Source organism: Gemmiger formicilis (genome assembly GCF_024462815.1).
Taxonomy (GTDB): Bacteria; Bacillota; Clostridia; order Oscillospirales; family Ruminococcaceae; genus Gemmiger.
In genome coordinates, this window is record NZ_JANGCG010000002.1 from 114909 (window position 1) to 226984 (window position 112076).

At 60.8% G+C, this 112076-nt stretch carries 118 protein-coding genes, 2 tRNA genes, 1 other RNA gene, 1 riboswitch and 1 other annotated feature (1 of these 123 only partly in view); of the genes, 51 read left to right on the plus strand and 70 right to left on the minus strand.

Features of this window, described 5'->3' with window-relative positions; all coding sequences use genetic code 11:
• From NE623_RS03005 to NE623_RS03110, 22 genes are all read right to left on the minus strand, one after another.
• On the minus strand, positions 1-504 hold the 5' portion of the coding sequence (locus NE623_RS03005; RefSeq protein ID WP_256271738.1) for an electron transport complex protein RnfA. It extends 138 nt beyond the left edge of the window; 504 of the gene's 642 nt are visible here — the first part of the coding sequence; its start codon is at positions 502-504; its stop codon lies beyond the left edge, outside the window.
• Positions 501-1193, minus strand: a complete 693-nt coding sequence (gene rsxE / locus NE623_RS03010; RefSeq protein WP_256271737.1) for an electron transport complex subunit RsxE — start codon at positions 1191-1193, stop codon at positions 501-503. Before rsxE ends, NE623_RS03005 begins: the two co-directional genes overlap by 4 nt.
• Positions 1194-1196: 3 nt before the next feature.
• Positions 1197-1772 carry an FMN-binding protein gene (locus NE623_RS03015; RefSeq protein WP_256271736.1) on the minus strand — a complete coding sequence of 192 codons (576 nt, stop codon included), beginning with the start codon at positions 1770-1772 and terminating at the stop codon, positions 1197-1199.
• The gene (locus tag NE623_RS03020; RefSeq protein WP_256271735.1) at positions 1772-2728 is read right to left on the minus strand and encodes an RnfABCDGE type electron transport complex subunit D; all 957 of its coding nucleotides are present in this window, start codon (positions 2726-2728) and stop codon (positions 1772-1774) included. The genes NE623_RS03015 and NE623_RS03020 overlap by 1 nt, the downstream gene beginning before the upstream one ends.
• 3 nt (positions 2729-2731) lie before the next feature.
• A complete protein-coding gene (locus NE623_RS03025; RefSeq protein ID WP_256271734.1) occupies positions 2732-4069 on the minus strand; it encodes an RnfABCDGE type electron transport complex subunit C in 1338 nt (445 codons plus the stop codon).
• Between the two features lie 326 nt (positions 4070-4395).
• Positions 4396-5799: a Sapep family Mn(2+)-dependent dipeptidase gene (locus NE623_RS03030; protein WP_256271733.1), complete on the minus strand. Its 1404-nt coding sequence runs from the start codon at positions 5797-5799 to the stop codon at positions 4396-4398.
• Positions 5800-5973: 174 nt separating this feature from the next.
• Positions 5974-6399 (minus strand): RNHCP domain-containing protein, encoded by a 426-nt coding sequence (locus tag NE623_RS03035; protein WP_256271732.1) that lies wholly within the window; start codon positions 6397-6399, stop codon positions 5974-5976.
• A 216-nt stretch (positions 6400-6615) separates the two neighbouring features.
• Positions 6616-7506 (minus strand): L-serine ammonia-lyase, iron-sulfur-dependent, subunit alpha, encoded by an 891-nt coding sequence (gene sdaAA, locus NE623_RS03040; protein ID WP_256271731.1) that lies wholly within the window; start codon positions 7504-7506, stop codon positions 6616-6618.
• Positions 7507-7520: 14 nt separating this feature from the next.
• On the minus strand, positions 7521-8177 hold the full coding sequence (sdaAB, locus tag NE623_RS03045) for an L-serine ammonia-lyase, iron-sulfur-dependent subunit beta (protein WP_256271730.1): 657 nt from the start codon (positions 8175-8177) through the stop codon (positions 7521-7523).
• Positions 8178-8368: 191 nt separating this feature from the next.
• Positions 8369-8459 (minus strand) — tRNA-Ser (locus NE623_RS03050).
• Between the two features lie 41 nt (positions 8460-8500).
• Positions 8501-8591 (minus strand) — tRNA-Ser (locus NE623_RS03055).
• Between the two features lie 123 nt (positions 8592-8714).
• A complete protein-coding gene (locus NE623_RS03060) occupies positions 8715-9542 on the minus strand; it encodes a histidinol-phosphatase HisJ family protein (RefSeq protein ID WP_256271729.1) in 828 nt (275 codons plus the stop codon).
• Positions 9543-9544: 2 nt separating this feature from the next.
• Positions 9545-10201, minus strand: coding sequence for a bifunctional phosphoribosyl-AMP cyclohydrolase/phosphoribosyl-ATP diphosphatase HisIE (gene hisIE, locus NE623_RS03065; protein ID WP_256271728.1), 657 nt, complete (start codon positions 10199-10201; stop codon positions 9545-9547).
• A 97-nt stretch (positions 10202-10298) separates the two neighbouring features.
• Positions 10299-11057 carry an imidazole glycerol phosphate synthase subunit HisF gene (gene hisF, locus NE623_RS03070; RefSeq protein WP_256271727.1) on the minus strand — a complete coding sequence of 253 codons (759 nt, stop codon included), beginning with the start codon at positions 11055-11057 and terminating at the stop codon, positions 10299-10301.
• Positions 11058-11072: 15 nt separating this feature from the next.
• A complete protein-coding gene (hisA, locus tag NE623_RS03075) occupies positions 11073-11789 on the minus strand; it encodes a 1-(5-phosphoribosyl)-5-[(5-phosphoribosylamino)methylideneamino]imidazole-4-carboxamide isomerase (protein WP_256271726.1) in 717 nt (238 codons plus the stop codon).
• Positions 11790-11804: 15 nt separating this feature from the next.
• Positions 11805-12422, minus strand: a complete 618-nt coding sequence (gene hisH, locus NE623_RS03080; RefSeq protein WP_256271725.1) for an imidazole glycerol phosphate synthase subunit HisH — start codon at positions 12420-12422, stop codon at positions 11805-11807.
• Complete coding sequence (locus tag NE623_RS03085) at positions 12419-12928, minus strand: transposase (RefSeq protein ID WP_256271724.1); 510 nt, start codon at positions 12926-12928, stop codon at positions 12419-12421. The genes hisH and NE623_RS03085 overlap by 4 nt, the downstream gene beginning before the upstream one ends.
• Positions 12925-13989, minus strand: coding sequence for a histidinol-phosphate transaminase (gene hisC, locus NE623_RS03090; protein WP_256271723.1), 1065 nt, complete (start codon positions 13987-13989; stop codon positions 12925-12927). Before hisC ends, NE623_RS03085 begins: the two co-directional genes overlap by 4 nt.
• Positions 13986-14312: a transposase gene (locus NE623_RS03095; protein ID WP_256271722.1), complete on the minus strand. Its 327-nt coding sequence runs from the start codon at positions 14310-14312 to the stop codon at positions 13986-13988. The genes hisC and NE623_RS03095 overlap by 4 nt, the downstream gene beginning before the upstream one ends.
• Before the next feature lie 179 nt (positions 14313-14491).
• A complete protein-coding gene (gene hisD, locus NE623_RS03100) occupies positions 14492-15775 on the minus strand; it encodes a histidinol dehydrogenase (protein ID WP_256271721.1) in 1284 nt (427 codons plus the stop codon).
• Positions 15772-17355: an ATP phosphoribosyltransferase gene (gene hisG, locus NE623_RS03105; RefSeq protein ID WP_256271720.1), complete on the minus strand. Its 1584-nt coding sequence runs from the start codon at positions 17353-17355 to the stop codon at positions 15772-15774. The genes hisD and hisG overlap by 4 nt, the downstream gene beginning before the upstream one ends.
• Before the next feature lie 170 nt (positions 17356-17525).
• Positions 17526-17951, minus strand: coding sequence for a hypothetical protein (locus NE623_RS03110; protein WP_256271719.1), 426 nt, complete (start codon positions 17949-17951; stop codon positions 17526-17528).
• Positions 17952-18156: 205 nt separating this feature from the next.
• Between NE623_RS03110 and NE623_RS03115 the strand changes: the two genes are divergently transcribed.
• The gene (locus NE623_RS03115; protein ID WP_256271718.1) at positions 18157-18516 is read left to right on the plus strand and encodes a CidA/LrgA family protein; all 360 of its coding nucleotides are present in this window, start codon (positions 18157-18159) and stop codon (positions 18514-18516) included.
• The gene (locus tag NE623_RS03120; RefSeq protein ID WP_256271717.1) at positions 18509-19204 is read left to right on the plus strand and encodes an LrgB family protein; all 696 of its coding nucleotides are present in this window, start codon (positions 18509-18511) and stop codon (positions 19202-19204) included. The genes NE623_RS03115 and NE623_RS03120 overlap by 8 nt, the downstream gene beginning before the upstream one ends.
• Before the next feature lie 27 nt (positions 19205-19231).
• Here the strand turns inward: NE623_RS03120 and NE623_RS03125 are convergent, their stop codons facing one another.
• From NE623_RS03125 to NE623_RS03145, 5 genes are all read right to left on the minus strand, one after another.
• Positions 19232-19609, minus strand: a complete 378-nt coding sequence (locus tag NE623_RS03125; protein WP_256271716.1) for a type II toxin-antitoxin system PemK/MazF family toxin — start codon at positions 19607-19609, stop codon at positions 19232-19234.
• Positions 19610-19697: 88 nt separating this feature from the next.
• A complete protein-coding gene (acpS, locus tag NE623_RS03130) occupies positions 19698-20090 on the minus strand; it encodes a holo-ACP synthase (RefSeq protein ID WP_256271715.1) in 393 nt (130 codons plus the stop codon).
• Positions 20087-20620, minus strand: coding sequence for a nitroreductase family protein (locus NE623_RS03135; RefSeq protein ID WP_256271714.1), 534 nt, complete (start codon positions 20618-20620; stop codon positions 20087-20089). The genes acpS and NE623_RS03135 overlap by 4 nt, the downstream gene beginning before the upstream one ends.
• A gap of 31 nt (positions 20621-20651) precedes the next feature.
• Positions 20652-22007: a CCA tRNA nucleotidyltransferase gene (locus NE623_RS03140; protein ID WP_256271713.1), complete on the minus strand. Its 1356-nt coding sequence runs from the start codon at positions 22005-22007 to the stop codon at positions 20652-20654.
• A 34-nt stretch (positions 22008-22041) separates the two neighbouring features.
• Entirely contained in the window at positions 22042-22434 is a 393-nt protein-coding gene (locus NE623_RS03145; RefSeq protein ID WP_256271712.1) for a hypothetical protein, read from the minus strand.
• 138 nt (positions 22435-22572) lie between these two features.
• Here NE623_RS03145 and NE623_RS03150 point away from each other — a divergent pair, with 138 nt between their 5' ends.
• Positions 22573-23457 carry a MerR family transcriptional regulator gene (locus NE623_RS03150; protein ID WP_256271711.1) on the plus strand — a complete coding sequence of 295 codons (885 nt, stop codon included), beginning with the start codon at positions 22573-22575 and terminating at the stop codon, positions 23455-23457.
• Positions 23458-23493: 36 nt separating this feature from the next.
• On the opposite strand, the gene NE623_RS03155 is transcribed toward NE623_RS03150, so the two are convergent.
• The 9 genes from NE623_RS03155 to NE623_RS03195 form a co-directional block, all read right to left on the minus strand.
• Entirely contained in the window at positions 23494-24147 is a 654-nt protein-coding gene (locus NE623_RS03155) for an HAD family hydrolase (RefSeq protein WP_256271710.1), read from the minus strand.
• A 9-nt stretch (positions 24148-24156) separates the two neighbouring features.
• On the minus strand, positions 24157-25176 hold the full coding sequence (locus tag NE623_RS03160) for a glycosyltransferase family 2 protein (RefSeq protein ID WP_256271709.1): 1020 nt from the start codon (positions 25174-25176) through the stop codon (positions 24157-24159).
• 274 nt (positions 25177-25450) lie between these two features.
• Positions 25451-25588, minus strand: coding sequence for a hypothetical protein (locus NE623_RS03165; RefSeq protein WP_256271708.1), 138 nt, complete (start codon positions 25586-25588; stop codon positions 25451-25453).
• A gap of 373 nt (positions 25589-25961) precedes the next feature.
• Complete coding sequence (locus NE623_RS03170) at positions 25962-26357, minus strand: putative ABC transporter permease (RefSeq protein WP_256271707.1); 396 nt, start codon at positions 26355-26357, stop codon at positions 25962-25964.
• 86 nt (positions 26358-26443) lie between these two features.
• Entirely contained in the window at positions 26444-27889 is a 1446-nt protein-coding gene (locus NE623_RS03175; protein WP_256271706.1) for a nicotinate phosphoribosyltransferase, read from the minus strand.
• Between the two features lie 80 nt (positions 27890-27969).
• Positions 27970-29292 carry a D-alanyl-D-alanine carboxypeptidase family protein gene (locus NE623_RS03180; RefSeq protein ID WP_256271705.1) on the minus strand — a complete coding sequence of 441 codons (1323 nt, stop codon included), beginning with the start codon at positions 29290-29292 and terminating at the stop codon, positions 27970-27972.
• A gap of 144 nt (positions 29293-29436) precedes the next feature.
• The gene (recG, locus tag NE623_RS03185; protein ID WP_256271704.1) at positions 29437-31479 is read right to left on the minus strand and encodes an ATP-dependent DNA helicase RecG; all 2043 of its coding nucleotides are present in this window, start codon (positions 31477-31479) and stop codon (positions 29437-29439) included.
• 90 nt (positions 31480-31569) lie between these two features.
• The gene (locus tag NE623_RS03190; protein WP_256271703.1) at positions 31570-33255 is read right to left on the minus strand and encodes a DAK2 domain-containing protein; all 1686 of its coding nucleotides are present in this window, start codon (positions 33253-33255) and stop codon (positions 31570-31572) included.
• A 32-nt stretch (positions 33256-33287) separates the two neighbouring features.
• A complete protein-coding gene (locus NE623_RS03195) occupies positions 33288-33641 on the minus strand; it encodes an Asp23/Gls24 family envelope stress response protein (RefSeq protein WP_256271702.1) in 354 nt (117 codons plus the stop codon).
• Between the two features lie 185 nt (positions 33642-33826).
• On the opposite strand from NE623_RS03195, the gene NE623_RS03200 reads away from it, so the two are divergent.
• Positions 33827-34306: a CBS domain-containing protein gene (locus NE623_RS03200; RefSeq protein ID WP_370866676.1), complete on the plus strand. Its 480-nt coding sequence runs from the start codon at positions 33827-33829 to the stop codon at positions 34304-34306.
• Positions 34307-34412: 106 nt separating this feature from the next.
• Complete coding sequence (locus tag NE623_RS03205) at positions 34413-35114, plus strand: gamma-glutamyl-gamma-aminobutyrate hydrolase family protein (protein ID WP_256271701.1); 702 nt, start codon at positions 34413-34415, stop codon at positions 35112-35114.
• Between the two features lie 50 nt (positions 35115-35164).
• Here the strand turns inward: NE623_RS03205 and NE623_RS03210 are convergent, their stop codons facing one another.
• The 10 genes from NE623_RS03210 to NE623_RS03255 all read right to left on the minus strand — a co-directional run bounded on the left by NE623_RS03210 (position 35165) and on the right by NE623_RS03255 (position 45717).
• A complete protein-coding gene (locus tag NE623_RS03210) occupies positions 35165-38338 on the minus strand; it encodes a hypothetical protein (protein WP_256271700.1) in 3174 nt (1057 codons plus the stop codon).
• Positions 38335-40860 carry an efflux RND transporter permease subunit gene (locus tag NE623_RS03215; RefSeq protein ID WP_256271699.1) on the minus strand — a complete coding sequence of 842 codons (2526 nt, stop codon included), beginning with the start codon at positions 40858-40860 and terminating at the stop codon, positions 38335-38337. The genes NE623_RS03210 and NE623_RS03215 overlap by 4 nt, the downstream gene beginning before the upstream one ends.
• 198 nt (positions 40861-41058) lie before the next feature.
• Entirely contained in the window at positions 41059-41433 is a 375-nt protein-coding gene (gene rplL / locus NE623_RS03220; protein ID WP_078783069.1) for a 50S ribosomal protein L7/L12, read from the minus strand.
• Between the two features lie 87 nt (positions 41434-41520).
• Positions 41521-42033, minus strand: coding sequence for a 50S ribosomal protein L10 (rplJ, locus tag NE623_RS03225; RefSeq protein WP_256271698.1), 513 nt, complete (start codon positions 42031-42033; stop codon positions 41521-41523).
• A gap of 55 nt (positions 42034-42088) precedes the next feature.
• Positions 42089-42226: a sequence feature (ribosomal protein L10 leader region), on the minus strand.
• A 134-nt stretch (positions 42227-42360) separates the two neighbouring features.
• Positions 42361-43053, minus strand: coding sequence for a 50S ribosomal protein L1 (gene rplA, locus NE623_RS03230; protein WP_078783071.1), 693 nt, complete (start codon positions 43051-43053; stop codon positions 42361-42363).
• Between the two features lie 18 nt (positions 43054-43071).
• A complete protein-coding gene (gene rplK / locus NE623_RS03235) occupies positions 43072-43497 on the minus strand; it encodes a 50S ribosomal protein L11 (protein ID WP_007046678.1) in 426 nt (141 codons plus the stop codon).
• A 149-nt stretch (positions 43498-43646) separates the two neighbouring features.
• Positions 43647-44186, minus strand: coding sequence for a transcription termination/antitermination protein NusG (gene nusG / locus NE623_RS03240; protein ID WP_256271697.1), 540 nt, complete (start codon positions 44184-44186; stop codon positions 43647-43649).
• Positions 44187-44209: 23 nt separating this feature from the next.
• Positions 44210-44503 (minus strand): preprotein translocase subunit SecE, encoded by a 294-nt coding sequence (secE, locus tag NE623_RS03245; protein WP_256271696.1) that lies wholly within the window; start codon positions 44501-44503, stop codon positions 44210-44212.
• Between the two features lie 16 nt (positions 44504-44519).
• The gene (rpmG, locus tag NE623_RS03250) at positions 44520-44669 is read right to left on the minus strand and encodes a 50S ribosomal protein L33 (protein ID WP_007046681.1); all 150 of its coding nucleotides are present in this window, start codon (positions 44667-44669) and stop codon (positions 44520-44522) included.
• Between the two features lie 172 nt (positions 44670-44841).
• The gene (locus tag NE623_RS03255) at positions 44842-45717 is read right to left on the minus strand and encodes a hypothetical protein (RefSeq protein ID WP_256271695.1); all 876 of its coding nucleotides are present in this window, start codon (positions 45715-45717) and stop codon (positions 44842-44844) included.
• An 86-nt stretch (positions 45718-45803) separates the two neighbouring features.
• On the opposite strand from NE623_RS03255, the gene NE623_RS03260 reads away from it, so the two are divergent.
• Positions 45804-45977 carry a hypothetical protein gene (locus NE623_RS03260; RefSeq protein ID WP_256271694.1) on the plus strand — a complete coding sequence of 58 codons (174 nt, stop codon included), beginning with the start codon at positions 45804-45806 and terminating at the stop codon, positions 45975-45977.
• A gap of 65 nt (positions 45978-46042) precedes the next feature.
• Here the strand turns inward: NE623_RS03260 and NE623_RS03265 are convergent, their stop codons facing one another.
• From NE623_RS03265 to NE623_RS03315, 11 genes are all read right to left on the minus strand, one after another.
• Entirely contained in the window at positions 46043-46858 is an 816-nt protein-coding gene (locus tag NE623_RS03265) for a putative RNA methyltransferase (protein WP_256271693.1), read from the minus strand.
• Positions 46855-47391 carry a hypothetical protein gene (locus NE623_RS03270; protein WP_256271692.1) on the minus strand — a complete coding sequence of 179 codons (537 nt, stop codon included), beginning with the start codon at positions 47389-47391 and terminating at the stop codon, positions 46855-46857. The genes NE623_RS03265 and NE623_RS03270 overlap by 4 nt, the downstream gene beginning before the upstream one ends.
• Positions 47392-47421: 30 nt before the next feature.
• On the minus strand, positions 47422-48711 hold the full coding sequence (locus NE623_RS03275) for a DUF1015 domain-containing protein (RefSeq protein WP_256271691.1): 1290 nt from the start codon (positions 48709-48711) through the stop codon (positions 47422-47424).
• A 27-nt stretch (positions 48712-48738) separates the two neighbouring features.
• On the minus strand, positions 48739-49392 hold the full coding sequence (locus tag NE623_RS03280) for an Rnf-Nqr domain containing protein (RefSeq protein WP_256271690.1): 654 nt from the start codon (positions 49390-49392) through the stop codon (positions 48739-48741).
• On the minus strand, positions 49373-50710 hold the full coding sequence (locus NE623_RS03285) for an Rnf-Nqr domain containing protein (RefSeq protein ID WP_256271836.1): 1338 nt from the start codon (positions 50708-50710) through the stop codon (positions 49373-49375). The genes NE623_RS03280 and NE623_RS03285 overlap by 20 nt, the downstream gene beginning before the upstream one ends.
• Positions 50691-51710, minus strand: coding sequence for an RnfABCDGE type electron transport complex subunit D (locus tag NE623_RS03290; RefSeq protein WP_256271689.1), 1020 nt, complete (start codon positions 51708-51710; stop codon positions 50691-50693). Before NE623_RS03290 ends, NE623_RS03285 begins: the two co-directional genes overlap by 20 nt.
• Positions 51711-51725: 15 nt before the next feature.
• The gene (rpe, locus tag NE623_RS03295) at positions 51726-52379 is read right to left on the minus strand and encodes a ribulose-phosphate 3-epimerase (RefSeq protein WP_256271688.1); all 654 of its coding nucleotides are present in this window, start codon (positions 52377-52379) and stop codon (positions 51726-51728) included.
• Between the two features lie 177 nt (positions 52380-52556).
• On the minus strand, positions 52557-53711 hold the full coding sequence (locus NE623_RS03300; protein ID WP_256271687.1) for a glycosyltransferase: 1155 nt from the start codon (positions 53709-53711) through the stop codon (positions 52557-52559).
• Between the two features lie 32 nt (positions 53712-53743).
• Positions 53744-55156 carry an undecaprenyl-phosphate glucose phosphotransferase gene (locus tag NE623_RS03305; RefSeq protein WP_256271686.1) on the minus strand — a complete coding sequence of 471 codons (1413 nt, stop codon included), beginning with the start codon at positions 55154-55156 and terminating at the stop codon, positions 53744-53746.
• 102 nt (positions 55157-55258) lie between these two features.
• Positions 55259-56254 carry a helix-turn-helix transcriptional regulator gene (locus NE623_RS03310; RefSeq protein WP_256271685.1) on the minus strand — a complete coding sequence of 332 codons (996 nt, stop codon included), beginning with the start codon at positions 56252-56254 and terminating at the stop codon, positions 55259-55261.
• Positions 56255-56620: 366 nt separating this feature from the next.
• Positions 56621-57517 (minus strand): NAD(P)H-hydrate dehydratase, encoded by an 897-nt coding sequence (locus tag NE623_RS03315; RefSeq protein WP_256271684.1) that lies wholly within the window; start codon positions 57515-57517, stop codon positions 56621-56623.
• 77 nt (positions 57518-57594) lie between these two features.
• Here NE623_RS03315 and NE623_RS03320 point away from each other — a divergent pair, with 77 nt between their 5' ends.
• From NE623_RS03320 to NE623_RS03360, 9 genes are all read left to right on the plus strand, one after another.
• A complete protein-coding gene (locus NE623_RS03320; RefSeq protein ID WP_256271683.1) occupies positions 57595-58332 on the plus strand; it encodes an NAD-dependent protein deacylase in 738 nt (245 codons plus the stop codon).
• Between the two features lie 117 nt (positions 58333-58449).
• Positions 58450-59292: an HAD hydrolase-like protein gene (locus tag NE623_RS03325; protein WP_256271682.1), complete on the plus strand. Its 843-nt coding sequence runs from the start codon at positions 58450-58452 to the stop codon at positions 59290-59292.
• A 102-nt stretch (positions 59293-59394) separates the two neighbouring features.
• Positions 59395-60501: a bifunctional chorismate mutase/prephenate dehydratase gene (locus NE623_RS03330; protein ID WP_256271681.1), complete on the plus strand. Its 1107-nt coding sequence runs from the start codon at positions 59395-59397 to the stop codon at positions 60499-60501.
• Positions 60502-60529: 28 nt separating this feature from the next.
• Positions 60530-61555, plus strand: a complete 1026-nt coding sequence (gene aroB / locus NE623_RS03335) for a 3-dehydroquinate synthase (protein ID WP_256271680.1) — start codon at positions 60530-60532, stop codon at positions 61553-61555.
• A 40-nt stretch (positions 61556-61595) separates the two neighbouring features.
• Complete coding sequence (aroC, locus tag NE623_RS03340; RefSeq protein WP_256271679.1) at positions 61596-62708, plus strand: chorismate synthase; 1113 nt, start codon at positions 61596-61598, stop codon at positions 62706-62708.
• 16 nt (positions 62709-62724) lie between these two features.
• A complete protein-coding gene (locus tag NE623_RS03345) occupies positions 62725-63984 on the plus strand; it encodes a shikimate kinase (protein WP_256271678.1) in 1260 nt (419 codons plus the stop codon).
• A gap of 66 nt (positions 63985-64050) precedes the next feature.
• The gene (gene aroF / locus NE623_RS03350) at positions 64051-65067 is read left to right on the plus strand and encodes a 3-deoxy-7-phosphoheptulonate synthase (protein WP_256271677.1); all 1017 of its coding nucleotides are present in this window, start codon (positions 64051-64053) and stop codon (positions 65065-65067) included.
• 1 nt (position 65068) lies between these two features.
• Positions 65069-66385, plus strand: coding sequence for a 3-phosphoshikimate 1-carboxyvinyltransferase (gene aroA, locus NE623_RS03355; protein WP_256271676.1), 1317 nt, complete (start codon positions 65069-65071; stop codon positions 66383-66385).
• Positions 66386-66391: 6 nt separating this feature from the next.
• Positions 66392-67246 (plus strand): prephenate dehydrogenase, encoded by an 855-nt coding sequence (locus NE623_RS03360; protein ID WP_256271675.1) that lies wholly within the window; start codon positions 66392-66394, stop codon positions 67244-67246.
• A 78-nt stretch (positions 67247-67324) separates the two neighbouring features.
• Here NE623_RS03360 and NE623_RS03365 read toward each other — a convergent pair whose 3' ends face one another.
• The 3 genes from NE623_RS03365 to NE623_RS03375 are packed head-to-tail and all read right to left on the minus strand — an operon-like array spanning position 67325 to position 70250.
• Positions 67325-68008 (minus strand): DUF6320 domain-containing protein, encoded by a 684-nt coding sequence (locus NE623_RS03365; protein ID WP_256271674.1) that lies wholly within the window; start codon positions 68006-68008, stop codon positions 67325-67327.
• Complete coding sequence (locus tag NE623_RS03370) at positions 68005-69255, minus strand: hypothetical protein (RefSeq protein WP_256271673.1); 1251 nt, start codon at positions 69253-69255, stop codon at positions 68005-68007. The genes NE623_RS03365 and NE623_RS03370 overlap by 4 nt, the downstream gene beginning before the upstream one ends.
• 17 nt (positions 69256-69272) lie before the next feature.
• On the minus strand, positions 69273-70250 hold the full coding sequence (locus tag NE623_RS03375; RefSeq protein ID WP_256271672.1) for an alpha/beta hydrolase: 978 nt from the start codon (positions 70248-70250) through the stop codon (positions 69273-69275).
• A 301-nt stretch (positions 70251-70551) separates the two neighbouring features.
• Here NE623_RS03375 and NE623_RS03380 point away from each other — a divergent pair, with 301 nt between their 5' ends.
• The 3 genes from NE623_RS03380 (at position 70552) to NE623_RS03390 (ending at position 73566) form a co-directional block, all read left to right on the plus strand.
• On the plus strand, positions 70552-71961 hold the full coding sequence (locus tag NE623_RS03380) for an MBOAT family O-acyltransferase (protein WP_256271671.1): 1410 nt from the start codon (positions 70552-70554) through the stop codon (positions 71959-71961).
• 15 nt (positions 71962-71976) lie between these two features.
• Entirely contained in the window at positions 71977-73038 is a 1062-nt protein-coding gene (locus tag NE623_RS03385) for an alginate O-acetyltransferase AlgX-related protein (RefSeq protein WP_256271670.1), read from the plus strand.
• 138 nt (positions 73039-73176) lie between these two features.
• Positions 73177-73566 (plus strand): helix-turn-helix transcriptional regulator, encoded by a 390-nt coding sequence (locus NE623_RS03390; protein ID WP_256271669.1) that lies wholly within the window; start codon positions 73177-73179, stop codon positions 73564-73566.
• A gap of 95 nt (positions 73567-73661) precedes the next feature.
• Here NE623_RS03390 and NE623_RS03395 read toward each other — a convergent pair whose 3' ends face one another.
• Positions 73662-74423 (minus strand): IclR family transcriptional regulator, encoded by a 762-nt coding sequence (locus tag NE623_RS03395; RefSeq protein WP_256271668.1) that lies wholly within the window; start codon positions 74421-74423, stop codon positions 73662-73664.
• A gap of 295 nt (positions 74424-74718) precedes the next feature.
• Between NE623_RS03395 and eda the strand changes: the two genes are divergently transcribed.
• The 6 genes from eda (at position 74719) to uppS (ending at position 79994) form a co-directional block, all read left to right on the plus strand.
• Positions 74719-75681, plus strand: coding sequence for a bifunctional 4-hydroxy-2-oxoglutarate aldolase/2-dehydro-3-deoxy-phosphogluconate aldolase (gene eda / locus NE623_RS03400; RefSeq protein ID WP_256271667.1), 963 nt, complete (start codon positions 74719-74721; stop codon positions 75679-75681).
• A gap of 94 nt (positions 75682-75775) precedes the next feature.
• A complete protein-coding gene (locus NE623_RS03405) occupies positions 75776-76801 on the plus strand; it encodes a sugar kinase (RefSeq protein ID WP_256271666.1) in 1026 nt (341 codons plus the stop codon).
• A gap of 338 nt (positions 76802-77139) precedes the next feature.
• Positions 77140-78120 (plus strand): biotin--[acetyl-CoA-carboxylase] ligase, encoded by a 981-nt coding sequence (locus tag NE623_RS03410; protein ID WP_256271665.1) that lies wholly within the window; start codon positions 77140-77142, stop codon positions 78118-78120.
• Positions 78121-78137: 17 nt separating this feature from the next.
• Complete coding sequence (locus NE623_RS03415) at positions 78138-78683, plus strand: biotin transporter BioY (RefSeq protein WP_256271664.1); 546 nt, start codon at positions 78138-78140, stop codon at positions 78681-78683.
• A gap of 114 nt (positions 78684-78797) precedes the next feature.
• On the plus strand, positions 78798-79256 hold the full coding sequence (ruvX, locus tag NE623_RS03420) for a Holliday junction resolvase RuvX (RefSeq protein ID WP_256271663.1): 459 nt from the start codon (positions 78798-78800) through the stop codon (positions 79254-79256).
• Between the two features lie 15 nt (positions 79257-79271).
• Entirely contained in the window at positions 79272-79994 is a 723-nt protein-coding gene (gene uppS, locus NE623_RS03425) for a polyprenyl diphosphate synthase (protein WP_256271662.1), read from the plus strand.
• Between the two features lie 126 nt (positions 79995-80120).
• Here the strand turns inward: uppS and NE623_RS03430 are convergent, their stop codons facing one another.
• Positions 80121-80900, minus strand: a complete 780-nt coding sequence (locus tag NE623_RS03430; RefSeq protein WP_256271661.1) for a peptidylprolyl isomerase — start codon at positions 80898-80900, stop codon at positions 80121-80123.
• A gap of 133 nt (positions 80901-81033) precedes the next feature.
• Here NE623_RS03430 and NE623_RS03435 point away from each other — a divergent pair, with 133 nt between their 5' ends.
• The 3 genes from NE623_RS03435 to NE623_RS03445 all read left to right on the plus strand — a co-directional run bounded on the left by NE623_RS03435 (position 81034) and on the right by NE623_RS03445 (position 82410).
• On the plus strand, positions 81034-81360 hold the full coding sequence (locus NE623_RS03435; RefSeq protein ID WP_078783112.1) for a DUF1292 domain-containing protein: 327 nt from the start codon (positions 81034-81036) through the stop codon (positions 81358-81360).
• A gap of 16 nt (positions 81361-81376) precedes the next feature.
• Positions 81377-81569: non-coding RNA, 6S RNA (gene ssrS / locus NE623_RS03440), on the plus strand.
• A gap of 73 nt (positions 81570-81642) precedes the next feature.
• Positions 81643-82410: a hypothetical protein gene (locus tag NE623_RS03445; protein WP_256271660.1), complete on the plus strand. Its 768-nt coding sequence runs from the start codon at positions 81643-81645 to the stop codon at positions 82408-82410.
• A gap of 110 nt (positions 82411-82520) precedes the next feature.
• Here NE623_RS03445 and NE623_RS03450 read toward each other — a convergent pair whose 3' ends face one another.
• Both NE623_RS03450 and NE623_RS03455 read right to left on the minus strand, forming a co-directional pair.
• Positions 82521-83267: a copper homeostasis protein CutC gene (locus NE623_RS03450; RefSeq protein ID WP_256271659.1), complete on the minus strand. Its 747-nt coding sequence runs from the start codon at positions 83265-83267 to the stop codon at positions 82521-82523.
• Between the two features lie 129 nt (positions 83268-83396).
• Positions 83397-83654, minus strand: a complete 258-nt coding sequence (locus tag NE623_RS03455) for a hypothetical protein (RefSeq protein WP_256271658.1) — start codon at positions 83652-83654, stop codon at positions 83397-83399.
• Between the two features lie 252 nt (positions 83655-83906).
• Between NE623_RS03455 and NE623_RS03460 the strand changes: the two genes are divergently transcribed.
• The 3 genes from NE623_RS03460 (at position 83907) to NE623_RS03470 (ending at position 86813) form a co-directional block, all read left to right on the plus strand.
• Positions 83907-84536, plus strand: coding sequence for a LexA family protein (locus NE623_RS03460; protein WP_256271657.1), 630 nt, complete (start codon positions 83907-83909; stop codon positions 84534-84536).
• A gap of 163 nt (positions 84537-84699) precedes the next feature.
• Positions 84700-86064: a putative DNA modification/repair radical SAM protein gene (locus NE623_RS03465; RefSeq protein WP_256271656.1), complete on the plus strand. Its 1365-nt coding sequence runs from the start codon at positions 84700-84702 to the stop codon at positions 86062-86064.
• On the plus strand, positions 86043-86813 hold the full coding sequence (locus NE623_RS03470) for a TIGR03915 family putative DNA repair protein (RefSeq protein ID WP_256271655.1): 771 nt from the start codon (positions 86043-86045) through the stop codon (positions 86811-86813). Before NE623_RS03465 ends, NE623_RS03470 begins: the two co-directional genes overlap by 22 nt.
• Here NE623_RS03470 and NE623_RS03475 read toward each other — a convergent pair.
• Positions 86804-87196, minus strand: a complete 393-nt coding sequence (locus tag NE623_RS03475; protein WP_256271654.1) for a BlaI/MecI/CopY family transcriptional regulator — start codon at positions 87194-87196, stop codon at positions 86804-86806. The genes NE623_RS03470 and NE623_RS03475 overlap by 10 nt on opposite strands.
• Before the next feature lie 416 nt (positions 87197-87612).
• Here NE623_RS03475 and serC point away from each other — a divergent pair, with 416 nt between their 5' ends.
• From serC to NE623_RS03535, 12 genes are all read left to right on the plus strand, one after another.
• Positions 87613-88710 (plus strand): 3-phosphoserine/phosphohydroxythreonine transaminase, encoded by a 1098-nt coding sequence (serC, locus tag NE623_RS03480; protein ID WP_256271653.1) that lies wholly within the window; start codon positions 87613-87615, stop codon positions 88708-88710.
• Between the two features lie 15 nt (positions 88711-88725).
• Positions 88726-89886: a phosphoglycerate dehydrogenase gene (locus tag NE623_RS03485; protein ID WP_256271652.1), complete on the plus strand. Its 1161-nt coding sequence runs from the start codon at positions 88726-88728 to the stop codon at positions 89884-89886.
• Between the two features lie 153 nt (positions 89887-90039).
• A complete protein-coding gene (locus tag NE623_RS03490; protein WP_256271651.1) occupies positions 90040-90333 on the plus strand; it encodes a hypothetical protein in 294 nt (97 codons plus the stop codon).
• Positions 90296-91126 carry a PfkB family carbohydrate kinase gene (locus tag NE623_RS03495; protein ID WP_256271650.1) on the plus strand — a complete coding sequence of 277 codons (831 nt, stop codon included), beginning with the start codon at positions 90296-90298 and terminating at the stop codon, positions 91124-91126. Before NE623_RS03490 ends, NE623_RS03495 begins: the two co-directional genes overlap by 38 nt.
• A 34-nt stretch (positions 91127-91160) precedes the next feature.
• Positions 91161-91670, plus strand: a complete 510-nt coding sequence (locus NE623_RS03500) for a tRNA (cytidine(34)-2'-O)-methyltransferase (protein WP_256271649.1) — start codon at positions 91161-91163, stop codon at positions 91668-91670.
• A complete protein-coding gene (locus NE623_RS03505) occupies positions 91667-92569 on the plus strand; it encodes a DegV family protein (protein ID WP_256271648.1) in 903 nt (300 codons plus the stop codon). The genes NE623_RS03500 and NE623_RS03505 overlap by 4 nt, the downstream gene beginning before the upstream one ends.
• Before the next feature lie 71 nt (positions 92570-92640).
• Positions 92641-92736, plus strand: a riboswitch (PreQ1-III riboswitch).
• Between the two features lie 6 nt (positions 92737-92742).
• On the plus strand, positions 92743-93267 hold the full coding sequence (locus NE623_RS03510; RefSeq protein WP_256271647.1) for a QueT transporter family protein: 525 nt from the start codon (positions 92743-92745) through the stop codon (positions 93265-93267).
• Between the two features lie 13 nt (positions 93268-93280).
• Positions 93281-93943 (plus strand): HAD family hydrolase, encoded by a 663-nt coding sequence (locus NE623_RS03515; RefSeq protein WP_256271646.1) that lies wholly within the window; start codon positions 93281-93283, stop codon positions 93941-93943.
• On the plus strand, positions 93936-94853 hold the full coding sequence (locus NE623_RS03520; protein WP_256271645.1) for a DMT family transporter: 918 nt from the start codon (positions 93936-93938) through the stop codon (positions 94851-94853). The genes NE623_RS03515 and NE623_RS03520 overlap by 8 nt, the downstream gene beginning before the upstream one ends.
• A 114-nt stretch (positions 94854-94967) precedes the next feature.
• Entirely contained in the window at positions 94968-97838 is a 2871-nt protein-coding gene (gene secA / locus NE623_RS03525; protein WP_256271644.1) for a preprotein translocase subunit SecA, read from the plus strand.
• 122 nt (positions 97839-97960) lie between these two features.
• Positions 97961-98365, plus strand: a complete 405-nt coding sequence (locus NE623_RS03530; RefSeq protein WP_256271643.1) for a DUF3783 domain-containing protein — start codon at positions 97961-97963, stop codon at positions 98363-98365.
• Positions 98362-99381: an FAD:protein FMN transferase gene (locus tag NE623_RS03535; protein ID WP_256271642.1), complete on the plus strand. Its 1020-nt coding sequence runs from the start codon at positions 98362-98364 to the stop codon at positions 99379-99381. Before NE623_RS03530 ends, NE623_RS03535 begins: the two co-directional genes overlap by 4 nt.
• 370 nt (positions 99382-99751) lie before the next feature.
• Here NE623_RS03535 and NE623_RS03540 read toward each other — a convergent pair whose 3' ends face one another.
• The 4 genes from NE623_RS03540 to NE623_RS03555 all read right to left on the minus strand — a co-directional run bounded on the left by NE623_RS03540 (position 99752) and on the right by NE623_RS03555 (position 103653).
• On the minus strand, positions 99752-100156 hold the full coding sequence (locus NE623_RS03540) for a methylglyoxal synthase (protein ID WP_078783131.1): 405 nt from the start codon (positions 100154-100156) through the stop codon (positions 99752-99754).
• A 36-nt stretch (positions 100157-100192) separates the two neighbouring features.
• Positions 100193-100933 carry an AAA family ATPase gene (locus NE623_RS03545; RefSeq protein WP_256271641.1) on the minus strand — a complete coding sequence of 247 codons (741 nt, stop codon included), beginning with the start codon at positions 100931-100933 and terminating at the stop codon, positions 100193-100195.
• 204 nt (positions 100934-101137) lie between these two features.
• Entirely contained in the window at positions 101138-102922 is a 1785-nt protein-coding gene (locus NE623_RS03550) for a peptidoglycan D,D-transpeptidase FtsI family protein (RefSeq protein ID WP_256271640.1), read from the minus strand.
• A gap of 62 nt (positions 102923-102984) precedes the next feature.
• Positions 102985-103653 (minus strand): hypothetical protein, encoded by a 669-nt coding sequence (locus NE623_RS03555; RefSeq protein ID WP_256271639.1) that lies wholly within the window; start codon positions 103651-103653, stop codon positions 102985-102987.
• A 93-nt stretch (positions 103654-103746) separates the two neighbouring features.
• On the opposite strand from NE623_RS03555, the gene NE623_RS03560 reads away from it, so the two are divergent.
• The 7 genes from NE623_RS03560 (at position 103747) to NE623_RS03590 (ending at position 109486) form a co-directional block, all read left to right on the plus strand.
• Positions 103747-104553: an HAD-IIB family hydrolase gene (locus NE623_RS03560; RefSeq protein ID WP_256271638.1), complete on the plus strand. Its 807-nt coding sequence runs from the start codon at positions 103747-103749 to the stop codon at positions 104551-104553.
• A complete protein-coding gene (locus NE623_RS03565) occupies positions 104554-105090 on the plus strand; it encodes a DNA-deoxyinosine glycosylase (protein ID WP_256271637.1) in 537 nt (178 codons plus the stop codon). It abuts the gene before it with no gap.
• 51 nt (positions 105091-105141) lie between these two features.
• Entirely contained in the window at positions 105142-105771 is a 630-nt protein-coding gene (locus NE623_RS03570) for a 5-bromo-4-chloroindolyl phosphate hydrolysis family protein (protein ID WP_256271636.1), read from the plus strand.
• 15 nt (positions 105772-105786) lie between these two features.
• Positions 105787-106971 carry a toxic anion resistance protein gene (locus NE623_RS03575; RefSeq protein ID WP_256271635.1) on the plus strand — a complete coding sequence of 395 codons (1185 nt, stop codon included), beginning with the start codon at positions 105787-105789 and terminating at the stop codon, positions 106969-106971.
• Between the two features lie 6 nt (positions 106972-106977).
• On the plus strand, positions 106978-107613 hold the full coding sequence (locus tag NE623_RS03580; protein WP_256271634.1) for a LemA family protein: 636 nt from the start codon (positions 106978-106980) through the stop codon (positions 107611-107613).
• Between the two features lie 22 nt (positions 107614-107635).
• Positions 107636-108646, plus strand: a complete 1011-nt coding sequence (locus tag NE623_RS03585) for a TPM domain-containing protein (RefSeq protein WP_256271633.1) — start codon at positions 107636-107638, stop codon at positions 108644-108646.
• 72 nt (positions 108647-108718) lie between these two features.
• Positions 108719-109486 carry an SDR family NAD(P)-dependent oxidoreductase gene (locus NE623_RS03590; protein WP_256271632.1) on the plus strand — a complete coding sequence of 256 codons (768 nt, stop codon included), beginning with the start codon at positions 108719-108721 and terminating at the stop codon, positions 109484-109486.
• Positions 109487-109595: 109 nt separating this feature from the next.
• Here NE623_RS03590 and aroF (NE623_RS03595) read toward each other — a convergent pair whose 3' ends face one another.
• Positions 109596-110615, minus strand: a complete 1020-nt coding sequence (gene aroF, locus NE623_RS03595; RefSeq protein WP_256271631.1) for a 3-deoxy-7-phosphoheptulonate synthase — start codon at positions 110613-110615, stop codon at positions 109596-109598.
• A 199-nt stretch (positions 110616-110814) separates the two neighbouring features.
• On the opposite strand from aroF (NE623_RS03595), the gene ybaK reads away from it, so the two are divergent.
• Both ybaK and NE623_RS03605 read left to right on the plus strand, forming a co-directional pair.
• Complete coding sequence (gene ybaK / locus NE623_RS03600) at positions 110815-111309, plus strand: Cys-tRNA(Pro) deacylase (protein ID WP_256271630.1); 495 nt, start codon at positions 110815-110817, stop codon at positions 111307-111309.
• A complete protein-coding gene (locus NE623_RS03605; RefSeq protein WP_256271835.1) occupies positions 111309-112025 on the plus strand; it encodes a pseudouridine synthase in 717 nt (238 codons plus the stop codon). The genes ybaK and NE623_RS03605 overlap by 1 nt, the downstream gene beginning before the upstream one ends.
• Positions 112026-112076 lie beyond the last annotated feature (51 nt).

The window sequence follows — 112076 nt, forward strand, 5'->3', positions numbered from 1 at the left end:
CACGCCGCAGAACAGCAGCATGGCAACCAGGAAGCCGACGCCTGCACCGGCAGAGCAGATCAGCGCCTCGGCGTAGGCCAGACCAAAGCCGTACTCAGCCACAACGGCGGAGTAGTCCTGCACGGCCAGAATGGTGACACCCAGCACGCAGCAGTTGGTGGTAATCAGCGGCAGGTAAACGCCCAGACTCTGGTACAGGGCGGGCACGTACTTCTTCAGCGTAATCTCAATCAGCTGCACAAGAACGGCAATGACAAGGATGAAGATGATGGTCTGCAGATAGCCCAGATTGTAGGCATCCAGCAGGAAAATCTGCAGCGGGAAGGTCACGGCCGTGGCAATGACCATAACCACGATGACAGCTGCGCCCATGCCTGCGGAGGAATCCAGCTTTTTGGAAACGCCGAGGAAGGGGCAGATGCCCAGGAACTGCACCAGCACGTAGTTGTTGACCAGAATCATGCTGAAGAAGATGGTGGCAAACGTTGCGATATGAGAGGTCATTGTTCAGCACCCTCCTTCTGTTCTGCCTTGGCGGCGTCAATCTTGTCCAGCATCACGTCGCCGCAGCTCTTGCGCTCAATGGGCTTGTTCAGCTTGCGCTCCAGCCAGACACAGCCGGCCATCAGGCAGCCAAAGACGAAGAAGCCGCCCGGCGCGGAGTTCATGACGGTCATACGGTCAACGCTCTCCGGGATGATGGTAATGCCCATCCAGGTGCCGCTGCCGATAATCTCACGGATGGAGGACATAAGCAGCATGGTCAGGATGTAGCCGATGCCCATGCCCAGACCGTCCAGCGCGGAGTCTACGATGGTGTTCTTGCAGGCGAACATCTCGGCACGGCCCAGAATGATGCAGTTGACGACAATCAGTGCCAGATAGACGCCCAGCGCCTTGTACAAATCGGGCACGAAGGCCTGCAGCACCATCTGCACAACGGTGACGAAGGTAGCGATGATAACGATGTAGCACGGAAGATGCACCTTGGCCGGAATGACCTTGCGCAGAGCCGAGATAACGATGTTGGAGCAGACCAGAACGAAGGTCATGGCCAGACCCATGCCCACAGCACCGGAAACGGTGGTGGTGACAGCCAGTGCGGAGCAGCAGCCCAGCACCAGACGCAGAACGGGGTTCTCACGGATGATACCGGCCGTAAAAACCTTCCACTTGCTCGGTTTCTCGTTCATAGCTTACTGCACCCCCTTGATCTCGTTGTTGAAGCAGTCAATGGCTGCGTTGATGGCGTTGAACGCGCCGTTGCTGGAGTAGGTGGCACCGGCAATGCCGTCCACGGGGCTGCCGGAAGCAACCTCTCCCCCATTCCAGCCGATGAAGCCGGAGGCAAAGGATTCATCCGAAACCTTGGAGCCGATGCCGGTGGTCTGTGTGGAGCCGTCGATGGAGATGCCGGAGATGGCACCCTCGGCGTCAAAGGCGACGTAGACGGTGACATCCTTGCCGGAGTAGCCGGAAGCGGCGGCCTTGACGGCCACGCTGCCGTCCGCGGTCCGGACAGCGCCCTGCACATTGGCGGTGGTCAGGCCGTCGATGGCGGTCATGCTGTCGGTGGTCGTGCCCTCGGGCAGGACAGATACATAAGCGGCCAGCGTCTCGGCCTGCGTGTTTTCTGCAATGATGGGTGCGGTGATATCATTCAGCACAGCCAGCAGGGCGCTGCAGACAAGGCAGATGACAACCAGCACAATAACCGGTAGCACAAGCTCTTTGAAAGCGCTCTGCTTCTCCGTGTTCTGCTTTTCAGCCATTATTCAGCACCGCCTTTCTTGGCTTTCTTGGGCTTTTTGTAGCCCAGCGGCGTCTGGTGGCCCCATGCGTTGAACCACGGGGTCATCAGGTTGCCCAGCAGGATGGCATAGCTCATGCCCTCGTTCATCGAGCCGAAATGGCGGATGAGGAAGGTGATGAGACCGATGAACACGCCGTAGAACAGCTTGCCCTTGGTGGTAAAAGGGCTGGTGACGTAGTCGGTTGCCATAAAGACAGAGCCGAACAGCAGGCCGCCGGACATACACTCGACAAGGGCGGTGTAGGGGCTGCCGGTGTTCAGAGCGGTCAGCACAAAGACGGTGGCCACGATGGTGACCGGGATGGTGGCCTGAATGGTGCGGGTGGCAACCAGATAGGCAAAGCCCAGCAGGACAGCCAGCACGCAGACCTCACCCATCATACCGCCGTGGAAGCCGAGGAACAAATCCAGCAGGCTCAGGCTGGTCTTGTCGGCCACAGCCAGCGGCGTGGCGGAGGCCAGCGCGTCCACCGCCATATCGGGGTAGACATAGGCGGTCATACGGGAGGTGAAGCCGAGGAACAGCACGATACGGCCCACCAGTGCGGGGTTGGCGAAGTTGTAGCCCAGACCGCCAAACAGCTGCTTGGTGATGACAATGGCCACAAAGGCACCCACAACGGCAATCCAAAGCGGCATACCCACCGGCATATTCAGTGCCAGAATGATGCCGGTGACAACGGCAGACAAATCCCCAACGGTGTTGGGCTTTTTCAGCAGCACCTCATACAGGTACTCAAACGCCACGCAGGCCAGCGTGGTCACGGCGACCAGCACCAGCGCCTGCACGCCGAAAATCAGACCCGCGGCAATCACGGCGGGCAGCAGCGCAATGACAACATTGCCCATCAGCCCGCGGGTGGTGGATGCTTCACGGATATGCGGCGAGGCGGTTACGATCAGACGATCTTCCATGAATTATTTGCCTCCTTTCCGCAGCTCGGCCATGTACCAGCCCTTGGCAAGGCCCATCGTCTGGCTGACGGGGCGCTTGGCGGGGCAGGCGTAGGTGCAGCTGCCGCAGGCCACGCACAAATCAACGCAGCGTGCCTTCAGTGCAGTAAAGTCCTTGCTTGCAAAATCCTGCGCGATGACCACGGGCTCCAGACCCATCGGGCAGGCCTCGATGCAGCGGCCGCAGCGGATGCAGGCAGAGGGCTCCGGCAGCGTGGCAGCCTGCTTGCTGAACAGCAGCAGACCGTTGTTCTGCTTCAGCACCGGGAAGTCTGCGCTGGGGGCGGCTGCGCCCATCATCGGGCCGCCGAAGATAATCTTGCCCAGCTCGACACCTTCCTTGATGCCGCCGCACGCCTCGATGACGTCGCGGTAGAGCGTGCCGATGGGAACCTCGATGTTCTGGGGCTTGACGATGGCGTCGCCCTCGACCGTGACGCGCTTGGAAACCAGCGGAATACCGGTCTTGAGGAACTTGCCCAGCGTGGAGACGGAGGTGACGTTCATAATGACGCAGCCGGCGTCGGCGGGCAGGCCCGGCTTGCCGGAGGGGCCAATCTGTGGTACTTCGCGGCCGGTGCAGGTCTCAACCAGCGTCTTTTCAGCGCCCTGCGGGTAACGCATGGGCAGACCCTTGACCTCGACACCCTTCATCTCGCGGGTGAGGGAGGCCAGCAGGTCGATGCACTCCGGCTTGTTGCGCTCAATGCCGATGATGCAGTGCGGAATCTCGCAGTACTTCATGACAGCGGCAATGCCGGAAATGATGGCGTCGCTGCACTCGAGCATCTCGCGGCAGTCGGTGGTCAGGTAGGGCTCACACTCGGCCGCGTTGATGAGCAGCGTGTCGATGGTGTTGGCAGCCAGCTTGACGTGCGTCGGGAAGCCTGCGCCGCCCACGCCCACCAGACCGCAGGCCTGCACGGCGGCCAGCAGGCTGGCCTTGTCGGTCACAACCGGCGGCACACAGGCAGGGTCAACGGTTTGTGCGCCATCGGTCTTGATGGCAACGGCGGTTGCCATAGAACCGTTGGCCATGCGCAGCGGGGCGACATCCTGCACGGTGCCGGACACGCTGGAATAGATGTTGGCGGACACAAAACCGCCGGCCTTGCCAATTATGGTGCCGACCATGACGGTGTCGCCTTTTTTGACGACCGGCTCTGCAGGCGCACCGATGTGCATCGACATAGGAATGACAACGTGCTCAGGCACCGGCATCTTGACGGTCGGCTGCCCGGCGGTTGCCTTCGTGTGCGGCACAGCGGCACCCTTGGCAGAGCGCTTTAGGGACTTGAACAATCTGATTTCCCCCGTTTCTCTGAATTTCTCACCGGGGCAGGCGTTTCTGCTCCCCTGCCGGGGTGGATAACAATACAAGTTTATTGTACCATTTTTCAAAGTCAAGTCAAGCAAGCAAATGGGACAAACAGGCGTTTTTGCACCGAACGCGCAAGATTTGCAACAATTTTCGCAATCGGTGCAGAATACAATAGCTGTATAAAAAATAACAATCCTGCAACAAAAAACGGACAGCCACCCGGGCTGTCCGTTTGAAATTTTACCTTGGCTATACCATTGGCGTCCTGTGCGGGGGTGGGCCTTGCCCGTCCGCCGTACCCGGCGCTTTACAGCTCAATCTCCTGCAGGCGCAGCAGGGCCAGAATATAAATCTTCAGTGCCTCAATCAGCTTTTCAAAGGGTGTGCCCTCGTTGGCGCCGTGCATCGGGCCTGCGAAGGACGGAATCTCGATGTCGGTGTGCTCGGGGCCGAAGCTGACGGCATACGGGAAGTGGCGGGCGTAGGTGCCGCCGCCCATCGTGAAGGGCTTCTTGCCCTCGCCGGTCACATCGTTGTAGGTGTTGATCAGCGTCTGGATGGCCGGGCTGTCGGCGTCAATATAGAACGGCACGCGGCTGGTCACGTTCTCAATCGTGGCCGCCGTGCCGCAGACCTTCTGCAGGGCGGCAGTCATCTTTTCGGGGTCGGTGTTGGTCGGATAGCGGCAGTCGAAGCTCTGGCGGATAACGCCGTCCTTCATCTCAATCGTACCGCCGATGATGGTCAGCGGGTCAAACAGGCCATCGTCTGCGGCAATGCCCAGCGCACTGCCGTCCGTGGTGGCGTGCAAGGTGTGCAGCACCTGCAGATAGGCCTCCTCCTGCGGGGTGCAGACGCCGCTCTTGAGCAGGCAGTCCACAATCAGGCCGATGGCATTGACAGTGCCCTCCGGCATGGCGGCGTGGCCGCTCTTGCCCCAGCCGCGGATGACGGTGGCACCGCCCTCCCCTGCTTCAAAGGTCACGCCTTCGCAGGGAACCAGTGCGCCCGCGGCAACCTGTACGGTGCAGGAGGCGCGGTCCGGCACGGCATTGTGGGCCACGCCGCCCTCAAAGGCGGTGATGATGCCGTTTTCAAATTTGGGGCTGACGAGCTCGCCGTTGAAGCCGCCCTTCTCGCCGTTGCAGACCGGGAACTCGGCATCGGGGGTGAAGCAGAAGGCGGGCATCGGGTAGTGCTCGGCGTAGTAGTCCACGTCGTGCATATTGGTCTCCTCGTTGGCGCCCAGCAGAGCGCGGACGGGGTACTTCAGTGCAGCGCCGCTATCCTTGAGGTATTTCAGCGCGTACAGGCAGAGGATGCTGGGGCCTTTGTCATCGGCCACGCCGCGGCCCAGCAGCCAGCCGTCCCGCACGCGGACGGTGTAGGGGTCGGCGTCCCAGCCGTTGCCCTCGGGCACAACGTCGGTGTGGGTGATGGTGGCCAAAAACTTCTGCCCATCGGCGATTTTGCCGGTCTCGGCCCAGCCGATGTAGCTGTCGGCGTTGAAGGTGTCAAGGCCCAGCTCGGCGGCAATTTCCAGTGCCTTGTCCAGCGCGGCCTTGGGGCCGGGGCCGAACGGTGCGCCGGGCTCGGGCGTACCCTCCACACTGGGCACAGCCACCAGGCGGGTGATGTCCCGCAGGATATTGTCACGGTTCTCCTCCACAAAGGCGTCAATGGACGCCCAGCGCGGATCGTTCACGTTCATAAAGGGTTCCTCCTGATTTTTTTTATTTTAATTTCAGTATATCATATTGGAGAAATTTGTAAATGGGAAGTTGCGTAGAAAGCATGGCAGAGGGGTGGGGTCCTCAACGCCCCGGCGGCATGGGGGCATGCCGCCCTACGGTTTGTGATGCCGTTTGGCGCACCCCGCAAACATTCACCGCATCCTTCCCTCCCCGCCCATCAGGGCGGTCATTTCCTCAATGCGCTCCAGCGGGAACGGCGGTGCGCAGAGCGGACGCATGGCGATGCTCATCAACAGCATGGGATTGTCATCCGCAGCAATGCGGTTTGAGGTCAGCCTGCCGCATAAACGGCAGCGGTGGATGAGCGCCCACTCGCCGCTTTTGCGTACCCAGACGGCGATGGGCTCCATCTGTCCGCCGCAGTCGGCAGCGCGGTCGCCGGGTTCATTGTCCAGATGCAGGCTGACAAGGCAGTTGGGGCAATGGTTGCGGTGCTGTGTGCCCGCCCCGATGGGCACCACGACCCGCCCGCAGTGCTTGCAGGTAAAGGTGTCGTCACAGCGGTGGTTTTTATAGTATCCGTTTTGGAATTGTTTGCGTTTGTTTTCACGGTTCATGGATGTGTCCTCCCGAATTTTTACAGTAAGCGGTAAAAAATCCGTGTGGGAGGAACGCGTAGCATTTGGCAATGGCGCGACCTCCCGGTCAGCGCACAAGCTCCAAAGCACCTGATTTCAAAAAGCAGTTCTCCTTATTATTATAATAGAAATGATTGTAGGGGCGGCCGCAGGGATGCATGCCGTATGCGCCCGTCCGTTTGCTGCGGAGGAAATTTACGCCTCCTCTTCCTCATTGTTCATCGTGACGATCTCGCAGATGGCACGGCCGGTGGGGGTGCCCGCCAGACCGCCGATGCCGGTCTCCCGCAGGTCCTTGCTCATGGCGCTGCCGACCTCGGCCATTGCGTCAATGACCTCGTCCGCGGGGATGTGCCCCACCACGCCGGCCAGCGCCATATCGGCGGCGGAGACAGCGTTCATCGCGCCGATGACATTGCGCTTGACGCAGGGAATCTCCACGAGACCGGCCACAGGGTCACAGACCAGACCCTCCAGATTGGTCAGGGCCATGGCAAACGCCTCGGCGCACTGCTCGGCGGTGCCGCCCTTGAGGTCAACCAGCGCCGCCGCAGCCATTGCGCTGGCAGCGCCAACCTCGGCCTGGCAGCCGCCCTCGGCCCCGGCCAGGGTGGCGCGTGCCGCCACAACCTGCCCGAACCCGGCGGCTACATACAAGGCGCGGTGAATTGCGGCTTCATCGGCCAGCCCGCGCCGCCACAGCGGCAGCAGCACAGCGGGCAGAACGCCGCAGCTGCCCGCCGTGGGCGCAGCGACAATGCGTTTCATGCAGGCGTTGCACTCAGCGGTTTTCAGTGCCTCGGCCATAACCTCGGCAAAAAAGCCGTCGGCGTACAAAAGGCCCTGCGCCGCTGCTGCGCTGACCTTGGCGGCGTCACCGCCCGCAAAGCCGCTCATCGAACGGTCAGCACCGCAGTAGCCGTCACTGGTGGCCTGCATGACCGACCACAGGCGGTGCATCTCGGCCTCGCTCTCGGCGCGGGTCAGGCCGCTTTCGGCCAGATCGCTCTCCAGAATGAGCTCAAACAACGGTTTGCCGGTGCTTTTGCAGAGCTCGACCATCTCATGCACAGAGGAAAATGCCATTGTCGCGGCCTCCTTTACAGATTCAGTATCGTGACCTTGACGATGCCGGGCTTGCTGCGCAGCTCGCCCGCAATCTCGTCGGGAATGGCTTCATCACATTCCAGAACCATGACGGCATAGCCGCCCGCCGCCGAGCGATAGAGCTGCATGGTGGCGATGTTGACGCCGTGCTCGCTCAGGCAGGTGGTCACCGCCGCCACATGGCCGGGGGTGTCCTGATTGTGGACGATGAGTGTGTTGTGGTCACCGCCGAAGTTGGTTGTGATGCCGTCTATCTGGCAGATGTTGATGCGCCCGCCGCCGATGGAGGCACCCACAACCTCCAGCTTGCGGCCCGATACGCCGGTCAGGCGCAGCACCGCTGTGTTGGGGTGTGCGCCGCGCAGATTGGTGGTGCCGATTTTAAAGTGCAGACCGGCCTCCTTGGCCAGTGCAAAGCTGTGCGGGATGCGGTCATCATCGGGCTGCATACCCAGCAGCCCGGCTACCAGCGCCCGATCCGTGCCGTGACCGCGCCCCGTGGCGGCAAAGCTGCCGTAGAGCAGGATTTCGGCCTCGGCGGGCACCTCGCCCAGCAGACGGCGCGCCGTGCTGCCGATGCGCACTGCCCCCGCCGTATGGCTGCTGGACGGCCCGGTCATAACCGGCCCCAGCACATCAAATAACCGCATCGCGGACACCTCGCTTTTGTGATAGTTATAAAAAGAGTATACCGAATTATCGCCGAGATTGCAAGCTGCTATGGTTTTGTACGACACTTTTACGATATTCTTGCAGGAATACGGGCTATTTATCGTACAATTTTTGCGCTGCTATATAAACCAAAAACCCGCATATCTTACGCAGATACGCGGGTTTTTGTTGGCGGAGTAAGAGAGATTTGAACTCTCGCGGCGGTTTCCCACCCTACGCCCTTAGCAGGGGCGCCTCTTCGACCTCTTGAGTATTACTCCACAAGTCAAAGTGATGGATATATTCACTTATTATCACAAAATGGCGGAGAGGATGGGATTCGAACCCATGGTCCGCTTTCGCGAATCGCTGGTTTTCAAGACCAGTTCCATAAACCACTCGGACACCTCTCCACAGTGGCTGCCGCCAGAATGCGTATATTATTATACAAAAACGCAGAGGAGTTGTCAACCCCTCTGCGTGATTTTTTTGAAATTATTTTCGGGCCTTGCTTTCCTGCGCGGCAGTGTAAAATATTACAGCTCGCAGGGGGTAAAGCCGTTCTTGCCCAGCACCTGAACCTTGGTGTAGCCCAGCTCTTTCAGCTTGGCAGCGGCCTCCTCAAAGCCAAAGGTCAGCGCCTTGGCATCGTGGGCGTCAGCGGTCAGCACCACATTGCCGGACAGCACCAGCCAGTCCTTCAGAATGGCATCGGACGGGAAGTAATCTTTGCGGAAGCCGCGGTAGACGGCAGAGGTGTTGACCTCCAGCACGCAACGGTTGCGGGCGGCGGCCATCAGGGCAGAATTGGCAGCGGCTGCGTAGCGCGGGGCGGTCTCGTCAAAGAACTTGCCGTCCCCGTTAATCTTCTTGATGAGGTCAAAATGGCCCAGAATGGTCGGCTTCTTCTCGGCAACCTTGGCCACGTTGGCAAAGTAAGCCTCCACCACGGCCAGCGCATCACCGTCAAAATCATCGTCAATGCAGGCGCGCAGGTCCTCCTCGCGCCAGTCAATCTCGTAGTATTTGCCGGTCTTGGGGCCGTGGACATAGTGCGCACTGCCAATCCAGTAGTCATACTGGGTCGGGTCATCGTCACTGTACAGGTCCCATTCAAGACCGCACAGAATGTCCAGCTTACCGGCGTAGCGCTCCTTCAGCTTGGCGACCTGCGCCTTGTACAGGGCGGTGCGGCTCTGGGTCATGCAATACTCAAGGTCATGGGGGGTGTGGCTGTGGCCGCTGAAGCCCAGTGTCTGCAGCCCGGTCCGCCACGCGGTGACTGCAATGTCATCCAGCGTATTTTTGCCGTCGCACAATTTAGAATGAACGTGTACAGAGCTTTTCAGGTATTCGCCTGCCATAGTTACTGCATCCTTTCCTGCTTGACCTTATGGTCGATAACGTGTCGTTTTTCGAGTTCTTTGGTGATGTCCTCCACGGAAATGCCCAGCTCAATCATCAGCACCATAACATGGTAGGCCAGGTCGCTGATTTCGTAGATGGTCTCCTCTTTGTCGCGCTTGGAGCCCGCAATGATGACCTCGGTGGATTCCTCGCCGACTTTTTTGAGAATCTTTTCCAGACCCTTGTCGAACAGATAGGTGGTGTAGCTGCCCTCCTTGGGGTTGGTCTTGCGGCCCTCAATGAGCTCATACAGGCCCTGCCAGGTGAACTGCTTCAGCTCGTCCGAGACATAGACAGGGTTGAAGAAGCAGCTCTCCGCGCCGGTGTGGCAGGCGGGGCCGGACTTGACAACGTCAATGACAAGGGCATCCTTGTCGCAGTCGGCCGTGATGGAGACAACCCGCTGTACATTGCCGGAAGTCTCGCCCTTGCGCCAGATTTCCTGACGGCTGCGCGACCAGAACACGGTGCGGCCCTCGGCAATCGTGAGGGCCAGCGTCTCGGCGTTCATATAGGCAAGGGTCAGCACCTCTTTGGTGTAGTGGTCCTGCACGATGGCGGGAATCAGACCGTTGGCATCAAATTTGAGAGTCTTGGAATTTTCAGTGATTTCCATGTCGGACACTCCTAAAGTAATATAGTTTAGTGTACCTCTTTTTGTGCGTTTTGGCAAGAGGTTTTTGGTTGACGGTTTACAAAACGGCGGGCAAAAATCACACCCGCATCTCCACGCCGTTGGCGCGCAGATACTGCTTCAGGGCGTTTATCTCTACCTGTTTTGTGTGGAAGATGGACGCGGCCAGACCGGCATCCACGGCAGGGTGGTTGCGGAACAGCTCGAGAAAATCCTCCTGCCTGCCCGCGCCGCCGGAGGCAATGATGGGTACGGCGCAGCGCGCCGCCACGGCGTCCAGCAGCTCCAAATCAAAGCCGTTCCTGACGCCGTCTGTGTCGATGGAGTTGACAACCAGCTCCCCTGCCCCGCTCCTGACGCCCTGTTCCAGCCAGTCCAGCGCGTCAATGCCGGTGTTCTCGCGCCCGCCCTTGGAGAACAGCATAAATTTGCCGTCCACACGCTTGATGTCGGCGGAGAGCACTACGCACTGGTTGCCGTATTTCTGCGCGGCGGCCGGGATAAGCCCGGGGTTGCGGATAGCGCCCGAGTTGACGCTGACCTTGTCTGCGCCGCATTTGAGCACGCGGTCGAAGTCCTCCAGCGTGTTGATGCCGCCGCCGACCGTCAGCGGAATGAAAATTTGGCTGGCCACCTGCCGCAGGATGTCGGTGAAGAGTCCGCGCCCCTCAACGCTGGCGGTAATATCGTAAAAGACCAGCTCGTCCGCGCCGGAGGCGTTGTAGTACCGCGCCATCTCGACCGGGTCTGCCATATCCTGCAGCCCTGTGAAGTTGACGCCCTTGACAACTCGCCCATTTTTGACGTCCAGACAAGGAATAATGCGCTTGGTAATCAATGCGGTTCCCTCCCCTTATGTTTCGTACAGCCGCACAGCCTCTGCCAGATCAATGGCGTCGGTGTAGATGGATTTGCCCAGAATGGCGGCGTGGCAGTGCATGGCCTGCAGCTCGACCAGCTCCTGCATGGTGGCAATGCCGCCGCTGGCAGTGATTTCCAGACCGGGAATCGTCAAAAGCTCACGATAGAGCGAAAGATTGGTGCCCTGCATCGTGCCGTCCCGGGAAATATCGGTGGCAATGACCGCCTTGACGCCGGCCTCGGCACAGCGGCGGCAGAACGCAACACCCGGCTCGGGGGTGATTTCCTTCCAGCCGTTGACAGCCACAAGGCCGTCGCGCATATCAACGCCAACCGCGATGTGCGCACCGTATTTCTGTGCCATTTCCGCCGTGAAGTCGAAGTTTTTTACAGCAATCGTGCCCAGAATACAGCGGTCCACACCCAAATCCAGATAGCGGCGGATGCGCTCCTCGTCCCGGATGCCGCCGCCGACCTCAATTTTCAGGCCGCCCAGCTTGGCAATGGCGGCAATCGTTTCCATATTGGCGGTGGTGTCATCCTTGGCACCGTCCAGATCCACCACGTGCAGATATTTCGCACCGGCGTCAATAAATTGCTGCGCCTGCGCCACAGGGTCGGCGTTGTAGACGGTCATCTGGTCATAATCGCCCTGATACAGCCGCACGGCCTGACCGCCGCGCAGGTCAATGGCAGGATATAATTTCATGATTTTCCCTCCGTTTTACAGCTCGGCAAAGGCCTTCAGCAGCCGCAGGCCGGTGTCGCCGGATTTCTCCGGGTGGAACTGGGTGCCGTACACCAGCCCCTGCCGCACCGCGCCGGTGACAGGGATGCTGTACTCGCTCGTTGCAAGGGTCGAAGCAGCGCAGTTTTTGGCGTAGTAGCTGTGCACATAGTAGACGTACTCGCCGTTTTTGACGTACTTGAACAGCGGGTCAGTCTCGCGCCCAGGCACAATCTCCATTGCGTTCCAACCGATGTGCGGCACCTTCAGCGCCGGGTCAGCCAGATCGTCCGCCAGCGGGCAGACCTCGCCGGGAATCAGGCCAAGGCCGCGGTGCTCGCCGTATTCGTAGCTTTTTTCAAACAGCAGCTGCATCCCGAGACAGATGCCCAGCAGCGGCTTTTTCTGCGTTTCTTCGCGCAGAACCGGCACAAGGCCGGTGGCCTCCAGCTTGGCCATTGCGTCCGCAAACGCCCCGACGCCCGGCAGCAGAATGTGGTCTGCCGCCCGCAAATCCGCGGCATCGCGGGTTACCCGCACCTCAGCCCCCAGACTTTTCACGCTGGACGACAGGCTGAACAGGTTGCCGACGCCGTAGTCAACGATTGCGATCATAATACTTCCCCCTCTGTATAGAATGTATCCATGGCCCAGCGGGCCGGATTGGTGAGAATGTACTCGTGAATTTCCCGATATTCTGCTTCGCTGCGAACAATGTGATCATAGAAGGAGCGCTGAAAAACACAGCAGCCCGTCTCGTGCGCTACGCGCCCCTTGAAGGTGCGGACTCTCTGGGAAATTGTAGGGGCCGATGCTGGCATCGGCCCGCCGTTGCCGCTGCCGGGAATGACGATCAGGCAGTGCAGGTGGTTGGGCATGACAACATAAGCTGTCACACCCGGGATCATCTGCAGGTACTTCTGTACGGTCCTTCCGAGCGGTGAAAGCACTACGGGAACGCCTGCACGCGGGTCGATGCGAGCATCGACCCCTACAGACGATGGCGGAATACTGCCAAACAGACACCGCCTGCCCTTGGCACAAATTGTTACGAAATAAGCTCCCGGCTGACAGTAATCGTAGCCTTTCAGACGCGCCGCCTTGCGCTTTGGAAGCATCATTCTGCCAAAATCTCATCCAGTGCGGCAAAGAAGCGCTGCATCTGCTCCGGCGTGCCGATGGTAATGCGCAGATAATCGGAAATGCGCGGCGCGTTGAAATGGCGGATGAGGATGCCGCGGGCCCGCAGCTGCTCAAAAATCTCCACGCAGGGCATACGGTCAGTGGTGGCAAACAGGAAATTGGTGGAGGAGTCAAACACCGTGAAGCCGCGGCGGCGCAGCTCGGCGGTGGTGTGGGTGCGCTCGGCAATGACCTTTGCCGTCACATCGGCAAAATAGGCCTCATCCGAGATGGCGGCCACGCCCGCCGCCTGCGTCATGGAATTGACGTTGTAAGGGCTGTAGCTGAATTTGACGCGGTTCATATCGGCAATCAGCTCCGGCCGCGCAATGCAGAAGCCCAGCCGTGCCCCGGCCAGATTGTGGGTCTTGGAGAAGGTGTGGGTGATGACCAGATTGTCATATTTTTCCAGCAGCGGCAGGCAGGAGGAGCCCGCGGGGGCAAACTCCACATAGGTTTCGTCCACAATGACGATGTTGTCGGGGTTGGTTTTCAGCACTTCCTCAATCGCCGCCACCGGGGCCAGCAGGCTGGTGGGCGCGTTGGGGTTGGCAATGACAATGGTCTCGTGCAGGCCGCAGTATTTTTTGAGGTCGATGGTCAAATCATCCTCCAGCGGGATAACGTGCTGCGGGATGTGCAGCAAATCACACAGCACCGTATAAAAGCTGTAGGTGACATCGGCAAAGGCCAGCGGCGTGGCTTCATCACAGAAGGCGCGCAGGGCCAGCAGCAGGTTTTCGTCACTGCCGTTGCCGCAGAGGATGTTTTCCGGCTGGACGCCCCAGTGCCTGGCAATGGCGGCGTTGAGGCTGCCGTTTGTCAGATCCGAGTACAGCCGCAGCCCCGGTACCGCCGCCGCCACCGCCGCCGCCACGCCGGGCGCGGGCGGATAGGGGTTTTCGTTGGCGTTGAGCTTGACGAGGTCGGCAATTTTCAGTTGCTCGCCGGGGGTATAGGGCTCCAGCGAGGCGAGTGTTTTGGTAAAATAACGGCTCATGGGTGTTCCTCCCCATCCGATAAGTAAAAGGTGTCGGTGTGCCATTTGGCGGGATTGTTCCGGATGTATTGCAGGATTTCCTCATAATCCCGCGGCCCGCGAATGACATGGTCATAATAGGATGTCTGCCAGATGGAATGGCCAAGCTGCCTGGTAATCAATGCCTTCCAGCCCTTTACGATTCCGGGGATTGTAGGGCGGGGTGACCCCACCCCGCCGTTTGACAGCTCACGGATAGTCAGCAGCAGATGGATGTGATTGGGCATAATTACATAGGCATCCAGCGCTACATGGGGATATGCGGTGGGAATCGTTAAGGTCACGGTATCTACAATCCTTCCAATGGGTGTCAACGCGATGTCCGGCGGGGTGAGGTCACCCCGCCCTACGATTTTCGATAAAAGGTGCTTTTTGCCCAATGTGCATACGGTTATAAAGTAAGAACCCGGGCAGCCGTAATTATGCTTTTTCAGGCGCGGATGTTTCCGCTTCGCCAGCTCCATCACTCAAATCGGATCGTCACACTCTTGGCGTGGGCGTGCAGGCCTTCGTGCTCGGCAAAGTTGGCGATGCGGCCCTGAACCTCGCCCAGAGCCTCGCGGGTGTAGTAGATAAAGCTGGACTTCTTGACGAAATCGTCCACGCCCAGAGGGCTCGAGAACCGCGCAGTGCCGCTGGTGGGCAAGGTGTGGTTCGGCCCGGCAAAGTAATCGCCCAGCGCCTCGGGCACATTCTTGCCGAGGAAGATGCTGCCCGCGTTCTGCACCGAGTTGAGAACCGCAAACGGGTCATCCACGCAGATTTCCAGATGCTCCGGCGCGATGATGTTGACGGCCTCAATCGCCTTGTTCATATCATCGGTCACGATGATTTTGCCGTTGGTGTCCACGCTGGCGCGGGCAATGGCGGCGCGGGGCAGCTGCGGAATCTGCACCTCCAGCTCGGCCTGCACGGCCTTGGCCAGCTCCCAGCTGTCGGTGACCAGCACCGGGCTGGCCAGCTTGTCATGCTCGGCCTGGCTCAACAGGTCGGCGGCTACCCATGCGGGGTTGCAGCTGCCGTCTGCCAGCACCAGAATCTCGGACGGGCCGGCAATCATATCAATGCCAACCTTGCCGAAAACCTTGCGCTTTGCCGTTGCAACGTAGATATTTCCGGGGCCGACAATCTTGTCCACGGCGGGCACGCTCTCGGTGCCGTAGGCAAGGGCGGCCACGGCCTGTGCGCCGCCGGTTTTGAAAATCAGGTCAATGCCCGCAATGACAGCCGCGGCCAGAATGGCGGGGTTCACCTTGCCATCGCGGCCCGCGGGGGTGGTCATAACAATCTGCTTGACGCCCGCGACCTTGGCGGGAATCACGTCCATCAGCACGGTGGAGGGGTAGGCCGCCGTGCCGCCGGGCACATAAACGCCCGCCCGCTGGATGGGGGTGTACTTCTGCCCCAGCACAATGCCGGGCTTGTCATTGACAACAAAATTCTTATGGAGCTGCTGCTCATGGAAGTGGCGGATGTTCTCGGCGGCCATCTTCAGCGTGGTGATGAACTCCGGGTCGGTCTTGTCCAGCTCGGCAAAGGCTTCATCAATCTCCGCCTGGCTGACGCGGACATCGGTCAGATCGGCATGGTCAAACTTGGCCGCGTAGTCAATCAGTGCGGCGTCGCCGCGGGCGCGGACGTCCGCAATGATGGCGTCGACGGTGGCCTCCACATCGGCCTCGGCGCGGATGTCGCGGTTCAGGATTTCCTCGGGGCGTACCTCATCAAAGTCATACAGACGAATCATTTTGCAAGAGCCTCCTTCATTTTGTTGAGCAGTTCGGTCAGCTGGGCGTATTTGAATTTGTAGCTTGCCTTGTTGGCAATAAACCGCGCCGAGATGGGCATAAACTCCTCCAGCACGGTCAGGTTGTTCTCCCGCAGGGTTGTGCCGGTCTCCACAATGTCCACAATCACGTCAGACAGGCCCAGAATCGGGGCCAGCTCAATCGAGCCGTTCAGCTTGATGATATCAATGTCGCGGCCGCGGCGCTCGTAGTGGTCGCGGGCAATGTTGACAAACTTGGTGGCAACGCGCAGGGCGCGGCTCTCATCATCGGCAAAATTGGCGGGCCCGGCCACGCACATACGGCATTTGCCCATGCCGGTGTCCAGCAGCTCATACACATCCGCGCCGGACTCGGTCAGGATGTCCTTGCCCACAATGCCGATGTCCGCCGCGCCGTGCTCGACGTAGATGGCCACATCACTGGGCTTGACAAGGAAGTACCGTACGCAGGCATCGGGGTTCTCTACCACCAGCTTGCGGGTGTCATTGTAATCCTCGGAGGCGCTGTAGCCCGCCCCGGCCAGCAGCTTGTAGGCCTTGTCACCCAGCCGGCCCTTGGGCAGGGCGATGTTCAGCCAGGTCTTTTCCCTTCCCTGCTGCTGCACAGGGGGCAGCGGCGCAGCCAGACGCTCGAGCTCATCCAGATAGATAGCAAAGCCGATGGCGTTGGCCCCCGGTGTGAATCGCTGCATCAGGTAGTCATAGCGGCCGCCCTTGAGCACGGCGCGGGGAATGCCCGCCACATAGCCGGTGAACACAAGGCCGTTGTAATACTCCATCTCGTCCGCCATACTCAAATCCAGCTGCGTGCCGCGGCCATCCTCGCCAAGGGCGTTCTGCAGGGCCTGCAGCTCGTCAAGGGCGGCGCGCTGGGCATCACAGCGGCAGGCGGCGCGGGCGGCGGTCAGCGTTGCGCCAAGCGGGCCGTGCAGCTCCAGCAGGCTGGTCAGCGCGGCGGCTGCGGCTTCGTCCAGCCCTGCCGCAAGGGCGGCGGTGCGCAGCTCGTGGGCGTTTTTGGCCCGCAGAAAATCCAGAATCCTGCCGCGGGCCTCGGCCGGGACCTGCAGTGCGTCCAGCATGCCGGTCAGATAGCCCATGTGGCTGACCTCCAGCACGGTGGGCACATTCAGCGCGGCCAGACTTTGCAGCGCCAACCGTACCACGGCGGCCTGCTCATCCGCGTCCACCGCGCCCATGCTCTCCAGACCCATTTGGTGGATGGTCTGGAAGGTGTGGCTTTCGCGGCTGGGGCGGCAGACCTCTTCATTATAATAAAAGCGCTTGCACTCCCCCGCTGCGGGCTGAGCCGTCTTGGCGATGGACAGGGTCACATCGGGCTTGATGGCGCGCAGCTTGCCGTCCAGGTCGGTAAAGGTGATGACCTGACTGTCCGGCAGGAAGCGCTGGTACTCCTGATACAGGGCGTATTCCTCAAAGCGGGAGGCCCGGTATTTGCGGTAACCGGCCTGCTCATACAGGGCACGCAGGCGGAAGGTCGCCTGCTCGGCGGGGGTAAAGCGATTCAGTTCGATTTCCATAACATTCCTACCTCTTTATCCGATATAAATTCTATTATACTTTACCGCGCTAAAGTTGTAAAGCAGTTTTGTAGTAAAATTGCGGACATTTGTACGCGGCTTACAGGGCGGCATAACAAAAAGGCGCACCTTTGCCATGCAACAAAGATGCGCCTTGCGCGTTTGGTTTATCAGCCCTTGCAGCCCTGCTCCTCCCAGTCGCCGGCCACAGCAGGGTCAACAATCTGGGTGGGGTCAATCTTGCCGTCCGGCGTGCGGGGGGCCTCCACGTGGCCCAGCTCCACAGGGTTCACGTTGGGGGCATCGGGGTCAACGGCCTTCGGGGCGGGCGTCTCAGCGACGTCGGCGGGTTCCTCGGGCTGCGGCTCCTCCGCGGGGGCGGCAGGCTCTTCCGGTGCAGCGGCAGGGGCGGTTTCAGCCTCGGCAGACGCATCTACGGCGGGCTCGGCGGAATCGGTCTCAGGCTCGACCTCGTCCTCCGGGCCCACAATATGCTCGTACTCCTCGCCGTGCTCACGGTTCAGCAGAACATACGCGGCAGCGCCCATAACAGCGGCGCCCACAGCCAGACCGGCCAGTTTTTTCAGTAAAGACATAGGTCAAAACCTCTTTTCGGGTGTAAAATCTGTTTGTTTTGGGTTAGTATACCACACAGGACAGTAAAATACAAGTGTTGTTTCCCACAACAGCGCCCCAAAAAATTGGACGGATTTCATACAATGTACTGCTTGCCGAATTTTGGCCGGCGTGGTATGATGGTACACGAATTTTCGGAAAATTTGAAAAAAGAGGGATTCTAAGGTGAAGTATATCTTCCAATTTGCCCGCATTACGGCGTTCTGCCTGGCGGGCGAGATGCTTGCCGTGGTGCTGCCGCTGCCGATTCCGGCCAGCGTCTACGGCCTGCTGCTGATGGCGGCGGCGCTCAAATTCGGGGTGCTGAAGCTCGACCAGGTGCGGGAGACCGGGCTCTTTCTGACCGGCATCTTCCCGCTGCTGTTCGTCCCGGCGGCGGCCGGTGTCATGGAGCTGGGCAGCCAGCTTTTGAATTTGCTGCTGCCCGCCGTGCTGGCCATTGTGCCCATTACGGTGCTGGTTATGGCGGTCACAGGTATGGTGGCGCAGAAATGCGCAGGCGGAAAGGAGCACAAAAATGGCTGAGTTTTTGCAGCAATGCGGCAGCTGGGGCGTGCTGGCCACGCTGGCGGCCTACGCCGCGGGCGTCTGGGTCAACCGCAAGACCGGCAAGGCGCTGTTCAACCCGCTGCTGATGGGCAGTATTTTTATCATTGTATTTTTAAGCTGCTTCGGCGTGCCCTACGCCGATTACAAGGCCAGCGCTCAGCCGGTAAGCTGGCTGCTGATGCCCGCCACGGTCAGTCTGGCCATTCCCCTGTATGAAAAGTGGGAGCTGCTGGAAAAGAACCTTGCCGCCATTTTTGCGTCCATTGCGGCGGGCGTCCTGACAAGCCTTGGCAGTGTACTGGCCATGGCATGGGTGCTGAAGCTGGAGCGCACCCACGCGGTGAGCTTCCTGCCCAAGTCGGTTACAACGGCCATCGGTATGGACGTGGCCGAGACGCTGGGCGGCACGGCGGCGCTGGCGGGCGCGGTTATTATCCTGACCGGCATTGTCGGCAGCCTGATGGGCGAGACGGTCTGCAAGGTCTGCCGCATTACCGACCCGCTGGCCAGGGGGCTGGCGCTGGGCACATCCGCCCATGCCATCGGCACCAGCAAGGCGCTGCAGATGGGCGAGGTTGAGGGTGCCATGAGCGGCCTTGCGATTGCTGTGGCCGGTATCCTGACAGCCCTTCTGGCCCCGGTGGTAGCAAACTTTTTGCCGTAAAGGCTTCCCATGCGGGGGAAGGCTCAATCAAAAATACCCCCCGCCATTGTGCACATCCTGACTTTCCAGACCCATCGACACGCCGAGGGCCTCGTCCACACGGCGCATATCGTCGGGCGGAATGCACCCGGCGCGCTCCCGCAGGCGGCGCTTATCCAGCGTGCGAATCTGCTCGGCCAGGATGATGCTGTCCTTCGCAAGCCCGCAGCGGTCGGCCCGCACGCTGATGTGGGTGGGCAGCCGGTTTTTGTCCTGGCGGCTGGTGATGGCGGCTGCAATCACGGTGGGGCTGTGCCGGTTGCCTATCTCATTCTGGATGATAAGTACCGGCCGTATGCCCCCCTGCTCTGACCCCACAACGGGGCTTAAATCTGCGTAGAAAACCTCTCCGCGGTGCACTTCCATAGAAAAGACCTCCCTTTGCTTGTTACTGAAAGTATAAGCAGAGGGAGGTCTTTTTAATCATCACAGGCAATTTTTACGGTGGGCCAAGTTATCGGTTTTGGTCCATCTCCTGCTGTTCCAGAATCACTACCGCGCTGGCCAGCCCGGCTTCATGGCTCAGGCTGACATGGACGGTCAGGCCGTTGGCGGCGGCCCACGCGGAGGCTGTGCCGGTCAGGGCAAAAAACGGTGCTCCGCTTTCGCGGCGCAGCACGGCCAGTTCCGGCAGGGCAAAGCCGCCCAGCCCGGTACCCGCGGCCTTCAGGAAGGCTTCTTTGGCCGCAAAATTGGCGGCGGCGCTCTCGGCGCGGTGCTTGCCGTGCAGGGTGTTCAGCTGGTCCTGCTCCTGCGGGGAAAACACGTGGTTCACAAAGCTCTGCCGGGTCAGGCTTTTTTCCATGCGGCCTGCGTCACACAGGTCGGTGCCGATGCCGAATATCATACGTGCAGCACGTAGTCGGCCTTGCGCGGCGCGGGGGCGTGGGTGCCGCCCGCCGCGGGATAGCCGAGAATACAATAGCCGACACCGGCGTACTTTTTGGCGTCAAGGCCCCATTTGGTCAGCAGGGCCTTGCCCTCCGGCATTTCAAAGGTCTCCTTGGCGCGGTTGATCCAGCAGGAGCCAAGGCCGATGGCGGAGGCAGCCAGCAACAGGTTGCCCAGCACAAGGCTGGCATCCTGCACGCCGTTGGGGTTGGTCTTATCGCAGAGAACCAGCACCGCTGTGGGCGCGCCGTAGAAGGGGTCGTTCTGTGTGCCCATAACGGCGGCGTTCAGGCGGGACAGCTCGGTCAGCGTTTCCTTATCCTGCACGGCCACCATGACAGGGCTCTGCCTGCCCATTGCGGTGGGGGCCCATGTGCCTGCCGCGGTCACGGCGTTCAGCTCCTCGGCGGTAATCTGCTCCGGCTTATAGGCGCGGCAGCTGCGGCGGGAAGCAATCGCGGTAAGAACTTCATTCTGAATAGACATCGGCAATACACTCCTTTGCAAGAAATCGGTGTTATTCTATGGCCGCCTTTAGCAGGGCTTCGCGCTCGTTGGGCAGGCGGCCTTCCATCACGGCGGTCAGCAGGGCCTGCAGCGTGGCACCCACGCCCGGCCCGGCGGGAATCCCAGCCTCCATCAGGTCGGCACCGTTCACAGCCAGCTGGCGCATGGTGTAGCAGCCGGTCTTGGCCAGCTCGTTCATGCGGCGCTCAAAGGCGGCCACATCGGCACGGCGGGCGGCAACCTCCGGCGTGTGGGCGTGGGCGTCCAGATCGGCATATTTCAGCGCGCAGAGCCGCCGCAGGAAAATCGCCCCGCTGCGGTTCAACAGCTTTAAAATGCCCACATCGTCGGTGGGCAGCGGTGCATCGTGCACGGCAATCAGCCCCACAGCGCCGTCAATCAGGTAGGAGGGCGCCCTCAGGCGGCGCAGAATGACCCGCGCCAGCTGTGCGCCCCGCTGGTTGTGCCCCTTGAAGTGGGCGGCGCCGTCCGGCCCGACACTGCGGCAAAGCGGCTTGGCAATGTCATGCAGGAAGGTGGCCCAGCAGAGCACCCGCACGCCGCGGGTGTCCTGCCCGCGCAGGTCCAGCGCCTGCACGGCGGCGGCAGAATGCTGCCATACATCGTAGCAATGCCACTTTCCGGGCTGCGTGCAGCCGATGCAGGGCAGCACCTCGGGCACAACACCGCCCAGAATTTCGCCGTACTGCGCCAGTGTCGGCCCGGCACCGGGGGCCAACAGCAGGCCGTCCAACTCGGTGTAAAGGCGCTCGGCGCTGACGGTGTGCAGCGTGTCCCGCGCTGCCAGTGCGGCTTCGGCGGTGGCGGAATCCAACGTAAAGCCGAGCTTGGCCGAAAACCGCAGCGCGCGCAGGATGCGCAGGGCGTCCTCGGCAAAGCGGTCGGCGGGGGTGCCGACACACCGCACGATACCGGCGGCTAAATCCTGCCGCCCGCCGTACAGGTCAATGACCCCCTCGCCGGGGGCGTAGGCCATCGCGTTGATGGTAAAATCCCGCCGCGCCAAATCGGCGGCAAGGTCATCCACAAACCGGACGCTGTCGGGGTGGCGGTGGTCGCGGTAGCTGCCGTCCAGCCGGTAGGTCGTCATCTCATAGGGCTTGCCATGCAGGATAACCGCCACAGTGCCGTGCTTTTCACCGGTCAGAATCAGCCGCTGGCCATGGAACAGCTCCCGCATTTCGGCGGGCCGGGCGGAGGTGCAGATATCCCAGTCGCCGGGCATACGGCCCAGCAGACTGTCCCGCACGCAGCCGCCCACCACATAGGCACTGTGCCCGGCGGCGCGCAGCGTCTGCAGCAGCCAGTAGGCATCACGCGGCAGACGGATCGTTTCACGGCTCATGCGGTTCTCCCTCCCTTCTCGGCGTCTGTACGGTTTATGCCTCGGTGTGCGTCCACTCCTGCGTCAGGTCCACGATGCAGGCCAGGCTGTCCTCCTCATCCTTGAGAGAGTCAACCTTGGCGGCGGCCTTTTCGGCATCCTCCATCCAGGTCAGGATAAAATAGTTTTCCGCAGGCACGGCGTAGTAGACCCATGCGCCGTCGGCGCGCAGCATATCGGGCAGATGGTCGAGCTCATCGTCCAGCAGGCCCTGGCCCTCCTCGCCGTAGATCATCTCAGGGCCGACCTGCAGCGAGTCAATGACATTGATGCTGGAATTGATGTAGGTGTCGCGGTCAACGGCCTTGTCGCCGGCCGCCCACGCGCTGGCAAAGGCCTTGACCAGCAGTTCACGGACCTCAAGCTTATCGTCACCGGGTTTGTACATGATAAATTCCCTCTTTTGTATTGATATATGAAAACAGTATAGCACAATTTTACGAAATATGATATGGTTATTTTACGAAAAGTATTGACCTTCCAGTGGGTGCAGGGTGTAAGGTGAAGGTGAAAGGAGCGTGATGGTATGAACATCAAGCAGGCAGCGGAGCAATCGGGCGTGTCCGCCCGCAATATCCGCTATTATGAGCAGGCCGGGCTGCTGACCCCCGCCCGCAACCCCGAGAATGAGTACCGCGTCTATTCGCAGGAGGATGTGCGCGCGCTGAAGCTGATTCGGATGCTGCGCACGCTGGATATGCCGGTGGAGGAAATCGGCACCGTGCTGAACGGCACCCTGCCGCTGACCGAGGCTGCTGAACGCCAGCGCCAACGGCTGGAGGCAGAGCAGCAAAAGCTGGCGGCAGCCGCCGCCTTCTGCACGGAGCTGGCCGCCAGCGACCGAACGGCGGCAGAGCTGGATGTGGACAGCTGTCTGGAACGAATGGCCTCCCCCGCCCCGGCGGGCGGCTGGTTTACCGGCTGGGTGCAGGACTACCGGAAAATGGCGGCTGCCGAGCATAAGCGGCAGTTTACCTTTACGCCGGACACTGCCATTGCAACCCCGCAGGAGTTTACCGCCGAGCTGTTGGCCTGGGCGGCGGGCTGCGGCGAGGAGATCGTCATCACCCACGAGGGCATGACGCCGCGGTTTATGCTGGACGGCATCGAGTACAGGGCCGTGCGGTATGCAAGTCATGTGCGCAATATCCCAATTCTGCGGGTGCGGTGCGAGGTGTGCGATCCATCGGCGCTGGCGGCGGAGGGCGACCCGAAGCGGCTGCGGGTGCAGAGATTCCTGCACTACGGCCTGCCGGTGCTTGTATGCCTTGCATTGGCGGTGGTCTGGGTCTGCACCCGGAATATGCCGCTTTGGCCCGACAAGGCGGCTATGCTGCTGGCGCTGGGCGCTCTCGGCATCGGGTACGGCTTCCGCGGGTGGTATCTCTATTACAACGACCGGGACCAATAAAAAACGGGAGGCAGCGCAGGCTGTCTCCCATTTGATTTATCCCAGCAGCAGCTTGTGCAGCTCGTCCACCGTATCGGCCAGGGCGGCCGCACCGGCGGCGGTCAGCTCCTTGGCAGAGCCGTAGCCGTAGACGGCCCCCACACAGGGCAGGCCGTTTTTCTTGGCACCCAGCACATCGTGTTCACGGTCGCCTACCATAACCACACAGCTCTTGTCGGTAATGCCCGCCGTTTCCAGCGCGTAGGCAATGACCTCGGCCTTGTCGGTGCGGGTCTCATCGAGCGTGGCACCGCAGATAAAATCACAGTACTGCGCCAGATTAAAGTGCTCCATAATCCGCTTGGCAAACTCCTCCGGCTTGCTGGTGGCGATGAGCACGGTCTTTCCGGCGGCCTTCAAATCGGCCAGCAGGGCCGGAATCCCCGGGTAAACCTCGTTCTCAAACAGGCCCTTGGTGGGGAAATATTCCCGGAAGGCGCTGACGGCGCGGTCAGCCTCGGCATCGCTCAGCCCCACAAGCTGCCGGAAGGAATCAATCAGCGGCGGGCCCAGAAATTTGCGCAGCGTTGTCTCGCTGGGCATTTCCAGCCCCAGCTTGCGGCAGGCGTAGCGCACAGAATTGAGGATGCCCGGCGCAGAGTCGGTAAGCGTGCCATCCAAATCGAACAAAATAATATCGTAGTTACGCATAAATATTCCTTAGTTGAACTTGAACAGCTTCTGGGCAATGCGGTAGCCGCCAATGCTGATTTTGCTGCCCAGCCAGCCGGGCAGATTGCAGCCCTCGGCCACAGAGAAGCGGCAACGGCGGTACAGGTGGCCATCGTGGGCCTTCAGATCCTCCCACAGCTGTTTGCGCTTGGCCAGCGCCTCCTTGCTGCCGTCCAGCGTCAGGAAAATGCTGGAAATCGCCATCATCATCGAGAAATAGTTCAGCATGTAGGCGCGCAGCTTGGCCTGCTCCGGCGGCAGGGCATAGACATCGACTGCGTTCATCATAATGCGGGTGACGCGCAGCTGCTGGTCAACGCGCTTGATCATGTTGGCCTCGTTGACGCTCTGGTCCTCGCGGCCGATGAAGTAGCGGTAGAGGTCAAGATTCATATAGTAGATGGTCTTGACCTGCGGCAGCGGCTGATAGACGAAGATGTTATCCACATAGAAGGTGTGCTTGGGCAGCTCCATGCCGCTCTTGCGCAGAACCTCGGTGCGGTAGATGACCGAGTGCATCAGGATGTTCTTGCTCGGCGGAAACTTGCCGATTTCCTGCCAGGTAAAGACGCGGCCCTCGGGCAGGATGCCCTTGTAGTCCACGATGTTGCGGGTGTTGTCGGCCACGTGCTCATAGACGTAGTTGGCCATCATCAGGTCCAGCGGCTCGGCATCGTTCAGATGGGCGCGCAGCTCGGCCAGAACCTTCTGCAGGGCATCGGTGTCCAGCCAGTCATCGGAGTCCACTACTTTGAAGTACACGCCGGTGGCGTTGCGGATGCCCTGATTGACACCCTCACCGTGGCCGCCGTTCTCCTGATGGATTACGCGGACGATGGTGGGGTACTTCTCAGCGTAGGAATCGGCGATTTTGCCGGTGTCATCCTTGGAGCCGTCATCTACCAGGATGATTTCGGCGTCCTCGCCCGCGGTGAGCAGAGTCTCGATACAATGGTCCATATAGGCGGCCGAGTTGTAGCACGGCACAGTAAAGGTAATCAGTTTCATAATAAGCTCCTTTTTTGGAAGGCGTAATATTCTTAGTATAGAATACCGCGGTTTTACGAAAAAGACAAGGAAAAGTTTTGTGAAAGCGGCTTTGGTATATATATATACTACGATTCAGCCGCCTGATTTTTGGCAATACCGCATAATTCTAAGTGCCGATGCGGCGAGCGGTGCTTAAGCCGTCGGGCGCGAATTGTGCGGTGTTGCCTTGGCATAAAAAGTGCCCCGGCGCGGAGCTTGCGGGCCGCGCCGGGGCTTGGAGTTTTACCGATTTTTACAGAAAATCGTTGCGGTTGAAATTATGAACGCCTGAGGGAATCACATCATTGTAGACATCCTCCGGCAGGCCGTAGGGACGTTCCGGATCCAGAAAACCATGCATCCATTCCGCTAAAGTGTGCAGCTTCAACATTGCAACCCCATCTCCTTTCCTCAGTGTAGGGCAGATGCTTCGGGGAGGCTTTCGCTTCCCTCTTTCTGTCCTTATTATATGCGATAAGACAGACTTTTGCAAGCTGCAATTTGTACAAACTTACAAAAGTTATTTGTATATTTTCCACTATTTCGGCATAGTGTACATAAACGCATAGCAAGTGTACGCACTATGCGGACAGCTCCTCCCATGCCTCCTGCATGGTATCAGCCGAGAAAAGAAACTCGCCATTCTCAGAAAAAACCTCAATGTGGCCGCCGACATATCTGAACTGCTGGGTCATGGTGTGTACCGCCTTTCCGTATCTGGTATGCTTTTATTATACCATAGGGAAAGTACGATAATTTGGACTTTAACCGTCCGACAGCGATTTTTGAGGGTGATAAACAGTACTTTCAACGCACCGCAGCACGAAAATCACCCATCCGCAGAGCAAAAACCAGTACAGCGTGTACTTGGGGCAGACCAGACCGGCCAAATTCCCCCACTCCCCGGTGTAGTCCCACACGGCGGTGTGCAGCATTACGCGGCAGACGGCCCCCACCGCCAGCTCCAGCCCGCTGACGCACGCCGCCCCGGTACACGCGGCGGCGGCCAGCGGCAGGGGCCGCGCCGCCAGCCATTGCAGCAGGCACAGGCACGCCCCGCCCGCCAGAAACATCGTCCAGTGGGTGGTGCCGCGCCACGCCAGCTCCAGCGCGGCATACGCCCCGCCGCCCAGAAAAAACAGTGAAGTCCATTCCAACATACAAAAGCCCCCCGCACAAAGCTGTGTAGTCACAGTATGTGCAGGGGGCGCGGGTTGTAACCGTTTTGTAAAGGTACTGGAAAAATTTACTTGGACAGCTTCTTCAGCAGGGCGCTGCGGGTATCCCACAGCTTCTGGCTGAGGTCAACGTAGTAGCGGTGGGGGTTCTCAAAGCGCTTGACCTCGTCCCACAGGGTGTTCACCTGCGCCTTGCAGAACTTCTTGATGTCGTTCAGGCTCGGTGAGGTATAGACGCGCTTGCCGTTCTCATAGATGGGGGTGGACAGGCAGCGAGCCGTGCAGTTGACGTAGGTGCATTCTTTCCACGTCTCGATGGGGTCAAACAGCGTGATGCCGTGCTGGGTCTCGATGGTTTCATCGGCCATCGTGATGAGGTCGGCCATGGCCTTGCCGTCCTGGTCATAGATACGCCAGACCTTTTTCAGGCAGGGAATCGTCATCTTCTCGGCAGATTCCGACAGCTTCATCTTCGGGGTGTAGCTGCCGTCGTCCTCTTTCACGGCGGCCAGCTTGTACACGCCGCCAAAGACGGGGTCGCTCTTGGCGGTAATCATATTCTCGCCAATGCCAAAGCTGTCCACGCGGGCGCCCTGCAGAATCAGGTCGCGGACGATGTACTCATCCAGAGAGTTGGAGGCGCAGATGGTGCAGTCGGGGTAACCGGCCTCGTCCAGCATCTTGCGGGCCTTCTTGGACAGGTAGGCAATATCGCCGGAGTCGATGCGGATGCCCTTGGGGCGCTTGCCCATCGGCTTCAGAACCTCGTCAAACACCTTGATGGCATCGGGCACACCGTGGCGCAGGACGTTGTAGGTATCCACCAGCAGCACGCAGGCATCGGGGTACATCTCGGCATATTTCTTGAAGGCGTCATACTCGGTCGGGAACATCTGCACCCAGCTGTGGGCCATTGTGCCGGAGGCCGGGATGCCGAAGTCGCGGGCGGCCATCACGCAGGAGGTGGAGCCGCAGCCGCCGATGTAGGAGGCACGTGCGCCGAAGTAGGCGGCGTCATAGCCCTGTGCGCGGCGGGCGCCGAACTCCATAACCGGGCGGCCTGCGGCAGAGCGCACAATGCGGTTGGCCTTGGTGGCAATCAGGCACTGGTGGTTGAAGGTGACCAGCAGCAGCGTTTCCAGCAGCTGGCACTCAATGGCCGGACCCTCCACCGTGACGATGGGTTCCTGCGGGAAGATGGGCATACCTTCTTCAATGGCCCAGATGTTGCAGTGCAGCTTGAAATTCTTGAGGTAGTCGAGGAATTTCTCGTCAAAGGCCTTGGTGGAGCGCAGATAGTCGATATCCTCGGCGGTAAATTCCAGATGGTCCACGGCGTCAATGAACTGCTGCAGGCCGGCCATAATGGCGTAGCCGCCGCCGTCCGGCACACGGCGGAAGAACATATCAAAGACGGCGATTTTGTCAACGTATCCCTCGTCCAGATAGCCCGCCGACATGGTCAGCTCATAGAAATCGGTCATGGTGGTCAAATTGCGTTTTACATCCAACATGGTAGAATCCTCCTGTGGAATTATATAACACACCGGCTGGTGTGCCGTCCGGGCGGCGGGTGACCCCGCAGCGGGGGTGATTATGCTTCCCTGCCCCAGATGCGCAGGATGCGGCCGACGGCGAAGATGAGATATGCGCCGACAGCGAGCATGGTCAGCATAACGACAACCTTGAAATACGTGCTGGAAAAGAATGTGCCTATGCGGGAAATGGTATACAGAAGCTGGTTGCGGGAGATATCGCTGCCCGCAATCAGGTCGGCTGTGCCGATGGTCTCGCCCTGAATGGTCAGCGTGACGGTGCCCACAATATCGCCCTGCTTGATGGGCGCGCCCAGCTCATCGGGTACGTTGAAAATCTGCTCTGTCAGCGCGGAGCCGCCCTCCCGCGGCAGCAGGGTCATCATATTGTCCGCGGGGTATAGCATTACCGTGTCAGCCTGCGTGGAGTAGGCCACGCGGACCTCAGTGATGGGCTGGGTGGTGTCCAGCGCGGGAGCGATGGTGTAGGTGTTGAACACCCAGTCCATAATCGTGCCGGTTTCCAGCAGGGCCGGGCGGCCGCCCTCGGGGTCGGACTCCATCGGTACATTCAGCAGCACGCTGATGTAGCTCTCGCCGTCCTGGCTGTGCCAGCCCGCAAAGTTCTGCCACTCGCCCAGGCTGCCGGTCTTGCCGCCCTTGGTGTAATCCCGGTGGTAGCTGCTGTTGGTGACGAGTTTGTCGGTGTTCTGCAGGATATAGGTCCCCGGTGTCACATAGCGGTCGTTGGTGCCCATATCATAGGTGGGCGTGCCCGCAACGGTGGCAAAGATGTCATAGGCCGTCAGGGCGCGCAGAATCAGGTAGGCGTCCCGGGCGGTGGTGATGTTGTTGGGGTTCAGGCCGCAGGGGTCCACAAAGGTCGTGCCAGTGCAGCCTATGGCGGCGGCCTCATCGTTCATCATGGCAACAAAGCTGTCAATGCTGCCGCCGCCCATATAGTCAGCCACGATGTAGGCGGCCTCGTTGCCGCTGGGCAGCAGCATGGCATAGAGCAGATTGCGCAGGCTGTGCGTCTCGCCCCGGCGGATATCGGCGGTGGAGGCGTTTGTGCTCTGCTCCCAGATTAAATCGTAGATGTAGCTGGGGGCCGTCAGGCTGATAGTGTCCAGCTGGTCCTGATAATTTTCCAGCAGCAGCAGGGTGGTCATCATCTTGGTCAGGCTGGCGGCGGAAAGCGGTGTCTCGCTGTTTTTTTCATACACCACAATGTTGGTGTCAAGGTTGACAACGTAGGCGGCGGGGGCGGTCAGCGCCGGGGCGGTATCCGCCAGCGTGCCACTCTCCCCTTCCGCCGCGACCGGCAGTGCCAGCACCACAATCAGCACGAAGGAAAACAAAATCGCGCAGAATTTTTTCATAGGCAAGGGATTCCTTTATTAAGGGCAATACCGCATAATTCTAAGTGCCGATGCGGCGGGAACTGTGCGGTGTTGCCTAAATATACAGTTGTCTATTAGTATACCAAACTTTACAGGAAAATAAAAGATAATTTTAGAGGTTGTTCAGTTCATCGCCCCGGCGGTGGCAAACAGGCGCTCGACCTCATCGGACAGCGCCCGGTGCGCCGGGTCTATCAGGTTCGGGTCCCTGGCAAGCAGGGCCTTGGCCTCGTCCTGTGCCACGCGCAGGGTTCTGGTGTCCTGCACAAGGTCGGCCACCCGCAGGGTGGGCAGGCCGTGCTGGGCCGAGCCGAAGAAATCACCCGGGCCGCGGGTCTCCAAATCGTACTTGGCCACGGCAAAGCCGTCCGAGGTGCGGCAGAGGAACTGCAGGCGCTCGCGCACAGCGTCATTGCCGTTGTCCGAAATCAGGATGCAGCAGGAATCCGCCGCGCCGCGGCCCACACGGCCACGCAGCTGGTGCAGGGCCGACAGGCCGAACCGTTCCGCATTCTCAATGACCATAACCGTGGCATTGGGCACATCGACGCCGACCTCAATGACGGTGGTGGAAACCAAAACGTCCAGCTCACCGGCCTTGAACTTCTGCATCACATCGTCCTTTTCCTTGGGCTTGAGCTTGCCGTGCAAAAGGCCGATGCGGCGGTTGGGCAGCAGTGCGCAGGCGGTCTCGGTGTAATAGCTGGTCACAGCCTGCAAATCGGCGGCAGCCTCGTTCTCCTCAATCGCCGGGCAGACAATGTAGACCTGATGCCCCGCCTCAATCTGTTTGTCCAGAAAGCCGTACATATCCTGCCGCTTTTTGCCGGTGATATACCACGTCTTGATAGGCTTGCGGCCCGGCGGCAGCTCGTCCAGTACCGAAATGTCCAGATCACCGTACATCAGCAGCCCCAGCGTGCGCGGGATGGGGGTGGCGCTCATAACCAGCAGATGCGGACTCTGGGCCTTGCCCGCCAGCAGGCCGCGCTGGCGCACGCCGAAGCGGTGCTGCTCGTCCACAATGGCAAGGCCCAGATTTTTGAACTCCACCGTGTCGGTCAGGACGGCGTGGGTGCCCACCACCAGATTGGCCCGCCCGTCGGCGATGGCCTCCAGTGCGATGCGCTTCTCCTTGGCCTTCATACCGCCGACCAGCAGCGTGACGTTGACGCCGAACGGCTCCAGCCGGTCGGCCAGCGTGGCGGCGTGCTGCCGGGCCAGAATTTCCGTGGGGGCCAGCATGGCGCTCTGCCAGCCGTTCTGCGCGGCGAACCAGATGGCTGCGGCGGCCACCAGCGTCTTGCCGCTGCCCACATCGCCCTGCAGCAGGCGGTTCATCGGGACCTTGCCGCACAAATCGGCGGTGATTTCCTCGGTCGAGCGCTTCTGCGCCCCGGTGGGCGGGTACGGCAGGCTGCGCCAGAAGGGCCCCAAATCCAGCGGGTGCATGGGGGCGCTGGTCTTGCAGCGGCCGTGGCTGCGCAGCAGAAAAATGCCAATCTGCAGCAGATACAGCTCCTCAAAAATCAGGCGGCGGCGGGCAGCGGCCAGCTTCTCATTGCTGCTGGGCGCGTGGATGCCGCGCACGGCGTCCGCCTTGGCGGGCATACGGTAGCGGGTCAGCAGCTCCGGCGGCAGCGGGTCGGTCAACTGGTCGGCAAAGGCCAGCGCTGCATGGGCACACGCCGCATGGCGGCTGGCGGGCAGGCCCTCGGTGCCGGGGTAGACCGCCACAAATGGGCAGGCGGCCACCTGGGCCTCGGTGCGCACCAGCGGATGCAGCAGCTCGCGCCGGGTCAGCGCCCCGCCGATGCGGCCCTCAAAATAGTAGCTCTCCCCTATCTGCAGCTTATCCGCCGCGTAAGGGGCGTTGAACCAGCTCAGCGCCAGAATCCCCGAATCATCGGCGGCGAGGACCCGGTTCATAACCCGCCCGCCCTTGATGCGCCGGGGCGGCTCCTTCTGCAGCACGGTGGCGCGGACGCAGCAGTCAGTGTCATAGGGGGCTGAAACAACGGTGTAGGGCTGGGTATAGTCAATGTATTTGCGCGGGTAGCACAAAAGTAGGTCCCGGATGGTAAAGATGCCGAGCTTTTCAAACTTTTTGGCAAACGCAGGGCCGACACCCTTGAGGTATTGCACAGAGTCATTGATGGTTGGCAATGGCGGGAACCTCCCTTCGTGTGTGCTGTGTACCAAAAAAGGCGAACTCGGACCTTCCCCAAATTCGCCTTTTGTTTGTTGTAACGCGGTTTACTCCACAGAAATCATATAGTAGTAAACGGGCTGGCCGCCGCTGATGTGGCTGACCTCGACACTGCTGCCGCACTTGGTGCGCACCAGCTCGGTGGTCTTTTCGGCGTCCTCGTCGCTGACGTCGCAGCCGGAAATGACCGTAATGAACTGGGTGTCCTTCTTCTTCATGGAACGGGCCAGACGGTAGGTCATCTTGACCAGATCGGTGCCGGTGGCCACAATTTTGCCGTTCTCCAGCGCCATGATCTCGCCCTTCCGGATGGGCTTGCCGTCAAACTCGCTGTCGCGGGCGGCATAGGTAATCAGGCCGGTGCTGACGCGGTCTGCAGCCTGCATCATGGCAACGGCGTTCTCCTCCGGCTTGAGGTCGGGGTCGAAATTCAGCATAGCGGTCATGCCCTGCGGCACGGTGCGGGTGGGCAGCACGATGACCTTGCGGTCGGCTAGCTTCTGCGCCTGCTCGGACGCCATAATGATGTTTTTGTTGTTGGGCAGCACCAGCACGGTCTTGGCGGGCACGCTCTGCACAGCCGCCAGAATATCCTCGGTGGAGGGGTTCATCGTCTGGCCGCCGCTGACAACCGCGTCCACGCCCAAATCGCCGAACACAGCCTTCAGGCCCTCACCGGCGGCCACGGCCACAAAGCCGTACTCGCGCTCGGGGTCGACGGCGGCGTAGGTGAACTCGCTGGTCTTGTTCTCCTCGGCCTCGGCCTGTTTTTCCAGACCCTTGGCCTGCTTCTGGCGGGCCAGGAACTGCTCATGCATATTCTCAATCTTGAAGTTGGTCAGGTAGCCGTACTTGATGGCCTCGCTCAGCATCATGCCGGGGTCGGAGGTGTGCACGTGGCAGTTGGCCACATCGTCATCCTCAATGACCACAACGGAATCGCCGTTGGACTCCAGGAAGGCGCGCAGGCGGGTCACGCTGGCACCCTCGTCCTTATGCAGCAGGAACTGGGTGCAGTAGCCGTTCTTGATATCCTCCACCTTCATCAGGTCATCGGTAAAGACGCCCTTGCCGGCGGCCTCGCTGGATACCTTGGGCTTGGCGGCAACCTCGGCACCGGCGATAATCTCGCCGCCGTCAAAGACCTGCTTCATGCCCTCAAAAATCAGCATAATGCCCTGACCGCCCGCGTCCACAACGCCGGCCTTCTTCAGCACAGGCAGCAGATTCGGGGTATCGTCCAGCGCGGCCTGACCGGCCTGCAGGGTGGCGTCCCACATGGCGGGAACGTCCATCTCGGTGCACTCGGCGGCCTTCTCGGCGGCAAGGCGGGAGACGGTCAGGATGGTGCCCTCGGTGGGCTTCATGACGGCCTTGTAGGCGGCCTCCACACCCTGCTGCAGTGCAGCGGCCAAATCGGCGGAGGAAGCCTCGGTCTTGTCCTTCAGCGCCTTGGAGAAGCCGCGGAACAGCAGGCTGGTGATAACGCCGGAGTTGCCGCGGGCACCGCGCAGCATGGCGGAGGCAGCGGTCTTGCTGGCCTCGGCCACGGTGCAGGTGTCGGGCATAGCCTCCAGCTCAGCGCGGGCCGCGCCGATGGTCATGCTCATGTTCGTGCCGGTATCGCCGTCCGGAACAGGGAAAACGTTCAGCTCATCCACGCGGGTGCGCTGGTTGGCAATGTTGTTGGCGCCGGAAAGAATGGCGTCGCGCAGGGTCTGGCCAGTAATCATGGTTTTGTTACACCTCATATTTTCTGGGTCGTTCAGTCGGCAATGACATCGTCCACATATACATCAATGCGGGCGACCTTCAGGCCGGTGGCAAGTTCAACTTCGTCTTTGACGCGGTGGGTAATGCTTTGGGTAATGGTAGAAATGTTCAGACCAAAGCCCACCTTGATGTGCAGGGCGATGACCAGCTTGCCACCCTCCTGGGTGACGGTGACGCCCTTCGGCGGCAGGCTGCCGGTGCGCAGTGCGCTGCGCACAACGCTTTCGGCCGGGGCCTGCCCCATAGCGGCAATGCCATAACACTGCTTGGCGGCCTGCTCCACCAGACCGGAGAAGTAGTCGTTTGTCAGGGAAATATGTCCATAGGGATTGACCTTGGTGATCATCTGCAATCCTCCTTTTCGGGGTTAGCTGCGGCTAAACACACAGCTGTACAATATGAATCATACCCTATTATACACCAATTTTTCCCGCTTGAACAGGCCATTTGAGAGAAATTTATTTTGGCGTGCGGATTTAACATTCCATTCACAAAGTTTACATCACAAGCGTATATACTGGATAAAGAAGTATGACAACACTACCAAAGGAGTGCAGTGGAAGCATGAACCTTTTGTTCTTTTTGACACCGAAGCAGGATGTCCTGTACATCTATGAGGACTTTACCCTGCGCCAGACCCTGGAAAAATGGTCGAACCAGCGCTACGCCACGATTCCGGTGCTCAAGCGCAATGGGGAGTATGTCGGCAGCATCACCGAGGGCGACATTCTATGGGGTATGAAAAATCTGCATGGTCTTGACCTTGAAGCCAGCGAGGAAGTGCCCATCTCCAGCTTCCCCCGCCGCAGGGATTACAAGGCCGTGACCGTCACCACCGATATGCCCACGCTGCTCAAGGCGGCGGTGGACCAGAACTTTGTGCCGGTGGTGGATGACCGCAATGTGTTTATCGGTATGGTGCGCCGTACCGTCCTGCTGCGGGAGCTGTACGATAAATACACAACCCTGCCCGCAGACAAGCGCTACCGGGCCAATAACGCGCCGATGTGAGCCCTTGCAATTTTCCGCGGGACGCGGTATAATCACGGTAACAGACAGAGAAGTCGCACAGGGCTTCTCTGTTTTTGCTTTTATTTGTAAAAGGAGTGCAGGAGCCATGAAGCAACCATTGATTGGAATTGTGCCGCTGGTGGACGCGGCAAGGGAAAGCTATTGGATGCTGCCCGGCTATATGCGGGGCGTGGAGCAGGCGGGCGGCGTGCCGGTGATGCTGCCGCTGACGGACGATGCCGCCGTGCTGCAGAAGCTGGCGGACAGTTGCGACGGCCTGCTTCTGACAGGCGGGCAGGACGTCTCCCCTGCCCTATACGGTGCAGAACCAACACCGCAGTGCGGCAAGACCTGCCCGGAGCGCGACCGGATGGAGGCACCGCTACTGGACAGGATGCTGGCGCAGGATAAGCCGGTACTGGGCATCTGCCGCGGCATCCAGTTCCTGAACGTGCATCTGGGCGGTACGCTCTATCAGGACCTGCCCACAGAGCATCCGTCCGGGGTGAACCACCACCAGCAGCACCCCTACGATGCGCCGGTGCACGCCGTGACGCTGACGCCGGGCAGCCCGCTGCAGCAGCTGCTGGGGCAGCAGACGCTGGCGGTCAACAGCCTGCACCATCAGGCCATCCGGGCGCTTGCGCCGGGTCTGGCGGCAATGGCCGTGTCGGAGGATGGACTGGTGGAGGCTGTCTGCCTGCCCGGAAAGAAATTTGTCTGGGCCGTGCAGTGGCACCCGGAGTTCTCGTTTGCCGTAAACGAGAACAGCCGAAAGATATTCCGGCAGTTTGTGGCAAGCTGCTGAAAAAAGCCCCCTGCGATGCAACGTGAACCGCATCGCAGGGGGCTTGCTATTTATTCTGCCTTCTCAGCAGTCTTTTTTGTCTTTTTCTTTTTGCGCTTTTTCCGCAGTACAAGCAGCAGCACCAGCAGCACGGCTGCACCGCCGCAGGCGGCGGCAGTCAGCGGGGTTGTGTTGGCGGGAAGCTGCACGGCGGCAAAGGCCGTTGTGCCTGCGGGGGCGGTGCAGGTCAGATAGCTGCCGTCAACGCTCGTCTCGGCCTGCTGCCAGCCGGCATCGGTTTTGATCCACAGCACGGTGTTGTCCGTCGTTTCCGGCGGCATATAGCGCAGCGTGTGGCCTGTGTCGGCGGGCAGTTCAAGGCCCCACGCCTCCACCAGCGTACCGGCGGCTGCGGGCGCATCGTCAATTTCGTGCAGCATCAGCTCATCGGTGGTGTCAAAGCTGCCCTCCACCAGCACAATGGGGCGGTCATCGCGCTTTTCCTGGCTCTGGCGCACAGTGTTCATATCCTTGTACTCGGCATGGATGGTGGTGTCAAAGGTCAGGTTGGTCAAATCCACGTCCTCCCACTGGCCGTACTGGCCGGCATGGTACGGAACCGGCGGCAGCTGGTCAGCCGGGAAATCACTGCCGTAGGGGATGTAATACAGCTGAATCAGCGATTCCTCTTCGGTCACAAAGCGGACGCAGAGGTTTGAGAAGTCACTGGGCAGATTCTCCTGCGCGATGAAATCCTCAAAGCTCAGCGGCTCGGCAATGCCCTTGTAGCTGACATTGTCCACACCGGCCACGCCCTCGTCCACGAAGGTGTTGCCGGTCACGCTGCCGTCCAGCGGGTCATCCACCGTACCGGCAATCGCGCCCAGCTGTTCGCTGCCGGTGTCGATGATGACCATGGCGCGGCAGTTTTCAATCGTTGTGCCGCTGCCGGCAATGCCGCCTACCTGCTTGGCACCGGACAGGCGGCACTTGGCGTAGCTTTCGCGGATGGTGGACTTGCTGACACCGGCCACACCGCCCACGGCGGTGGCGTCCTCGGCGTCCAGCGTGCCAAAGCCGCGGCAGTCAATGACAGAGCCCATCTCGGCATCGCCGACAATACCGCCTGCGTTCTGCTTCTTGGCGGTGACGGTGCCGTAGTTTGTGCAGTCGCGGGCTACAACGCGGGTCTTGAAGGTGAAATTCAGCGACTCGCTGCCCACTGATGTGTAATCATCCTCGGGGTCAAGGTCATTTTCGCGGGCCATGGCACCGGCAATGCCGCCTGCGTTGATGTCGGCGTTGACAACACCGCTGTTGATGCAGTTGGTGACCTTGGCCTCCACGTCCTCGTCCGTGTCCTCGTCCGAGATATCGTTCACAACATCGTCGGGGTTGGTCACGTTGTCACCGGCACCGGAAAGCGTATCGCCAATCTTGCGAATCTGGTTGGAGATGGCCTTTATATCGTTGACCAGCGCCTGCGTGTTGTTGCTGGCGTTGTTGTTCAGGGTGGTGACAATATCGCCCATATGGGTCAGGTTGCTGCTCAGGTCATTGCGGCTGGCTGTGATGGCGTCCCGGTTGGACAGCTCCACGGACGGAATCTTCACGTCCACGCTGTCGGGCATGGCGTTCACAACATTATCCACAATTTCCTGGCCGTAATCGCGGTTATCCGGCTCGTGCACAATGTAGCCGCCATCGTTCTGATTGGGGTCGATGGTGATGCCGTCCGGGTCGGGCTGGCCGTGCGCGGTGCGCTCGGCGTCCTCCTCAGACTGGGCGGAGGGGGTGTCTGCGGTGCTCTCTGCGGCGGGCTCGGCATTCTCCGCAGCAGGCTCGGCAGCAGGCTCGGTCTGTACCGGCTCCTGTGCGGGGGCCTCGGCGGCCGCGCTGCCGGTGTCAATGTTCCCGCTATCTACGGTGTAGGTATCATCATCACTGTTGTCATCTCGGCTGGAAATGCCGCCGGTCGAGAAGATGGGGTCAACAATCGCGCCATCGGGATATTCCGTGGCGTTCGGGTCCTCCGAATCGCCGGTGGAATCCTTGAGGTTCTGCTTGAACTGCGTCAAATCCGTTTTGACGGTCTGGGTGCCCATGGTAAGGCCGTCCTCGGTCTGGTTCAGCAGGTTTTCAATCGCGTTGCGGGAGCTGGTCACGCTGTCCTTCAGCGCGTTCAGCTGGTTGGTAAGATCATCGCTGGCGGCGCTGGCATCGTCGCAGGCGCGGTTGACCAGCGTCTGCAGGGTGCTCATCTCGTCACCCAGCTTCTGCAGGGTGTCCTGCGTGAATTCCAGCGTGCTGCTGGGCTCCATCTGGCCGACAATGCCGCCGGCCTCCTTGCGGGCATAGATGGTACCGTAGTTGACGCAGCCCTCAACGTAGCCGGTCTGGCTGCCCGCAATGCCGCCTACGTTGTAGCCCATGTGCTGGTAGCCCACGGTGCCGCGGTTCATGCAGGCGCGGATAACGCCGCCGGACTGGCCCGCAATGCCGCCGATGTCGGTAATATCGGCCGCGTTCTCGGTGCCGATGAGGTCATTCAGCGTCAGCGCCGACAGGTCAATGTCATTCTGCTCCACCGTTGTGTTGACGTTGGCGGAGTTGGTGCAGTTGGCAATAATGCCGTGGTTTTCACCGGCAATGCCGCCGATGAAGTGCGCGCCGTAGACGCTGCCGGTGGTGGCGCAGTTGTCAATCACGCCGGAGGCAAGGTTTGTACCGGCAATGCCGCCCACCACGGACGCGCCGGAGGAAACGCCCTCAAACCGGCAGTTGTGCAGGGTGCCTGCGTTGCTGCCCGCAACGCCGCCCACGGTAGAACGGCTGCCGGTGGGCATGGCGCGACCGCGGATGACCAGATCCCGGACGTTGGCATCCTTCTGCACATAGCGGAAGAAGCCGACAACCGAGCCGTCCCCCACAAGACTCAGGCCGGAAACCGTGTGGCCTTGCCCCTCAAACACGCCGCTGAAGGACGGTATGCCGGTAAAGCCGCTGCCGGTCAGCTCCAGGTCGGTGTCCAGCACAACGGTGCGGTTCGCGCTCCAGCTGTCAAGGCGGCAGTAGTCCGCCAGCTGCAGCAGCTCCTCCACCGTGCCGATGTGGTAAGTCTCCTTCTCCTCGGCGGTGTCGGTGCCCTCCCCTTCCGCAAAGACCGGCAGGGTCAGCGCAAGGACAAGGCAGAGCGCCAGCAGCGCGGCCCAGAGGCGGCGCATCATGTCAGAAATACGGTTCATTCTGCGTCGCCTCCCTTCGCGCCGCTGTCAGGTGTTTCGCCGGAGGTTTCCTCCGACTCGTGGATGTTTCCCTCGGCAAGATACATATCGGGCTTGTCGACCTCAAATTCTGTGCCGGTGGCAATGTTGGCGCTGAACTGGCCGTGCAGCACACCCTTGATGTCCGCATCCACAACACCGTTGATGTAACCGCGGACGCGGCCGTTGACGTGCATTGTGCCGCTGGCCGTGCGGGTCATACCGGAAACGCCCTTCATCTCAAAGCTGGTGCGCTCGATGATGGTATCGCCCAGAATCAGAATCTGCGGCAGGACGAACAGAACCAGAATGATGGAAACGATGGTGCCGCGGCCCAGGCAGGTACCGATGGCGGCGATAACCGGGTTGGTGGTCAGCACGCTGATCAGGATACCGGCAGAAGCCAGAATCGAGCCGGAGGTGAAGATGGTCGGGAAAGACTCATTCAGCGCGGCAACAATGGCCTCTTTCGGGCGCATGACCTTCTTCAGGTCGGTGTAGTGGCTCGAGATAACGATGGCGTAGTCGATGTTGGCGCCCATCTGAATCGAGTTGACAATCAGGTAGCCCAGGAAGTACAGCGGCTCACCCTGCAAATACGGCACCGAGAAGTTAATCCAGATACTGCCCTGAATGACGATGATAAGCAGCACCGGCAGACCGGCCGACTTGAAGGTGAACAGCAGAACCAGAATGACGAACAGCGCGGAAAGTACACTGATCAGCAGGTTGTCCTCGCCGAAGGAGCTGGACAAATCCATAGCGCTGGTGGTGTTGCCGACCACGTAGAAGGAATCCGAATCATAGTATTTGCCGATGATATCGTGCATTTTGTCCACGAAGGCAAAGGTCTCGTCCGTCTCCTCGGGCAGATTCAGATAGACGACCAGACGGCTGTACTGGTCATTCTGCAGCTGCTTGGCGGCCTCGTCCAGCTGGTCAAACAAATCGTCCAGCGTGTCCTGTACATCGCCCGAAAGGGTGATGTTGCCATCGTGCATTTCCTGCTCCAAAAAGCGGAACATATCGTACAGCGGTACTTTATAATCGTCCAGACCGTTGATAATCTCGCCGTATTCATCGTGGTCCACGGCGTAGGCACCGTACAGCGCCTTCGAGACCTCGTAGTCCAGCCCGGCCAGCTCTGCCAGCTGGCGCGGGGTCAGGGCGTCGGTCAGCACATAGCCGTCCATCGCCTCAATGTTGGCCAGACCCATCGTGGACTTGACCTCGGCGCAGCTGTCCAGCTCGTCAAGGATTTTTCCCTCGGCCTCATAATCGCCGGAGGGCACAATGACGGCCACCATATTGCTGGAGCCGAAGGTGTTCTTGATTTTCTGGTAGGCAATCTGGCGCTCGCTCTGCTTGGCGGTGACCAGATCGGTGTAGGTGTAGCAGTAGGGGCACAGGTTGGCAAAGACGGCCGCCGCCACGATGACTACACCGAAAATCGGCGGGATGATAAAGCGGGTCTTGATGTCGAACTTGCCGACGGCGGTAATCTTGGGAATCAGGTTCTTGTGGCGGGTCTTGTCGATCAGCTTGCTGAACAGCACCAGCAGGCCGGGCATCAGCGTAAAGACGCAGAGCATACTGAACAGGATAGCCTTAATCAGAACGGTGGCCAGATCGCGGCCGATGCCGAAGTGCATAAAGGCCAGCGCGGCCAGACCGCTGATGGTGGTCAAAGACGAGGAGGAAATCTCCGGGATGGCCTTGGAAAGCGCGGCAATGCAGGCCTCGCGGGTGGGCAGCGTCTCGTGCTCATCGCTGAAGCGGTGGCACAGAATGATGGCGTAGTCAATGGCCAGCGCCAGCTGCAAGATGACCGTGACCGAGTTGGAAATGAAGCTGATGGTGCCGCACAGGAAGTTGGTGCCCATATTCAGCAGCGCGGCGGCACCGAAGGTCATAATCAGAACCGGAACCTCCGCGTAGGAGCGCGAGGTCAGCGTCAGCACCACCACGATGATGACCGCCGCAATGATGACGATGACCAGCATCTCGCTCTGCAAATCGGCAGAGGAATCATAGCCGACCTCGGAATAAATCGAAGTATCGTACTTGCCCTCCAGATCGTCGCGTATCTCCTGCAGGGCGTTCTCGGCGCGCTCGTCCCCTACCTCGGCGTCAAAGCTGACCGCAAACAGGGCCGAGGCATTGGTGTAGTGCTCGGCGGTATCGTCAAACTCCACGCCGGAGACACCCTCAATGTCCTCCATCTGCTTCTGGATTTCAAGGGCGGTGTCATAGGTGATGTTGGAAACCATAACGTTGGCCGTGCCGTAGGTGACAAAGTTGTCATTCATCACGGTCAGGCCCTGCCGGGTTTCCGTTGTGTCGGGCAGGTAGGTTGTAATATCGTTCTCAACCTTGACCCAGTCGGTGGCAATGGCGCTGAAAATCAGCGCAAATATGTATAAAAGGAAAAACAGATTGCGCTTATCTACGATAAACGCCGCCAGCTTTTCCATACCGTTGCCTTTTGGCTTTTCGTTTTCCAAGGGTAGGAGCCTCACTTTCCCAATATAGTTCATTACAGAAAGGATACATCATTATTATACGAAATACAAGCCCCGCACAACACGGTCAAACTTGGCGGAATGTACAAAGAATATGTGAAGCTTTTGTTAAGATAAACAAATAAAAAAACACCGTGCGGTGTAAAAACCACACGGTGTTGAAAGCTATGGAAAGCTAAATTACTTCAGCTCAACCTTAGCGCCGACCTCAGCCAGCTTCTTCTGGATGTCCTCAGCGTCAGCCTTGGAAGCCTGCTCCTTCAGCTTGGCGTTCGGGGTCTCAACCAGCTTCTTAGCCTCCATCAGGGAAGCGCCGGTCAGCTCCTTAACGGTCTTGATGACCTGCATCTTGTTAGCGCCAACGTCAGCCAGGATGACGTCAAACTCGGTCTTCTCCTCCTCAGCGGGAGCAGCAGCGCCGGCGGCAGCGGGAGCGGCAGCAGCAACAGCAGAAACGCCGAACTCCTCGCAGATGGTGTCAACGAGCTCTTTCAGCTCAAGAACAGTCATAGTCTTGACAGACTCGACAATGGCAGTGATCTTCTCAGAAGCCATGATAGTTACCTCCATAAATTTTGTAATTAAGCGGCGCGGTTTGTTTGAGAGCGCTGCGCCGGTGCGCTCAACCTGCTTGTTTTACAATCAGGCAGCAGTCTCGTCCTGCTTGTCGACGATACCCTGCAGGGCAACAGCCAGACCACCAACGATACCGTTGAGGGAGCCAGCCAGCATGGAGAGCAGGCCTTCGCGGTTGGGCATGGTAGACAGGCTCTTGATACCTGCAGCGTCCATGACAACACCATCGCAGAAGCCGCCCTTGACGACAAAGCGCTTGGACTTGTCGGCGTCAGCAAACTTGCACAGGATGCGAGCAGCAGCAGCCGGATCCTCCGGAGACAGAGCGATAGCCGTGTCACCCTTGAAGTACTCAGTCAGACCCTCGTACTGGGTGCCCTTGACGGCCAGACGCAGCATGGTGTTCTTGACGACCATGTAATGGACGCCAGCCTCACGCAGCTCCTTACGCAGCTTGGTGTCGTCAGCAACGCTGATGCCGTTGTAAGCAACAACAACACCGGCCAGAGAAGAAGAGATCTTCTCGTTCAGATCGGCAACAAGAGCCTTCTTAGCTTCCAGAATCTTTGCACTGGGCATTTGAAATTCACCTCATTCCACTTACAGATTGGTTTCGGTAAGCGGCTTTTTATGTGATAAACAGTAAAAAGCCCCTTCCCGTCGCCGGGAAAGGGCTTGAAAGCATTGCAATCAAACGCACGTTTCTCGGCAGGTGGGTTACCCCGTTATGCCTTGCGGCACCTGCTGTCTCAAAAACAGCTTAATTAGTATAGCACAAGAATGTGCGCTTGTCAATAGAAAAAGCGGAATTCTCTACTTAATTCATTGCCCATGTTCATGGGCGACCAATAGCGGAACGCCGCTTCGCGTCGTTTAATTGAGCGCGCATATGCGCAACGCGCTCAATTAAACACCGTACTTGTTGGTAGCAACGCGGACGCCGGGGCCCATGGTGGTGGCGATGGTTGCGCTCTTGAAGTACTGGCCCTTGGCAGCGGCCGGCTTAGCCTTGGCGATGGCATCCAGGACGGTGTCCAGGTTGGTCATCAGCTTCTCGGCGCCGAAAGAGGCCTTGCCGATGGGCACATGGATGATGTTCTGCTTGTCCAGACGGTACTCGATCTTACCAGCCTTGGCGTCGGTAACAGCCTTGCCGACGTCGGGGGTAACAGTGCCGGCCTTCGGGTTGGGCATCAGACCACGGGGGCCCAGGACCTTACCGAGACGGCCAACGCGGCCCATCATGTCGGGAGTGGTAACCAGAACGTCGAAGTCCAGGTAGCCGCCGGCGATTTTGGCGATCAGATCGTCATCGCCGACCTCCTGAGCGCCTGCAGCCTCAGCGGCCTTGGCGGCATCGCCCTTGGCAATGGCGATAACGCGGACGTTCTTGCCGGTGCCGTTGGGCAGAACAACAGCGCCGCGGACCTGCTGGTCGGCGTGACGGCTGTCAACGCCCAGGCGGACGTGCAGCTCAACGGTCTCGTCGAACTTAGCGGTAGCGGTCTTGCAGCACAGCTCCAGGGCCTCGGTGGGATCGTAAGTCTTATTGTTCTCGATCAGCTTAGCAGCGTCGATATACTTCTTGCCGTGTTTCATTGCGTATTACCCTCCTATTCAGCCCTCAACGGTAACGCCCATGCTGCGGGCGGTGCCCTTGATCATGCTGACAGCGGCTTCCAGAGAAGCGGCGTTCAGGTCGGGCATCTTGGTCTTGGCGATCTCCTCGGCCTGAGCCAGCGTGATGGAACCAACCTTGTTCTTGTTGGGCACGCCGGAAGCAGTGTCGATGCCGGCAGCCTTCTTGATCAGAACGGGCGCCGGAGGAGTCTTGGTGATGAAGGAGAAGGAGCGGTCAGCGTAAACCGTGATAACGACGGGGATAATCATGCCCATCTGGTTCTTGGTACGCTCGTTGAACTCCTTGGTGAACGCCATGATGTTGACGCCCTTCTGACCCAGAGCAGGACCAACAGGGGGAGCCGGAGTTGCCTTGCCGGCGGGGATTTGCAGCTTGATGTAGCCAGTGATTTTCTGTGCCATAATACTTGCACCTCCAAATTTTGTGGTGAGTTGCGGCCTGCGGTGCAGACCTCCCACGGGCGTGCGACCTCCGCACGCCCTATAAAAACCGTACCCCGGGGTGTTCCCCGTTCGCGGCCTTTACCGGAAATTGCGGTGTTCTGAAAAAATCAGAACAGCTTGACCTGATGCAGCTCCAGCTCTGCGGGCAGCTCGCGGCCAAACATGGTGATTTTCACGCGCACCTTGCGCGCAGGAATGTCGATTCCCTCGACCGTGCCGACAGAACCTTCCATCGGACCGGCGGTGATTTCGACCGTATCACCAACCTTGTACTCGACCTCCAGGTCGACGGTGGTTTCGACGCCCATCTTGGCAACCTCGGCCTCGGTCAGGGGCTCGGGCTTGGACTCCGGGCCGACAAAGCCGGTGCAGCCGCGCGTGTTGCGCACGATGTACCAGGTGTTGTCATTCATGACCATTTTGATAAAGACGTAGCCGGGATAGAGCTTCGACTGAACCTCTTTCTCGCCGGTCTTGTTGCCGCGCTTGTCGAACACTTCTTCAATGCGGGTCTCGGTCGGAACCTTGACGTCACAGATTAAATCCTGCAGGTGGCGGTTCTCCACCATCGTCATCAGGTCTGTGGCAACCTTGTTCTCGTAGCCGGAATAGGTATGCGCTACATACCAGTTTGCTTGCTCAGCCATTGTCTTTGCCTCCGCCAACGCGCTCAGGCGCCGATCAACAGGTGGATGACGCCGCCAAAGATAAGGTCCAGCGCAATCAGGACGACCGCAGCGATGAGAACAACCACGATAACGGTAATCGTGTTGTTCTTGACATCACTCTTGCTGGGCCATACGACCTTTTTCAGCTCGCTCTTCGTATCTTTGAAATACTTGCCGATTCCTTTGAAAAAGTTTTTGACCTTATCAAAGAAGGAAACCTTCTTTGCGCCGTCGTTCTTTTTGGGCTTGTCGCTTTGAGTCTGGGCTGCAGCGGTGGCTGCTTTCTTGTCTGCCATCTCTAAGCTCCTATCCTCACTTGGTTTCGCGGTGAAGGGTATGCTTCTTGCAGAAACGGCAATACTTCTTCATCTCAAGACGGTCAGGAGAGTTCTTCTTGTTCTTCTCCTTGTTGTAGTTGCGCTGCTTGCACTCAGTGCAGGCCAGGGTGATCTTGACAGTCATTGTTCGGCACCTCCATTATCGGTTAATAAGCCTCCCTCGCGATTGCAGGCGCCCTTGAAAAAGGGCATAAAAAATAAACCCGCAAAAGAGGTGTTATCATAATAACACGGTTACGGGTTTACGTCAAGCGGTTTTGCAAAATTTTTTGGGATTTTTTGACGCCCTTGCGCTTTTACTTCAGCAGGGCGGCCACCACGGCAAGGCCGTCTGCGGTCAGCTGCACGCCGCCCTTGGCGGGCTGCACGGCGGCGGAGGTATAATCTACGGCCAGCGCGGGGCGGCTGCTCAGGTAGACGAGTGTCTGCTCCAGCGCGTTTAAGTCGGCGGCAAGCAAATCGGTCAGCAGGCGGGCGCTCTGGCGGCGCAGGCCATCGGGCAGGGTGGCCAGCAGCATCGGGTCCTGCCGGGCAAACGCAGCCCAGACAGCGGCGCGGGCATCCGCCTGCGCCCCGGCCCCGGTCAGCAGCCCCTGCAGCCTTTCAATAAGCACCCCGGCCTGTGCGGCGGTGCAGTCTGCCACAGGGTCACTGCCGTAGCCGAGTGCCTGCCGCGCTGCGGCGGAAAGCACGGCGGCGGTGTCAAACCGCACGGCGGCGCTGCGGCCGACACACTCCACCCAGGTGGCGGGGGTGGCCGCCAGATAGGCAAGCTGCGGTGCGGCGCTCTCCCCTGTGGCAACGGTGTTCCCAAGCAGCTGGGCGGCGCGGCCCGCCCCGGCCGAGAGCGCACATTCGGCCAGCGTGGTGCGGCCTGCGGGGGCATCCACCAGCAGGCTGCCGGGCAGTGCGCAGAGGGTCACAGCCTGCTGCGGGCCGTCCACCCGGGCCAGCACAAAGGCGGGCTTGTCCTGCTGCACAACCAGCAGCAGGCGGAACACACCCTGCGCGCCCGGCTCCACGCGCAGGCTGTCCTCCGCCGCTGAAGCCTGCCGAAGAAGCTGCTGCTTCTGATATTGGTCGGTGAAGAAGGCTACCGTCAGCACCATCGGCAACAGCAGCAGCAGCGTAAGCCCCAGACTGTACCAGAATATCCCCCGCCGTGAACGCATAATCCACACTCCCCTTGCAAAGACTATGCCTACAGTGTAGGCCGCAAAGGCTGCGCTTATACACTATATAAAAAGGAGTGTTGAGGATGTTTGATGAATACGGACCCCACGGCGCGGAGGAGGAGCGCGAGGAGCTCTGGACGGATCTGAGCGAGATCCCCGACGAACACTATCGCGAGGAAAACCCGCAGAAAACCACACAGGAGGTCATTATCCCCCCTGCGCAGGAGCCCTATGGGCCGACAAATCTCCCGCTGTGAGGCAGGTGGGAGAGCGCCTTGCGGGTGCCCGGAATCGTTCGGATGGCCGCGGGGCTCTCTCCCCTTTACATTTTCTGGTACACAAGGAACCGGAAGCCAATCTCGGTGGTCAGGCTGCTGCACGCAGCCAGCCTTGCGGCACCATCGGCGGGGGTGTTCCAATAATAGGGCGTCATGGCGAACAAATCCTGCACGCTCTGCCCCTCCAGCGTCAGCACGGCCTCGGACTCGACGGCTTTCACAAAGGTGAAGCCGTCATATTCGGTCTGCCGTACCTCGTTTTCATAGGGGTGCTCGTAGAGAACCTCCTTCAGCCCGAAAAGGTGCCGTGCCGTGGGCACAGCGTAAATCAGATGCCCGCCGGGGCGCAGCATCCGGGCAAATTCAGCCTCGGCCATCGGGGAAAAGATGTTCAGCAGTAAATCGGCCCAGCCGTCCCGCACCGGCGCGCAGAAGCTGCCGCCCACGCAGAACGCGGCCTCGGGCAGGAGCTTCGCGGCCAGACGCACGGCCTCCTTGGAAAGGTCAAAGGCCGCAAGCTGCGGGCCGTTCAGGGCATCGTACAGATATTTGTCATAGCTGCCCTCGCCGCAGCCGGCATCCACGATGTGCGCGTGCGGCAGTGCGGCGCAGAGCTCCGCCAGCGTCTGCATCAGCGGCGCATAGTGCCCCGCCGAGAGAAAAGCGCGGCGGGCACGTACCATCGCCTTGCCGTCACCGGGGTCGGCGGTGTGCTTTTTCTGCATTGGCAGCAGATAGGCGTAGCCCTCCTTGGCCAAATCAAAGCTGTGGGCCTTGGCACAGCGCAGGCTGCGCCCGGTCAGCAGCAACGGCCCGCCGCACACGGGGCAGCGCAGGGCTGCTGCGGTGGCGGGGGTCATTCGGCGGCCTCGGCGGCCGTGGCGGGCTTGTCTGCCCCCGGTTCATCGGGCAGGGGCACGGTCATACCGCCGTGCGCCGCCAGATATTCCTCAAAGCTCGCGAACTTCTGCTTCGGCGGGCGGCGGGAAATCAAATCCAGACCCGGCTGCTCCGGCGCACGCGCGGGGCGCGGGGCGCGGGCCGGACGCGGTGCCTTGGGCTGGTCTGCCAGCGGGCGGCTGGGGGTCTGCGGTGCCGGGCGGCCGGGGCGGCGCGGCGGCTGCTGGGCCGGTGCACCTGCCTTGGGGGGCTGCTCCTGCGGGGCGGGTCGGCCCTGCCCACGGCGGGGACGGCTGCTCTGGCGGGGCGGGTTCTCGCGGCCAGGGGCGTTATTGGCGGGGCCTGTGCCATGCGGGGCGGGGCGGCGCGGCTCGCGGGGCTGTTCGGGGGCCTTGCCCTCCCGCGGCGGCTGGGCCTGAGGGGCACTGCCGGCCGGGCGACGGCGGCGGCGACGGTGCGGGGCACCGTTCGGGGTTTGTGCGGGCTTTTCCATAATTCACCTGATTCCTGTTTATTTGCTTATTTAAAGATCGATGACACGGCATTCATTGTAGTAACGCTTTTCCTCGGCGTGGCCCATGCTGAAGGTCTTGCGGGGCAGCACGCCGCCCAGCACAACGCCCTTGAAAAGGTCTGCCTTCGCAAAGTCCGGCAGAAGGATGGCGGTGGCGGGCTTGTCCGGGCTGGAGGCCAGCGCCATGGCAGCGCCCTCGCCGTGAATGTAGTCCACGGTCACGCCGGGATGGGCGGGCAGATAGTCGGCCAGAAAGGCCTCCACACTGCCCACGGTCAGCGGGGCGGGCGGGTTGGCCAGCGCCACGGCGCTCTCGCCGTAGGCATCGGCCAGACGCAGCCGCTGGTCAGACATTGTGGTGCTGCCCCCCTGCTTCTGGTCCCAGGCATCCAGCGCGGCATACAGCTCCTTGGCGCTGACGCCAAAGACTACGCGGTGGATGGGCTCAATCTCGATGGCCGGGCTGTGGACGTTGCAGACCTCGGCCAGGCACCAGCGCGCCGGGTGGGTCTTGCGCTGCTCCTCGGTCAGGGTGGGCTTCAGCTCCTCCCAGTAGGCCTTGGCGGTGGCAAGGCTGTGGTTGCCGTCGCCCACGGCCAGCACCATCGGGACCTGCCCCTTGGCGGCGGGCCAGCGGCGGGCAAAGGCATCGGGGTCGGCCAGCGCGGCCAGTGCGGCGTCAATCTGCGCAATCAGGGCGGGATCCTCGACGGCCCAGCCGCGCAGGCGGCCGCCGCCCAGCATCAGCTCGCCGTCATACAGCAGCGGCAGACTGTCCTTGGCAAGGCCGATGGGCTCAATCAGGGTGCAGTCGGCGTCATCGGCCAGCATCATAACGTGGGGCGTTTCCAGTGTGGCACCGCGGCGCACCTTCAGGCGCGGCGGGATGCGCTCCACCACCGTGCTCTCGCTGGGACGGATGGCGGGCTTTGCGCCCTTCGTGTAGTCGTAGGCCTCCAGATCCACCGCGCCGACCAGACCCTGCCGGACGGTGCCGTCCATCTGGGTGCGCTCTACATATACGTAGCCATGTACTTTTCTGGTAAGCACGGTGCGGCGGTACTCCTCCATCGTGCGGCGGATGCTCTGCAGGCGCTCCTCCTCCTGCGGCGTGCCCAGATAGGCTTCCGGCAGGACGATGTGCAGGGTGCTGGGCTTGTCGGCGGCGCACTGCTCGGCGCGCTGCCAGTATTCCGGCTGGGAGGTGAACTGGTCAACGGCAATGCAGGCCCACGGGTTCAGCGGGACCCCGGCGGCGGGCAGCAGGATATCAGCGGCAGTAAAGCAGGCTTCGGACATAGATAACAACCCCCTGACAAGCAGACATTACAGAACAACGGTATGGCCTACCAGCGCATAGATGGCAAGGCTCAGCACGCCAATATAAATCATTGAGCTGGGCAGGCCCTGGAAGATGGACGGAATGGCCTTACTGCGCAGACGGCGGCGGCCCTCCCGTACGATAAAGACGGCAAAGACATAGCCGATGCCGCTGCCCAGCGCAAAAGCGATGCTCTGCAGAATCGTGTAGTTCTGGTTTGCACAAATCAGCATTGTGCCCAGCACGGCGGTGCTGCAGGTGGCAAGGCTCAATTCGTTGCGGCAGCTGGTGCGCAGCTTGCGCGGCAGGACACCCAGCAGCAGCCACGCCACCGCCATAGCGGCCACGCCGCAGGTCAGGTAGACGATGGGGCGCAGGGCGGAAATGGGCAGCCAGGCGGGCAGATGGTCACGCAGCCACGTGAAAAACAGGTTGTGCGCGGCCCAGCCCAGCGGGGCGGACAGCGTTATGACCAGCAGCAGCGGCAGGCAGAAATCCCACACCTGTGCGCGGTGGTCGGGCACGAGCTTCATCAGGCGGGTGACGCCCAGCGCACGCGCCAGAATGACGTTCTCGGCAAAGACGGCCAGCACCATATAGCTGACGAACTGCACCACACCGTTCAGAATGGGCTGCAGCTCAGTGTTTACGGTCGGCATACAGGCGGCGCACCTCCTCGTGCTTATAATCGGTGTACAGGTTGGCGGCGGCGCACCAGCAGGCGGCCATAACGCCCAGAATGACAAAGCCGCCCGCGGGCAGTGCGGCCAGCGGCAGCGGCGCGCTGTGCAGCAACACATTGCCAAAGACGGCACCGGTGGCCAGCAGCTCACGCAGGCTGCCCACAATAAGCAGCACAACGCACATACCCAGCGCGTTGTTGAAGCCGTGGCGCAGGGCGTCCTTTACAGGCTCCAGCTCGGTAAATTCCATGCGCTTGACGATGGCGGGCTCCACCACCATAATGGGCAGATAGATGCCCAGCAGCGTGAGGTCGGAACCGAACAGCTCATACAGCAAAATATACGTAGGAATGTAGAGCAGCGCTGCGGAATAGCAGTAGACAACCGGGCGGAAGCGGTTCTTGGTCAGGTGGCAGACGGCCACGGCCAGCACGCGGGTAAAGGTGACAAGAATCAGCGCCGCGATGCAGAGCATAAGCGCACGCTCGCCATCCAGCGCTGCGCCGATGACCGGGGCCATGCCCAGCCCGCGCACCAGCACAGGGTTGGACAGCCAGATATGGTCGGCGCGGATGCGCTCATTCAGCGCGTTCTCGGCCTCGGTATAGCCGCGGGCGGCGCTGGATTTTTTGGTGTGCTTGGGCGCAGGGGCCGCCTCGGCCTGCGTGTGTGCAGGCACGGCGGCGGGCTGTGCCGGGGCTGTGGGCTGTACCGGCGCGGCAGGCTTCGGTGCGGGCTGCGGGGCAGCGGGCACCTCTGCGGCCGGAATCTGCACGGTGCGCGTGGCCTCCACGTCGGGCCTTGCGGCCTGTGCGGGGCGGGACGGTGCCGGTGCGGCGGGCTTTTGCGGCGCGGCAGGCTTCGGTACGGGCTGCGGGGCGGTATACTCCCGGTCGCGGTAGACGCGGAAGCGGTCCTCCTCCTCCTGCGCCTCGGCGCGGCGGGCCGCCTCACGCTCGGCCTGACGGCGCTGCACCTCCTCCAGCATGGCGCGGCGCTCCGCCGCGGTGTAGCGCGGGCGGCTCGTCGGCGTGATGACGGTGTTGTGGTGGGCGGTCTCGTTGCGCTGGGGCGCGGGCTGGGTCGGCTGCGGGTCAACGATGGGCTTTTTCGGCGCGGCGGTGCTGGGGGCCTTGCCTGCCTGCATGGCGGCAATGGCGGCCTCAATCTCGGCGCGGCTGGCCCCCTGCTCGGCCATATGGCGGGCAGTCTCGACCATTTCCTTGGTGATATGGGGGATAATCAGCGTCTCGGAGCGTTCCTCGCCCCGGCGCTTATTCGGGTTTGGCTGCATTGGCAAGGCGCTGCTCCTCCTCTCTCATAAAGCGGATACGCTCAGTGCGGTGGCTGATGAGGTCCAGCCACTCGGGGATGGAACCGACAATCAGCAGTGCGCAGCAGACGGCGCACTCATAGGGGCTGAAGATGCGGAACACATAGGTCATAATGCCCAGTGCCGCGCCGTAGATGATGCGGCTCATCCGGCGGTCCGGCATTGTGACCGGCTCACAAATCAGGAACAGGCCGCCGAACAGCGCCGTGCCGGACAGAATCACATATTTTTCCAGATAAAAGCGCTGGCGGATATACTCCCACGGCAGGCTGAAGGCGGGCAGCTCATTCAGGCCCGGAAAGAGCCACGGCAGGCCGATGACAAAGATAAAGAACGGTATTACGACAGAAAGATGGATGCGACCGCGCACCAGCAGGAAGAGGCCGCAGGCAATCAGCACCAATGCGGCGCTGGTGCCAATCGCGGCGGAGACGTTGCCGGTCAGAAGGCTCATCGTGCTGGCGCTGGGCAGGCCGCCGTCCCGCAGGGTGGCGTTCATACCGTCCACCAGCGGGACATTCGCATCGCCGAACAACGGCAGCTGGGTGCCGGGCGCGGGATAGGAAAAGACGTTCTTGGGCCAGGAGATGCCCGCCACCACCACGCCGACCGCAGCCGGGTGGAACGGATAGTGCCCCTCGCCGCCGAAAGCCTCCTTGACCAGCACGGCGATGATAACGGCCGCGATGACGATGGGATAAGAGACGCTGGCGGGCATCATCAGCACGATGAGCGCGGCAAAGCACTCACTGGACGGCTCATGGGACTGGTAGCCCGTGCCGTGCAGCGGCGCCAGCACACAGTCGCACAGATAGGCGGTCAGCAGCGCGACAAGCAGCAGCAGCACCGGGCGCAGACCGTAAAAATACCACGACATACCAATCAGCGGAACGGTGCACCACAGCAAATCGCTGTAGTAGCTGTAGTTCGCGCTGCGTTCGATTTTCTTGTTTTTGGGCATGGAAGAATGACTCCTTTATTTGCTGTGCAGTACCTGCAGTACCGCGGCGGGGTCTGCGGCGTGGAACAGCGAGCTGCCGGCCACCAGCCAGTCAACCCCGGCCTCAATGCACAGGGGGGCGGTTTCGGTGTTGACGCCGCCGTCCACCTCCAGCAGGGTGTCGCAGCCGCGGCGGTCACACTCGGCACGGAGGGCCGCAATGCGGGCGGGCGCGGACGGCAGGAAGCTCTGCCCGCCAAAGCCCGGCTCCACGCTCATGACCAGAATCAGGTCCACGGCGCCGATATACGGGAAAACAGCCTCCACCGGCGTGCCGGGGCGGATGCTGATGCCCACCTTGCAGCCGGTGGCGCGGATGGCGGCGATAACCTCGTCCACCGTGTCGGGCACGGCCTCAAGGTGGAAGGTAATCAGGCTGGCCCCGGCGGCGGCAAAATCCGGCGCGTAGCGTGCGGGGTCGCTGATCATCAGGTGTACGTCATAGTACACATCGGGCAGGGCGGCGTGCAGGCACTTCAGCACCGGCGCGCCGTAGCTGATATTGGGCACAAAATGCCCATCCATCACATCAAAGTGTAAAAGATCCACGCCCGCGTTCAGCAGGCGGGTGCAGTCCTGCTGCAGGTTGGCTAAATCGGCTGACAGAATGGAAGCGGCAGCTTTTGTCATAATCGTATATACTCCCTTGGTAACGGTTCCCTCTTTGTCCATGCGCATTTGGCGCACATATAAAAGTATTATATCCTATTATCCCCCAAAAAGCAAGGCGGCATAAAAAGGCAGACCGCCCGCAGAGCAGCCGCTATGCGGCTCTGCGGGCGGTTGTGAAAGTTTTGGTACCGGCACTCACTCCGATTTCATCTTCTCCCGGTGGGAGCAGTCCTGCAGCTCCTGCTGCCAGTCGGCCATGCGGCGCTCGCAGTATTCTTTCAGCTCGCGCTCAAAGCGCTCCTCGCTGAAGGAACGGCTGTGCGCACGCATTTCTTCTTTGGAATAGGCCACGCCATCGCGCTCAAAACGCTCGATGCAGTCGGCCAGACTGTCAACCGTCTGCTCTTTGAACCAGTAGCCTGTCTTGCCGGGCAGCACGCTCTCACACGCGCCGCCGCGGCCGTAGGCCAGCACCGGCGTACCGGCGCTCTGGGCCTCCACCGATGTGATGCCGAAGTCCTCTTCACCCGGGAAAAGGAAGGCCTTGGCCCGCAGATAGCAGCTGCGGATTTCCTCGTCGGACAAATCGCCGCCCTTGAACTCAATCGTCGGCCCGGCCATAGCCCGCAGTTTGCCCAGCTCTCCCCCGCTGCCGATGACCACCAGCCGCTTGCCCAGCTTTGTACAGGCCTGCACGGCCAAGTCCACCCGCTTGTACCAGGTCAGCCGGGCCACCGTGAGGTAGAAGTCCTCTTTTTCCACAAAGGAGCTCTCGTTGATGTGGCAGCAGGGGTAAATCACATCGCTGTCGCGGCGGTAGTATTTCTTGATGCGCCGGGCAATGTAGTGCGAGTTTGCGATGAAGTAATCCACCCGGTCGGCTGCGCATTTGTCCCAGATACGCAGCCTGTGCATCAGGCCCGGCATAATGAGCCTGACCAGTGGGTTGGCGTTGGTGCGGTAGGTGTAGTAAAAATCCCACACGTAGCGGATGGGGGTGTGGCAGTAGCAGATATGCACGGCGTCCGGCCGGGTGATAATGCCCTTAGAGAAGGAGGACGAGCTGGACAGCACAAGGTCGTACCCGGTCAGGTCGAACGCCTCAAAAGCGCGGGGCATCAGCGGCAGCATGGCCTTGTACAGCCTGCTGGAGAAGGGCGCCTTCTGGAACCAGCTGGTGCGGATGTCATAGCTCCGGAACCATTCCGGCATATGGTCGGGGTCATAGACAAGGGTGTAAATCACGGCATTGGGGAAAACGTGCTTCATGGCGTCCACCACGCGCTCGCCGCCGGCATAGCCGACAAGCCAGTCATGAACGATGGCGACCTTGGGCTCCTTCTTGCTCATTGCAGACACTCCCTGTGGAGTAACGCACAGTGTTACTGGATTTTTTCGTCATTGACCATCTTGCCGCCGAACACGGTGCGGAAGATGATTTTAATGTCCAGCGCCACGGTCCAGTTTTCAATGTACCAGATATCATAGCGGATGCGCTCGGCAATGTCGGTATCGCCGCGCAGGCCGTGAATCTGCGCCCAGCCTGTGCAGCCGGGGCGCACCTGCTGGCGCACCAGATAGCGCGGGATTTCCTCTTTGAAGCGCTCCACGTGGTAGGGCACCTCGGGCCGGGGGCCGACCAGCGACATATCCCCCTTCAGCACGTTGAAGAACTGGGGCAGCTCGTCCAGACTGAACTTGCGGATAAAGCTGCCAAAGTGGGTCTTGCGGGGGTCACGGTTGGTGGACCAGCCGGTCTCCTGCTCGTCATTGACCCGCATCGAACGGAATTTGTACATCATAAAGGGCTTTTTGTTCAGCCCGATGCGCTCCTGCTTGAAGATGATGGGCCCGGGGCTGGACAGCCTGACGCCGATGGCCGTGACCAGCATAACCGGGCTGGTCAGGATAATCAGCACAAGGCTGCCCACAATATCCAGCCCGCGCTTGACGGCGGCATTGAACAGGTTGTCAAACGGCGTCTGCCGCACGTTGATGAGCTTGCACTCGTCCAGCACGTCAATGGTGGGGCGGGCAGGCAGATAGTCACTGTAGAAGGGCACCATCGTGATGCGCACGCCGTTCTTGTCGCAGGCGGCAAAGACGCGGGGCAGCAGCTCGACCTCATCGGCCTCCAGCGCCACCACAACCTCGTCCACATTCAGCTCATCCAGCGTGGCAGAAAGATTGCGGTACCCGCCAAAAAACCGCACGCCGAGGCCGGGCTCCTCCACCGTGGCCAGATAGCCGTCCACCACAAAGCCGTAGTAGGGGTTGTGCTCCAGCGCACGCAGATAGAGTGCGGCTGATTTGCCGCCGCCCACCAGCAGGATGTGGCGCAGGCCCAGCCCCCTGCGGCGGCGGGCACGGCGCACCCAGCGCAGCACCATCCGTTCAAACACAACGGCTGTTGTGGACAGGAGGTAGAACAGCGCCAGCACAATGCGGGAGTAGTCATTGAGGTGCAATAAATACAGTGCACCGATGAAAATTAAAATTCCGGCGGCGTTGATAGCGGCAATTTTGGTGCAGCGCTCTGCAAGGCCGCGCAGCCGGGTGTTGCTGTAGATGCCCGCCATCCAGTAGATGAGGACAAGCACCAGCGAGGTGGCCAGCCCGGCCAGAATGTTGCGCGGGTCCTGCGCCAAAGCCAGCGCAGGGCCTGCACCGCCCGGCTCAAAGTAGCGGACAAAATTGAAGCGGATATAGTTGGCCAGCAAAAAGCCAGCGAACAGAAGCACTGCATCCAGCAGCACAAACAAAAGATTTTTGAAGCGTTGGTCCTTTTCCAGCAAAGGGGGCCTCCAAGACAGATACCTTCCCGCCGGTGCCTGAGCCACGGCGGGAAAATGAGATTCGAACAAACTATTCTATCACATTCCGGTCGGCAATGCAAATCAGCGGTACAATTCCTGCAGCTGGTCAAGGGTTTTCTTCATCTCGGCGCGGACCTCCGGCGGGCCGGAGACCACAACGCCGGTGCCAAAGCCCGCCACCCAGCCAAAAAACTGCGGGCTGACCTGAATCTCTGCGGTCATGGTAAAATGCTCGCCGTCCGCGCAGGGGGTCAGAATCGGCGCGGTGCCGAAGCGGTCAATCATCGCCCCGGCAAAGCGGTTCTCGCACAGCAGCGTCACCCGCTTGAGGGGGCCGTTGAACATACCGAACATCTGCTGCATATAGGTGTTCACATCAAAGCTCGCGTACTCCTCCGCGCCCTCGCGGGTGGTATCGGCCAGCTGGTGGACGTTCTGCATCTTGTCCACCCGGTAATGCTTGAGCCGCCCCTCGGTGTAGGCAATCAGGTAGTAGTTGCCGTTCTCCCACACCAGCACCCAGGGGCTGACGCGGTACAGCTGGCCGTCATGGCGCGGTGCCATGCGCTTTTGCAGCGTCCAGTCACAGTATTTGAACTGCACCTGCTCCCCTGCCGTGATGGCGGCGTGCAGCGCGTCCACCGTGTAGAGGATTTTTTCGTCGGTGCTCTTGATGCGCCCGCTGACCAGCACCTTGCGGTCAAGCTCCTCCTGGCGGTACTTGGAGGTGAACTGGCCCAGCTTGTCGATGAGAATTTTGGATTTGCGCGCTGTGATGAACTTGCTGGCGTAGACAGCGTCCACCAGCAGCTTGAGCTCGGCCAGCTCAAACGGCGCATCGCTCATATAATACCCGCCGCCGCGGCCGCGCTGCTGGATAATCTCATATTTGGCGTCGGGCATGGTGCTGAGGGTGCCAAGGTCATCATAGACGCTCTTGCGCTCCGCAGCAACGCCATGCTCGGCCAGCTTTTCCACCAGCTGCGGCACACTGAGGGGGTGTTTTTCGTCCGTTTCGCGGGCGAGAATCTCCAAAAGGACAAGCAGTTTGCGTTTCTGGCCTTCTTTGCGCGGCATAAACAACGGCTCCTTTCCCGGATGGGGCAGATATAGTCCTATTATACACCCTATAAACTACATCGGCAAGCAAAAAAGAGAGAAAAGCGCGGCAGGGAGAATCGTAAAGTTGGATACCAATAATTCTCTATTACAATTATAATTTTTGGTATTCAACTTTATTACTAAAATTATCAGTAGTTTTTTGTGCAAAAAGTTGAATACCAATAATTATTTGTATAATAGGGGGAATTTATGGTATTCAACTCCTGTACCATCCCGCAAACCGTAGGGGGGCGGATTCTATATCTGCCCGCCCCATGCCTTCCCCCCTCATCAGTCGCCTGCGGTGACAGCTTCCCCCTCCAGGGGAAGCCATCCGCGCCCCTACATCACTTCCTGCTCCAACCCCGCCAGAATTTCCCCTAAATCTGCAAAAATATCGGTCGGCAGCATGGCGGTCATGCTGCGGCGGGCCGCGCAGGCGTCCGCGGCGGCGCCGTGCAGCCAGACGGCACAGATGGCAGCCTCCTCCGGCGTGCAGCCCTGCCGGAGCCCGGCTGCCAGCAGTCCGGCGGTCAGTCCGGCCAGAATATCCCCGCTGCCGCCCCGGGCCAGCCCTGCATTGCCGGTGCTGTTGTGCCAGACCGTGCCGCCCGGCTCGGCAACCAGTGTGCCGCTGCCCTTCAGAACGGCGACACAGCGATAGTTTTCCGCCAGCTGTACCGCCGTACGCTCGCGGTCGGACTGTACCTCGGAAACGGTTGTGCCCAGCAGGCGGGCGGCCTCGCCGGGGTGGGGCGTGAGGATGCTGCCCGCGGGCAATTCACCCTTGTACTTCCCTGCCGCCAGCGCGTTGAGGGCGTCGGCGTCCAGCACGGCCCCGGCCCACGGCGCGTCTTTGCCCAGAAGCGCCCGGCAAACCCCGGCGGCGCTCTCCCCTAACCCGGGCCCCGCCAGCAGGACGGCGTTCTTACCGGCAAACCAGTCCCGCAGCGCAGCGGCGTCCTTGGGGTGGATGCCGCCGTTGGCGGCGGTGCGGCAGCCGCAGGCGCAGCACTCCGGCGTGCGGGAGAGCACCAGCTGCACCACCGGCTCCACGCTGGCCAGATAGACAAGCCCCGCCCCGCCCCGCAGTGCGCCCTCGGTGCAGAGCGCCGCCGCGCCGCGGTAGGCAAGGCTGCCCGCCGCAGCCAGCACGCTGCCGTAGCTGCCCTTGTTGGTGTTTGCGCTGCGCTTTGGCAGCATTTTTTGTACAAGCTCCCGCGTGATTTCCCGCTGCATCTTGCATCCCTCCGAAAATGGATTATAATTAAGTATATTATAAAGCATAAACCGCAAAAGCGAAAGGGGCAGTTTCTATGGTTCGGGCGTTGGAGGAAATTTTGGCGCAGACAAAAAATATGGTCTTTTTCGGCGGGGCGGGCGTTTCCACCGAAAGCGGCATCCCGGACTTCCGCTCGGTGGACGGGCTGTATCACCAGAAATTCAAATACCCGCCGGAGACGATGCTCTCCCACAGCTTTTATGAGCGGCACACCGCGGAATTCTTTGACTTTTACCGCCAGAAGCTCATTGTGCACGGCGCAAAGCCCAACGCGGCTCACCTGCGGCTGGCGGCTTTGGAGCGCGAGGGCAAATGCAAGGCGGTCGTGACCCAGAACATTGACGGTTTGCATCAGGCCGCGGGCAGCAAAACCGTGTACGAACTGCACGGCTCCACCCTGCGCAATTTCTGCACGCGGTGCGGTAAGTTTTTCCCGGTCAGCTATATCGAGGACGCGGCGGGCGTCGGGGACGGCGTGCCCCGGTGCGATGCCTGCGGCGGCATTGTGAAGCCCGATGTTGTCCTCTACGAGGAGGGCCTTGACGAGCAGACGATGGAGAACGCCGTGAACGCCATCCGCAGGGCCGATACGCTGATTGTGGGCGGCACCAGTCTGGCGGTTTACCCGGCGGCGGGGCTGCTGCGCTACTTCCGGGGCGAGAACCTTGTGGTCATCAACAAGCAGCCCACCTCGGCGGACGCCATGGCCAATCTGCTCATCCACGAGCCAATCGGCCGCACGCTGGACCCCACCGACCCAGTAGAAGGATAAATTTTACACAAAAATCCATGCTTTTTTCAAAAAAGCCATTGCAAAATGCCGGGGATTTTTGCTATGATAGAATCATAGTGGTTTACTGGGTAGAGAGCTTAGAGGGGGACGGTTTTTATGGCAAGCGCACTGACGGATTTTACCAAAAAACGTGAATTTTTGGTCTGTATGGACTCCGACGGCTGCGTGATGAACACAGTACGTATTAAACATTCGACCGTCATGTGTCCGGAGCTGATCCGCGTATTTGCGCTGGATGCGTATGCGGACTTTATCACCGCCGCATGGGATGAAATCAATCTGCACACCATCACCCGCGGCATCTCCCGCTTTGAGAGCGTGCGTCTGGTGTTTGACCGGCTGAAAAACCGCGGCATTGAGATTCTTGGCAGCGAGGATATTGCCGCGTGGGTGGATACCGCAACCGAGCTTTCCACCGCCAGCCTGCAGCGGGAGCTGCAGAAAACCGGCAGTCTGGCACTGCGCAAGCTGCAGGAGTGGAACAACGCCTGCAACCGCCGGATTCAGGCGCTGGAGCCCACGTTTGAGCCCTTCCCCGGTGTGGAGGAAAGCCTGCGCCAGCTGCACGCCGTGGCGGATGTGGCCGTGGTCAGCGCCGCCAACGAGAGCGCGATTGCCAGCGAGTGGAAGCGCTACGGGCTGGCCCGCCATGCGGACGTCATCTTTGGGCAGGAGGTTGGCAGCAAGGCCAATTCCATCGCCACCATGCTGGCCTGCGGGTATGAGAGCCGTAAGGTTATGATGGTGGGTGACGCGATGGGCGATGCACAGGCCGCCGCCGCCAACGGCGTGGCCTTTGTGCCGATTCTGCCGGGCCGCGAGGCCGACAGCTGGCGCCGCCTGCAGGAGGAGGCCCTGCCCAAGCTGCTGCACGGCACCTTCAGCCAGGAGTATCAGGCCGAGCTGCTGGCCGCCCTGCGCAGCGCGCTGCACGGGTAAACCAAAATAAGACAATAAGACAATTTTCGCGCCGTCGCTCTTGTGACGGCGCTTTATTTATGGTATACTAACTTTATATATGTATAAGAAGGAGTCTCGCATATGGACTTACTACAGCAGGCCCGGGCGGAGATTGACGCCGTTGATGCGGAGATGGCAGCCCTGTTTGAGCGGCGTATGCGCGCCGTGGCGGACGTGGCACGCTATAAAGCAGAAACCGGCAAGCCGGTGTTTGACGCCGTGCGGGAGGCCGCGGTACTGGACAAGAACACGGCCCGCATCACCGATGAAGCGCTGCGCCCCTACTACCACGCTTTTTTGAACGATGCAATGGCAGTTTCCCGCGCCTACCAGCGCGCACGGCTGGGCCGCGACACAGCGGCCTATCAGGGCGTGCCCGGCGCGTGGAGCCATATTGCCCTGCGGCGGCTCTTCCCCTTTGCGCGCGAGACGGCCTTTGCCACTTGGGGCGAGGTCTTTGACGCCGTGCAGAATGGTGACGCACAATTTGGCGTTCTGCCGTTTGAAAATTCCAACGCGGGCGATGTCTCGACCGTGCTGGACCTGCTGTACACCCACCCCGATATCATCATTGCCAGGATGTGCGATCTGCCCATCCGGCAGGATCTGCTCGGCGTGCGGGGTGCAACGCTCGAGACCATCAAAACCGTTGTCAGCCACCCGCAGGCGCTGGCGCAGAGCAGCGTTTTTGTGCAGCAGCACGGCTTTAAAACCGCAAGCTGGGGCAACACCGCCGACGCCGCCCGCCACGTGGCGGAGCTGAACGACCCCACGGTGGCGGCCATTGCCAGCGCCGAGACCGCCGGGCTGTACGGCCTGCAGATTCTCTCGGCGGGCATCAACGCGGACGGCGACAACACAACGCGGTTCATCGTTATTGAGCGCGCCGATGCCGCCCCCGCCATGACCGGCGAGGGCCAGCGGCTGGCGCTGCTTTTCACGGCGCGGCACAAGCCCGGCCAGCTGGCCGCGGCGCTGGACCAGATTGGTGCACGCGGCTTCAATATGGAGTGCATCAAGAGCCGTCCCCTGCCCCACGTTCCGTTTGAGTATTATTTCTATGTGCAGCTGGTCTGCCCGGCGGGCAGCACCGGCGCGGAGTGCCAGACCCTGCTGGACACCCTGACCCCGGTTTGCAGCACCCTGCGGCTGCTGGGCGCTTTCACGCTGGACGGTGCGGAGAAATAAGCCAATGAGAAAAAAGGATGTGCGAAGCATGAAACTGACAATGCAGCTGAAAAGCCGTAGCTACGATATTATTCTGAAGGCCGGATGCCTTGCCAATCTGCACCAGTTCACGAATGTGCAGAACCGCAAGGTCTTTGTGCTGACTGATTCCGGCGTGCCCGCCGAATATGCGCAGACGGTGGCCGCCCAGTGCCCCGACTCCACCATCTGCACCATCCCGCAGGGCGAGGGCAGCAAGTGCCTGAAGGTCTACGGTCAGGTGTTGCAGGCCATGCTGGAGTTCGGCATGGACCGCAAGGATTTGCTGGTGTCCGTGGGCGGCGGCGTTGTGGGCGATTTGGGCGGCTTCTGCGCCGCCAGCTATATGCGCGGCATTGACTTTGTCAACTGCCCCACCACGGTGTTGGCGCAGGTGGACTCCTCCATCGGCGGCAAGACGGCGATTGATCTGGGCGAGACGAAGAACATCGTCGGTGCCTTCTGGCAGCCCAAGGTGGTGCTGGTCGATTTTGACACGCTGAAAACCCTGCCCCGCCGCCAGGTGGTCAACGGTCTGGCCGAGGCGCTGAAAACCGGCATCATCGGCGACCCCCAGCTGTTTGCACTGTTTGAGTGTGACCACCCCGAGGAAAACATGGAACAGATTGTCTACCGCAGTCTGAAATTTAAAAAGAAAATCGTCGAGCAGGACGAGCGCGAGGGCGGTGTGCGCGCCTGCCTGAACTTTGGCCACACCATCGGCCACGGCATTGAGGCGGTGCGCGGTGTGCGCGGCCGCCGCACAACCGGCCTCTACCACGGCGAGTGTGTGGCGCTGGGTATGCTGCCGATGATTGAGGACAGCGCCCTGCTCAAGCGCACCCGCGCCATCTACCGCACGCTGGGCCTGCCCACCCGCGCCGGGGCCAACAAGCAGAAGGTGCTGGCCTATATGCAGCATGACAAGAAGGCCCGCGGCGACCATATCACGGTCATCAAGTGTCCCGGCCTTGGCTGCTGGCGTGCCGACAGCCTGCCCATGACCGAGCTGCCCGCGCTGCTGGGGCTGGAATAAAAAGCCAGACCTCCGCGGGTCTTGATAGAGGAACAACCCAATGAAAAACACCTTTGGAAATACCGTCAGTATGACGATTTTTGGCGAGAGCCACGGCCCGGCGGTCGGTGCGGTGCTCGATGGTCTGGCCGCGGGCCTGCCGGTGGATGAGGCAGCAATCGCCGCTGCGATGGACCGCCGCCGCGCCCGCGGAGATGGGCTTTCCACCGCCCGCACCGAGGCGGACGCCGTGGAGTTTCTCTCCGGCGTGTACAACGGCCACACCACCGGCACGGCCATCACGCTGATGGTTCGCAACTTGAATACCCGCAGCGGGGACTACGCCAAAACGGCCGACCTGCTGCGCCCCGGCCACGCCGACTATACGGCCTACGCCAAGTATGAGGGCTATCAGGACGCCCGCGGCGGCGGGCACTTTTCCGGCCGCATCACGGCGGCCAGCGTGGCGGCAGGCACCATCTGCGAGACGGTGCTGAACAGCCTTGGCGTGCGGGTCTACACCCACATTGCGGAATGTGCAGGCGTCAAGGATGCACCGCTTTCGAGCGCGGCAGGGCTGGTGATGCCGCAGCCGCAGCCCGGGCATTTTGCCCTGCTGGATCCGGAGAAGGAGGCCCCCATGCAGGAGGCCATCCGCGCCGCCGGCAGTGAGGGCGACAGCGTGGGCGGCGTGCTGGAAACCATCGTGACCGGCCTGCCCGCGGGCATCGGCGAGCCGTGGTTTGACAGCGTTGAGAGCGAGCTGGCCCACCTGATGTTTGCCATCCCCGCCTGCAAGGGCATTGAGTTCGGCGCAGGCTTCGCCTTTGCCGGGCTGCGCGGCAGTCAGGCCAATGACCCGTTTACGATGCAAAACGGCCGCGTTGCCACCGCCACCAACAAGAACGGCGGCGTCAACGGCGGCATTACCAACGGTATGCCGCTGGTGTTCCGCACGGTGCTCAAGCCGACACCCAGCATCTATAAAGAACAGCACACCGTGGATTATATCAGCAAGACCGATGCGCAGCTGCAGATCAAGGGCCGCCATGACCCCTGCATTGTGCCCCGCGCCGCCGTGGTGCAGAACACCCTGACGGCCTTCGGCCTGCTGGATCTGCTGAGTGTGCGCTACGGCACGCTGGCCCAGAAGCACGGCCTGCCCCAAGTATAATAAGGAAGTGAAACCTATGCAGCAGCCGCTGTACGGACTGATTGGCAGCAAGCTGGGCCACAGCTACTCCAAAATCATCCATGAACAGATTGCGGATTACACCTATGAGCTGATGCCCCTGCCCACCGAGGCCGAGGTCTGCGCCTTTCTGGAAAAGCGCGCCTTTACGGCCATCAATGTGACGATACCCTATAAGCAGCTGGTCATCCCCTACTGTGACGAGGTTGACCCACGAGCGGCGGCCATCGGCGCGGTGAACACCGTGGTAAACCGGGGCGGCAGGCTCTACGGCTACAACACAGACTACGCAGGTTTTGCCTATCTGGCCAAGACCCACGGCGTGGATTTCGCCGGTAAGACCGTGCTGATTCTGGGCACGGGCGGCACCCACTCCACAGTCACGGCGGTCTGCCGCGACGGCGGTGCAAGCGAAATCCTGACCGCCAGCCGCACCGGCCGCGATGGCGCGCTGCTTTACGCCGAGGCTATGCACCGCCCCGATGTGCAGATTATCGTCAACACAACGCCCTGCGGGATGTACCCCAACGTGGGCCGATGCCTGATTGACCCGAAGGCCTTCCCAAGGCTTGAGGCCGTGCTGGACGTGGTGTACAACCCCTTCCACACCGAGCTTCTGCTGCGGGCCGAGGACTGCGGCGTGACCGCGGCGGGCGGCTTTGAGATGCTGGTGGCGCAGGCCGTGTTTGCGGCCGAGCACTTTACCGGCAAAACGCTGGACACGGCGGAGATTATCCCGTCCGTCAGCCGCCGCCTGCGGCATGAGCTGGCGAATATCTCCCTCATCGGGATGCCGGGCTGCGGCAAGTCCACGGTGGGCGCGGCGCTGGCCAAGCGGCTGAACAAGAAATTTGTCGATCTGGACGCCGAGATTGAGCGCCGCACCGGGCGTACAATCCCCGATATTTTTGCGCAGGAGGGCGAGGAAGCCTTCCGCCGCTATGAGGCCGAGACGCTGGCCGACGTGGCCAAGGGCAACAGTCAGGTCATAGCCTGCGGCGGCGGCGTGATTAAGAACCATGCCAACACCCGCGCCCTGCGCCAGAACGGCCCTGTGCTGTGGGTGCGCCGCCCGCTGGAGCGTCTGGCCACCGGCGGGCGTCCCCTCTCCAAGGGGGGCGCTGCCTTAAAGCAGATGGAGGCCGAACGCACGCCGCTGTATCAGGCTGCGGCCACCGCCGTGCTGGATAACAACAGCACACTGGCGCAGGCCGTGGCCACCGCCGCCGCTTTGTTTGAGGCGGATGAGCGGTTGTAATGGCTGACGAAAAAGCAAAGAAAAGTAAACCTATAGAGTAAAAGTATATAAGAAAGAGGTTACCCCATGATTATTTCCGCCAAAAAAGGCACCCCCCAGGTTGAGCTGGACCGCATTGTCGATAACTTTGAAAAGCAGGGCCTGTCCGTCACGATGATTCGCGGCACCGACTACAACGTCTTTGGCCTTGTCGGTGATACGACCAAAATTGCGGAGAAGGACGTGCTGGCAAACCCATGGGTTGAGAATGTGACCCGCGTTTCCGCCCCCTACAAGCGCGCCAACCGCCTGTTCCACCCGGAGGATACCGTGGTGGATGTCAACGGCATCAAGGTCGGCGGCAACTCCCCCATCGCTGTGATGGCCGGCCCCTGCAGCATTGAGGGCGAGGAGCACACCATCAAGATGGCCAAGGCTGTCAAGGCGGGCGGCGCAAACTTCCTGCGCGGCGGTGCCTACAAGCCCCGCACCAGCCCCTACTCCTTCCAGGGCCTCGGCACCGAGGGTATTCTGGATATGGTCAAGGCCCGCGAGGAGACCGGCCTGCCCATCGTCAGCGAGCTGATGGACGAGGCCCACATCGAGGAATTTGAGCAGTATGTGGACGTTGTGCAGATCGGTGCCCGCAATATGCAGAACTTCCAGCTGCTGAAGGCGGTCGGCAAGATGCACAAGCCGGTGCTGCTTAAGCGCGGCCTGGCCAATACCATCGAGGAATGGATTATGTCCGCCGAGTACATTATGGCAGGCGGCAACGAGAATGTCATCCTCTGCGAGCGCGGCATCCGCACCTTTGAGCGCGCCACTCGCAACACGCTGGATCTGTCCGCCGTGCCGGTCATCAAGGAAAAGACCCACCTGCCTATCATCGTCGACCCCAGCCACGCCACCGGTGACTATAAGTACATCGAGAGCATGGCGCTGGCCGCTGTGGCCGCCGGTGCGGACGGTCTGGAAATTGAGGTGCACGATGACCCGCAGCACGCATGGAGCGACGGCGCACAGTGCCTGAAGCCGGACAAGTTCGCCGAGGTCATTGAGAAGTGCCGCAAGGTTGCTGCTGCCATCGGCCGGGAGATGTAAATTGGACGCCAAGATTCATGTCAGCCGCTTAGGCGGCAGTGCCACCGTGCCGCCCAGCAAAAGTGCGGCACACCGTGCAGTTTTGTGCGCGGCGCTGGCGGACGGCACCAGCCACATCACGAATATTGAGTACAGCAAGGACATCCGCGCTACCCTTGGCGCGGCGGCCCAGCTGGGCGCAAAAATCACCGAGGAGCCCCATTCCCTGACCATACGCGGCCACGGCACGGCGGGCGGCTTTGTCACGGTGACACGCCCGGTTTTCTGCAACGAAAGCGGCTCTACCCTGCGGTTTATGATTCCGCTGTTCAGCCTGACCGCTCAGAAAGTACGCTTTACCGGCGCGGGGCGGCTGTTTGACCGCCCGCAGGCCGTGTACCAGATGCTGTTTGAGCGTCAGGGCCTGCAGTTTGAGCAGTCCCCGGACGGCATCACGATTTTTGGCCGCCTGCGCCCCGGCGGGTTTACCCTGCCCGGGGATGTGTCCAGCCAGTTTATCAGCGGCCTGCTGTTTGCCACGCCGCTGATGGAATCGGAGAGCAGCATTGAGGTGCTGGCCCCCTACGAGAGCCACTCCTACGTGGATATGACGGTTGACGCCATGCAGCAGTTCGGCGTCAAGGTGGCCAGCCGCGCCCGCAAGAACGGCAGTATGATGTACCGTGTGGCCGCGCCGCAGCGCTACACCGCCTGCGACTTTGCCGTGGAGGGTGACTACAGCCAGGCCGCGTTCCTGGCGGTGCTGGGCTGTGTCATCGGCGGCATCACCATCACGGGGCTCAACCCCGACAGCCAGCAGGGCGATAAGGTTATTCTGGATATTTTAAAGCGCTGCGGCGGCAAATTCAAAGCTGTCGAGGGCGGCTTCCACTTTGACCGCAGCCTGCTGAAGGCTACCGATATTGATTTGGCCGACTGCCCGGATCTGGGGCCGATTCTCTTTACGCTGGGCTGCTTCTGCAGCGGTGAGACGGTCATCCGCAATGCGGGCCGCCTACGCCTGAAGGAATCCGACCGCATCGAGGCCATGCAGACCGAGCTGCAGAAGATGGGCGCCCGCATCGACGTGGACGGCGACACCGTGCACATTCAGGGCGTGGCGCTGCACGCGCCCAATGCCCCGCTGTCCGGTCACAATGACCACCGTATTGTTATGGCGCTGGCCGTGGCGGCGATTGCCAGCGGCCTGCCCGCGCTGCTCTGCGGGGCCGAGGCTGTGGAAAAGAGTTGGCCCGCCTTCTGGAACGTGCTGCGGGGCTTAGGTGCCAAAATTGAGCTGAGCACCGACAAACAGGATGAATTCGACATAAAGGCGTGATTTTGTATGCTGGATAAAAGCAAAAACTATCTCATTGTCGGTCTGGGACTGCTGGGCGGCAAGTATGCGCAGGTGCTGAGCCAGAAGGGCTACCGCGTGACCGGCATCACCCACAGTCAGGAAACGCTGGACTATGCCTTGCAGCATGAGTATATCTGCGCGGGCAAAAATGCGGATTTTGCGGATTTGATTCAGCAGGCCGACTGCATTATCTTCGGCCTGTACCCCACGGTGCTGCTGGACTGGGTGGCGCAGTACGGAAGTCTCATCCGCCCCGGCACGATGGTGACGGATGTCTCCGGCGTCAAGCGCGGTGTGGTTGAGCCGGTGCAGACCGCCCTGCCCGCGGGTGTGGAATTTATTGCCAGCCACCCGATGGCGGGTCGTGAGACCAGCGGCATCACCCACAGCGCGGAGGTGAACTTTGCCCCGGCCAACTTCATCATCACCCCGACCGAGCGCAACACGCAGGCGGGCATTGACTGGTGCCGTGCGCTGGCCGAGGAGCTGGGCTTCAAGCGCATCAGCGTGCTGACCCCCGCCGAGCATGACCATATGATTGGCTATGTCAGCCAGCTCTGCCATGCCATTGCCGTGAGCCTGATGTGTGCGTCCGACAACTCCGAGCTGGCCAACTACACCGGCGATTCCTTCCGTGATTTGACAAGAATTGCGCATATCAACGATAAAATGTGGGCAGAGCTGTTCCTGTGGAACAAGGATAACCTGATTTCCGAGATTGATATGTTTGACAGCGCCTTGCAGGAGATGCGGGAAAAGCTCGTCAACAATGACCGCGAAGGGCTGGAGGAGATGTTCCGCCTGTCCACAAAGCGGCGGGAAGCGTTTGATAAGAAGTGAGACTGCCGCCTCCACCCTACACACAAAAAAGCAAGTGCATCGGAGATTTTTCTCTCTGGTGCACTTGCTTTTATTTTTTTACATATGCAGCCGCTTTTCCAGCTCGGCCTTCAGGGCGCGGCCCTGGAAGATGACCAGCCCCAAGAAAGTGATGATGCTTAAAATCAGGCAGACGACCCACGGGATGCTGTGACCGTCAATGCGGCCGGCCCCGATGCGGAAGAACAGCAGGATGTACGGCAGCAGCCCGATGCCGATGTTCATAAGCAGATACACAAGCGCGTTGGCCGTGAACTTACTGTGCAGGAACGCAAAAACGAAGTTGCAGACCAGTGCAACGCAGCACAGAATCGGCACAACCAGATCCAGACTGAAGCCGGTGTAGCCGTTGAACCAGTCGGTAAAGACCAGCAGCGCCGACACAAGCAGCAGCAGATTGAAAATCTGCCGCGGGCCGTTGAAGCGGCGGCGCAGCACAGCGCGCAGCACCAGCAGAATTGCCGCGGCCCAGACGGCCATCAGCACGCTGAAATGGCGGTGCGGCGTTTCCTCCAGAAGAAGGAAGTCGAACGCCCCGGCCACCACAACAAGGGCGCAGAGCACAAAGGCAACGATTTTATACAGCATCGACGCCCAGTGAATCCGCGGCGCGGTGGCGGGAAAGTACGCCTCCCCTGCCGGGCCGGGCAGGCGGTTCTGGCACAGCGGGCAGTAGGTGCTGTCCCCGCCGACCTTGATATGACAATGCGGGCAGGTATTCATTTTTCCACCTCCGTGGCGTAAAGGGTAACGTCCATGCCGTCCTTGGTCAGGCCGCGGTAGAACCGCTGCAGAATGGCGGTGCTGCGCAGCGCCGAGGCCGTGCCCAGCACAAGGTCATCCCCGTAGGAGCAGACCACGGTAAACAGCGTTTTGGAGCTGGAAAAGGCCGCAAAGCTGTGGATGTGGGGCTTCAGCTCCTCCGGGATGCTGACCCGGCCCATATTGGAAACAACCGCCGTGACATAGCGGTTCTCCAGCTTGGTGAAGAGCTTGACGGTGACATTCTTGATGAAAAGCGGCACCGGGCGGATGCCGGGCATATGCTCGAGCTTCTCATACTCGTCCATCTGGGCGCGGATATTCTCCGGCTTGAGAATCTCCCTCAGCTTGGCGTCAAACACGGGGGCCACGGTTTCCAGCGTGTCGGCGTCGGTCAGCGTGTGGGTGACAGAGACCGAGTTGAAGAAGTTGCGGGCGGTCTCGCTGGGGTAGTAGTTGCGCAGATTGACCGGCAGGCTGATGGAGATGGGCTTGCTGCGCTCCAGCGCGGGCATATCCTGATAGATGGCCAGCATGAAGGAGGCACTCAGATAGCTCGTCATTGAGACACCCAGCGCATGGCAGCGATCCAGCACCTGCTTGGCGCTCAGGTGGCCCTCAAAGAACTGCTGCTGGTTATAGGGCAGGCGCAGACCGTGGAGGCGGTAGACCTTGACCTTTTTTGCCACGGTATCGCGCTTTGTTCCACCGTAGAAGGTGCGGAAGCTGTCCTGCGCCAGATCCCCGGCGGAGGCGCTGTTGGGCGAGGGCACGCTGTCCAGCTCGCCGGGGTGGCGCAGTGCCAGATAGTTGCGCACGATGGATTTTAAGTAGAGCAAACCGCCGTTGCCGTCGGTAATGGCGTGGAACATTTCCAGATTGATACGGCTGCCGAAGTAGGTCACGCGGTAAATCAGGCGGTTGCGGCGCTCCGGCGTGTACAGCGGCGCGCAGGGGGCTTTATTCTCCGGCTGTGCGGTGGGCAGCTGGTCGGTGGACTCAAAATAATGCCAGAACAGACCGCGGTGCAGCGTGACCTGAAACTGCGGCCACTCCTGCGCGGTGCTGCGCAGGGCCTCGTTCAGCGTGTCGGGGTCAATCTCCTCGTTCAATGTGCAGGAGATGCGGAAAACCCGCGGGTCCTGCGGTGTTGCCGTGGCCAGAAAGACCTTGGCAACATTGTCAACCTTGTACCATGAATCAGACATGGGCACTTCCTCTTCACTCAAATGATTTTCTGCACAAAGCGGCCGGCGCTTTCCATAGCGGCCACAGCGCGGTGGATGGGCATCTGCTGGAACACGTGCCAGCACTCGGGGTAAACCTCCAGCTGGGCGTAGACGCCGGCCTTCTGCAGATTCTCAACCAGACGCTCACTGTCGGACTTCAGAATCTCGTTGGTGCCCACCTGTACCAGCGTCGGCGGCAGACCGCGCAGGTCGGCAAAAAGCGGGCTGTAGCAGGGGCGGGCCCAGTCGGCATCGGGGCCGGTGTAGGCCTCGCGCACGGCGGCGATATACTCCATCGTCAGCATCGGGTCCAGCGTCTTGCAGGTGCGGTAGCTCTTGCCGCTGGCGGTCATATCGGTCCATGGGCTGAACAGCACCAGCCCGCGGGGCTGGGCGCGGCCCTGCTCCTTGAGCTTGAGGGCCAGCTCGAGCGCGAGGTTGCCGCCTGCGGAATCGCCCGCCACAATGACATCCCGCGCACCGTAGCCCATATACATCAGGTAGTCCCACATGGCCACGGCGTCCTCAATGGCGGCGGGAAATGGGTGCTCGGGTGCAAGGCGGTATTCAAAGGAAAGCACGTCAAACCCGGTGGCCAGCGCCAGCTTGCTGGCAAGGATGCGGGCATAGCCCAGCTGGCCGCAGGTGTAGCCGCCGCCGTGGCAGTACAAAACGGCGTGGCGGCGGTCATGGCCGTGGTCAAGGCTGACCCACTCGGCGGGGATGGCCCCCACGGTCAGGCTGTCGGTGCGGATGCCAAGGCTGGGTGTGACCAGCCGCCCGAACAGCTCCTGTGCGGCGCGCTGGTGCTCTAAATCCTCCGGCGTGGTGGAGGTATGGTCGCTGATGCTGTGCACGGCCTTGATGGCTCGCATCATGGGGCCAAGGTTATCGGGGTTCTGCTCCTGCTGGGGCACCAGCGTCTTGATGACATTCTCCAGGCGCTGGCTGAGGTCTGTTTTTTTTCTGGGCATAACGGCTCCTTACAGGCGGGCCAGCAGCCGCGTCCATACAGTGCGCAGCAGCGGCGGGTGGACGGCGTCTCCCTCGCGGCAGCGGTTCGGCGTGGCAGACGCATAGAAATATACCTTATATTATAGCTATTTTCCCGGTGGTTGTCTATCCTGTTCCAGCCATTTTGGCCCGAGTACGCAAAATTCAACTTTTTTCGTGTTCCCACCTTGCCGAAAACAGAGATACCCTTTATAATATTTACATATGTAAAATTTTTATGAAGCGGCGCCGGAAACGGTGCTGCGCGGAGCAGTGTTTTGTATGGCCTTTTCATCGGTGCAGTTTTTGTTCGTTTTTCTGCCGCTTTCGCTGGCGGTCTACTGGGTGTGTCCGCGCCGTCTGCGCAATCTGGTGCTGGATATGTTCAGCCTGCTGTTCTTTGCGTGGGCGGGGCTGAAGGGCGCTGCCATCCTTGTGCTGCTGATCTGCATCAACTGGCTGGGCGGGCTGTCGCTGGGGCGGCTGGCCCACAAAAGGCCGCTGCTGGCCCTGCTGACGGTGCTGAATCTGGCGGTGCTGGGCGTCTTTAAATATGCGGGCTTTGCGGCCGAAACCGTAAATGCTTTTGCGCCGGGCCTTGTGCCGGTGCTGGCCCCTGCCCTGCCGCTGGGCATCAGCTTTTATGTGTTCACGGCCATCGCCTACTGTGCGGATGTCGCGGCGGGGCGCGCCGCCCCCGAAAAAAGCCCCTTCCGGTTCGCGGTGTTTCTCGCATTCTTCGGCCACGGGCCGTCCGGCCCTATTGTCCGCTATGGGCAGCAGGCCCCGCAGCTTGACCCCTGCGGCGCAGAGCGCCGTGTCACGGCCGACCGCTTCTGCTACGGCATCAAGCGGCTGGTGCTGGGGCTGGCCAAAAAGGCGCTGATTGCGGACCAGCTGGCGCTGATTTATGCAAGGGTCACCGCCGTGCCCGCCGCTACGCTGCCCGCGCCGATTCTGGTGCTGGGCTACACGGCGTTTATGATGCAGCTCTATTTTGACTTTTCCGGCTACAGCGATATGGCCATCGGCATCGGAGAATTCTTCGGTATCACCCTGCCGGAAAACTTCGACTACCCCTACCTTGCCTGCTCTGTCGGCGAATACTGGCGGCGGTGGCATATCTCGCTGTCCGGCTGGTTCCGGGATTATGTCTACATTCCGCTGGGCGGCAGCCGCTGCCGCCTGCGGCGCACCTGTCTCAATCTGCTCATCGTCTTTGCACTCGCCGGGCTGTGGCACGGCACGGCGTGGAAATATTTGGCCTTCGGCCTTGTGCACGGCGCGCTGCTCTGCCTTGAGCATCTGGGCCTGCGTGCCCTGCTGGGGCAGCTGCCGAAATTCTTTCAGCACCTGTGCACCGTTGTGGTGCTGTGGGGCACCCTCATTATCTTCGGCGCGCCGGGCCTGAAGGAGGGCCTGGCGGTGCTGCGCGGCATTATGAGCTGGCAAACCGGCAGCAAGGGCTACACGCTGGCCGCCTTTGCCGATACCAAGCTGCTGCTGATTCTGGCGGCGTCCTTCCTGCTGTGCGGCCCGCTGCAGGCGCTGCTACCGAAGCTGAAGGCGGCGCTTTACGCCAGAAAGGCACCGTCCCTGCCCGGTATGGCGGGGCTGCTGGTGCTGCTTTTCCTTGGCCTGATGCGGGTCACGGCAGGCACCTACAGCGCGTTCAGCTATTTTCAGTTTTAAGGGAGGGTGCAAACAATGCGTAAAGCGGTCAAAATCGCCTTTATCGGCGTCTTCTGTGCCGTTATCGGGCTTTCGTTCCCGGTTTTCAACGTCTTTTCCAAGCGGCTCTCAATGGACAGACACGAGAGCCGCCTGGCGACCGGCCTGCCGCAGGTGCTGCAAAGTCCCCTGCCGCAGCTGCCGAGGAATCTGGACAGCTTTCTGGTCGATAACTCCCCCTTCCGCCACCAGCTTGTGTTGGTGAACGCCGGGCTGGACTATGCGCTGTTCGGCACAAGCCAGAGCGATCAGGTGCTGCCCGGCAGGGACGGCTGGCTGTTCTACAAGGACGGCCCCAACGCCGCCCAGCCGATGGCCAACTATCAGGGCCTGACCGAGCTGAATGACAGTGCCGAGGTGCTGGCCGAGGCCAGCGCGGGGCTGCAGATCTTAAATGACCGGCTGGCAGCAAACGGCTGCACGCTGGTGCTGGACCTGACGCCCAGCAAGGACCGCATTTACCGGGAGTATATGCCGGACGGCTACCCCATCGTGAACGAGCAGAACCGTACCGACCTGCTGGCCGCCTACCTGCAGAGCCACACAACGGTGCCGGTGGTCTGGCGGTATGACGTGCTGCGCAGTCAGGCGCGGCAGAACCCCGACCGGCTGCTCTACTACAAGACCGACACCCACTGGAACGCCGTGGGCGCGCTGATTGGGCTGGATGGCATCTTTGAAGCGCTGGATATGCCGACCCTCCCGCCGGAGAGCTACCCGGTGGACACAGAGGGAACCACCACCGGCGATATGGCAAACGTGGCGGCGCTGTATGCCAGCCTGCCCGCCGAGGAACGATACGTTGTGCCCGGCTATGCCCGGATGTTTGAAAAAGACAGCCGCGCCGTGCGGGTCATCGGGGATTCCTTCAGCGAGTATTATATGCCGTATCTGCAGGCACGCTTTACCAACAGCTGGCGGGAGCACATTGACACTTTCACGCTGGGTGTGGTCGAGCACCCCGGCTGCGATATCCTGATTCTGGAAGTCAACGAGCGCAGTCTGGACAAGCTGCTGGCGATTCTCGACCAGTTTTAAACGCAATGACCTGGCTGCAAAAAGTATGCAGCCGGGTCGTTTTTTACAATGTACACCAAAATGTACACGATAGTTGCTGGTGTCGCGGGGGCGCTTCTGGTATAGTTAGGGCAGAAAACCGAAAGGAGAAAAGCTAGTATGAAGATGGCAGTATGGCTTACCACTCTCAATATCCTGCTTGCGGTTGTGCTTGCGGCGGCAGCGGTGTATCTGTTTGTGCTGATCGTGCGGGCACTGAAAAAGTACATCGGCAGCAGGGAGGTGCGGGAGGAAAAGCAGGCCGTGAAGCGGACACTGGGAGAGACACTGAAGGCCCACCGTACCCGCTGCCAGATGACGCAGGAGTTTGAAGCCGAAAGCTTAGGCGTCAGCCGTCAGACGGTCTCCAAATGGGAGAACGGCAGCGCAGACCCCAGCACGACAAACTTGCTGGCGCTGGCGAAGCTGTATGGCGTGCCGGCGGAGGAGCTGATACGGGGCGTGGAGGCAAACCCGGCTGCGGGTAAGGCAGAGCGCGGGGCGGAATGACCCTGCACCGGGCCGGGGCAAGCTGTAGGGGGCGGGCATTGCCCGCCCGCACAAAAAAGCGCCTATGCCGCAGTTTGTACGGCATAGGCGCTTGGTTATTTCAGCCCCAAATCGGCCAGAATATCGGTGCGGGCGTCCAGCGCCAGCGTGGCAATGCGGCGGATGCGCTCGGGCGTCATATAGGGCGCCAAACCGCTGATGGAAAACGCGCTCTCCGCGCGGCCGTCCGGCCCGGGGATGGCCACGGCCACACAGCGGACCCCCAGCTCGTTTTCCTCATCATCGATGGCGTAGCCGTTGGCGCGGACCTCCACCAGCTGGCTGCGCAGCTCCTCAAGGTCGGTGATGGTCTTGTCGGTCAGTTTCTGCACGTTGCTGTGCGTCCAGATGTCCTCCAGCTCATCGCCGGGCAGGGTGGCAAGGATGGCCTTGCCCACGCCGGTGCAGTACAGCGGGCTGCGCAGACCCACGCGGCTGGACATACGCATCGGGCCGCTTTCGGTTTTATAAATGTAGACAATGTCCCGCCCGTCGCGGATGACCAGATGCACGGCCTCGCCGGTGCGCTGGCTCAGGCGCTCCAGATGCGCCTTGGCCACGCCCATAATGTCCATGCTGTCCACAATGCCGCTGGAAAGCTCAAACATTTTTAAGGTCAGGCGGTAGTGGCCGTTTTCCTCGTCCTGCACCACATAGCCCAGCCCGACCAGGCTGGCCAGCAGGCGGTGCACGGTGCTTTTGGCCAACTCGGTCTCCCCTGCCAGCCGCTGCAGGCTGACCCCGGTGGGGTGCGCCGCCAGATGCTCAATGAGCTGGAAGATGCGTTCCACGCTCTGTACGCCGCCTTTTTCTGCCATACGCTGCCTCCTGAACGAAATTTAACAAAAAATTCATAATTTGCAGGACTTGCAAATTTGCTGAAACCGTTCCGTATTATGGAACGATTATACCAGAGTTGCCCGGTTTTTTCAAGCTCTTTTCCGAATTGCGGAATCCTGAACGAAACCGACAAAAATCGTGCGGTTTCTTGGCACTTTTTGCCCGATTGACGCCCGCCGCCGCGGTGTTTATAATAGAAAGTAACCAAGTGCGTGCTATGCCGCGGCGCAGTATGGCCGGGCGGCCGCACAGAATCAGTGAAGGAGAATTGCTATGAATTCTGTTTTGCAGCGTGTGTATGAGATCGGCATTATCCCGGTCATTGCTTTCAACAGCGTGGATGAGGCCCTGCCCCTGTGCAAGGCCCTGATGGCCGGTGGCCTGCCTGCCGCAGAGGTCACCTTCCGTACCGCCTGCGCTGAGGAGTGCATCAAGAAGATTCATGAGGAGCTGCCCGATATGCTGCTGGGCGCAGGCACTGTCCTGACCGTTGATCAGGCTGACCGCGCTATGGCTGCCGGTGCTTCCTTCATCGTCGCCCCCGGCTTTGACCCCGAGGTCTGCCAGCACGTTATCGACAAGGGCGGCATCATGATGCCCGGCACCGCCACCGCAGGCGAGATGCAGCAGGCCATGAACATGGGCTGCGAGGTTGTCAAGTTCTTCCCCGCAGAGGCCAACGGCGGCGTGGACAAGCTGAAGAACATCGGCGCTGCCCTCAAGACCTGCAAGTGGATGTGCACCGGCGGCGTCAATGCCAAGAACGTCAACAACTATCTGGGTTACAACCAGATCATCGCTGTTGGCGGCACCTGGATGTGCAAGAGCGACAAGATCAAGGCCGGCGCATGGGATGAAATCACCGCTATGAGCCGCGAGGCTGTTGACGTTATGCTGGGTCTGGAGCTGGGCCACATCGGCATCAACTGCGCCAACGAGGACGAGGCCGCCAAGACGGCTGAGACCATCGCTAATCTGCTGAGCATGGCCGTCAAGGTCGGCAACAGCAGCATCTTCGTGGGCAAGAAGGAATTCGAGATCATGAAGAAGCCGGGCCGCGGCACCAACGGCCACATTGCTATCCTGACCAACAACGTTGACCGCGCCATCTACCATCTGGGCCAGCGCGGCGTCAAGTTTGATATGGACAGCAAGAACGTCAAGGACGGCAAGACCGTTGCCATCTACTTCGCTGACGAAATTGCCGGCTTTGCCTTCCATCTGGTTCAGCGCTGATTGCGCCCCTTGAAACTGTAAAGCTATAGGGTGTGCGCTCTTTCGCGGGCGCTACTCCCCTATCATTTAAATACTATTATAAAAGGAGTTCACCATGAAAGTCGTTACTTTTGGCGAATTGATGATCCGTCTGCAGCCGTTCAACTATGAGCGCTTTGTTCAGGCCAACAACCTGGAGTTCACCTTCGGCGGCGGCGAGGCCAACGTTGCTGTTTCTCTGGCCAACTACGGCGTTGACGCAGCCTTCGTTACCAAGCTGCCCGCCCATGCCATCGGTCAGGCCGCTGTGAACAGCCTGCGCCGCTACGGCGTTGACACCAGCAAGATTACCCGCGGCGGTGACCGTGTTGGTATCTACTTCAACGAGAAGGGCGCTTCTCAGCGTGGTTCCGTCTGCATCTATGACCGCGCCAACTCCGCCATTCAGCTGGCTACCACCGCTGACTTCGATTGGGACGCCATCTTCGAGGGCGTGGACTGGTTCCACTTCACCGGCATCACCCCGGCCCTGGGCGAGAACGTTGTCGAAATCTGCCGCGAGGCCTGCAAGGCTGCTAAGGCTCACGGCGTCAAGATCAGCTGCGACCTGAACTACCGCGGCAAGCTGTGGACCCGTGAGCAGGCCCGCGCTGCCATGACCGACCTGTGCCAGTACGTTGACGTCTGCATCTCCAACGAGGAGGATGCCAAGGACGTGTTCGGCATCGAGGCTGAGGCTACCGACATCTACGCCGGCGAAATCAACCGCGAGGGCTACAAGAGCGTTGCCAAGCAGCTGGCTGACAAGTTCGGCTTTGAGAAGGTTGCCATCACCCTGCGTGAGAGCCATTCCGCTTCCGACAACGGCTGGAGCGCCATGCTGTATGACGTTGCCTCCAACGAGTACTGCTTCTCCAAGAAGTACGAGCTGCGCATCATCGACCGCGTTGGCGGCGGTGACTCCTTCGGCGGCGGCCTGATTTACGCCCTGCTGAACGGCAAGAGCACCCAGGATGCTGTTGAGTTCGCCGTTGCTGCTTCTGCTCTGAAGCACTCCATCGAGGGCGACTACAACATGGTCACGGTTGCCGAGGTCGAGAAGTTGGCTGGCGGCGACGGTTCCGGCCGTATCCAGCGCTGATAAAGCATTTCCCAGAAATCTGTTTGCATCATAGCAAAAGCCCCGCAGGCGTAAGCCTGCGGGGCTTTTGCGTTTTGCCTTACATAACCTCCTGTATAAAAAGGCGCAGGGAGGGCAAACCGTCGCCCGGCCTGTGAACACGAACATTATAGCATTATAATAATGTAGATAATATTGGTTTGATTGTATACAATATGGGCAGAAAATCAAGGGAAAACAGGAAAAAGTGCAAGGATTTTGCAAGATTGTCAACCGCTTACGGCAAATTGCGTTGACATTCTGCCGCCCGGCGCGGTATACTGGCCTACAGTCAGGCCAAACAGGGGGGTGTGCTACGAATGGTCAAGCAGGAGGTGCTGGCGGCGCTGGACGCCGTCCGCGGGCAGTATATCTCCGGGCAGGAGCTGGCCGCCCGGCTGGGCGTCAGCCGCACGGCAGTCTGGAAGGCAGTGGCGGCGCTGCGCAGCGACGGCATCCCCATCGAGGCCGTGACCAACCGCGGCTACACCCTGCCGAAAAATGTCGATGTGCTCAACGCCGCCGCCATTGCCGCCCAGATGAACGGTGACCCGATGAACGCTCTGCAGATTGAGGTGGTTGACCGCCTGCCCGGCACCAACGCCGCCCTGCGTGCCCGCGCCGATGACGGTGCGCGGGAGGGGCTGGTGCTGATTGCACAGGCGCAGTCGGCGGGCCGGGGCCGCGGTGGGCACAGCTTCTACTCCCCGCCCGGCGGGCTGTATCTCAGCGTGCTGCTGCGGCCGGAAATCGGCGCCCGGCAGGCGGTCAGCCTGACGGCTATGGCGGCCGTGGCTGCAGCCCGCGCCGCTGAAGGGCTCTGCCGCACGCCAATCCAAATCAAGTGGGTCAATGACCTGTGGAAGGACGGCAAAAAGGTCTGCGGCATCCTGACCGAGGCCGCGCTGGATCTGGAATCCGGGATGCTGGACTATGCGGTGCTGGGGCTGGGCTTCAATGTGGCGGCCCCGGCAGAGGGCTGGCCGGCCGACCTGCAGGAGGTGGCGGGGGCGCTGTATGACGGCACCCCGGCCCCCGGTGCGCGTGCCACGCTGGCCGCTGCGTTTTTGAACGAGTTCTGGCCGATGTACCGCGCCGGAAACCGCAGCGGCTTTCTGGAGGAGTACCGCCGCCGTCAGGCGCTGGTGGGCCGCCGGGTGTGCGTTGCACCCCGCAGGGGCGAGCCGCGGCAGGCGGTGGTGCTGGGCATTGATGACGAATGTAAACTGGTTGTACGCTTTGACGGCGAAAGTCGCCCCGCCGCCCTGAACAGCGGCGAAGCAAGCGTGCGATTATTATAAAAAGAGGGGTACTACTTATGACAAAAACTTCTTCCAACGTCCGCCGTATGGTGCTGTGCGCCATGTTCACCGCGCTGGTTGCTGTGTGCAGCCAGATTGCTGTCCCGATGCCGTGGGGCGTGCCCATCAATCTGGCGCTGTTTGCCGTCTATATGGCGGGCACGATGCTGGGCCCGGTCTGGGGCACGGCCAGTCAGGTTGTGTTTATCGCGCTGGCGGCCATCGGCGTGCCGGTGCTGGCCAACTTTCAAGGCGGGCCGTCTGCCATCTTCGGCAAGACCGGCGGCTATGCCATCGGCTACATTCTGGCCGCGCTGCTCACGGCGCTGCTGACCAAGGCGCTGGGCCGTAAGTTCTGGTCGCTCTGCGTGGCAATGGTGGTGGGTTGCGCCGCCTGCTACGTGCTGGGCACCATCTGGTTTATGGTGCTGACCGGCGCTGACCTTGTCAGCGCAATGGGCTGGTGCGTTCTGCCCTATCTGCCCGGCGATGCCGTGAAAATTGTGCTTGCCGCCGTGCTGACCATCCAGCTGGACAAGCGCTTGAAGGGCAGCCTGGTGTAAGGCTGTACCCGCAGAAATACCTTGCTGCATTTTCCGCTGCTCTGGCTCTGTTCAGAGCAGCTTTTTTATGCTATAATAAAAAATACAGGAAAATTGTAAAGGAGCACTGCCCCTATGAAATGGCTTGCTGTTGATTACGGCGATTCCCGCACCGGGCTTGCCGGGTGTGACGCCGGGGAGACCATCACCTCCCCCATCACGCCGCAGATTGAAGAAAAAAGTATGAACAAGGTGGCCACCGCCGTGACGGAGGTTTTCACCGCCCGCAGCGCACAGGGCCTTGTCTGCGGCCTGCCCAGAAATATGGACGGCACCGAGGGCAGCCGCGCCAACAAGAGCCGCCGGTTTGCCCAGCGTCTGGCCAACACCGCGGGTGTGCCGGTTGTGCTGTGGGACGAGCGCCGCACCACCGTTTCCGCCGCCGCAATTCTGGCGGACAACGACACCTTCGGCGCCAAGCGGAAGGAACGGCTGGACTCGGTTTCCGCCGCGGTCATTCTGGAGAGCTTTCTGAACTGGCGCAGCCATCACCCCGGCGAGGAGCCGCCGGAGCTGGTGCGCCCCGAGCAATAAAAAAGGAGAACTGTTATGCCGAACGCTGAACCCCGCTTCCCCACCCATGTGGCCATCATTGTGGACGGCAACCGCCGCTGGGCCAAGCAGCGCCTGATGCCGGTGAGCATGGGCCACAAGGCCGGTTTTGACCGCCTGCGCGAAATCACCCGCTACGCCGTCGGTGACCGCGGCGTCTTTGTGCTGTCGCTCTATGTTTTTTCCACCGAGAATTTCAGCCGCGATGCCAAGGAAGTCGGCTACCTGATGGACCTGTTTGCCAACAACTTCCGCACCATTGCCGATGAGATGAACGAGCGCGGCTGCAAAGTGCTGTTCAGCGGCCGCCGCGACGGCCTGCAGCAGCGTGTGCTGGATGCCATGGACTATATGATGAACCTGACGAAGGACAACGAGAAGGGCATTGTGAACTTCTGCCTGAACTACGGCAGCCATGCCGAGCTGACCGACGCCACCCGCGCCATTGCCGCTGAGGTCAAGGCCGGAACGCTGGCGCCGGAGGCCATTGATGAGAAGGTCATCGAAAAGCACCTCTACCATGATCTGCCGCCGGTGGACCTGATGATTCGCACCAGCGGCGAGGAACGGCTGTCCAACTTCCTGCTGTGGCAGTGCGCCTACGCGGAGTTCTACTTCACGCCGGTGCTCTTCCCCGACTTCACGAAGGACTGCTTTGACAAGGCATTGGAAGAGTATGCACGCCGTGACCGCCGCATGGGCGGAAACACGAAGAAATAAACCGCAAAAGCCTTTTTCCCTCCTCAGGGAAAGCTTTTGAAAATAGCATAATAGACAACCGGCCCCCGCAAAGTTTGGCAGTTCTGCCAAAGCTCTGCGGGGGCATTTTTGCATATACTGTTGGTATCAGCCCACCGTCTCCAGGCCGTTGTCCGGCTCGGCGGCGTAGGTGGTGATGGTCACGTGGTAGATGGTGATGGCGGCTTCCTCGGTGGGGTGGTAGGTGTCATTGCCGTCCTCGTCCTTCACGGTGTCCACGCAGGCCATGGCGTCCACAATGTCCATACCCTGATAGACCTGCCCGAACACGGTGTCGGTGTTGTCAAGATACGGCAACCCACCCGCCGCGGCGTAGGCGGCAACCTGAGAGTCCGTGTAGCCGTTCTGGGCAAGCTCGGCCTGCTGTTCCTCGCTGCTGACGCTGTCCGGCAGGGCTGTGACGAAATAGAACTGGCTGTTGCCGCCCTGCACGTCACCGCCTGCGGCGAAGGCGGCACAGAGCGCCCCGGCGTAGTGCTTCAGGTCGGCACTGGCCTCCAGCGGGTAGGGGTTGTTGCTCCAGATGGTGGAGCCGCCCGTCCCGGTGCCGGTGCCGGTGGCATCGCCGCCCTGCACGGCAAAGCCGTACTCGCTGCGCCAGATGCTTGTGTTATCGTAGTATCCGCTGCGGGCCAGCCCCACAAAATTGTAGACAGCCATCGGCGCGGTATCCGGGTAGAGGACGGCGCGCACCTCCCCCAGAGAGGTGTCAAATACCGCGATGGTGTCCCCCACGGCGGGGGTGGTAAACTGGCGCTCGGTGCTGGCGACAGCCTCACGCGTGGGCGGGGTTTTGGTTTCGGCCCTGCTGCAAGCGCAGAGCAGGGCCAGTGCCAGCGCGGGCAGCAGGCAGAGTTTTTTGTGCATATCCGGAAGCCTCCGTCAAAAATCCAATTAAATTTATTATACCACAGAACTTCCCACTTGAACACCCTTGACGTTTGAGGAAAAAAAGGGTACACTATAAGCATCAAATACAAACGACCACAGGAGGTCACTTATGTCTGACGAACTGAGCCCCGAAATGCTGGAGGAGGCTGCTCCCGATCTGCTGACGCTGGAGGACGAGGACGGCAAGGAGGTCACCTTTGAGGTGATTGACGCTACCGAGGTCAATGGCACCCGCTATCTGGCTGTCATCCCCTATCAGGAGGATCCCGAGAGCCTGCAGGAGGATGCCGAGCTGATTCTGATGCGCATCGGCACCGATGACGAGGGCGAGTATATGGACATCGTGGACGATGATGAGGAACTTATCACCGTCGGCAAGGTGTTCGAGGAGCGCCTGCGTGCGATGTACGACATCGACGATTCTGAGCTGCAGTAAGAGGCCGCAAGGCTTTTTCACCCTGCGCGGTTCGATTTGTTGCGGCCTTATAAAATCCTACTAATCAAATTTTGGGAATCCGGGTCGTGAGCCGGATTGCAGACCTTCCCGCCTTTGGCTGAAGAAGGGAGCATGAACACCCACGTAGGGTACCCACCTGCCTGTACCGGTAGGTTTTGATTGGCTGCAGACGGCTGTGCGGGTCTTTACAGAACACATCCCGGGCAGGGCTTACCCTGTCCGGGCTTTTGGGTATTTTACAGAAAGAGGGTGGTTTGTTCAATGGCGGACAGAATTCGCGTTGGGGACAAGCTGCCCTTTTTTGTGTACGATACCCCCTACAGCGCTGGCAACCGCTTCCGGGACCTGTTGGCCAAAAAGGCACCGCTGGTGCTTGTGTTTATGGCAAATTTCGGTCACCCCATCACCCGCACCTTTGCCAGTCGCTACGCGGATACATACTCATCCCTCTATGACGGCGGCTTTGCGCTGGTGGTGCGCTCCCGTGCGGACAAGCTGGCCCGCAGCATCGGCCCGGACACGCTGCCCTATCCCCTGCTCTGCGACGCCGCGGGCGTTTTGTATGAGCACCTGAACATCCCCACCAGCCGCAGCACCCTGATGAGCTACTCGCTGGAGGGGTGGCGCATCCTGCGGGAGGCCAAAAAGCAGGGCTACCAGCCGGTGAAGGGTGCGGAGCAGCAGCTGCCGCTGACGCTGATTCTGGACAGTGAGGGCACGGTGCTGTTCTGCCACTACGGTGCCAGCCTGACCGACGTGCCCGAGGACTGCGAGGCCATCCAGAGCCTGCTGGAGGAGCTGGAGCTGACCCCCGACAGCGGCGGGGACGATGAGGACGAGGACGGTGGTGAGCTGCCCCGCGAGGAGCTGGCGGCCGCTGTGGCCGCCGAAACCCGCAGCCACCACGGCCGCCGCGCCGCCGAGGATACCGGCGGCTTTCAGCCGGTGCACCAGATACGGGAATACACCGCGTCCGATTTGGAAAAAACCTCCCTGTTCGGGCTGTTCGATGACCCCTATGATGAATGAAAAACCGCCTGCCGATGTGAAAAATCGGCAGGCGGCTTTTGGTTAGTGCGGTATGAAAAGCCTCCTCCTGCGGAAGAAGGCGGCGCGCAGCGCCGGATGAGGAGTGGGCTTTATCGCAGAATCGCAGCCTTGGCGGCGGCCACCGCGGCGGGGTCGGTCTGCTGGATGTGCCACTCGTCCAGACCGGGCAGGCCCATCGGGACGCCCTCGCGACGGAAGCGCATACCGCTTTCCCGCAGGGCCTTGCAGCTGGCGTGGAAGGCCCGCGCCCCGGGCAATGCGGCCCGCAGCTCCTCAATGACGGCGGCGTTGACGCCCGCGCCGATGAGCACCTCGGGGCCGTTCAGCTCGTCCCGCAGGCGCAGTAAATCGGCCAGCTGGGATACACCCTGACGGCAGCTGGCCGCCCCGCCGCTGGTCAGCACGGTGTCTATGCCCAGCGCTGCCGCTGCACGGTAGGTGTCGGATAAATCGCGGGAAACGTCGATACAGCGGTGTAAAGTGACAGGCGCGCCGCCACAGGCGTCCAGCAGCGCCCGCATGGCGGGCAGATCCAGATCACCCTCCGGCGTCAGCGCACCGATGACGAAGCCGTCCGCCCCGGCGGTGCGCAGGGCGGCAATCTGGTGGCAGAGCAGCGTGATTTCCTCCTTCGTGTAAAGGAAGTCCCCGGCCCGCGGGCGCATCAGGCAGCGCACCGGCAGTGACATCTCGGCCTTGATTTGCCGCAGCAGCTCTGCGTAGGGGGTCAGGCCGCCCACAGCCAGCGCACTGCAAAATTCCAAACGGTCTGCCCCGCCCTGCTGCGCGGCCCGGGCGGAGGCCAGACTGTCCACGCAAATCTCCAGCAACTTCATATGACCACATCCTTTTTGCGTTTTCCTCATTGTAGCATAGAATTTTGTGTACGGCAAGCCCCGCACAGGCAAGGCTGTGCGGGGCTTGCCGCAGTTATATGTGTATCACAAGGAATAGGGTTGGCAAAATCAGGCAGCGTGGCCGCCGCGCACAACGCGCAGCTGTACGGTGGGACGCTTGCGGGGCGCGGCCTCCTGCGCGGCGGGGGCCTCCAACAGGATGCCGCAGACCGCATTGAGCAGCACAACGGCCGCACAAAGGCCCACAACTGCGGCCCACAGGGGCATTGTGCCGCTGGCCGCCGCGCTCAGCATCGTGCCGCCCAGAAGGATGGCGGTTGTTGCCAGAAGCCTGCAAATTTTGTGCTTGATAAGTTCCCAGTTCATACCGTTACCTCCAATGAGCCGACGCCGCAGACGCCCGGCTGCCGCAATTTAACAACGAATGTTACAACCTCGTTCGTTGTATTTACTATAATACATCTGATGGTTGTTGTCAAGATAAATTTACAACTTATTTTTGAAATAATTTGCAAAAGACTCTTTACAAAAACCACGGACGGTTGTATAATGAGACTAACGAAATAGATTTGCCGGTGAGACAGGCATTGTCCTACTTTTTATAAAGGAGTTTTCCAGATGTTTGCAGAGCGCTTGAAAGCGGCCCGCAAGGCCAAACGATACAGTCAGGCAGAGGTTTCCAAAATGCTGGGCGTCACCCAGCAGGCTGTCGGCAAGTGGGAAACCGGGCGCTCCACCCCTGACCCGCAGACGGTAGCGCGTCTGGCAGAGATTCTGGAGACGCCCGCGGATGTGCTGCTGGGCCTGCGTCAGGAGCCGGGCTCCACCGCTGCGGTGGGCCGCAACGCCTTCAGCCGCTATACCGAGTCCCAGATTCCTGTGGTGGGCACGGTGCGCGCCGGTTATGGTGCGCTGGCCTTTGAGGAGGACTACGGCAAGGAGTACGCCTGCGTCAAGGACCCGGAGAATTACTTCTTTCTGGTGGTAAAGGGCGACAGCATGGAGCCGCGCATCTCTGACGGCGATCTGGCGCTCGTCCACCGCCAGAACACACTGGACAACGGTGACCTTGGTGTGCTGGTCTACGGCGCTGACGGCGAGGGCACCCTGAAGAAATACATCCAACGCGGCAACTCGGTTATCCTGCACCCCTTCAACCCTGCCTATGAGGAGCTGGTCATCAAGGGCGAGGAGCTTGACCACCTGTATATTGCCGGTAAGGTTGTGGAGACCAAGGCGAAGTGGTGATTTCTCCTGCTGCAATTCTATTGTAGCACACGGCAAGTCCTATAATTTGGACTTTCAGCCACACAACTGAAAATTTTTTAAAAATGCTGCCCGCGGCGCGCCTTGCAAAGCAAGGATATGCGGCGGGCTGTATTTTTTATACCCTTTTTTCGGAGGCGGCAGCATGGATTTGATGGAAAAACTGGAAATACTGGCAGACAGTGCCAAATATGATGTTGCCTGTACCTCCAGCGGCGTGAACCGGCCGGGCCGCCCCGGAGCGCTGGGCAGCAGTGTGGCGGCGGGCATCTGCCACGCCTTCACGCCGGACGGGCGGTGTGTGTCGCTTTTGAAGGTGCTCTACTCCAATGTGTGCAGCTATGATTGCAGCTACTGCGTCAACCGCCGTTCCAATGACCGCCCGCGGGCGAGCTTTACCCCGCGGGAGCTGGCAGAGCTGACGGTCGGCTTCTACCGGCGCAACTACATTGAAGGGCTTTTTCTGTCCAGCGCGGTGCTGGGCACGCCCGACCGCACGATGGAGCTGATGATCGAGGCACTGCGCATCCTGCGGGAGGAGTACCACTTCAACGGCTACATCCACGCCAAGACCATCCCCGGCGCGGATCCGCTTCTGGTGGAGAAGATCGGGCGGCTGGCTGACCGGCTTTCGGTCAACATCGAGCTTCCCAGCGAGACAAGCCTGACGACGCTGGCCCCGGACAAGAAAAAGACTGCCATCCTGCGCCCGATGGGCCAGATAGCGGTGCAAAGCGCCCAAAGCCGGCGCGAGATGGTGCTCTACCGCGGGGCAAAGCCCTTTGCCCCGGCCGGGCAGAGCACCCAGATGATTATTGGCGCAACGCCGGAGACCGACCGCCACATTATGGAACTGACGGAAGGACTGTACAAAAAATACTCGCTCAAGCGCGTGTTTTACTCGGCCTATCTGCCGGTTGTTGCGGACGCACGCCTGCCCGCATTGCACACGGCCCCGCCCCTGCTGCGGGAGCACCGCCTTTACCAGGCCGACTGGCTGCTGCGGTATTACAGCTTTACGGCCGGGGAGCTCCTGACCGATGAGGAGCCAAATTTTGACCCCTATCTGGACCCCAAATGCACCTGGGCCGTGCGCCACCCGGGCTTTTTCCCGGTGGAGGTCAACACGGCCACCAAGGAGGAATTGCTGCGGGTGCCGGGCATCGGGCCCAAGAGCGCCCTGCGCATATTGCAGGCGCGGCGCGTGCAGAATCTGGGTATGGCCGAGCTGAAACGCATCGGCGTTGTGCTCAAGCGGGCCCAGTATTTCATCACCTGCCGGGGCAAGGCGGCGGCACACGGCAGCCGCGCCGAGATTGCCAATGCGCTGCTGGACCCCAAGGCGTTCAGCGTGGGAATCCAGCAGCTTTCGCTGGATGACTTTGTGCCGAAGGCCATGCCGGACGCCGCACCGGCTGTGCAGAAGTTGGCCGCCAACGGTATGGCGGCGGACACGGCGGCAAAAACGGTGCGGCAGGAGGCGCTGCAATGTCTTACACAGCGAATGTGACCGACACGGCCTACTGCTATGACGGCAGCTTTGCGGGCTTTTTGTGCTGCGTGTTTGAGAGCTATACCCGCAAGGAAATCCCCGCGGAGGTCTGCCCGCCCGAGGAGGGCCAGCTGAACCTGTTCGGCACGCGGGACATCCCGACCGATTTGCAGCGCGCCCGGCGCGTGGCGGCGGGGCTGGACCGGCTGGGCTGGCAGGTGAAAGACCGCATTACAACCGGCTTTCTCAGCACGGAGCCGGGCAAGGATCTGACGCTGCTGCGTTTTGCGCGGCTCTGCTTTGCACGCGGCCCCGGGGCGGTGCAGATGCTGGGCGACCCAGACGCCGCAGCGGCGTTCCGGCTGGAGCGCGCTGTGAACAACGAGGCGGGCAAGCTGATTGAATTCATCCGTTTTGAGGAGCGCGAAGGGATGCTGGGCGCGGTCATCCACCCCAAGAACCGGGTGTTGCCACTGCTGCGCGGGCATTTTTGCAGCCGCCTGCCCGATGAGGACTTTTTGATTTTTGACGCGGTGCACGGTATGGCCCTGCTGCGCCGCGGCGGGCAGGTACAGTATCTGGCGATGGAACACTATACCCCCTGCACAGACGAGGCGGAGCTGAACTGGCAGCAGCTGTGGAAGCGGTTCTTCAAGGCACTGACCATTGAGGGGCGCCGCAACGAAAAGGCCCAGATGAACCACGTGCAGAAGCGTTTCTGGCAGGATATGGTGGAGATGCGGGGCGAGCCCAGCGCTCACTCATAGTCATACTCGGGGTTGGCGGCCTGATATTCGGTCAGCCAGCGCAGAAGGCGCTCGGTGTCGGCGTAGGTCAGGCGGCCGGTGTCGGCCAACGCACGCACCATGGCGCGGATGTCCCCGCCGTAGAGCGTCTGCAGATGGGCCTGGCTGACGGCCCCGCAGTAGGTCAGACGGCGCACCAGCGGCGTGTACAGGTTTTTGTTGCCCTGCTTTTCGGCGCGGACAAAGCTCTTTTTTTCAAGGCGAAGCAGGAAGTTGAGCAGGGTGGAATCGGCCCAGCGGCACTCCGGCGGCAGATGCGCCGCAATCTCGCGCCGTGTTGCGGCGCGGTTGCAGGCCCAGAGCGCGGCCATAACCTGTTCTTCACTGCGGGAAAGCTGTTCCATGAGAGGCTCCTTTTTTATAATGGTGTGGTTAGAGAGAGGGGTGCGGGGCGTTGAGTTTCCCGCTCCGCGCTGTAGTGGGATGGTGAGTAACTATATTTTACAAACGTGGCAATTAACACTGTATATATTTTACACTTGTGGTAGATTGAAAAGCAAGATAAAATATTGCACAAATTTCAAGGCGCACTACTGGCAAAAACTCCAAATATCTTTTACAAATGTGGCACATAATGTCCCTACAGAGAAAACATTTTGCCACATTGCAGAAACACTTCCCGGAATCGGGGCGTTTTTCGTAAATTTGCCCGCTTGCCCGGCAAAAGAAAAATGGCCTATAATAAGGGCATACCGCAGCGGCGCGGCAGATGCGATGCGCCGCGGGCGGATCGCATTTCGATTTACTGGAGGAAATAAAGATGGCTAGAGTTTACAATTTCAGCGCCGGCCCTTCGATGCTGCCGGAGACTGTTCTGAAAACCGCACAGGCAGAGCTGCTGGACTACCACGGCTCCGGCATGAGTGTGATGGAGATGAGCCACCGCAGTAAATGGTTTGATGAAATTATCAACAACACCGAGGCCGCCATGCGCCGGGTGCTGAACATCCCGGATAATTATAAGGTGGGCTTTTTCCAGGGCGGCGCGACCCAGCAGTTTGCGATGGTGCCGCTGAACTTTATGACCACCGGCACGGCGGATTATCTTGTGACCGGCAACTTCAGCAAGAAGGCCGCCGAGGAGGCGGCCAAATTCGGCACGGCCCGCATTGCTGCCAGCAGCAAGGACAAAAACTTCACCTACATCCCGGATGTGAAGGGCATCGACTATGACCCGAACGCCAGCTACATTCATATCTGCCAGAACAACACGATTTTTGGCACAAAATATGACGATGTGCCGCAGGTGGACGGCGTGCCCCTGATTGCGGATATGAGCTCGATGATCTGCTCGGAGCCGGTGGACGTCAGCAAGTACGGCGTTATCTACTTTGGCGTGCAGAAGAACATTGCCCCCGCGGGCATGGCGGTTGCCATTGTGCGCGAAGATTTGCTGGGCAACGCCGCCAAGGGCCTGACGCCGGACAAAATCCCCACAATGATGAACTACACCACCCTGCTGAACGCCGACAGCATGTACAACACGCCGCCGTGCTGGTGCATCTATATGACCGGCCTCGTGATGAACTACCTCGAGAACGAGGTCGGCGGGCTTGAAAATATGCAGAAAATCAACGCCGCTAAGGCCAAAGTGCTGTATGACTATCTGGACGGGCAGGACTTCTACAAGAACCCGGTGGAGAAACCGTACCGCAGCATGATGAATGTCACCTTCACCAGCCCCGACGCCGACACCGACAAGGCGTTCTGCGCCGCCGCCACCGAGGCGGGCTTTGTGAACCTGAAGGGCCACCGCCTGGTCGGCGGTATGCGCGCTTCCATCTACAACGCTATGCCGCCGGAGGGCATTGACAAGCTGGTCGACTTCATGGAGAAGTTCCGCAAGGCACACGCATAAGAGGGGGAATTCTATATGTACACAATCAAGACGTTGAACGCTATCTCGCCGGTGGGTCTGGCCAAGCTGCCTGCCAACCAGTTTGAAATTGACAACGAGGCCGCGGCTCCCCAGGGTATTCTGGTGCGCAGTGCGGATATGCACGAGGCCCCGCTGCCGGACAGCCTGTTGGCCATTGCCCGTGCGGGCGCGGGCACCAACAACATTCCGGTCGAGGATTGCACGGCCAAGGGCGTTGTTGTCTTTAACACGCCGGGCGCGAACGCCAACGCGGTGGCGGAGCTCGTCATCGGCGCGCTGGTGGCGGGCAGCCGCAATCTGGTGGACGCCGTGAACTGGGCGCAGACCCTGAAGGGCCGCGACACGATTGCCAAGGACGTGGAAAAGGGTAAGAAGGCCTTTGTCGGCCCCGAGCTGCGCGGCAAGACGCTGGGTGTCATCGGTCTGGGCGCTATCGGTGCTCGCGTGGCCAACGCCGCCGTGGCACTGGGCATGGAGGTGCTGGGCTATGACCCCTACATCTCGATTGACGCCGCGTGGAGCCTCTCCCGCAGTGTGCAGCACTGTGTCACGCTGGGCGATATGCTGCCGCGCTGCGACTACCTGACCATCCATGTCCCCTACCTGCCCACGACCCGCCATACCATCAACGGCCAGACGCTGGCCATGTGCAAGGATGGTGTCCGCGTGCTGAACTTTGCCCGCGGTGAGCTGGTGGACAATGCCGCCCTGCTGGATGCGCTGAACAGCGGCAAGGTGGCACAGTATTTCTGCGATTTCCCCACCGAGGAGCTGCTCGGCGTCAAGGGCGTCTGCTGCACGCCGCACTTGGGTGCCAGCACGCCGGAGAGCGAGACAAACTGCGCCGTGATGGCTGCCGCCGAGCTGAGTGACTACCTGAAAAACGGCAACATCATCCACAGCGTCAACCTGCCGGATGTCAGCCAGCCCCGTGTCGGCGGTCGCCGTATCTGCATGATTCACAAAAATACGCCGGGCGCGATTTCCGCCATCACCGGCGTGCTGACCGAGGCACACCTGAACATTGAGAACATGGTGAACAAGAGCAAAAAGGACGTTGCCTACACCATGCTGGACGTCACCGGCAACGTGACAGATGACCTGGCCGTCCAGCTGCGCGCCATTGAGTCCGCCATCCGCGTGCGGGTGCTGTAAGGCCGGATTGCCGAAAAAAATATTCACACAAGCTGCGAAAAAGTGCGACTTTTTCGCAGCTTTTTTGTTGCGCACCCTTCTGCAGGCGTGTTGTAATGTAATAAAAAGGGATACACAACATCTGAAAATGAAGCGGCAGCATGAAAATAGAGTATGCGCCGCAACAAGGCGGATTTCTATACGCAGGATGGTGCCGGCCGGCAGCTGCGCACGCTGAACCACAAGCCGGAAAAGCTGCTGCTCCGCAGCGGGCTGGAAACTTCCGGGATTTTGCGGGTCAGCACATGGCATTTTTTGTTATCTTTGCCCAAAAACCAAACAAATCGGGGCAATCGCCCGAATACGGCTTTTTTTGCGGGCTGTTTTATGGTAGAATCAATGAGCAATCAAAAAGTAAGGAGGCTGGGCTGTGACCAACGCGCCGAAAACCGTATTAGCCATTCATGATCTGCCGGGCTTTGGCCGGGCGGCGCTGTCTGTCATCGTGCCGGTGCTCTCGACATTGGGCGTGCAGGCTGTGGCGCTGCCCACGGCGGTGCTCTCCACCCATACCGGCGGGCTGGGCACCCCGGCCAAGCTGGCCGACCCCCGCTACGGCCCTGCTGCGCTGGCGCAGTACCACCGTCTGGGCATCAGGTTTGACTGCATCTATTCCGGCTATCTGGCGGATGCGGCGCAGGCAAAGCTGGTGGAGCAGGCCTTTGCGCTGTGGCCCCACGCCCTCAAGGTGGTGGACCCGGTGCTGGGTGACGGCGGGCGGCTCTACAGTGGGCTGGGCTCGGATATGGTTCCGGCTATGTACAGTCTGTGCAGCAAGGCCGACCTGATTGTGCCCAACGTGACCGAGGCCGCGCTGCTGCTGGGCGACCCCCTGCCCGGCGTGGGCAGTGCCGAGCAGGCTGCGGCGCAGGCCGCCCGGCTGACCCGCATTGCACCGCAGGTGGTTGTGACCGGCGTGACCGGCCTTGGCGGCGGGCGGTACATAGGCTGCGTGGGTGCGGCCCGCGGCGGCGAGGGCTATGCCGTTAAGGCACCGCTGCAGCCGCGGATGTTCCACGGCACCGGCGATATTTTTGCCGCGGTGCTGGTGGGGCGCATCCTGCAGGGAAACGTGCCCCAGGCGGCGGTGCAGGCGGCTGCTGCCTTTGTGGCCGAGTGCATCCGCCAGACCCCCGAGGGCGCGGATGAGCGCCTGGGCGTCTGGCTGGAAAACGCCCTGCCGAAGCTGCGCCAAGAGTGAAGCATACAAAATCTGACAACAGGACTGTAAATTTATGCCAACCTTAAACATTGTACTGGTCGAGCCGCAGATCCCGCAGAACTCCGGCAACATTGCACGGACCTGCGCGGTGACGGGCGCGCGGCTACACATGGTGGGGCCGATGGGCTTTACCGTGGATGACAAAAAATTAAAGCGTGCCGGGCTTGACTACTGGCACCAGCTTGATATAACATATTATCAGGATATGGCGGACTTTTTTGCCAGAAACAAGGGTCCGTTTTTCTACTTTACGTCCAAGGGCCCGCGCCGTCATGTGGACGTAAGCTACCCGGACGGTGCATATCTCGTCTTTGGGCGGGAGGACGCCGGCCTGCCGGAGGAACTGCTGGCCGCCCATGAGGCGGACTGCGTGCGTATGCCGATGCGCAAGGGCGAGCGCTGCCTGAACCTGTCCAATGCAGTGGCGGTGGGCGTGTATGAGGCCCTGCGCCAATGGGACTTTGCCGATTTGGAGACCCACGGGCAGCTGACCCGTTACGAATGGAGTGAGGATGTAAAATGAGCAAGATTGGTTTTCTGACGGATTCCTGTTCCGATATTCCGCAGGAGCTTGCGGATAAATACGGCATCGAGGTTGTGGGCTTCCCCATCAACCTTGACGGTGTCGAATACATGGAGCGCAAGGACTTTACCAATGACCAGTTCTACCAGATGATGCGCGACGCGCAGGGTGTGCCCACCACCGCCGCCATCACCCAGCTGCAGTTCTGCGATATTTACGCCCGCTATGTGGACGAGGGCTACACCGACCTGGTGTACCTGAGCATCAACGCAGGCGGCTCCAGCACCTACAACAACGCCATCAAGGCGATGGAGCTGCTGGAGGAGGAGCGCCCCGGCTACACGATGAAGATTCGGGTCATCGACAGCCACACCTACTCCATGCCCTACGGCTGGTATTTCTGTGAGTGTGCCCGCAAGGTGCGCAATGGCGGCGAGCTGGCCGCCTGCGTGGCCGAGCTGAAGCAGAAGCTGGACTGCGTGGAAATCTGCCTGGCCGCCTACAGCCTGAAGCAGATGAAGAAGTCCGGCCGCGTCAGTGCCGCCGCTGCGGTGGTGGGCGATTTGCTGGGCATCCGCCCCATCATCAGCCTGAACGCGGGCATTTCCAAGGTGGAGGCCAAGGTTCGCGGTGACGCTGCCGTGCCCGCCGCTATGATTAAGTGGGTGGAGAGCCGCGTGGATTCCATGAAGGACACCCCCTATATGGTGGCCTACACCTCCAGCACCGCCAAGCGCGATGAGCTGGTCAAGCTGTGCAGGAAGGCCTTTGGCCATCCGCCGCTGATTGTGTTCCAGCTGGGCGGTGTTGTCAGCGCCAACACCGGCCCCGACGGCATTGCCATCGTCTATGAGGGCAAGCCCCGCACGCTGGAGGCCTACGCCCCGGAGCTGCCGTAAACAAAATATTCTACAATTTTTCCCGCAGGCCTTGCAACGGCCTGCGGGTTTTGTTATAATTTAGGTTTGTTGAGCAACTTAGGATTTTAGGCTCCACCGCCCCACGGGGTGGTGCAAACCCCGCAAGGCTGGCGGTCTTGCGTGCGGTCAAAATCTATCCGCCGGAGTATTGTATGAATCAGAAAAAACTGTCCGTTCGCCGCCTTGTGCGCTGTGCTGTCATTGCGGCTGTCTACGTTGTGGTCTGTCTGGTGCTGGCCCCCTTCAGCTATGGTGCGGTGCAGGTCCGTGTGGCCGAGGCCCTCTGCCTGCTGCCGGTCTTTGGCGCGGAGTACATTGTCGGCGTCACGCTGGGGTGCTTTCTGGCCAACCTGATTGGCTCCACCGCCATTGACGTAGTCTTTGGCACGCTGGCCACGCTGATGGCCTGCCTTGTGACCTACAAGCTGCGCAATGTGCGCATCAAGGGGCTGGCCATTCCGGCGTCCCTGCCGCCTGTTGTCTTTAATATGATTATTGTCGGCGCGTTCGAGATTACCTTCTTCTTCTCGGACGGTGCGCCCACGGCGGCCCTTGCCGCGTTCAACGCGGTCACGGTCGGCATCGGCGAAATCATCAGCTGCACGGTTCTGGGCGTGGCCCTCGTCAAGCTGATTGAGAGCAACGACAGTCTGCATAAAATTTTTACAGAAGAATAACGAGGTAACCTCTATGCGCCCGGAACTGATTTTGTGGGATTGGAACGGTACCCTGCTCGATGATGTCGAGCTCTGCGTGGACGCGCTCAACCGTCTTTTGCAGAGCTACGGCTACCCGCAGCGGTATGACCGAAATCAGTACCGGGCGATTTTTGGTTTCCCGATTGAGGAATATTACATCCGCGCCGGGTTCGATTTCTCCAAAAACAGCTATGCCGAGCTGGCAGAAAAATATATGCAGGACTATGTCCCCGCCAGCGCGGCTTGCCCGCTGATGCCAGACGCCGTTGAGACGCTGGAGATGTTCCGCACGGCGGGGCTGCGGCAGGTGATTCTGTCCGCCAGCAAGCTGGACACCTTGCACAATCAGGTGGCCGAGCGCGGCATCCTGGGCTATTTTGACCGCCTGCTGGGCCTTGGCGACATCTACGCCAAGAGCAAGGTGGAGGTGGGCCTTGCCTATTTGAAAGAAGAGGGCTTTGAACCGGACAAGGCCGTGATGATTGGCGATTCCGTCCACGATTTTGAGGTAGCCCGGGCGCTGGGCGTGCACTGCGTGCTGCAGTCCGGCGGGCACCAGCCGCCGGAAAAGCTGCGCGGGACCGGCGCGCCGGTGGTTGAGAATCTGCGCGGGGCCGCAAGGCTGATTCTGGAGGGAAGCGACAAAAATGTCTGACAGAGTAAAAGGCGCTTGCCTGACGATGGGCGGTGCGGCGTGCTGGGGCGTTTCGGGCTGCATGGGGCAGTACCTGTTCACCCATGAAGGAATGGACTCCACATGGCTGGTGCCCATCCGGCTGTTTCTGGCAGGGCTGATTCTGTGTGGCTTCTTTTTTGTCAGGGACCGCAAAACGCTCTTTGACCCGTGGAATTTCAAAAAGAATCCGCGCAATGTCATTGACCTGCTGGTCTATGGTCTGGCGGGTGTCAGCTGCTGCCAGTTCACCTACTTCTTGACGATACAGCTCTCCTCAGCGGGGATGGGCACAATTCTGCAGGACCTCTCCCCTGTTATTATCCTGCTGGTGGTCTGCATCCAGCAAAAGCGCGGGCCGCGGGTGTTTGAAGTCTGCTCCATCCTGCTGGCGCTGGTGGGTGTTTTCCTCATCACCACCCACGGCAGCCTGACCGGCCTTGCCATCAGCCCGGCGGCGCTTGTCTCCGGCATAGTCAGCGCCTGCTGTGTGGCTATCTACACCATCTGGCCGAAGAAGCTGCAGGAGCAGTACCCCACCCCGATGCTGCAGGGCTGGGCGTTCTTGATGGGCGGCGCGATGTTTGCGCTGATTTTCCGCCCGTGGTCGATGCACTATGTCCCTACCCCGATGGGCATTTTCGGCATTTTTACCGTGGTGGTGCTGGGCAACGTGCTGGCGTTCAGCCTGTATATGTCGGGCGTGCCGCTGATCGGCCCGCAGAGGGCAAGCCTGTACAGCTTTGTCGAGCCTGTTACGGCCGCGCTTCTCAGCACGCGGGTGCTGGGCTCGCCCTTCACCCGCTGGGATGCGCTGGGCTTTGGCTGCATTTTCCTGATGTTGGTGCTGCTCAGCCTGCCCGCGAAGCAAAAAAAACTAAATATATTATGAAATACACCCGCGCAGGTTTGACACAAACCCCTGTGCGGGTGTATTATAGTATCATGTGTAAAACTATATAGCCGCACCTCTACAAACTGCGGCGGAAAATACAGGGGAACTGTTATGTCTTTTTTTGAAAAACTGTTTGGCTCCTTCTCCGACAAGGAGCTCAAGCGCATCAACCCGATCAAGGACAAGGTCCTTGCCCTTGAGCCGGAGATGAGCAAGCTGACGGATGAGCAGCTGCAGGCCAAGACCACCGAGTTCAAGGAGCGCCTTGCCAAGGGCGAGACGCTGGATGATCTGCTGCCTGAGGCCTTTGCCGTCTGCCGCGAGGCCGACTGGCGTGTGCTGGGCATGAAGCCCTACCCGGTGCAGATTATCGGCGGCATTGTGCTGCACCGCGCCTGCATTGCTGAGATGCAGACCGGTGAAGGCAAGACGCTGGTGGCCACGATGCCCACCTACCTGAACGCCCTGACCGGCGAGGGTGTGCACGTTGTCACCGTCAACGATTATCTGGCCCGCCGCGACTCCGAGTGGATGGGCAAGGTCTACCGCTTCCTGGGGCTGACGGTCGGTCTGGTCGTTCACGGCGTGGAGGCCGGTGACCGCAAGAAGGCCTATGAGGCCGATGTCACCTACGGCACGAACAACGAGTTCGGCTTTGACTATCTGCGCGACAACATGGTGGTCTACAAGGCCAATATGGTGCAGCGCGGCCACGCCTTTGCCATCGTGGACGAGGTGGACTCCATCCTGATTGATGAGGCCCGTACCCCGCTGATTATCAGCGGCAAGGGCGAGGATTCCAGCGTGATGTACAAGCGCGCGGATGATTTTGCCAAGACGCTGAAAAAGAGCGTGATTGTCGAGCTGGATGATAAGGTCGAGGCCGAGGAACAGGTCGACGGTGATTACGTTGTGGACGAAAAGCGCAAGACCGCTACCCTGACTGAGTCCGGCGTCAAGAAGGCCGAGGCGTTCTTCCATGTGGAGAACCTGGCCGATGCTGATAATATGTCCCTGCGCCATTACATTGACGGTGCCATCAAGGCCCGCGGCGTTATGCACCGCGACACCGACTACATCGTCAAGGACGGCGAGGTCATCATCGTTGATGAGTTCACCGGCCGTCTGATGTACGGCCGCCGTTTCAATGACGGCCTGCATCAGGCCATTGAGGCGAAGGAGGGCGTCACCGTTGCCGCCGAGAGCAAGACGCTGGCCACGGTTACCTTCCAGAACTACTTCCGTATGTATAAAAAGCTGTCCGGTATGACCGGCACAGCTTCCACCGAGGCGGACGAGTTCAGCGAGATTTACGGCTTGAACATCGTCAGCATCCCCACCAATAAGCCCCGCGCCCGTCAGGACCTGCCCGACAGCGTGTACAAGACCGTGAACGGCAAGTACAACGCCGTGATTGAGCAGGTGGCCGAGTGCCACGCCAAGGGCCAGCCGGTTCTGGTCGGCACGGTCAGCGTAGAAAAGAGCGAGGCACTGTCCAAGCTGCTGAAGAAGAAGGGCATCGAGCACAACGTTCTGAACGCAAAGCAGCATGAGCGTGAGGCGGAAATCGTTGCGCAGGCCGGCAAGCAGGGCGCGGTTACCATCGCCACCAATATGGCAGGCCGCGGCACCGATATTATGCTGGGTGGCAACGTGACCTATATGGCTAAGGCGGCCTTGAAGAAGGAGCTGTCCAAGGAGCTGACCGCCAACCTGGCCGAGCTGAAGGACGAGTATGAGCACGCCAAGGCCCGCGCCAAGGCGGCGGGCACCGAGCTGCCCACCCCGCCGGAGGCCGGTATTGACGCCAAGCTGGAAATGCTGATGACCGAGTGCGACGGCCACGCCGAGACCGAGGACGCCGAAATCCTGCACGCCCGCAAGCGCTTTGAGGAGCTGTGCGAGGAGTTCACCCCCGAGGTCAAGCGCGAGGCAGAGGTGGTCCGCAATGCGGGCGGCCTGTTCATCATCGGCACCGAGCGCCACGAGAGCCGCCGTATCGACAACCAGCTGCGCGGCCGTGCAGGCCGTCAGGGTGACCCCGGCGCCTCCCGCTTCTTCCTGAGTCTGGAAGATGATTTGATGCGCATCTTCGGCGGTGAGCGCGTGCAGGGCCTGATGGACTCTCTGGGCCTGGACGAGGATGTGCCCATCGAGAACAAGCTCATCACCAACACCATCGAGAGCGCCCAGAAAAAGCTTGAGGCATCGAACTTTGCTATCCGTAAACAGGTGCTGCAGTACGACGATGTCATGAACCAGCAGCGCGAGATTATCTACAAGCAGCGCCAGATGGTTCTGGACGGCGAGGATATCTCCGACAAGCTGCATGAGATGATGCGCCAGTCCATCGACGATGCCTGCACCAACTACCTGAACGGCGACAGCGCCGACGATTGGGATTTTGCGGGCCTGCGCCGCCACTTTATGAACTGGCTGTGCCTGCCCACGGACTTCAATTACACCACCGAGCAGCTGGGCGACCTGACCCGGGAGGGCATTGCCGATGAGCTGTACAAGCGCGGCATGGATATCCTGACCGCAAAGGAGAAGCGCTACGGTGCCAAGACGATGCGCGAGCTGGAGCGCATCTGCCTGCTGCGCAATGTGGACTCCAAGTGGATGGAGCACATTGACAATATGGACCAGCTCAAGCAGGGCATGGGCCTGCGCGGCTACGGCCAGCATGACCCTGTGGTGGAGTACCGCATCGAAGGCTTTGCTATGTTCGATGAGATGATTGCCTCCATCCGCGAGGACGCCGTCCATATGCTGCTGACCATTGAAATCCGCCAGCAGAACGCCGAGCCCAAGCGTGAGCAGATTGCCAAGCCCACCGGCGAGGGTGCCCCCAGCGAGGCTGGTGCCAAGGGCGCTGCCCCTGTCCGCGTGACCAAGATTGGCCGCAATGACCCCTGCCCCTGCGGCAGCGGTCTGAAGTGGAAGAAGTGCACCTGCAAGGAGTACCACCCCGACCTGTAATTTACCATCAAGGCATCGCCTTTCATTCTGGGCGATGCCTTTTTAAAGTGGCAGGGCAAATGACCTGTTCCCGTTATGCTGAGGGCCGGGCATACCCGGCCCCTACGAGGTAGAAATCTATCATGAAAGCCAGAATCATCCGTGAACCCCGGTGCGCCCTGCTGTGGCGCATTGACGAAAGCTACCCCAACTACGCCGCCATTGCGCGTGCGGCCAGACAGTATGATGTGAAGCTGCGTCCGGTGGCCGATGGCGATTTGGGCGGCATTGTCGGCGAGCTCTGCGCGGGCCGCCCCGCCCCGGCGTTCGCCCCATTGATAGCCGTGCCTGACCGCCCGGCTATCATCATCAGTGGTCTGCGCCACGATACCGGCGAGCTGGGCGGCTTTGTGGATATGATAAGGGCGGGCGGGGCGTCCATCCCGGTGCGCAGTATGGTCACGCCCACCAGCAAGGGCTGGACGCTGGCCCAGCTGCTGCTGGAGTTGAACACCGAGCACGAAACCGTGCAGGGGGATAAGGCGTGAAGCGCCGCGCCGCCGCCCTGCTGCTGGCCGTGCTGCTTTGCCTGCCCTTGACTGCCTGCCAAAAGCAGCAAAAATTGTACAGTGCCACTTGGTTTGACCTGTTTGACACCGTGGCAATGGTGCAGGGCTACGCCGCCAGCGAGGCTGACTGGAACGCGCAGGCCACCGCCATGCGGGAGGATTTGTCACGCTATAACGAACTGTTTGATATTTATAATCATTATGACGGTGTTGTGAACCTGTATGATGTGAACGCCGGTGCGGCCACCGCGCCGGTACAGGTTGACGCGGAACTGTACGCGTTTTTGCGTTGGTGCAAGGACACTGCCTACCCGGCCACGGACGGTGCCACGAACATTGCCGCGGGCGCGGTGCTGCGGCTGTGGCACGATGCCCGCGAGAGCGACTCCCCTGCCCCGCCCGATGCAGACGCCATTGCTGCGGCGCTGGCACACATTGACATAGAAAATCTGGTGCTGGACGATGCCACCCAGACCGTCTACTTTGCAGACCCGGTCATGACGCTGGATGTCGGCGCGGTGGGCAAGGGCTACGCCGTGGAGCAGACCGCGCAGGCCGCGCAGGCCCGCGGGCTGACCAGCGCGCTGCTGAACATCGGCGGCAATGTCCGCGCTATCGGTACAAAGCCCGGCAAGCAGGCGTGGACCGCGGGTGTGGAAAACCCGTGGGGCGATGACCCGGCTTATTTGCAGGCGGTGGAACTGGCCGATGGTGACAGCCTTGTCATCAGCGGCGACTACCAGCGCTATTTTGAGTATAACGGCGTGCGGTACGCGCACCTGATTGACCTGACAACCGGCTGGCCCGCCCGCTACGCCAGCAGCGTGGCCGTGCTGGCCCATGCCGACACCGGCGGTCTGGCCGATGCCCTCTCCACCGGGCTGTTCTGCCTGCCGGAGCAGACCGGGCAGGCACTGGCCGCGCAGAATCACTATGCCGTCCTCTGGATGCACCCCGACCAGACCACCACCCAAAGCCCGGATTGGCCGCAATAACGCAAAGCCCTGACTACACAGAAATTACTATTTTAAATAAAAAAGACACATCACGCAAAACATAACTTGCACGATGTGTCGGAATATGCATATATTGGATATGCTGCCTTATGGCGGCAAGGCGCTGCAAACAACGGCAGGCGGTTAGCCACACTTCCCGAAAGGGGGTGAGGCAATGCGTTTTACATTGACTTTCCATATCGGTCACAAGACCGTTACGCTGAGTTTAGCAGTGAAAAGCAATAACCGCCACCCCGGCAGGTGACGGTTATTAGGGCTTTCCTAATTACTTCATAGAAACTGGGCTAACCGCTTGTCGCAGCGCCTTTTCTATTGTTAGTATAGTGCACCCGGGCGGAAATGTCAACCGTTACCGCTGCGGGTTGATGATGGTGCGCCAATCGAGGTCGCCGTGCTCGAGGCCGTGAATCAGGACCTCGGCGGTGGCAATGTTGGTGGCAACCGGCACGTTGTGCACATCGCAGATGCGCAGCAGATTCATTTCGTTCGGCTCGCTGGGCTTGGCGCTGATGGGGTCGCGGAAGAAAAGCAGCATATCCACTTCCTCACAGGCGATGCGTGCCACAATCTGCTCTGCGCCGCCGTGGCCGCCGGGCAGGAACTTTGTGACCTTCAGCCCGGCGTTTTCCTCCACCAGACGGCCGGTCGTGCCGGTTGCAAGCAGACGGTGCTGCTCCAGAATATGGCGGTAGGCCATACAAAACTGCACCATCAGCTCCTTTTTGGAGTCATGGGCTATCAATGCAATCGTCATTATAAATGCCACCATCCTTCGCAGCAGAATTACAAATCAAAAAGTCAGCGGGACACGCTGCCCGCACAGCCGCTTGGCCATCGCCTGCCCGGCCGTCACGGCAGGGTCCCCGGCGGGCGGTACGGTGCCGTTGGCACCGGCCAGCTGCAGCACACGGCTTTCGGGAATGACCGCCAGCAGCTGCGCACCCACGGTGTCAATGCACTCGTCCAAATCCGCCACGGCGGCGTTTTTGCCAAAGCTCTCCCGCCGGACGCGGTTCATAACCAGACGCACGGCGCTTTGCGGGCGGCTGCCTGCCAGCAGGCGGTCCGCCACAATCTTGCCGTCCCGCAGGGCCACCGGGTCGGGCGTCAGCACCAGCAAGGCCTTGTCCGCCACGGTGGCAGCCGCTGTAAACGGCGCGCCCATCCCGGCGGCGGTGTCCAGAATCACATAATCAAAATAGGGGCGCATGGCGACAAGCAACCGCCCCAGAGGCGCTGCCTCCACCGCACCGCCCTCATAGGGGGCGCTGATGACCGAAAGGCCCGGGTAAAGCGGGCTGGGCACAACGGCCTTGGCACCCTCGCACCGGCCGCAGAGGACATCCTCAATATCGTACACGGTGCGGCCATAGACACCTGCGATAATATCCACACTGCGCAGCCCGGAATCCAGCTCCACCAGCAGAACCTTGCGGCCCAGGCGTGCCAGACAGGCGCCCAGCAGCACCGAAACCGTACTTTTGCCGGTGCCGCCCTTGCCGGAGCAGACCATGATACACTGTGCGTTCATGTCGGCTCCCCTTCCGCAGTTGTGATACCCTATCTCGGATATATTTTAACACACTTCAGGCTGAACTGCAACTGGCTTTTTGTCAAAATATGACATTCTCTTTTTGAAGAAAATCACGATAACGTAGACTTTTTGATGCACAGATGTGGACAAAATGCACAAAGTTTGGCCCGGCGGATCTGAAGGTGTGGAAACGTTTCTGTTTCAGAACACCGCGTCCAGCACTGCCCGCAGGATGGGCGCGGCGTTGGCACCGCCGCCGCCATATTCCAGCACAACCGCGGCGGCAATCTGCGGGGCGTCGGCGGGGGCATACCCGATGAGCACCGAGTTGACGTAATGCCCGCCGCCGGGCAGGGTGTCGGCCAGCTGTGGGCTGCCGGTTTTGGCCGCGCATACCACAGGGGCCTCCCGCAGAACGCGGGTGGTCCGGGCCATCCGCACCATACCGTCGCGGATGGGGCTAAAGACACCCTCGCCGCCCGGAATCTCTGTGAAGTGCGGCGCATACTGCCAGACAACCGCCCCGGTGGCGGCGTTTACCGCGTGGTCGGCATAGTGCAGGGCGGGCCGCTGCCCATTGTTTGCCAGCGCGGCGGCATAGGCGGCCAGCTGCAGGGGCGTTACGGCGGTATTCCCCTGCCCGATGGCGGCCATCAGCGTAAGGCCCGCCTGATAGTTTTCATCGGCTGACCATGTCAGCCGGCCCTGTGCCTCCGCGGTCTCCGCGCCGGTGGGCGCGGCCAGACCGAGCTGCTGTGCCATAGCGGAAAAAGTGTCCACCCCGAGCCGCCGCCCCACATCATAGAAAAAGATGTTGCAGCTGTGCTCAAGTGCGGTGCGCAGATCCACCGGCCCGCCGTGGCCGTATTGCAGGCAGCCCGGCTGGTAGCCGCTGTAAAAGCCGTATCGCCCGGTACAGACCACGGTGGCGGCGGGGTCGATACCGGCGGTCAGTGCCGCGGCGGCCACAGCGGGCTTGAAGGCCGACCCGGGCGCGTACAGCCCCTGGCTGACCCGGTCGAGCAGCGGCGCGGCTGCATCTGCGCAGAGCGCCGCATAGTCGGTGCGGTAGCGGTTCAAATCAAACCCGGGCACGCTGGCCGCGGCCAAAATTCCGCCGGTGCGCACATCCACCACAACGGCGGCCCCGGCGCAGCACTCCCGCCCGGCCCCAGCGGCCTTGGTGGCCTGCAGGGTGTGAATCTGCGATAAAAGCGCGTCCTGCAGCGATTTTTGCAGGCGGCTGTCCACTGTCAGCACCAGCGTGGCGCCAGGCTGTGCCTGCCGCTGCTGCACGGTGCGGCGCACAGTGCCATCCAGCCCGGTGTTGATAAGCACCCGCCCATCCGTGCCGCGCAGCCAGTCATCATAGGCGGCTTCCAGCCCGCTTTGGCCGATGACAGCATCCATCGGCAGGCCGCGCTGCCGGGCGGCAGGCCACTGCTCTGCGGTGAGAGGGCCGGTGAAGCCCAGCGCGTGGGGCAGCAGGGTGCCGTCCGGCCAGCTGCGCACACCCCGCGCCGCCAGCCGCACCGCGCCGTTCTGCACCAGCCCGGCACGGTAGAGCCCGGTCAGCAGGGCGCTGTCCACGCTGCGGGCCACCAGCAGCTCCCCCGCCGAGGCGGCAGAACAAAAGGCAGCAAGCTGTGTTTCCACATCCTTGCTGCCTGTCAGGTCCTGTATGGTGGTTACGGTCTTGCGCAGTGCTGTGCCCGGCGGGGCCGGGATGCGCAGATAAAGGTCATAGACGGTGGTGTCGCGGGCCAGCACAACGCCGTTGGCATCGGTGATGGCACCCCGCGCTGCGTGCTGGACGGCGGTATAGCTGGCCGAGCTTGCCTGCGCCGCTTTGTCCGCGTAGTAGTCGGCGCGGACGAACTGCATCCATGCCAGCCGCGCAAAGAACGCCGCGAAAACAGCGCCGCACAGCACCGCCAGTACGGCCACGCGGACGCGGCGGCGGGGAGAGTTTTTGCGGTTGGCCATGAAATCACCTCGAAATAACGCTGTCTACAGGCTATTGTACCCGGAATCCGACAAAAAAGCAATTACTTTTTCACAAAATATACGGTATCCCACAAATTTGCTGTGTCGGTCAGGGTGGTGCAGGCGGTCAGGCCATCGGTACCTGTAGCGGGTGTCCCGGTCAGTGTGCCCAGCCAGTCCCCGCCCGGGGTGGTCACGATGTCCCCTGCCGCCAGCGCACAGTCGGCGGGCAGGCCGGTCAGCACCCACTGCCCCGGCGTGACCAGCCCGGCATACGCACCGCACAGCCCGGCGGTGGCGGCAAAGGTGACGGTGCAGCAATCGCCCTCCACAGCGGTCACGCTGCCCGCGTACCGCCCGCCTGCGTCCAGCACGCTCTGCCCGGTGGCCGCACCCGGGCATGCCAGCGTGAAGCCGTCTGCCCGCCGCGTTGTGACCCGCGCCGGAACAGCCCCGGAGACTGTCCGCCCGCTGTTTACCAGCTGGCGCAGGGCGCGGTTCTCGGCAAGAGCATCGGCTGATTCGGCAAGACGCCGGTGCAGAGCAAAATTTTCCCGCTGCAGCGTGTCCAGCCGTGCGGTATAGTGCGCCCCAATGGCGCGGTCGGCAAGGACCACTGCGGCAGGCACAAGCGCCGCAAGGCGCGGCAGCGCCAGCAGCAAGGCGGCCAGCGCCAGCGGCAGAAGCCGCCGCCAGCGCCGCGGGCGGGAACGCGAAAAATCCAGCTGCACAAACATCACCCCAAGGCAGAATATGCCTTGCGGTAGAGGGTTAGACTTTGGTATAATGAAAAGAACAGAACAAAACGAAACGAGGTCGGTTCTATGAAATATAAGCTCCTTTTATTGGATATAGACGGCACTCTGCGCCCCGGCAGCTGTGAGCGCGTGCCAAAGGAAAACGCCGAGGCCGTCTGCGCGGTGCAGAAGGCGGGGGTCAAAATTGCTATTGCCACGGGTCGCGGGCGCATTGGCGTGGGCAAGGGGCTGCTGCGCAGCATCCGGCCTGATTACTGGGTCTGCGCGGGCGGTGCCCAGCTGGTGGATTACAAGGGCAGCGACCTGGCCCTGCATCGGCTGACAAGCGAGGAAATGTACGCGCTGGTGGACTTTTTTGAGGATTACGACCTGCCGCTGCGCTTTACCTACCACGATGCCAACTATGCCTACATCGGCTATGAGGAGTTTGCCCGCCGCGAGCGGGAGAAAAATCTGGCGCTGAACATCGTGGACGGCGAGGATCAGGACAAGCATCTGGAGGAGATGCCCTTCGGTGCGTTCGGTTTCCTGAATCAGGAAATGGCAGACAAGTTTCAAGAAAAATACGGCTATCTGGGGTTGAATTTCCTCTTTTCCTACCCGGGCAGTGACGGCTGCGATATTCTGCAAAAGGGCGTGGACAAGGGCACCGGCCTGCTGGAGCTGGCCGGGCTTGCGGGCCTTGAACCGGCGGAGTGCGTGGCCGTGGGCGATGGTGACAACGATGCGGCCATGCTGAAGGCCGCCGGGCTGGGCATTGCAATGGGCAGCGGCAGTGTAGCCGCCAAGGCGGCGGCCGACCGTATCGGCCCTGACGCCGAGCCCCACGGCATTGCCGAGCTCTGCCGTGAGCTGTGGCCGGAGGCGTTTTAAATGGCAGAGTACACCCATGTCGGCCCCGGTCTGCCGCCGCTGCATGGGGCGCAGGCCAAGGCGCTGATTCTGGGCAGCTTTCCCAGCCCCAAAAGCCGCGAGCAGGGTTTTTTCTACGGCCACAAGCAGAACCGCTTCTGGCCGATGATAGCCGCCGTGACCGGGGAGCCTGTGCCCGACTGGGCGGACATTGAGGCGAAAAAAGCCATCATCCTGCGCCACGGTCTGGCTGTGTGGGACACCATCGGCGCCTGCGATATCCGCGGCGCATCGGACGCGTCCATCCGCAACGCTGTGCCCAACGATGTGGCAGCGCTCATACGGCAGCTGGGCGTGCAGGCGGTGTTCTGCAACGGCGCGGCATCCGGGCGTATCTACGCAAAATATGCCGAGCCGCTGACCCATCTGCCCGCTGCGGTGCTGCCAAGCACCAGCCCTGCCAACGCCGCGTGGTCCCTCGCCCGGCTGGAGGAGGCGTGGGGCGCGGCGCTGGCACCATTTTTGACACCAATTTTGCGGGGAAGCAGTTGCAAGTGAACGGATTTTGTTCTATAATAAAGCTGCATACCCTATAAGGAGGTGCCTGCAATGAGTAAATGGCAGGAGAAAACCAAACGCCCGGTGCTGCCGGTATATATGGCGGCGCTGGCGTGGCCCATTATGGCGCTGCTGGTGCCCATCTACACGCTGGGTGGCCTGGTGCTGACCGCTGTGGTCAGCGTGGCAGTCTACTTTGCAGGCACAAAGCTCTGCCCCACCCGCGTGGTGCGGGTGCCGGTTGCCTACGCCACCGGCAGTGAGGATGTGGACACGATGCTGACCGGCATTGCCGCCAATCTGGATGCACTGCACAAGCTGAACGAGACCATCCCCGACCCGCAGCTCTCCGCCGCAATGGACCGCATGGAAAAGGCGGGCCGCAGCATTGCCGCCGTGGTGGAGAAAACCCCCGATAAGGCGCGCAGCATCGACCGTTTTGCCCGCTACTACCTACCGGAGGTTGTCAAGCTGATGGGCACCTACGCCGCGTTGGAGCAGAACGGCGTGCGGGGCGAGAACGCCGCACAGATTGAAGCCGAGCTGCGCCGCAACGCCGAGACCACGGCCGCCGCCTTTGAAAACCAGCTGGACGCGCTGTACAGCGCCGAGGCAATGGATATTTCCACCGATATTGAGGTGCTGGACAGTATTCTGAAAAGCCAGAACCTTGCAAAATAAGAAAGGAAATGTATTATGGCTGACCTGAACAACGAGCTGAATCTGAACGTACCCGCCGCCCCTTCCCTGACGCTGGACGCAGCGCCTGCTGCCCCCACCCTGACGCTGGACCCCGTGGCCGACGAAAAGGTCATTGAGGAAAGCAAGAAGGCAACCCCTGTGCAGGTCGAGGACACCCCTCTCTCCCCCGAGGAGCAGAAGATGGTCAATGACTTTGCCGAGAAAATCGACATCACCAACTCCCAGATGGTGCTGCAGTACGGCGCCGCCAGCCAGAAAAAGCTGAGCGACTTCTCCGAGACGGCGCTCTCCCGCGTCAAGACCAAGGATATGGGCGAGACCGGCGAGCTGATTACCGGCCTGATTTCTGAGCTGCAGGGCTTTGACGCCGGTGCTGAGCAGCCCAAGGGCATCTTCGGCTTCTTTAAAAAGACCACCAACAGCATCGAACAGCTCAAGACCCGCTACGACAGCGCCGACAAGAACGTCGAGCGCATCAAGGCCCAGCTGGAGGATCATCAGGTCACCCTGATGAAGGACATCACGATGCTGGATAAGATGTACGAGCTGAACCTTGTCTACTTCAAGGAGCTGACGATGTACATCCTGGCGGGCAAGAAAAAGCTGGCCGAGGTCCGTGCCAATGACCTGAAGGCTGCGCAGGAGAAAGCCCAGCGCACCCAGCTGCCCGAGGATGCGCAGGCCGCCCGCGACCTTGCCGATTTGTGCGACCGCTTTGAGAAAAAGCTCTACGATCTGGAGCTGACCCGCAACGTCTCCATCCAGATGGGGCCGCAGATTCGACTGATTCAGTCCAATGACACGATGATGGCGGAAAAAATCCAGACCACCATCGTGAATACCATCCCTTTGTGGAAGAACCAGATGGTGCTGGCCCTCGGCATTGCCCACAGCCAGCAGGCCATGCAGGCCGAGCGCGCTGTGACCGATGCCACGAATGAGCTGCTGAAAAAGAACGCTGCTACGCTCAAGCAGGGCACCATTGAGATTGCCAAGGAGTCCGAGCGCGGTATTGTGGACATCGAGACGCTGCAGCAGACGAACAAGCAACTCATCGAGACGCTGGACGAGCTGAACAAAATCCGCGCCGACGGCAAGGTCAAGCGCGCCAACGCCGAGCAGGAGCTGGGCCGCATCGAGGGCGAGCTGCGCCAGAAGATGCTGGAAATCAACGGGTAAACGGCTATGCAGCTCGAACAGCAGGAAACCTTTGCCATCCACGGCCCGCAGCTTGAGGTGCTGGGAGAGGTGGAAACCAAGCTGCCCGCCCCCGCCAAAAAGCGCAGTACGGCCTCCCTTGTGCTGGTTGCGCTGGCACTGGTGTCGGTGTTCGGCATCGGCGGGGCCAAGCTGAAGGGCGTGTACAAGGATACCGCAAGGGTGTACACCGCAGCCGATAAGTACGGCCACAGCATACAGGGCGATTTTGAAACGCAGGCGGACGCCGCGGCCAACCTCATCAAGCAGGCCGGTTACGTGGACAATGCCCCGGCCGGGGCGCTGCAGACGGCGCAGGACGCGCTGACCGCGTGGAACGCGGCAGATGCCACCCCCGCCAGCCAGTACCAGGCCAACCGCCAGCTGTACAACGCGGTGGATTCGCTCTACGCCGCCCTGAACAACAAGGTGGACAGCACCACCCAGCGCACGCTGGATGACCAGTACAATGCCTTTGTTTCGGCGCAGGCCACGATTGAACGCGCCGCGGCGGAGTATAATCTCTCGGTGGATGACTACGAAAAGACGGTTTCGCAGTTCCCCGCCAGCCTGCTTGCCGGGCTGTGGGGTGCACAGACGCCGGAACGCTTTGCGGCCCAATAAGCCACAACAATAAGGAAAAGCTATGAAACTGAAAACATTTGCCAAACGCGCGGCGGCAGCCGGTGCGGTGCTGGCGGCCCTTGTGCTGACAGCGCTGCCGACACTGGCTGCGCCGGTGGTCGATGTGGATACCTCCAACGCGGTGGCTGACCACGCGGAAATTCTTTCCTCCACAACGGAACAATATGTCAACGATGTCTCGGCTAAACTGTCGGACGCCTGCGGTGCGCAGATTGGCGTCTACACGGTCGAAGAACTGCTGGGCAACACAACGATGGAGGGCTTTGCCTACAACGTCTTTAATGATTGGGGGCTCGGCTCTGCCGACCAGGACAACGGAGTATTGTTGTTGCTGGCCCCCTATGAGGCAGACGGCGGCGACTACTACATTATGCGCGGCTCCGGGCTGGAAAGCCGGTTGAGCATCAGCACGCTGGGCTCGCTGCTGGATGAGTATATGGAACCGTACTGGGCCACAGGTGATTATGACACAGGCACGCAGAAAACCGTGGAGGCACTGGCCAACCGGCTGTGCAGCATCTACGGTGTAACGCTGGACAGCGGCTACAGTGCAAACACATCCGAAGGCGGCGGTGGAAGCATTATGGGCTGGATTCTCATAATCGTTGCCGTGATTCTTGTTATCTGGATTATCACGGTGTCGCTGCGCCCCCGCGGCCCGCGCCCCCCGCGTGGCGGCGGATACGGCGGCAGTGTAGGCAATAACCTGTTCTGGTACAATATGGGCCGTGCGTCCCGACGTCCGCGCCGTCCGCCACCGCCTCCTCCCCCGCCCCGCGGCGGCTTCGGTGGCCCCGGCTATGGCCCCGGCCCGGGCGGTCCTCGTCCCGGCGGGCCGAGACCCGGCGGTGGCCCGCGTCCCTCGGGCGGCGGGTTCCGTTCGGGCGGCGGCTTCAGCAGCGGTGGCGGTGTAGGCCGCAGCCGTCCTTCCGGCGGCTCGCGCCCCTCGGGTGGCGGCTTCCGCGCAGGCGGCGGCTCTACCCGCGGCGGCGGTGTTGGGCGGCATCATTGAGGATGTCTTAAAAAACAAAGCGCCTTTCTCCCGCGGGGGAAAGGCCTTTTTTGTACACAAAGGAGGTCCCTTATGCCTAAATTTGCAGTAATCACAGGTGCCAGCTCCGGTATTGGCGCAGAGTTTGCGCGGCAGCTGTCGGCCCGCGGCTATAATCTGCTGCTGGTGGCGCGCCGCGCCGACCGGCTGGAAAAGCTGTCCAACCAGCTGACATCGGTCTGCGAGATTATGACCGCCGATCTCTCCAAGAAAAGCGAGTGCCTGCGCCTGGTCAATGCGCTGGAAAACCGCCGGGTGGATTTGTTCATCAACAACGCGGGCTTTGGCGACTGCGGGCCGTTTTTGCAGACCGAGCTGGACAAGGATCTGGATATGATTTCGGTCAACATCCGGGCTTTACACATCCTGACAAAGAAAATCGGCCAAAAGCTCTATAAGCAGGGCTTCGGCGCGCTGTTGAACGTTGGCTCCTGTGCGGGGCTGATGCCGGCTGGCCCCTATATGGCCACCTACTACGCGACAAAGGCCTACGTTGTCAGCCTGACAAGCGCGCTGGCGCGGGAGCTGAAGGAGAGCCGCAGCCCGGTCTATGTGGGGTGCCTCTGCCCCGGGCCGGTGAACACCGAGTTCAACGCGGTGGCCAACGTGGAGTTTGCCCTGCGGGGCATCACGCCGGAATACTGCGTGCGCTGTGCGCTGGACGGTATGGCCCGCCGCAGGACGGTCATTGTGCCCGGCCCGCTGGTAGCCGCCGGTATGACGCTGGGCCGGTTCCTGCCGCGCCCGGTGTATATCAAGATTGCCGCCCACCAGCAGCGGAAGAAGCTGTACAAAAAGTAAATAGCAGAAATAAAGCAGCGGCTGCCCGAATTCAGGCAGTCGCTGTTTTGATAGGCCGGAATGGGCCGAATGTGCGGTTTACGGTTTGCCGCTGCAGTGAAAAAGTGCGTTAATTCAGCGTCTTGCCGAAGAATTCCAGCTCGGGCTTAATGGTTTTCATCAGGTTATCAAACTGGTCGGGGGTCAGGCTCTGGGCGCCGTCACTCTTGGCCTTGGCGGGGTCATTGTGCGTCTCAATCATCAGGCCGTCCGCGCCGACTGCCACGGCAGCCTGCGCCAGCGCGGGCACCATAAAGGCAATGCCTGCGGCGTGGCTGGGGTCAATGACAACCGGCAGATGGGTCATCTTTTTCAGCATAGGCACAGCGGAAATATCCAGTGTGTTGCGCATGCTCGTCTCAAAGGTGCGGATGCCGCGCTCACACAGAACCACGTTGGGGTTGCCCTCGGCCATGATGTACTCGGCGCTCATGACCAGCTCCTCCAGCGTGGAGGAGAGGCCGCGTTTGAGCAGAACCGGCACATTCAGCTTGCCAACCGCCTTCAGCAGCTCAAAGTTCTGCATATTGCGCGCACCAATCTGAATCATATCGACCTTGGCATCGAGGAACAGCGGGATGTGCTCGTTGTCCATCAGCTCGGTCACGATGGGCTGGCCGGTGACTTTGCGGGCCTCCTGCAGCAGCTCCAGACCCTCGGCGCGCAGACCCTGGAAGCTGTAGGGGCTGGTGCGGGGCTTGAACGCGCCGCCGCGCAGGATGCTGGCACCGGCGGCCTGCACACGCTGGGCCACGTAGGTAATCTGCTCCTTGCTCTCGACGCTGCAGGGGCCGCTCATCACGGCAAAATAGCCGCCGCCGATTTTGTGCCCGCCCACGTCCACAACGGTATCATCCGGGTGGAACTTGCGGTTGGCTTTCTTGTACGGTTCGGACACGCGGCGGCAGGTTTCAACCACCGGGTTGGCCAGCACCCAGCTCTCAGCCAGAGCCTTGGTATCGCCAATCAGGCCCAGAATGTGGGTGTCGCTGCCGACGGAATCGTTAATCTGGTAGCCCATGCTGTTCAGTTCCTTGCAGAATGCCTGCACCTTGTCAGCGGGGGCGTGTTGTTTCAGTACGATAATCATTTTGGTGTTCTCCTATCTCTTACACGGCTTATATTTCTCAATGACGGTATTCTAACACTTTAAAGCGCTAAAGTCAACCCCTCTTGCGAAAATTGTTGGGGGGATTTATAATAGGAAGGTATCCGAGGCAAACCGACAGGCAGAGACGCAGGGCCGGGCCCGCCCGGCCCCTACAGCACAATATATAGGAGCTAAAAATATGGCAAAAGAAGCAAAAACCAACGCAATGCGTATGCTGGAACGGGCCAAGGTGGCCTACACGGCGCATGAATACCCCCATGAGGAGGGGCAGGCCGTGGACGGCGCCAATGTGGCGCGGCTGACCGGGCAGGACCCGGCCAAGGTGTTCAAGACGCTGGTAACGCAGGGCGCAGACCGCAACTACTATGTTTTTGTGGTGCCGGTGCTGGCCGAGCTGGATTTGAAAAAAGCCGCCAAGGCCGCGGGCGTCAAGAGCGTGGCGATGATTCACGTGGCGGACATCAACAAGGTCACCGGCTACATCCGCGGCGGCTGCAGCCCGGTGGGCATGAAAAAACAGTTCGTGACCGTCTATGACGAGAGCTGTCTGACACAGGAGACAATGCTGGTTTCCGGCGGGCGCATTGGCACCCAGATTGAGTGTGCCCCGCAGGACCTCATCAAGGCAACTCGCGGCAAAACGGCGGCCATCACATTGGAGCACGAAGCATGATGCGGTTGGACAAGTACCTGGCGGAGCGCACCGGTATGACCCGCAGCGAGAGCCGCAAGGCCGTGACGAAGGGCCGCGTCATGGTGGGGAGCATGGTCTGCCGCAAGGCGGACACCCAGCTTGACGAGCATACGGCCGAGGTTGCGCTGGACGGCACGCCGCTGGCGGGTGCATACCAGAAATTTGTTTATATTATGCTGAACAAGCCGGAGGGCGTTGTCAGCGCCAGCCGTGACAAAAAAGATACCACTGTGGTGGATCTGGTCGCGGCGGACTTTCCGCGGCGGGAGCTGTTCCCCGCCGGGCGGCTGGACAAGACCAGCACCGGCTTTGTGCTGCTGACCGACGACGGTGCACTGGCGCATGACATCCTCTCCCCTGCTCACCACGTGGAGAAGCAGTATGTTGTTACGCTCGACACCCCGCTGACCGAGGAGATGCGCCGCGGCTTTGCGGCGGGGGTGACGCTGGCGGACGGCGAAACAATGACCCCCGCGGGCGTGGAGCCGCTGAACGGTAATGGTCTGACTGTGCTGGTCACGCTGCGGCAGGGTGTCTACCACCAGATTAAGCGGATGTTCGGCGTGTTTGGAGCAGGCGTGAATGCCCTGCACCGGCAGAGCATCGGCGGCGTGGTGCTGGATGCCGCACTGGCCCCCGGCCAATGGCGGGAGCTGACGGAGGAAGAAGTGGAGAAATTGCGGCAGAAGGTGTGATTGCAACCGCACGGCAGGGCCGGACAGGTCCGCCCCTGCAACGCTATAAAA

Coding starts and splice junctions, on each gene's coding strand:
- NE623_RS03550 (WP_256271640.1), bottom strand. CDS start 102,922: ATGGCCAACCGCAAAAACTCTCCCCGCCGCCGCGTCCGCGTGGCCGTA.
- NE623_RS03455 (WP_256271658.1), bottom strand. CDS start 83,654: ATGAACTGGGAACTTATCAAGCACAAAATTTGCAGGCTTCTGGCAACA.
- rplA (WP_078783071.1), bottom strand. CDS start 43,053: ATGAAACACGGCAAGAAGTATATCGACGCTGCTAAGCTGATCGAGAAC.
- NE623_RS03475 (WP_256271654.1), bottom strand. CDS start 87,196: ATGGAACAGCTTTCCCGCAGTGAAGAACAGGTTATGGCCGCGCTCTGG.
- NE623_RS03415 (WP_256271664.1), top strand. CDS start 78,138: ATGACAAAAACTTCTTCCAACGTCCGCCGTATGGTGCTGTGCGCCATG.
- rplK (WP_007046678.1), bottom strand. CDS start 43,497: ATGGCACAGAAAATCACTGGCTACATCAAGCTGCAAATCCCCGCCGGC.
- NE623_RS03330 (WP_256271681.1), top strand. CDS start 59,395: ATGGACTTACTACAGCAGGCCCGGGCGGAGATTGACGCCGTTGATGCG.
- eda (WP_256271667.1), top strand. CDS start 74,719: ATGAATTCTGTTTTGCAGCGTGTGTATGAGATCGGCATTATCCCGGTC.
- NE623_RS03195 (WP_256271702.1), bottom strand. CDS start 33,641: ATGATCACCAAGGTCAATCCCTATGGACATATTTCCCTGACAAACGAC.
- acpS (WP_256271715.1), bottom strand. CDS start 20,090: ATGATATTCGGCATCGGCACCGACCTGTGTGACGCAGGCCGCATGGAA.
- NE623_RS03265 (WP_256271693.1), bottom strand. CDS start 46,858: ATGACCCCCGCCACCGCAGCAGCCCTGCGCTGCCCCGTGTGCGGCGGG.
- NE623_RS03510 (WP_256271647.1), top strand. CDS start 92,743: ATGAATCAGAAAAAACTGTCCGTTCGCCGCCTTGTGCGCTGTGCTGTC.
- NE623_RS03120 (WP_256271717.1), top strand. CDS start 18,509: ATGGCTGAGTTTTTGCAGCAATGCGGCAGCTGGGGCGTGCTGGCCACG.
- NE623_RS03515 (WP_256271646.1), top strand. CDS start 93,281: ATGCGCCCGGAACTGATTTTGTGGGATTGGAACGGTACCCTGCTCGAT.
- NE623_RS03430 (WP_256271661.1), bottom strand. CDS start 80,900: ATGCACAAAAAACTCTGCCTGCTGCCCGCGCTGGCACTGGCCCTGCTC.
- NE623_RS03570 (WP_256271636.1), top strand. CDS start 105,142: ATGAGTAAATGGCAGGAGAAAACCAAACGCCCGGTGCTGCCGGTATAT.
- NE623_RS03175 (WP_256271706.1), bottom strand. CDS start 27,889: ATGTTGGATGTAAAACGCAATTTGACCACCATGACCGATTTCTATGAG.
- rpe (WP_256271688.1), bottom strand. CDS start 52,379: ATGACAAAAGCTGCCGCTTCCATTCTGTCAGCCGATTTAGCCAACCTG.
- NE623_RS03360 (WP_256271675.1), top strand. CDS start 66,392: ATGCTGGATAAAAGCAAAAACTATCTCATTGTCGGTCTGGGACTGCTG.
- rsxE (WP_256271737.1), bottom strand. CDS start 1,193: ATGAACGAGAAACCGAGCAAGTGGAAGGTTTTTACGGCCGGTATCATC.
- NE623_RS03270 (WP_256271692.1), bottom strand. CDS start 47,391: ATGGAAAAGCCCGCACAAACCCCGAACGGTGCCCCGCACCGTCGCCGC.
- rplJ (WP_256271698.1), bottom strand. CDS start 42,033: ATGCCCAGTGCAAAGATTCTGGAAGCTAAGAAGGCTCTTGTTGCCGAT.
- NE623_RS03135 (WP_256271714.1), bottom strand. CDS start 20,620: ATGTCTATTCAGAATGAAGTTCTTACCGCGATTGCTTCCCGCCGCAGC.
- NE623_RS03030 (WP_256271733.1), bottom strand. CDS start 5,799: ATGAACGTGAACGATCCGCGCTGGGCGTCCATTGACGCCTTTGTGGAG.
- NE623_RS03345 (WP_256271678.1), top strand. CDS start 62,725: ATGCAGCAGCCGCTGTACGGACTGATTGGCAGCAAGCTGGGCCACAGC.
- NE623_RS03500 (WP_256271649.1), top strand. CDS start 91,161: ATGCCAACCTTAAACATTGTACTGGTCGAGCCGCAGATCCCGCAGAAC.
- NE623_RS03170 (WP_256271707.1), bottom strand. CDS start 26,357: ATGTTGGAATGGACTTCACTGTTTTTTCTGGGCGGCGGGGCGTATGCC.
- NE623_RS03465 (WP_256271656.1), top strand. CDS start 84,700: ATGGATTTGATGGAAAAACTGGAAATACTGGCAGACAGTGCCAAATAT.
- secA (WP_256271644.1), top strand. CDS start 94,968: ATGTCTTTTTTTGAAAAACTGTTTGGCTCCTTCTCCGACAAGGAGCTC.
- NE623_RS03580 (WP_256271634.1), top strand. CDS start 106,978: ATGCAGCTCGAACAGCAGGAAACCTTTGCCATCCACGGCCCGCAGCTT.
- NE623_RS03200 (WP_370866676.1), top strand. CDS start 33,827: ATGACAACACTACCAAAGGAGTGCAGTGGAAGCATGAACCTTTTGTTC.
- NE623_RS03390 (WP_256271669.1), top strand. CDS start 73,177: ATGAAGATGGCAGTATGGCTTACCACTCTCAATATCCTGCTTGCGGTT.
- NE623_RS03320 (WP_256271683.1), top strand. CDS start 57,595: ATGGTTCGGGCGTTGGAGGAAATTTTGGCGCAGACAAAAAATATGGTC.
- NE623_RS03275 (WP_256271691.1), bottom strand. CDS start 48,711: ATGTCCGAAGCCTGCTTTACTGCCGCTGATATCCTGCTGCCCGCCGCC.
- NE623_RS03060 (WP_256271729.1), bottom strand. CDS start 9,542: ATGGCAGGCGAATACCTGAAAAGCTCTGTACACGTTCATTCTAAATTG.
- NE623_RS03190 (WP_256271703.1), bottom strand. CDS start 33,255: ATGATTACTGGCCAGACCCTGCGCGACGCCATTCTTTCCGGCGCCAAC.
- NE623_RS03085 (WP_256271724.1), bottom strand. CDS start 12,928: ATGATGCTTCCAAAGCGCAAGGCGGCGCGTCTGAAAGGCTACGATTAC.
- NE623_RS03150 (WP_256271711.1), top strand. CDS start 22,573: ATGAACATCAAGCAGGCAGCGGAGCAATCGGGCGTGTCCGCCCGCAAT.
- NE623_RS03520 (WP_256271645.1), top strand. CDS start 93,936: ATGTCTGACAGAGTAAAAGGCGCTTGCCTGACGATGGGCGGTGCGGCG.
- aroF (WP_256271677.1), top strand. CDS start 64,051: ATGATTATTTCCGCCAAAAAAGGCACCCCCCAGGTTGAGCTGGACCGC.
- NE623_RS03605 (WP_256271835.1), top strand. CDS start 111,309: ATGCGGTTGGACAAGTACCTGGCGGAGCGCACCGGTATGACCCGCAGC.
- NE623_RS03145 (WP_256271712.1), bottom strand. CDS start 22,434: ATGTACAAACCCGGTGACGATAAGCTTGAGGTCCGTGAACTGCTGGTC.
- sdaAB (WP_256271730.1), bottom strand. CDS start 8,177: ATGCGGTTATTTGATGTGCTGGGGCCGGTTATGACCGGGCCGTCCAGC.
- NE623_RS03290 (WP_256271689.1), bottom strand. CDS start 51,710: ATGCCCAAAAACAAGAAAATCGAACGCAGCGCGAACTACAGCTACTAC.
- sdaAA (WP_256271731.1), bottom strand. CDS start 7,506: ATGGCATTTTCCTCTGTGCATGAGATGGTCGAGCTCTGCAAAAGCACC.
- hisD (WP_256271721.1), bottom strand. CDS start 15,775: ATGATTCGTCTGTATGACTTTGATGAGGTACGCCCCGAGGAAATCCTG.
- NE623_RS03435 (WP_078783112.1), top strand. CDS start 81,034: ATGTCTGACGAACTGAGCCCCGAAATGCTGGAGGAGGCTGCTCCCGAT.
- NE623_RS03260 (WP_256271694.1), top strand. CDS start 45,804: ATGTTTGATGAATACGGACCCCACGGCGCGGAGGAGGAGCGCGAGGAG.
- NE623_RS03405 (WP_256271666.1), top strand. CDS start 75,776: ATGAAAGTCGTTACTTTTGGCGAATTGATGATCCGTCTGCAGCCGTTC.
- NE623_RS03540 (WP_078783131.1), bottom strand. CDS start 100,156: ATGACGATTGCATTGATAGCCCATGACTCCAAAAAGGAGCTGATGGTG.
- NE623_RS03575 (WP_256271635.1), top strand. CDS start 105,787: ATGGCTGACCTGAACAACGAGCTGAATCTGAACGTACCCGCCGCCCCT.
- NE623_RS03585 (WP_256271633.1), top strand. CDS start 107,636: ATGAAACTGAAAACATTTGCCAAACGCGCGGCGGCAGCCGGTGCGGTG.
- NE623_RS03315 (WP_256271684.1), bottom strand. CDS start 57,517: ATGCAGCGGGAAATCACGCGGGAGCTTGTACAAAAAATGCTGCCAAAG.
- ybaK (WP_256271630.1), top strand. CDS start 110,815: ATGGCAAAAGAAGCAAAAACCAACGCAATGCGTATGCTGGAACGGGCC.
- NE623_RS03110 (WP_256271719.1), bottom strand. CDS start 17,951: ATGTCTTTACTGAAAAAACTGGCCGGTCTGGCTGTGGGCGCCGCTGTT.
- NE623_RS03380 (WP_256271671.1), top strand. CDS start 70,552: ATGGCCTTTTCATCGGTGCAGTTTTTGTTCGTTTTTCTGCCGCTTTCG.
- aroC (WP_256271679.1), top strand. CDS start 61,596: ATGAAAAACACCTTTGGAAATACCGTCAGTATGACGATTTTTGGCGAG.
- NE623_RS03035 (WP_256271732.1), bottom strand. CDS start 6,399: ATGAACCGTGAAAACAAACGCAAACAATTCCAAAACGGATACTATAAA.
- NE623_RS03370 (WP_256271673.1), bottom strand. CDS start 69,255: ATGTCTGATTCATGGTACAAGGTTGACAATGTTGCCAAGGTCTTTCTG.
- NE623_RS03410 (WP_256271665.1), top strand. CDS start 77,140: ATGGTCAAGCAGGAGGTGCTGGCGGCGCTGGACGCCGTCCGCGGGCAG.
- hisIE (WP_256271728.1), bottom strand. CDS start 10,201: ATGGAAATCACTGAAAATTCCAAGACTCTCAAATTTGATGCCAACGGT.
- rplL (WP_078783069.1), bottom strand. CDS start 41,433: ATGGCTTCTGAGAAGATCACTGCCATTGTCGAGTCTGTCAAGACTATG.
- NE623_RS03545 (WP_256271641.1), bottom strand. CDS start 100,933: ATGAACGCACAGTGTATCATGGTCTGCTCCGGCAAGGGCGGCACCGGC.
- NE623_RS03565 (WP_256271637.1), top strand. CDS start 104,554: ATGGCAGAGTACACCCATGTCGGCCCCGGTCTGCCGCCGCTGCATGGG.
- NE623_RS03155 (WP_256271710.1), bottom strand. CDS start 24,147: ATGCGTAACTACGATATTATTTTGTTCGATTTGGATGGCACGCTTACC.
- NE623_RS03395 (WP_256271668.1), bottom strand. CDS start 74,423: ATGGCAGAAAAAGGCGGCGTACAGAGCGTGGAACGCATCTTCCAGCTC.
- aroB (WP_256271680.1), top strand. CDS start 60,530: ATGAAACTGACAATGCAGCTGAAAAGCCGTAGCTACGATATTATTCTG.
- NE623_RS03280 (WP_256271690.1), bottom strand. CDS start 49,392: ATGCCGACCGTAAACACTGAGCTGCAGCCCATTCTGAACGGTGTGGTG.
- hisG (WP_256271720.1), bottom strand. CDS start 17,355: ATGGAAATCGAACTGAATCGCTTTACCCCCGCCGAGCAGGCGACCTTC.
- NE623_RS03365 (WP_256271674.1), bottom strand. CDS start 68,008: ATGAATACCTGCCCGCATTGTCATATCAAGGTCGGCGGGGACAGCACC.
- hisH (WP_256271725.1), bottom strand. CDS start 12,422: ATGATCGCAATCGTTGACTACGGCGTCGGCAACCTGTTCAGCCTGTCG.
- NE623_RS03285 (WP_256271836.1), bottom strand. CDS start 50,710: ATGCAGCCAAACCCGAATAAGCGCCGGGGCGAGGAACGCTCCGAGACG.
- NE623_RS03325 (WP_256271682.1), top strand. CDS start 58,450: ATGGCAAGCGCACTGACGGATTTTACCAAAAAACGTGAATTTTTGGTC.
- rpmG (WP_007046681.1), bottom strand. CDS start 44,669: ATGACTGTCAAGATCACCCTGGCCTGCACTGAGTGCAAGCAGCGCAAC.
- ruvX (WP_256271663.1), top strand. CDS start 78,798: ATGAAATGGCTTGCTGTTGATTACGGCGATTCCCGCACCGGGCTTGCC.
- NE623_RS03385 (WP_256271670.1), top strand. CDS start 71,977: ATGCGTAAAGCGGTCAAAATCGCCTTTATCGGCGTCTTCTGTGCCGTT.
- NE623_RS03505 (WP_256271648.1), top strand. CDS start 91,667: ATGAGCAAGATTGGTTTTCTGACGGATTCCTGTTCCGATATTCCGCAG.
- NE623_RS03210 (WP_256271700.1), bottom strand. CDS start 38,338: ATGAACCGTATTTCTGACATGATGCGCCGCCTCTGGGCCGCGCTGCTG.
- NE623_RS03530 (WP_256271643.1), top strand. CDS start 97,961: ATGAAAGCCAGAATCATCCGTGAACCCCGGTGCGCCCTGCTGTGGCGC.
- NE623_RS03255 (WP_256271695.1), bottom strand. CDS start 45,717: ATGCGTTCACGGCGGGGGATATTCTGGTACAGTCTGGGGCTTACGCTG.
- NE623_RS03205 (WP_256271701.1), top strand. CDS start 34,413: ATGAAGCAACCATTGATTGGAATTGTGCCGCTGGTGGACGCGGCAAGG.
- nusG (WP_256271697.1), bottom strand. CDS start 44,186: ATGGCTGAGCAAGCAAACTGGTATGTAGCGCATACCTATTCCGGCTAC.
- NE623_RS03560 (WP_256271638.1), top strand. CDS start 103,747: ATGAAATATAAGCTCCTTTTATTGGATATAGACGGCACTCTGCGCCCC.
- NE623_RS03445 (WP_256271660.1), top strand. CDS start 81,643: ATGGCGGACAGAATTCGCGTTGGGGACAAGCTGCCCTTTTTTGTGTAC.
- NE623_RS03165 (WP_256271708.1), bottom strand. CDS start 25,588: ATGTTGAAGCTGCACACTTTAGCGGAATGGATGCATGGTTTTCTGGAT.
- NE623_RS03460 (WP_256271657.1), top strand. CDS start 83,907: ATGTTTGCAGAGCGCTTGAAAGCGGCCCGCAAGGCCAAACGATACAGT.
- uppS (WP_256271662.1), top strand. CDS start 79,272: ATGCCGAACGCTGAACCCCGCTTCCCCACCCATGTGGCCATCATTGTG.
- NE623_RS03125 (WP_256271716.1), bottom strand. CDS start 19,609: ATGGAAGTGCACCGCGGAGAGGTTTTCTACGCAGATTTAAGCCCCGTT.
- NE623_RS03490 (WP_256271651.1), top strand. CDS start 90,040: ATGCGCCGCAACAAGGCGGATTTCTATACGCAGGATGGTGCCGGCCGG.
- NE623_RS03590 (WP_256271632.1), top strand. CDS start 108,719: ATGCCTAAATTTGCAGTAATCACAGGTGCCAGCTCCGGTATTGGCGCA.
- NE623_RS03470 (WP_256271655.1), top strand. CDS start 86,043: ATGTCTTACACAGCGAATGTGACCGACACGGCCTACTGCTATGACGGC.
- NE623_RS03310 (WP_256271685.1), bottom strand. CDS start 56,254: ATGCCGCGCAAAGAAGGCCAGAAACGCAAACTGCTTGTCCTTTTGGAG.
- NE623_RS03140 (WP_256271713.1), bottom strand. CDS start 22,007: ATGAGCCGTGAAACGATCCGTCTGCCGCGTGATGCCTACTGGCTGCTG.
- NE623_RS03485 (WP_256271652.1), top strand. CDS start 88,726: ATGTACACAATCAAGACGTTGAACGCTATCTCGCCGGTGGGTCTGGCC.
- hisC (WP_256271723.1), bottom strand. CDS start 13,989: ATGAGCCGTTATTTTACCAAAACACTCGCCTCGCTGGAGCCCTATACC.
- NE623_RS03300 (WP_256271687.1), bottom strand. CDS start 53,711: ATGAGCAAGAAGGAGCCCAAGGTCGCCATCGTTCATGACTGGCTTGTC.
- NE623_RS03375 (WP_256271672.1), bottom strand. CDS start 70,250: ATGCCCAGAAAAAAAACAGACCTCAGCCAGCGCCTGGAGAATGTCATC.
- NE623_RS03180 (WP_256271705.1), bottom strand. CDS start 29,292: ATGAAAAAATTCTGCGCGATTTTGTTTTCCTTCGTGCTGATTGTGGTG.
- serC (WP_256271653.1), top strand. CDS start 87,613: ATGGCTAGAGTTTACAATTTCAGCGCCGGCCCTTCGATGCTGCCGGAG.
- NE623_RS03450 (WP_256271659.1), bottom strand. CDS start 83,267: ATGAAGTTGCTGGAGATTTGCGTGGACAGTCTGGCCTCCGCCCGGGCC.
- secE (WP_256271696.1), bottom strand. CDS start 44,503: ATGGCAGACAAGAAAGCAGCCACCGCTGCAGCCCAGACTCAAAGCGAC.
- aroF (WP_256271631.1), bottom strand. CDS start 110,615: ATGATTATCGTACTGAAACAACACGCCCCCGCTGACAAGGTGCAGGCA.
- hisA (WP_256271726.1), bottom strand. CDS start 11,789: ATGAAATTATATCCTGCCATTGACCTGCGCGGCGGTCAGGCCGTGCGG.
- NE623_RS03160 (WP_256271709.1), bottom strand. CDS start 25,176: ATGAAACTGATTACCTTTACTGTGCCGTGCTACAACTCGGCCGCCTAT.
- NE623_RS03020 (WP_256271735.1), bottom strand. CDS start 2,728: ATGGAAGATCGTCTGATCGTAACCGCCTCGCCGCATATCCGTGAAGCA.
- NE623_RS03015 (WP_256271736.1), bottom strand. CDS start 1,772: ATGGCTGAAAAGCAGAACACGGAGAAGCAGAGCGCTTTCAAAGAGCTT.